Source organism: Lishizhenia tianjinensis (genome assembly GCF_900116425.1).
Lineage (GTDB): Bacteria > Bacteroidota > Bacteroidia > Flavobacteriales_D > Crocinitomicaceae > Lishizhenia > Lishizhenia tianjinensis.
Genome location: NZ_FPAS01000002.1, coordinates 138,208 through 253,550, shown reverse-complemented (window position 1 = coordinate 253,550; position 115,343 = coordinate 138,208). Strand labels below are relative to the sequence as shown.

At 38.3% G+C, this 115,343-nt stretch carries 96 protein-coding genes (2 of these 96 only partly in view); 44 read left to right on the top strand and 52 right to left on the bottom strand.

The window, feature by feature from the left end; genetic code table 11:
- Positions 1-1,419 carry the 3' portion of a hypothetical protein gene (locus BM327_RS07805; RefSeq protein ID WP_090247956.1) on the top strand. It extends 138 nt beyond the left edge of the window, so 1,419 of the gene's 1,557 nt are visible here — the last part of the coding sequence; the start codon falls outside the window, past its left edge; it ends in the stop codon at positions 1,417-1,419.
- A 10-nt stretch (positions 1,420-1,429) separates the two neighbouring features.
- Here BM327_RS07805 and BM327_RS07800 read toward each other — a convergent pair whose 3' ends face one another.
- The 8 genes from BM327_RS07800 to BM327_RS07765 form a co-directional block, all read right to left on the bottom strand.
- Positions 1,430-1,852, bottom strand: coding sequence for a hypothetical protein (locus BM327_RS07800; protein ID WP_090247953.1), 423 nt, complete (start codon positions 1,850-1,852; stop codon positions 1,430-1,432).
- Between the two features lie 225 nt (positions 1,853-2,077).
- Positions 2,078-3,121, bottom strand: coding sequence for a thiamine-phosphate kinase (gene thiL / locus BM327_RS07795; protein ID WP_090247950.1), 1,044 nt, complete (start codon positions 3,119-3,121; stop codon positions 2,078-2,080).
- 22 nt (positions 3,122-3,143) lie between these two features.
- Positions 3,144-4,940 (bottom strand): translation elongation factor 4, encoded by a 1,797-nt coding sequence (lepA, locus tag BM327_RS07790; RefSeq protein WP_090247948.1) that lies wholly within the window; start codon positions 4,938-4,940, stop codon positions 3,144-3,146.
- Positions 4,941-5,224: 284 nt separating this feature from the next.
- Positions 5,225-5,644, bottom strand: a complete 420-nt coding sequence (locus BM327_RS07785; protein WP_090247946.1) for a hypothetical protein — start codon at positions 5,642-5,644, stop codon at positions 5,225-5,227.
- A 94-nt stretch (positions 5,645-5,738) separates the two neighbouring features.
- On the bottom strand, positions 5,739-6,233 hold the full coding sequence (locus BM327_RS07780; protein WP_090247943.1) for a hypothetical protein: 495 nt from the start codon (positions 6,231-6,233) through the stop codon (positions 5,739-5,741).
- A gap of 226 nt (positions 6,234-6,459) precedes the next feature.
- Positions 6,460-10,398, bottom strand: a complete 3,939-nt coding sequence (locus BM327_RS07775) for a hypothetical protein (RefSeq protein WP_090247940.1) — start codon at positions 10,396-10,398, stop codon at positions 6,460-6,462.
- A gap of 74 nt (positions 10,399-10,472) precedes the next feature.
- Positions 10,473-11,732, bottom strand: a complete 1,260-nt coding sequence (locus BM327_RS07770) for a M28 family metallopeptidase (protein WP_090247937.1) — start codon at positions 11,730-11,732, stop codon at positions 10,473-10,475.
- Positions 11,725-12,579 (bottom strand): hypothetical protein, encoded by an 855-nt coding sequence (locus BM327_RS07765; protein WP_090247934.1) that lies wholly within the window; start codon positions 12,577-12,579, stop codon positions 11,725-11,727. Before BM327_RS07765 ends, BM327_RS07770 begins: the two co-directional genes overlap by 8 nt.
- Positions 12,580-12,864: 285 nt before the next feature.
- On the opposite strand from BM327_RS07765, the gene alr reads away from it, so the two are divergent.
- Positions 12,865-15,141: an alanine racemase gene (gene alr / locus BM327_RS07760; protein WP_090247933.1), complete on the top strand. Its 2,277-nt coding sequence runs from the start codon at positions 12,865-12,867 to the stop codon at positions 15,139-15,141.
- Positions 15,142-15,334: 193 nt separating this feature from the next.
- Positions 15,335-17,626 (top strand): T9SS type B sorting domain-containing protein, encoded by a 2,292-nt coding sequence (locus tag BM327_RS07755; RefSeq protein WP_170853714.1) that lies wholly within the window; start codon positions 15,335-15,337, stop codon positions 17,624-17,626.
- A gap of 45 nt (positions 17,627-17,671) precedes the next feature.
- Here BM327_RS07755 and BM327_RS07750 read toward each other — a convergent pair whose 3' ends face one another.
- The 8 genes from BM327_RS07750 to BM327_RS07715 all read right to left on the bottom strand — a co-directional run bounded on the left by BM327_RS07750 (position 17,672) and on the right by BM327_RS07715 (position 27,228).
- The gene (locus BM327_RS07750) at positions 17,672-18,997 is read right to left on the bottom strand and encodes a PhoH family protein (RefSeq protein ID WP_090247928.1); all 1,326 of its coding nucleotides are present in this window, start codon (positions 18,995-18,997) and stop codon (positions 17,672-17,674) included.
- A gap of 128 nt (positions 18,998-19,125) precedes the next feature.
- Entirely contained in the window at positions 19,126-20,718 is a 1,593-nt protein-coding gene (locus tag BM327_RS07745) for a choice-of-anchor V domain-containing protein (protein WP_090247926.1), read from the bottom strand.
- A gap of 244 nt (positions 20,719-20,962) precedes the next feature.
- The gene (locus tag BM327_RS07740) at positions 20,963-21,793 is read right to left on the bottom strand and encodes an anti-sigma factor (RefSeq protein ID WP_090247924.1); all 831 of its coding nucleotides are present in this window, start codon (positions 21,791-21,793) and stop codon (positions 20,963-20,965) included.
- A 174-nt stretch (positions 21,794-21,967) separates the two neighbouring features.
- Positions 21,968-22,969: a hypothetical protein gene (locus tag BM327_RS07735; protein WP_090247921.1), complete on the bottom strand. Its 1,002-nt coding sequence runs from the start codon at positions 22,967-22,969 to the stop codon at positions 21,968-21,970.
- 386 nt (positions 22,970-23,355) lie between these two features.
- Positions 23,356-24,912 carry an L-piperidine-6-carboxylate dehydrogenase gene (gene amaB, locus BM327_RS07730; protein ID WP_090247915.1) on the bottom strand — a complete coding sequence of 519 codons (1,557 nt, stop codon included), beginning with the start codon at positions 24,910-24,912 and terminating at the stop codon, positions 23,356-23,358.
- 376 nt (positions 24,913-25,288) lie between these two features.
- Positions 25,289-26,131: an anti-sigma factor gene (locus BM327_RS07725; RefSeq protein ID WP_090247913.1), complete on the bottom strand. Its 843-nt coding sequence runs from the start codon at positions 26,129-26,131 to the stop codon at positions 25,289-25,291.
- Positions 26,110-26,673 carry an RNA polymerase sigma factor gene (locus BM327_RS07720; RefSeq protein ID WP_090247910.1) on the bottom strand — a complete coding sequence of 188 codons (564 nt, stop codon included), beginning with the start codon at positions 26,671-26,673 and terminating at the stop codon, positions 26,110-26,112. Before BM327_RS07720 ends, BM327_RS07725 begins: the two co-directional genes overlap by 22 nt.
- Before the next feature lie 144 nt (positions 26,674-26,817).
- Complete coding sequence (locus BM327_RS07715) at positions 26,818-27,228, bottom strand: T9SS type B sorting domain-containing protein (protein WP_090247907.1); 411 nt, start codon at positions 27,226-27,228, stop codon at positions 26,818-26,820.
- A gap of 125 nt (positions 27,229-27,353) precedes the next feature.
- Between BM327_RS07715 and BM327_RS07710 the strand changes: the two genes are divergently transcribed.
- Entirely contained in the window at positions 27,354-28,970 is a 1,617-nt protein-coding gene (locus tag BM327_RS07710) for a T9SS type A sorting domain-containing protein (protein ID WP_139230298.1), read from the top strand.
- Positions 28,971-28,977: 7 nt separating this feature from the next.
- Here the strand turns inward: BM327_RS07710 and BM327_RS07705 are convergent, their stop codons facing one another.
- Genes BM327_RS07705 through BM327_RS07685 form a run of 5 tightly spaced genes read right to left on the bottom strand, consistent with a single transcriptional unit; the run spans position 28,978 to position 35,797 of the window.
- Positions 28,978-30,300: a DUF58 domain-containing protein gene (locus tag BM327_RS07705; protein WP_090247903.1), complete on the bottom strand. Its 1,323-nt coding sequence runs from the start codon at positions 30,298-30,300 to the stop codon at positions 28,978-28,980.
- 1 nt (position 30,301) lies between these two features.
- Positions 30,302-31,381, bottom strand: coding sequence for an AAA family ATPase (locus BM327_RS07700; RefSeq protein WP_090247901.1), 1,080 nt, complete (start codon positions 31,379-31,381; stop codon positions 30,302-30,304).
- Positions 31,365-33,038 (bottom strand): hypothetical protein, encoded by a 1,674-nt coding sequence (locus BM327_RS07695; protein WP_139230297.1) that lies wholly within the window; start codon positions 33,036-33,038, stop codon positions 31,365-31,367. The genes BM327_RS07700 and BM327_RS07695 overlap by 17 nt, the downstream gene beginning before the upstream one ends.
- The gene (locus BM327_RS07690) at positions 33,025-33,894 is read right to left on the bottom strand and encodes a hypothetical protein (RefSeq protein ID WP_090247896.1); all 870 of its coding nucleotides are present in this window, start codon (positions 33,892-33,894) and stop codon (positions 33,025-33,027) included. Before BM327_RS07690 ends, BM327_RS07695 begins: the two co-directional genes overlap by 14 nt.
- Entirely contained in the window at positions 33,887-35,797 is a 1,911-nt protein-coding gene (locus BM327_RS07685; protein ID WP_090247894.1) for a stage II sporulation protein M, read from the bottom strand. The genes BM327_RS07690 and BM327_RS07685 overlap by 8 nt, the downstream gene beginning before the upstream one ends.
- Before the next feature lie 170 nt (positions 35,798-35,967).
- On the opposite strand from BM327_RS07685, the gene BM327_RS07680 reads away from it, so the two are divergent.
- The gene (locus tag BM327_RS07680; protein WP_090247891.1) at positions 35,968-36,702 is read left to right on the top strand and encodes an RDD family protein; all 735 of its coding nucleotides are present in this window, start codon (positions 35,968-35,970) and stop codon (positions 36,700-36,702) included.
- A 64-nt stretch (positions 36,703-36,766) separates the two neighbouring features.
- On the top strand, positions 36,767-37,690 hold the full coding sequence (locus BM327_RS07675; protein ID WP_090247889.1) for a VOC family protein: 924 nt from the start codon (positions 36,767-36,769) through the stop codon (positions 37,688-37,690).
- 252 nt (positions 37,691-37,942) lie between these two features.
- Here BM327_RS07675 and BM327_RS07670 read toward each other — a convergent pair whose 3' ends face one another.
- Complete coding sequence (locus BM327_RS07670; protein ID WP_090247886.1) at positions 37,943-39,238, bottom strand: serine hydrolase; 1,296 nt, start codon at positions 39,236-39,238, stop codon at positions 37,943-37,945.
- Between the two features lie 423 nt (positions 39,239-39,661).
- Between BM327_RS07670 and rsmI the strand changes: the two genes are divergently transcribed.
- Positions 39,662-40,333: a 16S rRNA (cytidine(1402)-2'-O)-methyltransferase gene (gene rsmI / locus BM327_RS07665; RefSeq protein ID WP_090247884.1), complete on the top strand. Its 672-nt coding sequence runs from the start codon at positions 39,662-39,664 to the stop codon at positions 40,331-40,333.
- 3 nt (positions 40,334-40,336) lie between these two features.
- Positions 40,337-41,371 carry a quinone oxidoreductase family protein gene (locus BM327_RS07660; protein ID WP_090247881.1) on the top strand — a complete coding sequence of 345 codons (1,035 nt, stop codon included), beginning with the start codon at positions 40,337-40,339 and terminating at the stop codon, positions 41,369-41,371.
- Positions 41,372-41,966: 595 nt separating this feature from the next.
- Here the strand turns inward: BM327_RS07660 and BM327_RS07655 are convergent.
- From BM327_RS07655 to BM327_RS07640, 4 genes are all read right to left on the bottom strand, one after another.
- Positions 41,967-42,485 (bottom strand): hypothetical protein, encoded by a 519-nt coding sequence (locus tag BM327_RS07655; protein WP_090247878.1) that lies wholly within the window; start codon positions 42,483-42,485, stop codon positions 41,967-41,969.
- 12 nt (positions 42,486-42,497) lie between these two features.
- Complete coding sequence (locus BM327_RS07650) at positions 42,498-43,820, bottom strand: cation:proton antiporter domain-containing protein (RefSeq protein WP_090247875.1); 1,323 nt, start codon at positions 43,818-43,820, stop codon at positions 42,498-42,500.
- A gap of 84 nt (positions 43,821-43,904) precedes the next feature.
- Positions 43,905-47,549, bottom strand: a complete 3,645-nt coding sequence (locus BM327_RS07645; RefSeq protein WP_090247872.1) for a sensor histidine kinase — start codon at positions 47,547-47,549, stop codon at positions 43,905-43,907.
- A gap of 12 nt (positions 47,550-47,561) precedes the next feature.
- Positions 47,562-48,179 carry a uridine kinase family protein gene (locus BM327_RS07640; protein ID WP_090247869.1) on the bottom strand — a complete coding sequence of 206 codons (618 nt, stop codon included), beginning with the start codon at positions 48,177-48,179 and terminating at the stop codon, positions 47,562-47,564.
- Between the two features lie 167 nt (positions 48,180-48,346).
- Between BM327_RS07640 and BM327_RS07635 the strand changes: the two genes are divergently transcribed.
- The 3 genes from BM327_RS07635 (at position 48,347) to BM327_RS07625 (ending at position 54,318) form a co-directional block, all read left to right on the top strand.
- A complete protein-coding gene (locus BM327_RS07635) occupies positions 48,347-48,976 on the top strand; it encodes a redoxin family protein (protein WP_170853713.1) in 630 nt (209 codons plus the stop codon).
- A gap of 3 nt (positions 48,977-48,979) precedes the next feature.
- Positions 48,980-50,626, top strand: coding sequence for a T9SS type A sorting domain-containing protein (locus BM327_RS07630; protein WP_090247863.1), 1,647 nt, complete (start codon positions 48,980-48,982; stop codon positions 50,624-50,626).
- A gap of 245 nt (positions 50,627-50,871) precedes the next feature.
- Complete coding sequence (locus BM327_RS07625) at positions 50,872-54,318, top strand: hypothetical protein (protein WP_139230296.1); 3,447 nt, start codon at positions 50,872-50,874, stop codon at positions 54,316-54,318.
- A 195-nt stretch (positions 54,319-54,513) separates the two neighbouring features.
- On the opposite strand, the gene BM327_RS07620 is transcribed toward BM327_RS07625, so the two are convergent.
- The 3 genes from BM327_RS07620 to BM327_RS07610 all read right to left on the bottom strand — a co-directional run bounded on the left by BM327_RS07620 (position 54,514) and on the right by BM327_RS07610 (position 56,963).
- A complete protein-coding gene (locus tag BM327_RS07620) occupies positions 54,514-54,942 on the bottom strand; it encodes a YqaA family protein (RefSeq protein ID WP_090247858.1) in 429 nt (142 codons plus the stop codon).
- A gap of 114 nt (positions 54,943-55,056) precedes the next feature.
- The gene (locus BM327_RS07615) at positions 55,057-55,836 is read right to left on the bottom strand and encodes a nitrilase-related carbon-nitrogen hydrolase (protein ID WP_090247854.1); all 780 of its coding nucleotides are present in this window, start codon (positions 55,834-55,836) and stop codon (positions 55,057-55,059) included.
- Positions 55,824-56,963: a methionine aminotransferase gene (locus BM327_RS07610; RefSeq protein WP_090247852.1), complete on the bottom strand. Its 1,140-nt coding sequence runs from the start codon at positions 56,961-56,963 to the stop codon at positions 55,824-55,826. The genes BM327_RS07615 and BM327_RS07610 overlap by 13 nt, the downstream gene beginning before the upstream one ends.
- A gap of 136 nt (positions 56,964-57,099) precedes the next feature.
- Between BM327_RS07610 and BM327_RS07605 the strand changes: the two genes are divergently transcribed.
- Both BM327_RS07605 and BM327_RS07600 read left to right on the top strand, forming a co-directional pair.
- Complete coding sequence (locus BM327_RS07605) at positions 57,100-59,007, top strand: hypothetical protein (RefSeq protein ID WP_090247846.1); 1,908 nt, start codon at positions 57,100-57,102, stop codon at positions 59,005-59,007.
- 5 nt (positions 59,008-59,012) lie between these two features.
- Entirely contained in the window at positions 59,013-60,266 is a 1,254-nt protein-coding gene (locus BM327_RS07600; protein WP_090247844.1) for a hypothetical protein, read from the top strand.
- Here BM327_RS07600 and BM327_RS07595 read toward each other — a convergent pair.
- Positions 60,263-61,954 carry a BamA/TamA family outer membrane protein gene (locus tag BM327_RS07595; protein ID WP_139230295.1) on the bottom strand — a complete coding sequence of 564 codons (1,692 nt, stop codon included), beginning with the start codon at positions 61,952-61,954 and terminating at the stop codon, positions 60,263-60,265. The two genes, BM327_RS07600 and BM327_RS07595, sit on opposite strands and share 4 nt — an antisense overlap.
- Positions 61,955-62,072: 118 nt before the next feature.
- Here BM327_RS07595 and BM327_RS15855 point away from each other — a divergent pair, with 118 nt between their 5' ends.
- Positions 62,073-62,216: a hypothetical protein gene (locus BM327_RS15855; RefSeq protein ID WP_170853712.1), complete on the top strand. Its 144-nt coding sequence runs from the start codon at positions 62,073-62,075 to the stop codon at positions 62,214-62,216.
- A 60-nt stretch (positions 62,217-62,276) separates the two neighbouring features.
- On the opposite strand, the gene BM327_RS07590 is transcribed toward BM327_RS15855, so the two are convergent.
- Entirely contained in the window at positions 62,277-62,945 is a 669-nt protein-coding gene (locus tag BM327_RS07590; protein WP_090247838.1) for an SCO family protein, read from the bottom strand.
- Between the two features lie 3 nt (positions 62,946-62,948).
- Complete coding sequence (locus BM327_RS07585) at positions 62,949-64,628, bottom strand: OmpA family protein (RefSeq protein ID WP_090247836.1); 1,680 nt, start codon at positions 64,626-64,628, stop codon at positions 62,949-62,951.
- 181 nt (positions 64,629-64,809) lie between these two features.
- Here BM327_RS07585 and BM327_RS07580 point away from each other — a divergent pair, with 181 nt between their 5' ends.
- Complete coding sequence (locus BM327_RS07580; RefSeq protein ID WP_090247833.1) at positions 64,810-66,411, top strand: T9SS type A sorting domain-containing protein; 1,602 nt, start codon at positions 64,810-64,812, stop codon at positions 66,409-66,411.
- 100 nt (positions 66,412-66,511) lie between these two features.
- Here the strand turns inward: BM327_RS07580 and BM327_RS07575 are convergent, their stop codons facing one another.
- The 3 genes from BM327_RS07575 to BM327_RS07565 are packed head-to-tail and all read right to left on the bottom strand — an operon-like array spanning position 66,512 to position 69,627.
- Positions 66,512-67,381, bottom strand: coding sequence for a fructosamine kinase family protein (locus tag BM327_RS07575; protein WP_090247830.1), 870 nt, complete (start codon positions 67,379-67,381; stop codon positions 66,512-66,514).
- Entirely contained in the window at positions 67,381-67,944 is a 564-nt protein-coding gene (pth, locus tag BM327_RS07570) for an aminoacyl-tRNA hydrolase (RefSeq protein WP_090247829.1), read from the bottom strand. The genes BM327_RS07575 and pth overlap by 1 nt, the downstream gene beginning before the upstream one ends.
- 33 nt (positions 67,945-67,977) lie before the next feature.
- Positions 67,978-69,627 carry a hypothetical protein gene (locus tag BM327_RS07565; RefSeq protein WP_090247826.1) on the bottom strand — a complete coding sequence of 550 codons (1,650 nt, stop codon included), beginning with the start codon at positions 69,625-69,627 and terminating at the stop codon, positions 67,978-67,980.
- 242 nt (positions 69,628-69,869) lie between these two features.
- Between BM327_RS07565 and BM327_RS07560 the strand changes: the two genes are divergently transcribed.
- The 3 genes from BM327_RS07560 to BM327_RS07550 all read left to right on the top strand — a co-directional run bounded on the left by BM327_RS07560 (position 69,870) and on the right by BM327_RS07550 (position 72,339).
- Entirely contained in the window at positions 69,870-71,411 is a 1,542-nt protein-coding gene (locus tag BM327_RS07560) for an acyl-CoA carboxylase subunit beta (protein ID WP_090247823.1), read from the top strand.
- 136 nt (positions 71,412-71,547) lie between these two features.
- Positions 71,548-71,892, top strand: coding sequence for a four helix bundle protein (locus BM327_RS07555; protein ID WP_090247820.1), 345 nt, complete (start codon positions 71,548-71,550; stop codon positions 71,890-71,892).
- Between the two features lie 153 nt (positions 71,893-72,045).
- Positions 72,046-72,339: a hypothetical protein gene (locus tag BM327_RS07550; RefSeq protein ID WP_090247818.1), complete on the top strand. Its 294-nt coding sequence runs from the start codon at positions 72,046-72,048 to the stop codon at positions 72,337-72,339.
- 229 nt (positions 72,340-72,568) lie between these two features.
- On the opposite strand, the gene BM327_RS07545 is transcribed toward BM327_RS07550, so the two are convergent.
- The gene (locus BM327_RS07545) at positions 72,569-73,219 is read right to left on the bottom strand and encodes a hypothetical protein (RefSeq protein ID WP_090247815.1); all 651 of its coding nucleotides are present in this window, start codon (positions 73,217-73,219) and stop codon (positions 72,569-72,571) included.
- Positions 73,220-73,297: 78 nt separating this feature from the next.
- Positions 73,298-73,483, bottom strand: coding sequence for a hypothetical protein (locus tag BM327_RS07540; protein WP_090247813.1), 186 nt, complete (start codon positions 73,481-73,483; stop codon positions 73,298-73,300).
- Positions 73,484-73,734: 251 nt separating this feature from the next.
- Here BM327_RS07540 and BM327_RS07535 point away from each other — a divergent pair, with 251 nt between their 5' ends.
- Together BM327_RS07535 and BM327_RS07530 are read left to right on the top strand one after the other, a co-directional pair.
- A complete protein-coding gene (locus BM327_RS07535) occupies positions 73,735-74,901 on the top strand; it encodes a Kelch repeat-containing protein (protein ID WP_090247810.1) in 1,167 nt (388 codons plus the stop codon).
- 69 nt (positions 74,902-74,970) lie between these two features.
- Positions 74,971-76,662, top strand: a complete 1,692-nt coding sequence (locus tag BM327_RS07530; protein ID WP_139230294.1) for a DUF4139 domain-containing protein — start codon at positions 74,971-74,973, stop codon at positions 76,660-76,662.
- Positions 76,663-76,861: 199 nt separating this feature from the next.
- On the opposite strand, the gene proC is transcribed toward BM327_RS07530, so the two are convergent.
- Positions 76,862-77,659 (bottom strand): pyrroline-5-carboxylate reductase, encoded by a 798-nt coding sequence (proC, locus tag BM327_RS07525; RefSeq protein ID WP_090248899.1) that lies wholly within the window; start codon positions 77,657-77,659, stop codon positions 76,862-76,864.
- Between the two features lie 406 nt (positions 77,660-78,065).
- Here proC and BM327_RS07520 point away from each other — a divergent pair, with 406 nt between their 5' ends.
- The 12 genes from BM327_RS07520 (at position 78,066) to BM327_RS07470 (ending at position 89,088) form a co-directional block, all read left to right on the top strand.
- On the top strand, positions 78,066-78,824 hold the full coding sequence (locus BM327_RS07520; RefSeq protein ID WP_090247805.1) for a polyphosphate polymerase domain-containing protein: 759 nt from the start codon (positions 78,066-78,068) through the stop codon (positions 78,822-78,824).
- Entirely contained in the window at positions 78,814-79,491 is a 678-nt protein-coding gene (locus tag BM327_RS07515; RefSeq protein WP_090247802.1) for a DUF4956 domain-containing protein, read from the top strand. The genes BM327_RS07520 and BM327_RS07515 overlap by 11 nt, the downstream gene beginning before the upstream one ends.
- A gap of 22 nt (positions 79,492-79,513) precedes the next feature.
- Positions 79,514-80,293 carry an enoyl-CoA hydratase/isomerase family protein gene (locus BM327_RS07510; protein ID WP_090247800.1) on the top strand — a complete coding sequence of 260 codons (780 nt, stop codon included), beginning with the start codon at positions 79,514-79,516 and terminating at the stop codon, positions 80,291-80,293.
- A gap of 6 nt (positions 80,294-80,299) precedes the next feature.
- Positions 80,300-81,742: an oligosaccharide flippase family protein gene (locus BM327_RS07505; RefSeq protein WP_090247798.1), complete on the top strand. Its 1,443-nt coding sequence runs from the start codon at positions 80,300-80,302 to the stop codon at positions 81,740-81,742.
- Between the two features lie 54 nt (positions 81,743-81,796).
- The gene (locus BM327_RS07500; RefSeq protein WP_090247795.1) at positions 81,797-83,290 is read left to right on the top strand and encodes a hypothetical protein; all 1,494 of its coding nucleotides are present in this window, start codon (positions 81,797-81,799) and stop codon (positions 83,288-83,290) included.
- Positions 83,287-83,601, top strand: a complete 315-nt coding sequence (locus BM327_RS07495) for a YbjQ family protein (RefSeq protein WP_090247793.1) — start codon at positions 83,287-83,289, stop codon at positions 83,599-83,601. Before BM327_RS07500 ends, BM327_RS07495 begins: the two co-directional genes overlap by 4 nt.
- A complete protein-coding gene (locus BM327_RS15980) occupies positions 83,601-83,735 on the top strand; it encodes a hypothetical protein (RefSeq protein WP_262987296.1) in 135 nt (44 codons plus the stop codon). The genes BM327_RS07495 and BM327_RS15980 overlap by 1 nt, the downstream gene beginning before the upstream one ends.
- Before the next feature lie 115 nt (positions 83,736-83,850).
- Positions 83,851-84,285, top strand: a complete 435-nt coding sequence (gene dut / locus BM327_RS07490; protein WP_090247791.1) for a dUTP diphosphatase — start codon at positions 83,851-83,853, stop codon at positions 84,283-84,285.
- Positions 84,286-84,290: 5 nt separating this feature from the next.
- The gene (locus BM327_RS07485) at positions 84,291-85,301 is read left to right on the top strand and encodes a sugar phosphate nucleotidyltransferase (protein WP_090247789.1); all 1,011 of its coding nucleotides are present in this window, start codon (positions 84,291-84,293) and stop codon (positions 85,299-85,301) included.
- A complete protein-coding gene (locus tag BM327_RS07480; protein WP_090247787.1) occupies positions 85,298-87,019 on the top strand; it encodes a tetratricopeptide repeat protein in 1,722 nt (573 codons plus the stop codon). The genes BM327_RS07485 and BM327_RS07480 overlap by 4 nt, the downstream gene beginning before the upstream one ends.
- On the top strand, positions 87,000-87,815 hold the full coding sequence (locus BM327_RS07475; protein ID WP_090247785.1) for a lipoprotein insertase outer membrane protein LolB1: 816 nt from the start codon (positions 87,000-87,002) through the stop codon (positions 87,813-87,815). The genes BM327_RS07480 and BM327_RS07475 overlap by 20 nt, the downstream gene beginning before the upstream one ends.
- Positions 87,799-89,088, top strand: coding sequence for a murein hydrolase activator EnvC family protein (locus BM327_RS07470; protein ID WP_170853711.1), 1,290 nt, complete (start codon positions 87,799-87,801; stop codon positions 89,086-89,088). The genes BM327_RS07475 and BM327_RS07470 overlap by 17 nt, the downstream gene beginning before the upstream one ends.
- A gap of 384 nt (positions 89,089-89,472) precedes the next feature.
- On the opposite strand, the gene BM327_RS07465 is transcribed toward BM327_RS07470, so the two are convergent.
- The 7 genes from BM327_RS07465 to BM327_RS07435 all read right to left on the bottom strand — a co-directional run bounded on the left by BM327_RS07465 (position 89,473) and on the right by BM327_RS07435 (position 96,708).
- Positions 89,473-90,186 carry a glycosyltransferase family 2 protein gene (locus BM327_RS07465; RefSeq protein ID WP_090247781.1) on the bottom strand — a complete coding sequence of 238 codons (714 nt, stop codon included), beginning with the start codon at positions 90,184-90,186 and terminating at the stop codon, positions 89,473-89,475.
- A gap of 9 nt (positions 90,187-90,195) precedes the next feature.
- Entirely contained in the window at positions 90,196-90,852 is a 657-nt protein-coding gene (locus tag BM327_RS07460; RefSeq protein WP_090247779.1) for a CoA transferase subunit B, read from the bottom strand.
- Between the two features lie 27 nt (positions 90,853-90,879).
- Positions 90,880-91,575: a CoA transferase subunit A gene (locus BM327_RS07455; RefSeq protein ID WP_090247777.1), complete on the bottom strand. Its 696-nt coding sequence runs from the start codon at positions 91,573-91,575 to the stop codon at positions 90,880-90,882.
- Positions 91,576-91,578: 3 nt separating this feature from the next.
- The gene (locus BM327_RS07450) at positions 91,579-94,104 is read right to left on the bottom strand and encodes a transglycosylase domain-containing protein (protein WP_090247775.1); all 2,526 of its coding nucleotides are present in this window, start codon (positions 94,102-94,104) and stop codon (positions 91,579-91,581) included.
- 123 nt (positions 94,105-94,227) lie between these two features.
- The gene (locus BM327_RS07445) at positions 94,228-94,845 is read right to left on the bottom strand and encodes a transposase (RefSeq protein WP_139230293.1); all 618 of its coding nucleotides are present in this window, start codon (positions 94,843-94,845) and stop codon (positions 94,228-94,230) included.
- 363 nt (positions 94,846-95,208) lie between these two features.
- Positions 95,209-95,961, bottom strand: coding sequence for a uroporphyrinogen-III synthase (locus BM327_RS07440; protein WP_090247771.1), 753 nt, complete (start codon positions 95,959-95,961; stop codon positions 95,209-95,211).
- Between the two features lie 30 nt (positions 95,962-95,991).
- Complete coding sequence (locus BM327_RS07435; RefSeq protein ID WP_090247768.1) at positions 95,992-96,708, bottom strand: DUF4271 domain-containing protein; 717 nt, start codon at positions 96,706-96,708, stop codon at positions 95,992-95,994.
- 115 nt (positions 96,709-96,823) lie between these two features.
- Here BM327_RS07435 and BM327_RS07430 point away from each other — a divergent pair, with 115 nt between their 5' ends.
- Positions 96,824-98,026, top strand: coding sequence for an acyl-CoA dehydrogenase family protein (locus tag BM327_RS07430; protein WP_090247764.1), 1,203 nt, complete (start codon positions 96,824-96,826; stop codon positions 98,024-98,026).
- Between the two features lie 232 nt (positions 98,027-98,258).
- Here BM327_RS07430 and BM327_RS07425 read toward each other — a convergent pair whose 3' ends face one another.
- From BM327_RS07425 to purN, 3 genes are all read right to left on the bottom strand, one after another.
- Complete coding sequence (locus BM327_RS07425; protein WP_090247761.1) at positions 98,259-99,884, bottom strand: hypothetical protein; 1,626 nt, start codon at positions 99,882-99,884, stop codon at positions 98,259-98,261.
- Between the two features lie 71 nt (positions 99,885-99,955).
- On the bottom strand, positions 99,956-100,567 hold the full coding sequence (locus BM327_RS07420; protein WP_090247758.1) for a MarC family protein: 612 nt from the start codon (positions 100,565-100,567) through the stop codon (positions 99,956-99,958).
- Position 100,568: 1 nt separating this feature from the next.
- Positions 100,569-101,144: a phosphoribosylglycinamide formyltransferase gene (gene purN, locus BM327_RS07415; RefSeq protein WP_090247755.1), complete on the bottom strand. Its 576-nt coding sequence runs from the start codon at positions 101,142-101,144 to the stop codon at positions 100,569-100,571.
- A gap of 75 nt (positions 101,145-101,219) precedes the next feature.
- Here purN and BM327_RS07410 point away from each other — a divergent pair, with 75 nt between their 5' ends.
- The 9 genes from BM327_RS07410 to BM327_RS07370 all read left to right on the top strand — a co-directional run bounded on the left by BM327_RS07410 (position 101,220) and on the right by BM327_RS07370 (position 108,854).
- Positions 101,220-101,900: a nitroreductase family protein gene (locus BM327_RS07410; RefSeq protein ID WP_090247752.1), complete on the top strand. Its 681-nt coding sequence runs from the start codon at positions 101,220-101,222 to the stop codon at positions 101,898-101,900.
- Between the two features lie 67 nt (positions 101,901-101,967).
- Positions 101,968-102,204 (top strand): acyl carrier protein, encoded by a 237-nt coding sequence (locus tag BM327_RS07405; protein ID WP_090247749.1) that lies wholly within the window; start codon positions 101,968-101,970, stop codon positions 102,202-102,204.
- A 33-nt stretch (positions 102,205-102,237) separates the two neighbouring features.
- A complete protein-coding gene (gene fabF, locus BM327_RS07400) occupies positions 102,238-103,491 on the top strand; it encodes a beta-ketoacyl-ACP synthase II (protein ID WP_090247746.1) in 1,254 nt (417 codons plus the stop codon).
- A gap of 2 nt (positions 103,492-103,493) precedes the next feature.
- The gene (gene rnc, locus BM327_RS07395) at positions 103,494-104,219 is read left to right on the top strand and encodes a ribonuclease III (protein WP_170853710.1); all 726 of its coding nucleotides are present in this window, start codon (positions 103,494-103,496) and stop codon (positions 104,217-104,219) included.
- Positions 104,220-104,286: 67 nt separating this feature from the next.
- Positions 104,287-104,706: an IPExxxVDY family protein gene (locus BM327_RS07390; RefSeq protein WP_090247741.1), complete on the top strand. Its 420-nt coding sequence runs from the start codon at positions 104,287-104,289 to the stop codon at positions 104,704-104,706.
- Between the two features lies 1 nt (position 104,707).
- The gene (pyk, locus tag BM327_RS07385; RefSeq protein WP_090247739.1) at positions 104,708-106,126 is read left to right on the top strand and encodes a pyruvate kinase; all 1,419 of its coding nucleotides are present in this window, start codon (positions 104,708-104,710) and stop codon (positions 106,124-106,126) included.
- Between the two features lie 222 nt (positions 106,127-106,348).
- Positions 106,349-106,942: an RNA polymerase sigma factor gene (locus BM327_RS07380; RefSeq protein ID WP_170853709.1), complete on the top strand. Its 594-nt coding sequence runs from the start codon at positions 106,349-106,351 to the stop codon at positions 106,940-106,942.
- Between the two features lie 198 nt (positions 106,943-107,140).
- The gene (locus BM327_RS07375) at positions 107,141-107,956 is read left to right on the top strand and encodes a mechanosensitive ion channel family protein (protein ID WP_170853708.1); all 816 of its coding nucleotides are present in this window, start codon (positions 107,141-107,143) and stop codon (positions 107,954-107,956) included.
- 4 nt (positions 107,957-107,960) lie between these two features.
- Positions 107,961-108,854 carry a mechanosensitive ion channel family protein gene (locus BM327_RS07370; RefSeq protein ID WP_090247730.1) on the top strand — a complete coding sequence of 298 codons (894 nt, stop codon included), beginning with the start codon at positions 107,961-107,963 and terminating at the stop codon, positions 108,852-108,854.
- A 48-nt stretch (positions 108,855-108,902) separates the two neighbouring features.
- On the opposite strand, the gene BM327_RS07365 is transcribed toward BM327_RS07370, so the two are convergent.
- Both BM327_RS07365 and BM327_RS07360 read right to left on the bottom strand, forming a co-directional pair.
- Positions 108,903-109,376 (bottom strand): hypothetical protein, encoded by a 474-nt coding sequence (locus BM327_RS07365; protein WP_139230292.1) that lies wholly within the window; start codon positions 109,374-109,376, stop codon positions 108,903-108,905.
- Between the two features lie 9 nt (positions 109,377-109,385).
- Positions 109,386-111,914 (bottom strand): lamin tail domain-containing protein, encoded by a 2,529-nt coding sequence (locus tag BM327_RS07360; RefSeq protein ID WP_090247728.1) that lies wholly within the window; start codon positions 111,912-111,914, stop codon positions 109,386-109,388.
- Between the two features lie 112 nt (positions 111,915-112,026).
- Between BM327_RS07360 and BM327_RS07355 the strand changes: the two genes are divergently transcribed.
- Positions 112,027-113,028: an aspartate-semialdehyde dehydrogenase gene (locus BM327_RS07355; protein ID WP_090247727.1), complete on the top strand. Its 1,002-nt coding sequence runs from the start codon at positions 112,027-112,029 to the stop codon at positions 113,026-113,028.
- Positions 113,029-113,331: 303 nt separating this feature from the next.
- Positions 113,332-114,117, top strand: a complete 786-nt coding sequence (locus tag BM327_RS07350; RefSeq protein WP_090247726.1) for a DUF3050 domain-containing protein — start codon at positions 113,332-113,334, stop codon at positions 114,115-114,117.
- A gap of 266 nt (positions 114,118-114,383) precedes the next feature.
- On the opposite strand, the gene BM327_RS07345 is transcribed toward BM327_RS07350, so the two are convergent.
- Together BM327_RS07345 and galE are read right to left on the bottom strand one after the other, a co-directional pair.
- Entirely contained in the window at positions 114,384-115,130 is a 747-nt protein-coding gene (locus BM327_RS07345; protein WP_090247725.1) for an outer membrane beta-barrel protein, read from the bottom strand.
- Positions 115,127-115,343, bottom strand: the 3' end of a protein-coding gene (galE, locus tag BM327_RS07340; RefSeq protein WP_090247724.1) for a UDP-glucose 4-epimerase GalE. 809 nt of this gene lie beyond the right edge of the window; 217 of the gene's 1,026 nt are visible here — the last part of the coding sequence; its start codon lies beyond the right edge, outside the window; the stop codon is at positions 115,127-115,129. Before galE ends, BM327_RS07345 begins: the two co-directional genes overlap by 4 nt.

Below are 115,343 nucleotides of genomic sequence, written 5' to 3'. Positions count from 1 at the left end.
GAATCTCAAGACGTATACGACGAATCAGCCCTCTTCAAGCATTTTGAAGGAGAAAGTTTCCTCAATAAATTTTCTATTACAAAGAACAGGTTATACGAAGCCATTATGAAAGCTTTGGATGCCTACCACAGTACCTCTTCTGTGGATGCTAGTATATACAGACTCTTACATGGCGCAGAAATCTTGTATAAAAAGAGCTTGTACAAACACTGTAAGAAACAGTTATTGAGTGCGGAACGTTTGGCTAAAAAGCATGATAGATACGGCCTATTGGTTGAGATAAACAACAGGTACAAAAAGTTAGTAGAAACGGAAGGTTACCACAACATAGACTCTACGGATTTAGAAAAGACACAAAAACAAGATCAGGAGTATTTAGACAAGCTCAACCACTATTCTCAACTTTGGAAAGTAAAAAGTGAACTTTTCTTACTCCTTAACAACAAGGGAAAAGCAAGGTCGACAGAAGAATTGGAGCGATACAACAAACTGACCGCTGCATTAACCTCAGCCTCGTCTAAAGAAGCCCATTCATTCGATTCGGATTACCTTACGCATCATATATACAGTGCCTCGTACTTTGCTGCCAATAACATGGAGAAGTCACTGCATCATTTGCATAAGATCATAGAACAATACAAAGCCAACCCGAGCAGGATAAAGCAAGAACCCAACGTTTACTTCTCGACACTTTCGAACATAATTTATATAGAAAGTAAACTTGGTAATTACAAAAAAGCCATAGATCATTTAAAGGAATTAAAAACTTTCCCTAAGGTTTACAAAATAGACTTAACACGCGACTTAGAAATTAAACTTTTTAGTAGTGTAAACAGTATAGAACTTACCTTATTGATACACCAAGGTAAGTTTGAGGAAGCCATAGGTTTGGCAGAGGGTATTAAGGCAGGTTTGGATAATTACGGAAATAAAATTTCTCCTTTGCGCAAGTCTCACCTGAGCTTTAAGTTAGGTGTAGCATATTTTAGCTTGGAACAATACCACAAGGCACTAGAATGGATTAATGCCATTTTGAACGATGGAGAACTCGACCAGAAAGAAGACTTGAATGCCTTTGTACAAATTGTGGACTTAATGATACATTTAGAGCTTAAACATCAAGACTTATTGCCCTATGCTATAAAGAATACCCAAAGGTTCTTAAAGTCGCGCAATAGAAGCTTTAAATTTGAAACCATTTTCTTGAAATACTTGAACAAAATTGCCAAGAGTACAGACAAGTTCCAAGAACATCAATTATTGGAAAAAGTATTGGTAGAAATCGAAGAAATTAAGAATGATGATTTTGAAAAAAGTGCCTTGGAATATTTTGATTTCGAGAGTTGGATCAATTCAAAATTGAAAAACAAACCCATGCCTCAAATTAGAAAAGAGGTCTACAACAAATTAATTGCATAAAAAAAGGGTGTTATTCAAACACCCCTAAAATTTCTCCAACAGAATTGAGCACTGTTACTTTCGTGAGTTCACTCCCTGTTCTTTTTACTTTAAAAGAGCAGTGGTACTCACAATCATCTTTAAAAGTAACTTCATTGCTACTTACTTTGTATGGCCCTTCCAAAGTAACACATCTGCTATCTGCAGCGACTACCAGTTGATTTTTCTTACTAACGTAAAAGTCAGCTTCCATACCGCCAGTAAAATCCCCACCGCTTGCTACGGCTTTATAGTTTAAGGTAAAAGTTCCCTGTGCTTCCGTAATATCTCCTGCAATTTCATTTGCACCTAATTCTTGTGTACAAACCTCTCCCTTACATCTGCTCGCTTTGTTACATTGTGTAAATGACAAGGCTACTAATGATGCAAGAAGTGTGATTCTAAGTGTTTTCATAAGCTAAAATTTCACCTTAAAAATAGAAGGAATCTATCTAATCCTCACCATAATTTTAGATTATTTACAGAGAACCAAGTATTAGCGGTAGAAATGGCACCCCGGATCCCGATTTCTCATCGGGAGAGGAGTATAATGGATGACGCGACCCCGATGATAAATCGGGGGAATACCCAAAAAAAAGCCCAACATTACTGCCGGGCTCCTTGTATAATTACTTTGCTTTTAGTCTTTCTTAAAGTGGTTCCAACCCTGAGCCTTTAACTCTATGGTTGCTCCTTGTTTATCGATAAAGTAAGTTCCTGCATTGGCATCGGTCATGTGACCAATCACTGTCATGTGCGGATTACCTTTGATCTTGTCGTAATCGGCTTGTGCAACGGTAAACAACAATTCATAATCCTCACCTCCGTTCAATGCTGCAGTAGCAGGGTCTACGTTAAAGTCTATGGCTGTTGTACTCACCTTCGCATCGATAGGAATTTTCTCATCGTAAACGTTACATCCTACTTTACTCGCTTTACACAAGTGCATGATCTCAGAAGCCAAACCATCAGAAATATCTATCATAGAAGTAGGTTTCACTTCCAATTCTTCTAAGAATTTAATGACATCTTTACGTGCTTCTGGCTTCAATTGACGCTCCAACAAGTAGTCAAAACCATCCAAGTCTGGTTGAATATTAGGATTTGCTTTGTAGACCTCTTTCTCTCTTTCCAAAACTTGAAGTCCCATAAAAGCACCTCCTAAATCACCACTCACTACCAAAAGATCATTCTCTTTTGCACCGTTTCTGTACACCACTTTATCTTTGGCTACAGAACCTATTGCTGTGATACTTATCATCAATCCAGAAAGCGAAGAAGTTGTATCTCCTCCTACCAAATCAACATTGTACATGTCGCACGCTAAGCGAATTCCTTCATAAATCTCTTCCAAAGCCTCTGCTGGGAAACGATTAGAAACCGCCAAACTCACTGTGATTTGCTCTGGCGTACCATTCATGGCGTAGATGTCAGACAAATTCACCACTACAGACTTGTACCCCAAGTGTTTCAAAGGCATGTACATCATGTTAAAGTGCACACCTTCTACCAAAGTATCCGTAGAGATTAAGGTAAACTCTTTGTCGTTTTTCTCCAACACAGCGGCATCGTCTCCAACACCGTAAACAGTTGATGTTTGAGTAGTTTTAAAATTCTTCGTCAACTGGTCAATTAAACCAAACTCTCCAAGTTTTTCTAACTCTGTTCTTTTTTCTTCACTCATTCTTCTTCTGTTTATATTGCGCTTAATCGTTCAATTTCAATACGGCTAAGAATGCTTCTTGTGGCACTTCTACTTTACCTACCTGACGCATACGTTTCTTACCTGCCTTTTGCTTTTCTAACAATTTACGCTTTCTTGAGATATCTCCACCGTAACACTTCGCGGTAACGTCTTTTCTTAAGGCTTTGATTGTTTCACGCGCTACTACTTTAGCACCAATTGCTGCCTGAATAGGAATTTCGAACTGTTGACGTGGAATCAATTCTTTCAACTTCAAACAAATTTTCTTTCCTAAATCGAAAGCATTTGAACGGTGAACCAAGGCAGATAAAGCATCCACTTGTTCGTGGTTCAATAAGATATCTAATTTAATTAGATCAGACTCTTTGTATCCAATTGGGAAATAATCGAAAGAAGCGTAACCTCTAGATACTGATTTCAATCTATCGTAGAAGTCGAATACAATCTCTGCCAAAGGCATTTCGAAAGTAATCTCTACTCTATCTTGTGTTAAGTAAACCTGGTTTTGTAATTCACCACGTTTCTCTATACAAAGGGTCATTACCTGACCAATGTATTCTGATTTTGTAATTACCTGAGCTTTGATGAACGGTTCTTCAATTCTATCCATTGCCGCTGGATCTGGCAATTCAGAAGGGTTGTTCACGATCATACGCTGCTCTGGATTTTTCTTCATGTACGAGTAGTAAGATACGTTAGGAACAGTAGTAATTACTGTCATGTTAAACTCTCTTTCTAAACGCTCTTGAATAATCTCCATGTGTAACATTCCTAAGAATCCACAACGGAAACCGAAACCTAAAGCTGCAGAAGATTCTGGCTCAAATACCAAAGATGAATCGTTCAATTGCAATTTCTCCATAGAGTAACGCAACTCTTCAAAATCATCTGTATCTACCGGATAAATACCCGCGAATACCATAGGCTTCACATCTTCGAAACCTTTGATGGCTTTATCAGTAGGGTTTTCTAATGAAGTAATGGTATCTCCCACTTTAACTTCATTCGCTGCTTTAATACCAGAAATGATGTAACCAACATCTCCAGTACCCACTTCTTTTTTCGGAGATAAATCCATTTTCAACACCCCAACCTCATCTGCGATGTAGTTTTTACCTGTATTGAAGAACTTAATTCTTTCTCCTTTTTTGATACTTCCGTTCATGATACGGTAGTACGCTATAATTCCTCTAAATGGGTTAAATACAGAGTCGAAAATCATGGCCTGTAGTGGAGCATTTGGATCTCCTTCAGGTGCCTTAATACGCTCGATAATCGCTTCTAAAATTTGATCTACTCCTAAACCAGTTTTACCTGAAGCCGGAATAACATCAGAAGGATCACACCCAATCAATTCAACAATTTGATCGGTTACTTCCTCAGGTTGTGCACCTGGTAAGTCCATTTTATTCAAGATAGGAATGATCTCTAAATCGTGCTCTAAAGCCAAGTAAAGGTTAGAGATGGTTTGTGCTTCAATACCTTGAGAAGCATCAACAATCAATAAAGCTCCTTCACAAGCTGCAATAGAACGTGATACTTCATAAGAGAAGTCAACGTGACCTGGAGTATCTATAAGGTTCAACACGTAGTCTTCTCCCTTATAGTTGTAATTCATTTGTATTGCGTGACTCTTGATGGTAATCCCTCTCTCACGCTCTAAATCCATATCATCTAACGCTTGGTTGGTCATTTCTCTATCCGAAATGGTACCTGTGGTTTGCAATAACCTATCGGCCAAAGTACTCTTACCATGGTCAATGTGCGCGATAATACAAAAGTTACGTATATTCTTCATCCTCTAATTTTCAATAATAATGGGGGCTTTTCTATTTTTCCCCTTTAATTCTGGAGGTTCAGAAGCTAACACTTAGTAAACAACTCCTACTTCCCTCTAAAACAAGCGTACAAAGATAATGAAAAGGGTGGTAAACCTAGCTCTTTTACCCCACGAAATTAGCTAAATATCAAAGGAGGAAAGGTGCATGACCAAGCACGCTATTATCCAAGGGAAAAATCTCAGTCACAAAAAAAGACCACCTTCGAAAAGGTAGTCTTTTTCTCGTACTTAACTATTTTGTCTTAAGCTTTGAAAAAGTTCACAAAAGATGTACTTGGATCTAATTGAACAGCTGCTGGAAACTCAGCATGTAAAATCAATTGATTCTCATGTCTTTGTTCCAAGTCTTGCATTTTCTTTCTGTTTAAAAGAACCACGGTAGAACGTCCATGATGGTCATGCTTATCCACTATAGTTGTATTATTATACTCACATTGCCAGTGGGTCTCCCCCATTTCTTCTTCGTAAGAAAATTCTAAGGTAGGTACACTGAAATATTCTAAGTCTTGGATATTTTCAAAATCAAAGACCATGCGTACATGACCAGAATCAAATTGAAGATCTTCTTTTTTGAGGCCTAAATCTGCAAGAGATACCTTCTCTTTGGTTGTTGTTGTAAAGTTTATTTTAATCTCTCCTGGGTTGATATCAATTTCTTCCATATGCTCTCGTTTCGTATTAATTATTCCTTACGAAGAAAGCTGTTTTTCTATGGAAATTACTTGATAGATATCACCTCAAAGCATGATAAACATCTTAATTTACAAACTCTTGGACATAAGCTTCTAAACCACCTTTTTTCTTTGCTTTCAAAAGTTTCTTCATCACCTTGCCTTTCTTGAGATGATCTTTGTTCTTTTCATACATCTCTATACTTCTTTCTACGGCATAAAGGGTACACGCCATGGCCTCTGCTTCTTTGTGCTCAAGGGCATATTTCACATAAGCACCCAAATAGGCCATGAGTAATTCTCCTTCATTCAACTCCACCAAATCTGCATGGAGCACAACTGTAACATTAGGCGAGCCATCCATCCATTTGATGAGAAACTCCGTACATTCTTGGCGTTTTGCACCGTTTTGATCTACAGGATGATCGAACAAATAATCCACACAACGCACCACCAAATCTTCGTAAGCGCTATAATCTTCTGCTTTTTCTAGTTTAGGATTTTCTGGAATAACCAAACTTTGGGTAAAAGATTGAAAAGCAATCACGCTAAAAAAAGCAAGCAATAAAATTTTTCTCATGGTCTCTATTTTGTTTTCAGTAATTCATAACTTCTTTTAAAGCTAAGCAAATAACGGATGGATAAAAATAATAAAGGGTGGAACTTTAATTCCACCCTTTAACACTACTACTTATGAAACCTAACTCAACTCTTTTAAGCGTGCTAACGCTGTAAATTATTTGCTTAACTTACATTATTTAAACGCTTATTTGAGCGGTTTCTTACATCTGAATTCTAAACAAATGTTAAATGTTTTCTAAGTCGGGTTGACGCATGGCAATAAACGCTTTTAACACAGTCTCCCCTACACCCGGAACCTCTATATGCACGATATACGTACCCGATCCAATAGGAATACCCGCTGCATTGGTCAAGTTCCAATCGGTAAACGTTAAAGGATTATCTTTCCTAATTTCTCTTACCAATCGCCCACCCGCATTGTAAATCCTTATGTTACATCGCTCGGGTAAATTCGTAAATTTCACACGTTTATCTAAACGATCGGCCTCATATTCTGAGTAAGCATAATAAGGGTTAGGCACTACATTAATCTGATCCAATACACTGGCTAAAGCTGGGGTGTTATCCACCTCCGTAACAAAAGCTCTGGTACTGAATCCATATAAAGGCAAACTGTTGTTTTCATTTGTTGCGGTATATTCTTCATACTTTCTATTCACCCTTAAGCGCATAGTAGCATTACTTTCTAGTACGGTGTGACCTTCATTCAATAAAGGATACATCACCCACATGATACTTCTATAGAAATTAGTCACCTTAGCACCCGACGTATTGGCATAATCCATATTTGCCTCAAAGCTCGACATATCTCCTGTATAATAACTTGCTCCGTTGTTATACATATCGGCAGAGAAAACAAACACGGGATGCATTCCACCTAATTTAGCTACACCCAAATTAGAATACACACTGCTCGTTGGGTTCCACAACATATCGTTACCATTCTCTCCAGAAAGGAAGGAATTTTCTCCAAAAGCCATGTTTAGTCGCTTTCCTGTTTCTATTTCTATTGCATAACCAGGGAAGTAACTAAAACCAGTTGAACCAGCTATTTCATTTCCGTTTTCATCTAAAGAAGGACTATTTCTTAGTGCAAAAGGCTGACCTTGGTTTTCATTCAAATTTTGATCTCTACCTGTTTCCAATACCGGACATTTCGTCCACAAGCTTTTATCATCTGTAAAGATAATATCAACACTTTTCGTTTTTCCAACTTGTGTTGAGGCCAAGGCTCCTGAAATGGAATAACTACCTACGTTTCCTATAGGCATTCCTTCGGCTTGATAACCTACCAATCCGAAAGGTGCGACTATACCATCTAATAATTTCGTGTAGGTCTTTTCAGGATCCACACCATTTGCATCCGGATAATTACAAGGATTGTTTATGCCTGCCGCTGGATTACAATCTGTAGAAGTTGGGGTGTAAGTTCCAGACCTGATCCAGTTATTGGGCGTATAACTATCATTGTCTTGCAAGCCAATTAACCAATTTTTACTTGAATCTTCGAAAACCAGGGTAGCTTCTAAAGGACTCGTATATTGTACTGAGGCCGCGGCATATCTATAATCCGTTTGCTCCAAACTTACAGACAATCCCCACTCTGGTAATAATTGCTCATTGAAAATATTAATACTCTTATCCGAGCTTATGGAATCACCTGAAATTGTTTCAATAATGGTCCAATTACTCTGGTCTAACTCTCCATTTTCATCTTCGTGAAAATACATCTTAAAATCGCCAACTTTTACGTTCAAAGGATCTATTACTTTAACAGCAACTGGTCCACCATTACTCGCATAAGTTATTCTATCTACTTTGTTTTGTTTTAAGATTTCCGATTTCGTTTCTTCACTCAAATCTAGTATGCGACCTCCATTCCCCATACCATCTAAACGCGTAACGGGTAGTTCAAATCCATAACCAACGTTAGCAATAGTTCCGCCTGCCTCTGGTGTAGGTAGGTGAGGAATTGCTTCTATCACCCTAACTTCTCCAATTGCAGATTTACGCGAGGCTATGTAAGGTTTTTGTTGTCCGTCTAACGCACTCGGATCATTCGGTTTATAGGTTTTATAATTGTTATAAGCATAAGCAATGGCCATGTAATAATAGCGCTTAAAGTTCACCAAAGCCTTTGAAGCACCCGACGCAAACATATCCTCTTTCACGTTAAAACTATGACGAATTCCATCATCTGTTCCATTCACTTTTTCCGTGGGTACAGCCGCTAATAAATCATTGTCAAACTCAAAATTCACCAAACGTTTAACTGAATCTTTAATATCACATTGGAAAACCAAACGTGCCTTGTCTATATCTCCTAAATCCGAAACAGAAACTCCTTTACCAGATAATTGATACACTTGGTACCCTTGGAAACGGTATACATTATCTAATGAATCTCCTCCAGCAATGAAGGGATCCACTTCTCTGTATCCTTCATTAAAGTTGTTCGAATTGGTTGGGTTTTCTAATGTAAATGATAACTCATTTTCTAACTCCTGCACCTGCATATCCGGAGCATGAGGTCCTTCAATCACCTTAAAACAATTCTCAAATAAGGCTTGCGCTTTATCATCTGCTTTTTGTAAGCTAATTACAGAAGTAAAAGGATCTGCTTGACCACTTCTTGCCCAAACAACCCCCATAGTAATATTATTTACTGCACCTGGTTTTAATACGAAAGGACCTGCACTCTGCGCAAAACGTCTATCGTAAGGTGGGTTACCAGCTGTTTGCTCCGTCCAAATAGGTTGTGGATTTCCTCCCGTACCCCAACCCAAAGGATCTGTATCTCCTGGGAACATGAAATCTGCAGTTACGTTAGGGTTACCTCCACCACTTGAGTGACCGTTACCCCCGTAAGTAAAACGCGTTCCATCTTTCCAATATCCACTTAAATAGTTGTAATAATCTATGGCAGTTTGCGGGTCAGTTGTATTGATGTCTGCACCACCTCCTAAATTATTGTAGTATAAGAACCTTCTCATACCGAAACGCTCATTATCTACAATAGAATCTCCATAACCAATTCCATTTAAAGCCTCATTTGGACCTATTCCAAATGCATTGTCAATTCCATCATCATCTTGATAAGGACCTTCAAAGAAGTCTACACCAATAGCGGGCGGTGAATTACCATACCCCAAGAAACCACTTACATCTGGATCAAAAGCATTTCCGTTGTAAGCATAACCTAAACCTCTAGAAACATCACAACCAACATAGTCATCGTAAGGTCCACCCAGGGCCACATCTATCATCAATCCAAAATAAGTATCGTATAAGGTTTGCGTAGATCTATTAATTAACTCATAGTTGTAAAAAGTCATGTTGTTCACCTCATCATTGGTAGAAAAAGAAAAAGCTTGTGCTCTAATTTCCATACCAATGGGATCTCCTCCAGATTCGGTGTGAATGTTTCCTTTGTCATTCATTACCCACCAAAAGTTTTGATCTCCAAAAATGGTAACTGTTCTATCTGTTCTACAGTCTATAGACTTGTCCAAATCATACCAAGGATAATCACCGTTCTCCCAATCATAATTTCCATCCTCATCTCTATCATAAAAAGGAGCCAAGTAATAATCTTGACCCGCCTCTATATCTCCATGCGCCGGCCATTCTTTAATGAACTTAGGGATTTCATAATTGGGGTAAAGTGTGTTTTGTAAGTTAGTACCGTTCTCTTGATCCAGTAATCCTGCATCAAACCAAGCTCGGAATTCTCTTACCTCATCTTGTGTTGAAATAAAATGTTTATCGTATTCCTCACATGTCTCTGAATCTGTAGTTGCATTTCCTATGGTTAAAGGACCTGTCCAATAATCATTTCCATTACGGTAACGCAGGGCCGCCAGTTTTAACTGACCATTAACATCTTTTCCTCCCAACCAAAGTGCCGAGGCAAACAAAGCCATGATACCGCTGTTTTTAGGAACTTCGTAATGACTAAAGTTTTGTCCGTTCACCTGCCAAAGATTACCTGCAGTGTGCACCAGTGCAGAAACGTTGTTTAGTTCTAGGTAAGTAGATGTATTAGCAGGTACACAAGTTGCCGCTTTCATTTCTAAGACAGGTACTTCTGGCTCTTGACCTAAATAAGGTTGAGCGGCTAGGTATAGGGGAAAAAGTAATAGTAGAGTTATAGCTTGTTTCATAATAGCAAATTTTAGGGCAACTCCTTAAATGTAAATCAATCTCAAGAGAAATGCTTTTGGATTTGATTGTATTCTTAGAGTAATTCTACAAATCTAATGAGCAATTTGGTAATGTCTTCACATTCCTTAAAACTCAATTCTTCATAGGTATCAAAAATATCGTGATAATGTTTATTTGGTCCCATAGTGTAAATAAAGAAACTAGGAACCCCTTCTAGACTAAAATAGTAGTGATCTGAATTTTGAGTTGGACCTCTTTTTTTAATGCGTGTTAGATAACCGTGTTCTGCGTTAATGGCCTCTAAACTCTCAAAGGCTTTGGTATGTTCCGTTCCATTAACTACAGTAATACCTTCCTCACCCGAGCCCATTATATCTAAATTGAGTAAGAATTTTATTTTCTTCAATTTCAAGAGGGGATGTTCTACAAAATATTTGGAACCCACTAGACCTGCCTCTTCACCTCCAAAGGCGATAAAAACTACATTGTAATCGACTGGGTTTTCTTTAAAATATTTTGCCATTGCAATCACCATGGCCGTTCCTGATGCATTGTCATTAGCTCCAGGAAAATAGGTTTCTGCCCCCATGCGACCTAAATGATCGTAATGTGCTGTAAACACAACCGTCTTTTTCGTCTTCTTTTTGGCTTTAACCTCACCTATAACATTGTAAGCTGTATACTTCTCGATTAACTTGGCATCTACATTTACACGTAGCGTTTGTCCCTCTTGATAAACGCTATCTTGCAGGGTAATCACAATGTTATTGTATTGCTTTCTACCTACTGACCACATGAATTTTTGGTGGGTTAAAATCACCACTGGGGCATAGGCTGAGAGTCCCGTTAAATTAGCGCGTATTTCATTTTCTCTTCGAGCAGAGAGGCCACGTGTATCAATTAAAAAAGCATTTTTCTGCTCGCTTTGTACTTGCTCAAAAACATCTTGAAGTTGTATTTCACTTTTCAAGATATTGGTATCAATAATTGCAGGAACGAGTTGTCCATCAAAGCTTGGAGAATTTGCATCCACAACAAAGTGCTTTCCAGGAGTCAAGGTTTTGCTTCCATATGCCACTTCCATAGAGGCAGGAAAACTATTCACTTGAAATTGAAAAGCTTGTAAAAAGGAAGTATCCAAAGGCGTTAAACCTATCTTCTCAAATTCATTCGCTATGTAATGCGCTGCCTTTACATCTCCTTGATTCACATACCCCCTTCCGTGAAATTCAGGTTTACATAAATCTTGGGTAATGCGCTTTACTTCATCCAATTGCGCCCAAGCCATGGATGTTAAAAAAACTGTAGTAATAAGCAAGGACAGTTTACGCATATCTTCTCTCCACTTTTTTCACAAAGTCGGTAACCACCTCATTTTCTAAATCCCAATTCATTGCCACGGCAACTTCGCTTAATTGTTGTTTAGCAGTAGCGTAAGAATCTAAATTATCTAGACTGTTTAAAGTAGATTCAAACTTGTCTTTGTTTCCTTCGAAAAGCTCGTTTATACACTGTAATCTATCGTTTAAACCAAAGGCTTCTTTCAAAGATGCAATTTTCGAAGCTCCCAATTTTGAGGCTAAAGAATTATCTTCATTACTGTTGAACCTATCGTAAAAACTTCCCTGATTATAAACAGGGTTATTCAAAGTGTTTATAGGTTCTGGTTGTGTAATCGTCACCTTCGTAATTTCTTCTTTTGGTGCCGATACTTCAGGTGCTTGAGGTTGTGGCTTTTCTTCCTCCACTTTTTGATGCGTAGGAACTTCTTCCACTGAAGCTTCTTTCTCTTCTATTTCTGGCGTGGGCGTTACGTCAAAATTCAAACTCAAATTTTGCTTCGACTCATTTTCGTCTTCTGCAGGAGTTGAGAAGTCAAACATCATTCCTTCTGCAGGCATCACCTCTTCTTTCTCCTCTACTACATGAGGAGTTGACGCTGGTGCAGCATCCGCTACTTCCTCAACTATGGTTTCTGGCTCAACGGGTGTTTCCACAACTTCACCTTTGGCTTCATATACCTTTTGTTCTATCGCTTTGTAACGTAAAATCAAACATCTTTCATGGAATTCTCTCGACAATTGTACGAGTTCTTCCATTTCCAATTGATTTAACTTACCCTCTTGCAATTGCGCCGTTAAAGCGTTTAATCTATGAAGTATTTCTTGTTGTGTATCCACGGTATTTTATTTCTAGTTTAACATCAATCTCTTGAAAGGACAAGTTTCCATTACAGAAGTGCCCCTTTTTTAAGAGTACCCAAATTTAACCATTATGTTTTCAACTTAAGAAGAGAATGGAGGGAGTTTTAAAAGAAGAATGTTAATCATTTCTCTTAAAATGTAATCCTAAGTTCTTTTCTCTGTGTTTTACCTGCGCTTAGAAAACAGTTAATGACTTATCTTTCCTTATTTTTACAGCCAAATCCTTCATAAAGAGGGAGTACTTCTTTAAAAACGCAGAAATTGAACTTGAATTATACTTACGCCGACTTAGCAGATCTTCTTGACGCCGAACAAACTCAACCCTACAAGGGTGAAATTAAGGCTGTTGCTTATGATACAAGAAAGATTTATCATGCCGAAGCTTTGGCCTTCTTTGCCCTCCATTCTGAAAAAGACAATGGGCATAAATATGTTCTAGATGCCTATGAAAAAGGAGTACGTTGTTTTGTTGTGGATGAAAGGGTAGAACTACCCGATGATGCTTGCGTTTTGACCGTGGAAGACACCTTAGAGGCCCTGCAGCAACTTGCTAAAAAACACCGTGAGCAATTTGCTTATCCTGTCGTTGCTATAACAGGGAGCTACGGAAAAACCATGGCCAAGGAATGGTTGTATTCACTTTTAAAGGATGATTACCAAATTGTTCGAAGTCCGAAAAGCTATAATTCACAAATTGGAGTTGCGCTGAGTTTATTAGAAATGAGCCATGAACATAATTTAGCAATTATAGAAGTTGGAATTTCTGAGCCAGATGAAATGGAAATTTTGGAAGATATAGTTGATCCAACTTTAGGGATATTCACAGGTATAGGTGCTGCGCATCAAGAAAATTTCGAATCGGAAAAGCAACACGTCAAGGAAAAATTAAAACTTTTCAAACACAGTAACTTTGTATTTGCTCAGGAAGAATACGCTTCCCCATTTCGACGAGCAAAAATCAATGTAGAATACCCAAGCACACCAGCAAAAGAGCTTGCTAAATTAGCCGCTACACCTTTTAAAAGCACTTTAGAAAATTGTTTAGAATGCGCCCTGTTTTTAGGTAGACAGCCTGAGGATATGGAACCCATATTAAAGCAATTACCAACCGTAGCATCTCGCATGGAAATCTTAATAGGGAAGAAAGACAATGTGTTAATTAACGATACTTACTCTTTAGATCTACATGCTTTGGAGCAAGCCGTTAATTACCTTCTTTCATTAAAAGAAAAAAGTCAAAAAATTGCAGTTATAGATTTGACGCTTTCATCGGAGGAGGAGCAAAGAAAAATAGAGCAGTTCATAGCCAACTACCCCATCGATAAAGTGTATTACATACGCGAAGAAATTTTGCCTGAAACTTTGGACCTGGTAGAAAACGCAGCCATTTTATTCAAGGCCAAACGCAAAAGTTTCATCAAGAAAGAGATAGAAAACTTTAAAGAAAAAAAGCACGATACATGGTTGGAAATAGATCAATCTGCCATCCTTGAGAATATCAATCACTTCAGAAGTAAGCTACATCCAAACACCAAACTCTTGTGTATGGTTAAAGCTTCATCTTACGGTTCTGGAGATGTAAAAATGGCCCACTTGATGGAAAGCGCAGGTGTGGATTATTTGGGCGTAGCCTATGCCGATGAAGGAGTAGATTTGCGTAAAGCGGGCATTCAAAGTCCTATTATGGTAATGAACGCTTCTGAGAGTGCCTTTCAAGAAATTATTAAAAATGAACTAGAACCAGCCATTTTTGACATCCCGCAGCTCGAGGCTTTTATAGGAAGTTTAATTCGTTTTAAAAAGACGAATTTCCCCATACACATTAAAGTGGAAACGGGTATGAATCGCCTTGGTTTTTCTGAAGATGATTTAGATGATTTGTTTGAGTTATTACAAGCGCAGCCTGAGGTAAATGTTAAATCGGTGTACTCTCACTTAGCGAGTTCTGATCATCCTTCTAGTACTTTCAATCACAAACAAGCTAAAAGATTTGCCCAGTACAAAGAGGTTTTCACTGAAAAGCTAGGAGGTGGATTGGACTTTCACCTTTTGAATTCATCAGGTATACTCAACTTCCCAGAATACCAATATTCTATGGTGAGATTAGGGATAGGAATGTATGGTTACATAGAAAAACAACCTGGATTGAAGGCTAGTTTAGCTTGGTATACGCGTATTTCTCAAATTAAAATCATACAAAAAGGAGATACAGTAGGTTACGGTCAAAATTTTACCGCAGAAAAGGAAATGCACATTGCTACCTTACCCATAGGTTATTCGGATGGGATACATAGGGTGTTAGGTAATGGAAAGGGTGAATTCTTCCTGCAAGGTAAAAAAGTACACACCGTTGGAAACATATGTATGGATATGTGTATGATAGATGTAAGCGATATCCCATGTCAAAAAGGAGATTTGGTAGAAATAATCGGAGCGAATAACACCATTTTTGATCTAGCCAAAGCCAGTGGAACCATCGTTTATGAATTGATGACGAGTATTTCTAAGCGCGTAGAAAGAATCTACCTTCAAAACTAGTTTATACTTCTAGAAGAAATAAGGGCTTAAATAGCGATAGAGGGAATTGTCTTACCTTTGTCTTTATCCCGCTGAGCCTTTATTTTTATGACGGTTACAGCCAACTATTCACTACTCCCTGCGTTGTACCTATACCTACCGTGCATTCTTACTGATTAATCCTTAACTTTACCCTAGAATGCTATTACAAACTATGAAAACTTACACATATATAAGTTTAATCCTTTTGGTGTTTTTACCTCAAGTAATTTTTGGGCAATGCAGCACTGCAATACAAAATTTCAGCTTGGGCAATGACACCACACTGTGTAGCTCACCCTATATGATAAATGCAGGTGGAAATTTCCAATCTTATGAATGGAATAACGGTTCCACCAATGATTATCTCATTGCCAATACATCAGGGAATTACTGGGTTACTGTTCTTGAGACCAATGGAAATGTTATCCTAAATGGCGACTTTGAATCTGGTGCTACAGGATTTAGTACTGATTACAATACAGCATCAGGAGGCCCTTGGGGACCCTTGTCTAACCCCGGAGAATACATGATTTCAACCTCTCCCTCCTTAACCCATACTAATTTTTCAAATTGTGGTGACCATACCACAGGTACAGGAAACATGTTTATTGTAAACGGTTCAAGTGTTCCGAATAGCAATGTTTGGTGTCAGACAGTAAACAATATTACCCCGAATACAGATTATGCATTTTCTTGTTGGGCAATGAATGTACTCAACAGTACTAATATAAGTAACCTCCAATTTTTCATAAATGGTGTTCAAATAGGATCTGTTTTTAACACCAGCACCACAGGATGTGTTTGGCAGCAATTTACAGATACTTGGAATTCAGGTACAGCAACTTCTGCTACACTTTGTATAACCAATCAAAATACTTCAGCAGGTGGTAATGACTTTGCTATAGACGATATAGTTTTCGGTCCCATTTGCACAACAACCGATACCATTAATTTAACTTTCGAAAACTTCCAACAAACGCTGAGTAGTGTGCCACCTTTGTGTGCGGGTACCTCAACAGGAGAGATACATGTAGATAATCCCGGAGCCATAGAATATAGTTTTGACAATGGCGCTACCTATCAAGTAGATTCATTCTTACTCAACATTCCTGCTGGAATGTACAATGTTTGCTCACGCTCAGCAGCAGGATGTGAATATTGTGGAAACATTTTAGTTTCGGATCCACCTCCAGTTGGAGTGAGTGTTTCCAATGATACCACCATTTGTGAAAATGGAACCGCAACCATTAATGCCATTGGATCGAACGGAACCAGTTTTGTTTATCATTGGGATTTTACAACTGACCAAGCTTCTCAACAAACTGTATCACCGGGTGTACAAACAAATTATCACGTAGCAGCCGAAAACCAAAATGGTTGTATTTCGGACACACAAGAATATATATTGACCTACTATCCTCCACTTGCAGGAGTTATTTCTCCAGATACACTTGTATGTCCGGACGATGTTGCAACACTTGTTTCTGCTGCTAACGGAGGAATAGGAAGTCCATATACATTTGCATGGTCTACCGGAACCAACGATACCCAAAATAATTTCAGTTCAGAAAATGTGAGTCCGCCAACTACAACAGTTTTTGATGTAACGATTACTGATGCTTGTGAAAGCACCCCCATTACGCTTTCAACAACAGTGAATATTTCACCATTACCAAACCCTGGATTTACCGCCTTAGAAATTGAGCAATGCGAACCCGCAGTTTTTGAATTGACATCTACTGCAGATCCTGCTTTAACGCAAAACATTGAATGGTGGATTAATAATACAGAATATCACCCAACAGGAAATCCAATCACATCCGAAGTTTATATGGAAGGCCTCTACGACGTTACCATGCGAATAACAAGCCCTATTGGATGTGTAATTGAACAAACTTTTACAGATACTTTAGTTGTTCATCCTTTACCAGTTGCAGCCTTTGATTATGGTCCTAAACCCATTTACATGTTCTCTCCAGTAGTAGATTTCACCAATCAATCAACAGACGCAGTTAACTATGTTTGGACCTTCTATGATGGCGATCCTGGTACGAGTCAAAATGAAGAACTTACAGTGAACTATCCAGAAGGATTAGAAGGCGAATTCCAAGTACAATTGGTAGCCATTTCAAGCTTTGGTTGTAGAGACACGTTGATTAAACCCATCAAAATAGAACCTGAAATTCTCATTTATGCTCCCAATAGCTTCACTCCAGATGACGATGAATTCAATCCTACCTGGAGATTATATATGGAGGGGATAGATGTTTACTCCTTTGATTTAGTTATTTACGATAGGTGGGGAGAAATTGTATTTGAAAGTCAAGACATTACCCAACCCTGGGATGGAACCTATAATGGTCAGCGTGTAAAAGATGGTACTTACGTTTGGAAACTACGCGTTCGTGAATTAAATACAGACAAGCGCTTAGAATATCACGGAAGTATAAGCGTATTGAAATAAAAAAGGCCTCATTTTCTGAGGCCTTTTCTGTTTATAAGTTATTATTTAAAGCAATTCATTTGCAAGGTTTGCCAACTCCGAACGCTCTCCTTTTTCTAGTTTAATATGTGCAAAAAGTTTTTGTCCCTTTACCTTGTCTATCAAATAAGCCAAACCATTTGAATGCTCATCCAGGTAAGGTGTATCAATTTGTCGAACATCCCCTGTAAAAATGATTTTGGTTCCCTCACCAGCACGCGTAATGATGGTTTTCACCTCATGTGGCGTTAAGTTTTGGGCCTCGTCAATAATAAAGATGATGTTGCTCAAACTTCTACCGCGAATAAAAGCCAATGGAGTAATTAAAATTTTCCCCTCCTCTTGCATTTCAACGATAGCCCTGTGTTTGCGTTCATTCTCCCCGAATTGATTTTTGATAAATTTCAGGTTATCCCATAACGGTTCCATGTAGGGTGAAATCTTATCATTCGCATCTCCAGGAAGAAAACCTATGTCTTTATTTGACAAAGGAACCAAGGGTCGAGCTAAAATTATCTGCTGGTAGCGCTTGTGTTGTTCTAGAGCCGATGCCAGGGCCAACAAGGTTTTACCTGTTCCAGCTACACCTTGCAATACCACCAATTTAATTTCAGGATTTAAAAGGGCGTTTATGGCAAAAGCTTGCTCGGCATTTTTAGGTTTAATACCATAGGTAAAGCCTTTTTCGACGCGCTCAATTTCATCACTCAAAGGGTTATAATAGGCCAATGCAGAAGACTTACCGTTGTTTAGAATATAATAACCATTAGCATATTTCTGAGCACCGAGCACACCATTTTCTTCCATCTTCCCCTTTTGGAAAAGCTCTCGAATAAGATCAGACTCCACATTGTCTATGGTTACTAAACTAGACTTATCCAACTGAACATCATCTACCTTTCCTGTTTCGTAATCTTCTGCAGTAATTCCTAAAGCCTTAGCTTTAATACGTAGATTAATGTCTTTGGTAACCATCACCACTTCTTTCTGCTCCGATAGTTTTAAGCATAAAGCGGCATTAATAATTTTGTGGTCATTTTTTCCTTCCGCATAGATTTTTTCTGCGTCTAAACCGTCTGGAGTATGCTCCAAAACAACTTTAAACTTTCCTTTACCCCTACCAAGCGGAATCCAATCCATTAATGAACCTGCTTTTCCGGATAATTTATCTATGAAGCGAATAACCTCTCTGGCACAAAAGTTTTTGGTATCATTCCCTACTTTGAACTTGTCTAGCTCTTCAAGAACGGTGATAGGTATGGCTACATCATTTCTTACAAAGTTGGTGATTGCATTAAAATCATGTAGCAAAACAGAAGTGTCAAGAACGAAAATTTTTGATTTTTTTGCCATATGAGTAGTTTCCTATCAATGTACAAAAGAATACAACACATTCTCCTTCCTGACACTTTCATTATTAACACTTTTGCTAACAAAAATGTTGATATCTCTCTTTTAAAGCACTTTAGCTTTAAGGTGTATTAATCTTTTAAAAGTCGCTTAACAAACTGATAATCTTCTCCTTGAATTTGCACGAAGTAAACACCTTTTTGTAGGGTTTCCAGATTCAAAACAAAACTTCCATCAACCACTGTTACAGACTTGTTCATCATCAATTTACCCTCAGCTGTATAAACAGCTATTTGAACGATTTCATCCTTATTCAATCCACTGAATTGAACTTGATTTTCAACAGGGTTAGGATAAACGCGTACTGCACTTATGTTCTCATCCTCTAACCCAACGCTTAAGAAAGCTTCACAATTTGTTTCGTAAGTACAATCAGGTCCAAATAATCTCACTGCAAAGTTTCCAATATAAGGTACTTGGAAGACCATATTTCCACTATTACTAAACACTTGACCATTGTCACAATCAAAGAACTCAAATGACGTAGCATCTGTTCCTTGGATAGTTATAGCACTTGCTGTTACTTGTAATGTTGTGTTGTAATCTTCATGCGAAACATTATAATTAATCACACTGTCACACCCATTGTTTGCAGCCATTACTTCAGTGTAGGTACCTGGATCTTTTTCGTAAACTCCATCTACAAGTACTGAGTCTCCTTGACAAATAGTAGTATCTATATCTACCACATTCTGCACTAACACTGTCAAATTGGTATTGATTATACTATCACAACCATTCACTGCCGTGTAATTATCTGTATAAAGTCCAGAAGTCGTTTGCCAATCCCCATCTAGGAATAAAGAGTCCCCAAAACAAATATCAGTATCCACGGTTGCTTCATAACTTTGGTTAATCACAACTGTATTATCTATCGTTCCTCCACTGTAGGTATAGGTAATGATATACGTACCCGGTAGCGTATTTGCCATGTCTATTGCTCCTGTTGTGGCGTTTACAGTAATATCACTTGAATTCGCACTAAAGGTTCCCGATGAAGTACCAGTTTTAACCGGAGTTGTACTACTTGCATTTGTACAGTAATCCGAAGCATAAGTAACCGTAACAGGTACTAACTCAGGAAAAACCAAAGACGACGCAATACCTGGTGCATCCCCTGAAGAACCTCCGTTATTGTTCACTGCATTGGCACAGTAGTAGAAGGTTACGTTTCCTGAATTTGCTGGTGGAGCCGTCCAAAACACTTCAAATGAACCTGAAGAACTTGCCCCGTCATGCTCTAAATATGCTCTTGCACTTAAAGAAGACAACTGCGTATTTGACGTTAAGAAACTACCAAATGTTCCTGCGTTCTGATTGAAAGGCATACGCGTGGCAACCATCTGAAACCCGAAGTGTGTTAGAGTGGGGTGACTCACTTGAACGCTTATTTTATATTGCGTTCCTCCTACATATTGGGTAACGATGTTATTAGTCGCAACCTCTCGAATGGTTATAGATGTAGTAGTAGAACTACTGGCAGATCCGTGACATTGAGTACAGGAATTCCCTCCAGACAAAGGTCCTCCCGTTCTATCCACACCCGTGTGAGCCGGGCCTGCAGAATATTTAAAGCCCGCAGAGGTAGAATAAGCACTCATCAAGCAAACGCCAAGTGTAGCTAAGGCAAAACCAAAAGCTAATGCATTGTAAATTTTTTTCATTTTCTAAGTTATATAATTGCACGTATACCTATAGACGAAATAATTAGGAAAAGGTTAAAAAAAAGGGTAAAACAATTTGTAATACCCTTTATATACGAGAGTGAACTCTCACCCAATAACAGTTATAATTTTCCGTAGCCTATTGGTCAAAACCCTTAGTCCATTTCAGACCATTAAAAGTGAAGGGACCTGACCATTTAAAGCTGTCCCTTCACAATTTAATAAAATTCTTTGAATCAACCTACTAGGCTTTAACCTCACCAATAACCACCATGGCTTCCAGTGTTGGATTCACACTTCCACCTAGTGGCTCTAAAGTAATCGCAAACGCTTGCAATTGAGCTTGGTCTTTTAATTCAAAATTTATTCTGTCGCTTAATACTAGTTGTTTATCCATCACCCCTAAATCCAAAGGTTTACCATCTACAATAGCCCACAATTGGTATTGTTTATCTGCAGAAGGCATCGGTAACTTATCCGATTTCACGATATACTCTTGCTGCCCAGCATTATAGAATATTTTCACGCTGGCGTCTGGAAAGTTTTCGGTTCCCTTTAAACGAATTAAGTTCGTTTGCTCATCCATTACAAAATCAGCATAATTTCTTTCGTAGCGCAAAGAATCTCTCAATTCAATTACAGCTTGTGCATATTTTTCTTTTTGTGCAATTAACTTTTCTTGTTCTTCTTTAAAGGCCAATTCAACTTCAGATTTTCGGGCGGTATCAAGGTAATGATTCACCCCAAACCCAAAGATTAACGCTATAGAAGCCGCCCATAATACGGGGGCTAATGAACGTGTTTTTCCTTTAGAGACGCTTGGAACTTTGCTTAGCAATTTTTCTTGAGGAAGCTGATGTATGGCTGCCATAATTCTCGCTTTAATTTCTGCAGGTGGACGTGTTGAAAGCGTTCGCACGTAAGCGGCCAAAGCCTCCTCCATACTATCCTTTTCTTTTTTTACTTCTGGGTATAAAGCACACATTCTCTCCACCTCGAGTCTATCCTCAGCACCTAAAGCCCCGAAAACATAGTTTTCTAACTTTCCTGATAATATGTATTCTTTACTTTTCAATTTCTTCTTAAGGTTTACTTGTAAAATACATACGTAGCTAACTGACCTTTAGATTTTTAAGAACTAAGTTTTTCTTAAAAAAACATCCTTTTTTCAAAAGATATTTTTTATGAATACAAAAAAGAGGTGCAAGTTAAACTCACACCCCCTTTTTAGGTTTGTTGTAGTAATATTTTATCTCGCGAATTGACCCAAGATTACGTAAGTTGTAGGATCAGTTGTGCTGATCGCTTGTAATGGATCGTGTACTACAAAGAACCCTTCGTAAGTCGTTGTAATATCTGCGATTGATAATGAACTCTTTTGAGAAGCGTAAACTGTTGCTCCGTTACCCATTGCCATTAATGTACATACATCAGCGTTTGGAGTTTCGTTGTAAGGAGTACCGTTTGGTGTAGTGTTAGGATCTGCTACGTCGTGTGCGTGGATCATGTAAGACTCACCATCGATAGAGTTGTCTATCATTACTGTAACTCTTGTTTCACCACTTCCTAATTCTTGCAATTTAATGCTCGCTCCTAAGTTACTTGCATGTGTTCCAGCGTAAGCAAACTGAGGTACTAATTGACCTGTGTTGAAATCGTAGTTAAACATTTCTGAAGTCAACGTGTAAGCCGCTTGAGCTCTTGCGAAAGTTCCCAATACTAAGTACGTTGTTAAATCTGTAGTACTTAAGTTTTGTAATGGATCGTGTACTACAAAGAATCCTTCGTAAGAAGTTGTAATCGCATCGAAAGACATATCTACGGTTTGAGATACAGAAACAGAAGAACCGTTACCTGTTACCATTTGTGTAAATACTGCTGCATTCGGTGTTTCATTGTAAGGTGTTCCATTTGGAGTTGTTGCCGGATCAGCAGCATCGTGTGCATGTATCATGTACATCTCTCCATCTACTGTGTTCTCTAATGTCACAGTAATTTTCGCAGAGTTATCTCCTGTTTCTTCTACCATCATAGACGCTGTTAAGTTGTCCATGTGTGTTCCTGCGTATGCTGTTCCTGCAACTAACTGACCGTTGTTAAAGTTGTAGTCATACGTTTCACTTTTCATCTCCGTCGGAGTTTCTGGAGTGTTGTCTGTTGTGTCATCTACATCATCTTTCTTACAAGATGTTGCTCCTAACATTAATCCTAAAGCCAAAGTTGGCAAAACATAGTGCTTAAATAATTTCATCGTTTCAATTTTTGTGTTCGATGATATCTACGCACTTGTTTTTGTTCTGGATTTTTTAAAGATGAAATTTCTTGATTAGTCGCATATTTGCCAAGAGGAAAACCCCAGTAAAATCAATACATACAAGCTAAAAAATAGTATTACATTTTTTATAAAACTCCTCTATTTTTTCTTATTAGGCCGTCTATCCACCTAATCTCTGCACGATATTAAGAGTGTAATACGCTCGGCATCCAAAGCATAACCATAGTTTTAAAAGGACATAGAGTTCTGGCAAACATGCGACCAATCAGGGTTTGATCCACCCACAAAAAACATTTCCTCCCAACAAAAAAAGGGAAAGATCTACTGACCCCTCCCTTTTTTACTGTTTAGTATATGATATCCTATAAATCGAACTTGATACCTTGCGCTAAAGGAAGCTCATTGGTATAATTGATCGTATTTGTTTGTCTTCTCATGTAAACTTTCCAAGCATCAGATCCAGACTCACGTCCACCACCTGTTTCTTTTTCACCACCGAAAGCACCACCGATTTCTGCTCCAGAAGTACCGATGTTTACGTTAGCGATTCCACAATCAGAACCAGCTACAGATAAGAAACGTTCCGCTTCTCTTAAATCTGTGGTCATGATAGCAGAAGATAACCCTTGCTTCACTCCATTTTGAATATCGATCGCATTTTCAACTTCACCGTCGTACTTCATTAAGTATAAAATTGGTGCGAAAGTTTCGTGTTGAACGATTTCGTAGTGATTTTCAGCTTCAGCAATTGCGGGAGCAACATAACATCCAGATTCGTATCCTTCTCCAGAAAGCACTCCACCTTCTACAATTAAATTACCACCTTCAGCTACTACTTTTTCACGGGCTGCATTGTACATGGCTACTGCGTCAGTATCGATTAACGGACCAACATGATTGTTTTCATCCAATGGATTACCTATACGCAATTGCTTGTAAGCATTCACCAATACGTCTTTTACTTTGTCGTAAATAGAAGCGTGAATAATCAATCTTCTTGTAGATGTACAACGTTGACCACATGTACCTACCGCTCCAAACACTGCACCTGGAACAACAACATTCAAGTCTGCATTTGGTGTAATGATCATAGCATTGTTTCCACCCAACTCTAATAAAGATTTTCCTAAACGTCTTCCAACAGCTTCAGAAACAGATTTACCCATACGTGTAGATCCTGTAGCACTTACTAAAGGAATACGTGTATCGTTTGCCATTAATTTTCCTAAGTCAGCTCCACCTATAATTAAAGATGAAATTCCTTCAGGTACATCGTTATCAGAGAATACTTCTTCTGTAATTTTCTGACAAGCAATGGCAGTTAAAGGAGTTTTCTCAGAAGGCTTCCAAATACATGCATCTCCACAAACCCATGCCAAGGCCGTGTTCCAGCTCCATACCGCAACCGGGAAGTTAAACGCAGAAATAATTCCTACAACTCCTAGTGGGTGGTATTGTTCGTACATTCTATGTCCTGGTCTTTCCGAGTGCATCGTTAAACCGTGTAACTGACGTGATAATCCTACTGCGAAATCACAGATGTCTATCATTTCCTGTACTTCTCCTAAACCTTCTTGGTAAGATTTCCCCATTTCGTAAGAAACCAATTTCCCTAAGGGCTCTTTGTAATCACGCAATTTCTCACCCAATTGTCTTACTACTTCACCTCTTTGTGGTGCAGGTACTTTTCTCCATTGTAAAAAAGCCGCTTGTGCTTTTTCAACTACTTTATGATAATCCTCCTCAGTAGCCTGAACAACAGTTCCAATTTGCTTCCCGTCTACCGGAGATTTTGATTCTAAAACTTCACCTTTTGTCTGTAACCAAACGCTCCCAGTCGAAGCGCCTAAATTTGTCTTTTCTAGTCCTAATTGATCGAGTACTTCTTGTATATCAAATCCTGTTATTACTTCTGACATGTATGTATTTTTAAATTTTAAACAAATATAATTAAAAGTGTTGATTTTCATCAACAAGCTGGGGCTTTCTTATACATTCGTTGTGCGATAACAAAAATGCGTGACCTTAAGTTAAGAAATTGACAAGACCTCAGGCTTGTTTGGAGATAAAATCTATGTTAATTGTGTGGATACGGACTCCCTTTTAAGCACATATGGGTTTTCTATTCAACTTTTCAATTTACATGTTGTGCTTAAAACCGGGTGCTCTGCTCTACTCCTCGGTCCAAAATATTTTCAAAGAAAAAGCCCGCCTCAGCTTCTCATGTCGCTGTGCGGGCTTTCTTTTCAATATCTTTTGTTCCTGTGGGGTACGCTGCCGCCCCCTGGGAGATTTTTATCCTTTCACGTTACCAATAACATAGAGTTGCGTAAGATCAGGAGTAGGTTTTCCTCCTTCATCCTCTAAGGTAATGGCAAAGGTTTGTAATTCGCTTACACCAATTTTACGTGTGGGTGTAATGGCGAAATCTTTGTCTAACACACCTAAATCAACCGGTACACCATCTGCCAAGGCCCACAATTGGTATTGTTTTCCTTCCGTTGGTGTTGGTAATGCATCATTCTTAACGATAACGGCCTGTGTTTCTTTGTGCCAGTAAACGCGAACCTTTGCTTCTGGATGTGTTTCTGTACCTCCAAGAACTACTTCCTCCGTTCCCGGATTCAAAACAAATTCTTGTAATGCTTTAGTTTCTGCAACTTCCTTTTCAAGACTTTCTAAACTCGCCAAGTACTCATTTTGTTTTTGCTCATTCTGAGAAGTCAAAGCTAAAACCTCATTGCTCAACTTTTCATTTTCTTGAGATTTCATTACAAACATAGCACTCACTCCTATTACTATTGCTATAGAAGCCACCAAGCTCAATTTCGCGTAAGTCGGCATTTGAACCACCTTTGTAACTTTCTCTACTTTTGGCTGTTCTTCAACTTTCTTCAGTACTTTTTCCTGTGGAACCCCTTTAATCTTGGCCATGATGGCTTCTTTGGTTCCAGCTGGAGGACTAACCGCAATACTCTGTACATAGTCTTCTAAAGTTTGTTGAATGCGGTTCAACTCTTCCTTGATTTCTGGATAAATAGAAGACAAGCAGTGTACCTCTCGCTGTTCTTGTTCAGAAGCGGTACCCATCACATAACTTTCCAGTATGCCAGATGCTATATATTCTTTTGTATCCAAATCAATAAAACTATTACAAAACTATCTTTTAATGCTTTAATAGCCATTCGAGAACGAGATTTTACAGTTCCCAAAGGTATGTTTAACTCATCAGAAGTTTCTTGCTGTGTATATCCTTTAAAATAGAGGTATTCTACGATTAATTTTTGATCATCCGGTAAATCATCTACGATATCCTTTAAACCTATCGTATCTATGTTGCGCTCTATGCCTTGTTTTTGATAATCGGTTGCATGACCAATTTCGTCCTTCCCTTTTCTGTGTCTGTCTACCTTGCGTAGTTCGTCTATTGACTTGTTTCTACACACGTTTAACATCCACGTAAAAAAGGAACCTTTAGAAGCATCGTAAGTTTGCGCTTTTTGCCAGATCTTGACAAAACAATCTTGTAGAATATCTTGTGCTAAGCCGTCGTCTTTAACGATTTTCAAAATTAAACCGTAAAGGGCATCAGCGTACATGTCATAAATTGTAGCCAACGCTTGTTCTTCTCCATTTTGAAGCTCTTGAACTAGGTTTTCTATATTTACTTTTACTGACATGTATTAAACGAAAATAAACAATTATTTGGAAAATAGATACTTTAATTTTTCAGCACCCTTTCTTTCCATCAGCTAAAGAAAACATATAAGCTCGAATAATGTTCACTTTCAACTATTTTTTTCGCTTTCGCCTAATTTTACAGACTATTTTAACAAGGATATATGTCCTACTAAAGTAATCGGTTCTCCTTTTCTATGTACATACTCTACCGTGTAGGCATAGGTTCCTGTTTGCATGACACTACCTTTATAGGTACCATCCCAGGCCATGTTGGGGTCTTTACTAATAAATAAAATATCACCGGCTCTGTTATACACCCTAAACTCAAAGGCATCAAACTCACATGCGGTAAACACCTTTAATACATTGTTGTTTTCATTGCCATCTGGCGTAAATGCATTAGGGATGTAAACATCACATAAAGTATCTGATGATGTGCTTAAAGTTTGTGTATTTGCAGTGAAGGGAGTTGGTTGATGTTCCTTTATCATAGTCTCCATGGCAAAGGACCAAAATACTAACCCTAAAAATAAAGCAATTACAAATTTCATCATGCTACAAAATTACTACAAAACTTAGGGTCTACAGTGATTTAATGACAAAGATCAACACGAAAACAGGATTTTTAGTGTAACCATTGTTACCGCCCAACAAGAAGGAATTTCCTAACTTGCTTAACATGAAAAACATCATCGCACTTTTACTGCTTATACTCGGATTGGGACACGCAGAAATTACGGCTCAAACTCCTTTAACTATTCATTTAGAAACGGTGAATACAAATGCGATTGGAGGATTACAATCTTATGCTGTTGGACAGGCCAATGGTAAATGGCTAATTATTGGAGGACGATTAGATGGATTGCACAGAAGACAACCCTGGGCTTCTTTTGATATTGCAGGTCACAACAATCAACTCATCGTTTTTGATCCGGTAAGTTTGCAAAAATGGACAACTGCTTTAACCAGTTTACCTCAAAGTATGCAAGAACAATTGAGTTCTACCAACATGAATTTCTTTCAAGAAGATGATATGCTCTACGTAGTAGGTGGTTATGGATACAGTGCCACAGCAGGGGATCATACTACCTTTCCTTATTTAACAGCTATAGATGTACCTGCAGTGATAGATGCTGTTGTTAATAATACTTCTTTCACAAGTTCCTTCCGACAAATTACGGATAATCAATTCCAAGTAACAGGTGGTAGATTGCAAAAAGTTTACGATACCTATTACTTGTTGGGCGGACAAAAGTTCATTGGAAAATACAACCCTATGGGTCCGAACAATGGTCCAGGATTTATACAAGAATACACCAATGCCATTCGTAAATTTAAAATTACAGACGATGGACTAAACCTTACTATTACACACTTACCGGCCCATGTAGATGCCGCAAATTTGCACCGCAGAGATTACAATGCAGAACCACAAATTTTACCTAATGGTGAACAAGGTGTTACTATGTTTTCTGGTGTTTTTCAGCAAAATGTAAACCTTCCTTTTTTAAACAGTGTTACAGTAGATACCAATGGTTATGGTCTAGAAGCTAACTTCCAGCAATATTACAACCATTACCACTGTCCGGTAATTCCCCTTTACAATGCAACCACCAACGAAATGCACACCCTTTTCTTTGGAGGAATTGCGCAGTACTATGATTCTGCAGGTGTTTTGGTACAAGACAACAATGTGCCTTTTGTAAATACCATAGCACGTGTTACCCGAGATGCAAATGGAGCAATGACGGAATACAAACTCCCTCTAACATTACCGGCATTAATGGGCTCTGGAGCAGAATTCATTGCTGATCACTCATTAGCGCATTATAGCAATCAAGTTCTTCAACTACATAACATCACCGCAGATACAACCTTCTTGGGGTACATCTATGGCGGTATACAAAGTTCTGCGCCCAACATCTTTTTTGTTAACGATGGAACTCAGAGTGTTGCAAGCCATCAAATCTTTAAAGTCTATTTAATTCAAGGAGAAGATTTAAGCGTACACACACCCAACAAGCAGAGCAATTCAACTTTGCAAATGCGCATGTATCCAAATCCAAACAAGGGGTTGTTAAAGTTTGACCTATTTAGCGCTACAACAGTAGATTTAGAATTTACCCTCTATAGTTTGGATGGAAAAATAGTACATCAAGAAGTAATTAAAAATGTCGCGTCTGGTAACACCAGTCACCTATTGAACTTAAATGATAAAATGAGTGAAGGTGTATATTTTGCACATCTCAGTACAGGTAAGCAACACATCACCCAAAAATTAATTTTAAGACGTTGAGAAAACTTTAAATCATACCCTTCGACTTTAACGAAAGGTATTTATTAATGGTTTTCACATTTAATTCTTCGGGCTTGGTAAGTATGGTTTGAATTCCATTTCTATTCAATTCCAAAGCAATTTTTCGTTTTACGTTTACGGCAGTTTCGGCAACGGCTCCCACATAAATATCACGCATATTTTCAGGCGGCTTCACGATGCTTTCACGCAATTGGGTGTTTTCGAAGAAGACAACCACCAGTAAATGTTTTGCATTGAGTTTACGCAATAACGGCAAAGCTCTGTGCATGGCTTGCTCGGTTTCGAAATTGGTATAAAGCATCAATAAACTTCTCACTTTTACACTCGAGCGCAAACTTTGGTACAACAAAGGAAAGTTGGCTTCTTTAAACTGTGTACGCTGATTGTACAAAACTTCCATCACGCGTTTGAGGTGTGCTCTTCCTCCTTCTGCAGCTAATTTAGTTCCTATCTTATCTGCATAAGTAATCACTCCCTTTTTATCTCCCTTTCTCAGGGCAATGTTAGAGAATACCAAAGAAGAATTGATGGCATAATCTAATAAGGTCATCCCCTCAAAAGCCATTTCCATGGAACGCGATTTATCAATTACAGAATACACATGCTGTGCACGTTGGTCTTGATATTGGTTCACCATCAACTCATTTCTACGCGAAGTAGCTTTCCAATTGATGGTTCTGATGTCGTCTCCCTGTATGTAATTTTTGATTTGTTCAAACTCATTATTGTGTCCCAAACTCCTGATTTTCTTAATTCCTCTTACCTGAGACTGATTGAAAACTTTGAGTTCATAGAGCTTCATTTGCTGAATAGAAGGGTAAACCTCCATCACATCTTTACTTTCCACAACAATGCGCCTTTTCACCAAACGCAAAACGCTTTGTACAAAAATGTGGGTATCTTCAAAATTATAGTCTCCCCTCCTTTTCGGGGTAAACTGGTAGTGAAAACTTTGAGATTTTTTCGGCCCTAAAAATCCTCCAAACACCTTAGTTCGTTCTTGCAATTCTTCGGGAAAGCCTTCATAAATGTTAACATGTAAACCTTGAGCGTTTAAGTTTACCACACGCAGACTTATCAAAGCTTCATCATTTAAATCCCCTCTTTTGGGAAAAATACGTTGGTACTTAATCACCTTCTTTGTAGCAAAGAGAACGAGTATATCCAAGACACTCAGGGCAATTAAACTCAGCACCCCAATTTGCGCCACTAGGAACAAAATGCCCCAAGCATAACTCAATAAAAAGAGGATAACCACTCCAGCAAGAAGCACAAAGAAAAAACGCGATATGAACAGGTGTTTTATCATCTTATCTAGGCACCTCTATGTTTTTAACAATTTCCGCAATTACATCCTCAGTTGCATAGCCTTCAATTTCTGCTTCTGGGGTAAGAATTAAACGGTGGTTTAAGACATGTGGAGCAACAAATTGAATATCGTCTGGGGTAACAAAGTCTCTTCCCTTGATGGCAGCCATAGCTTTTGCACTTTTCAAGATGGCCAAGGAAGCCCTTGGCGAGGCCCCTAAATAAACTTTTCCGTGATTTCTAGTTTTCACCGTTATGGCAGCGATGTAATCCAACAATTTATCTTCAACGATAATATTTTTCACCAACGCTTGCACACGTCTTACATCGTCTGCATTGATCACCGCCATCACCTCATCTAAACTCGGTGCCTTGATGTTGGATTTGTAGCGCTGCAATATCATCGTTTCATCTACTTGTGAAGGATAATCTAGCTTGATTTTAAATAAGAATCTGTCTAATTGTGCTTCGGGTAAATTGTAAGTCCCTTCTTGTTCTACCGGGTTTTGGGTAGCTACCACGAGGAAAGGAAACTGCATGGCGTATTCTACACCATCGTAAGTAATTTGTCTTTCTTCCATTACCTCAAACAAAGCCGCCTGTGTTTTCGCCGGGGCTCTGTTGATCTCATCAATAAGGACGATGTTGGAGAAAATTGGACCCTTTTTAAAGTTGAACTTACTTTCATTCATGTTAAAAATAGAAGTACCTATTACATCACTGGGCATGAGATCTGGCGTAAACTGTATACGCGAAAAATCAACATCCAAGGCCTTGGCCAATACTTTAGAAGAAAGGGTTTTGGCTACCCCCGGAACACCTTCTAATAAGATGTGACCCGCCGAGAAAATACCCGCCATTAGTAATTCAACCATTTCTTGCTGACCAATGACATACTTAGCAAATTGCATGCGTATGTCATTTACCTTCTGGGTCAACCAAATCAAATCTTCATTTTCTCTTTCAAACCCAAAAGCATTGCCTGAAGAAGTAACCACCTCCTCTTGTTGTCCATCTTCCTGAGGTGTTTCAGGATTTACAGCTTCGTTTTCGTTGGCTTCTAAATTATTTTCTTCTATCATTTCCTTTGTTGTTTATTTGGAAAACCAGGCTTTCCAAAAGCTTAATATTTCTTTTATCTAAATGCAATAAACTTACTTCCACATCTTCTTGATCGATAACCTTTAGCACCAAACCTTTACCTGTATTTTTGGCTTGGTAAACATCTTCCATCTTCAATTTCACTTCCTTACCAAAGAGCGGATAAAGTATAATTTCAAAGGCATTGTATCGCATAATTGGTCGGGTTAACATACGGTTGGCCCAAACAAAACTCATGATAGCGGTTGGCCACAATAAAATACCTCCACCCACAGAATAAGTTAATAACATGAAAGAGGCAGCGATATCTAGCGCACCAAATACCATGAGCAAGGAAGGCGTAAATAAACCTCGGTTTAAGGTGTGATAACTTTCCTCAATTTTAGCCTGCTCTTCTTCCTTCCATATTTCCGATTGTAAATAGAACTTGCGCAATTCATTGTTCAGGGTTTCTAAATCCTGAAAACTAATTTCCTTTTTACTTTCAACCAATGAAAGCAGATAATCCACCTCCGCCAAGGGCATATTTGCTTTTTCGCTTAACAAAACATTCCCCTTTTCCTTCTCATTTTTTAAATCGAGGTAAAAGTATTTCTGCACATTCACATAGAAATTGGCCTTCATCATTTTGTAGGCATCTTCGGGCTGTTTTCTATCAAAGTAAATTCCTGCTATCGTATCTACATAGCTTAGTGTAGAAAGCTGTTTTTCATCTCGAATTCTAATGATAGGTCGTTCTCTTTTGCTTCTAAACAGCATGAAAGCGATAAAACCTATAATGAAGGTAAACAAGGCCCATTTAAAACTCGGGTATTTCAACAGAGGTTTAAACAAAGATTCATTTTCTTCCTCGCTGTTTCTGTCAGGCTCTATCTCCGGATCGTAATTGGCAAATTCTAAGAAATAAAGTTTTTTGGCCTTCATTTTCCCGAAAGTAGCTTGGTAGTGTTTAAATCCTTCTGCTGTTTTTAATTGGTAATTGAAAAAGGATTCAGGGTTGAGGTGACCAAATATTTTCCCTACCCCGTAATTCATTTCTATGCTAAAAGGATAACCTTTTAAACTTAATTGAGAAGTAAAACCAAAGAAATTAGTAGTGTCAAACACATTCCACTTCGAATATACAGTGTCCCCTTCTACCCTACGTGCAAGTCGAATTTGGCTGGTATCTTTTTGAAGCACCACTTCTTTGTCGTACACATATTTATAATCACTAAAACTCAGAAGTTGACCGTGAAGGTTATAATCCATCACATCACAGGAATAAAACAACTGCGATCCTCTACCTACACTGGCCATCAAAGCGCTTATCTCATCATTGGTGAGGTAAAAATTATCGCCTATAAAGGCAAAAGCGGCACTGTCTTCTTGCAAAAGTGAATCGAGTAAACGGTAATTTTTAACATAGTAAACCTCTTCAAATTGCTTACTCTTGTTTACCAATTCATTAAACACATACAACCCGTTGGGGTGTAAATTCTCCCAACCGTATCTCTCTACCCATTTATTGGAGAAATAGGCATCTTTATTCTTGGGTTGATCTCCTTCTTCCTTTGCCGGCGCATTGAGCACTAAAACTACAATGACCACAAAGAGTATAAGCGACCCCGCTAATATTACCAATCTATTCCCCCTCATTTGCATCTATTTTTTTATACAGAGCTTTCAACTCAGGTTCTAAACTTTGGTAAATAAGGGCATTGATATCGTAATGTCCGTACCACACCAACTCATACAAGCGCACTGCCTTAGAAAATTCTGCATTAACCGGTCTATGCATCATTTCTATTTGATAATGTACATTGGTTTTATCTTGTTTGTACTTGATCCATCCTTTTTTGATGAGTGATTGCAGAATAAAAGTGTAATACACGCGCACACACTGCCTGTAATCCTCCTTTTCCAAAGCCTTTTCAAGAAGTATTTCCAACTCCGACTTACTCACTTCTTCCGGGTTCCATTCTTCTAAATCAGGCACAACGTACTGCCTTTCACCTTCTGTGTTGACGTTGCGAATGAGGAAATAATAAAGCAATGCAACTACGATTATCAGTAGAAGAATTATTAAAATTACTTGCCAAATGTTCTCAGAAATTTCCCAACGCTTGGGAGGATCTACATCCAAAGGTTCCACCTCCGGTAGGTCGGGTATATCTGGTTCATAGGTGGGCGCCTGTTTGATAACTGACTCTCTGTTATTCTTTTTAATCCCACCATCTCCAGTGTACGGACCAAATTGACTATTTCTATTTTCAATTATTTCCTCATCATTGGCATTTTCTGCCGGTGTGGTGTAGCCTTCCCCCTCTTCATCATCAACGTAATCTTCTATTTTATTGGGGTAAATTCTTTCATAAGAAGGACCACTTTTACGACGTGCCTCACCGTATTCTAGCTCTTTCTGTAATTTATTCCATTCTTTTTCTAGCTCGGCATCTTGTCCCCAACTCGCAAAAGCAAACAAAAGCAGTATGGCAGCAATCACTTTACTCATAATCTCCTTTCGTTTCTGTAGTTCTACTTCTTTTACCAAAGTTTTCGAATTCTTTACGTAAAGCCGGTGCTTCAACTTCTTCTATGGCTTTATAACTCGATAAAGCAGAAGCAATAATTACCAGTGGGAAAACAAATAAAATGAAGAGGAGGTAAACCAATATACGGATGGCATTTACCACCTCTATCGTATAAGCCGTTTCCTCTGTTAAAATCATGCGTATAAAATCTGTAAACACATCTAACAAATCGGGAACTTCACCTGAACTAGCACTCGATATAATAAAGGCTATAGGTTGGGCAAATAAGGCAACCATGGCGATGAGAAAGAGGATTAAAACAAAATTAAACACCCATGATTTCGCTCCAAACTTGAGGTACTTCACAAGTCCCAAACCTTTGTCTTCATTCACTCCTAAAGACATCATATTAAAGAAGAAAGGATAGATAAAAATCCCCATCCAGATCAGATAACTCGGCAAAAGCACAATACAAGCGTAAATGATGCAAGCACCAACAAAGATTTTAAACCCTTGTTTTTTAAGGTAGTTGAAATAAGATTTCCAAGAAAACTTTGGCTCCTCATCTACCAAAGCAAAAAGAACCGCAGAGGCCAAGGTGGTGAAAGGTAAAACCCACGCAAACAAGGCTATAAAATCCGTTCCTAAAAAAGTTTCGCCATAAGGGTTTCCGAAAAGTATACTAAATAAATTGATCCATGCCTCTGGGTATTCGAAACCAAAATCATAGCTATGTGTATAAAATTGAAAGACGGTAAGGACCAACATCATCGGGAAAGTTAGATTTAAGTTGATCTTCATAAAGACATAGAACTTCTGTCTATACAATTGAAAGCTATCGGAAATAACATCTGTAAAACTTCTTATCTTGAACAAGCTTACTTTGTGCGATGGGATTTGATTTACACTTTCATTTTCTACTAAAAGTTCAGGATACTTTCTGGCTAAATACTGCGGATAAATCACAAAATAAATCAGCATTAGCGCAAAAGAAAAAATAATGATGCACCATTTTGACCAATCGGGTAAACTAGCATAATTACGCGTAACAAAACTTTCTAAGAAACCTGCAATGATAAAAACAGGAACCAAGGCTATCATGATGCGCATAGACCTCTTTGCTCCTAATTGAAAAGATTGTAAACGCGAATAAGAACCGGGAAAGAGTAAACTATGTCCCAAGGTAAAACCTGCTCCTGCAGCTACCACGATGGCACTAATTTCAAAGGCTCCATGTATCCATATAGCTAAAAATGAAGATAAACCTAAGCCTTTCAACACATAGAAATACTGAAAAGAGCCCAGCATCATACCATTCTTAAATACTAAGTAATGGGTTCCAAAAGAAAACAATATTCCCCCTAAAAAACATAAAAAGGCTACCTTGATATTGTTGAGGGTTATCATAAAAAACATGTCTATACTCTCAGAATCCCCGTAGAATCCAAAGGGATCATCTTGGGCTATGAAGCGCTCTCCACGGGCTATCATTCCTCTTCCTGCAGCCATGTCTACAAAATCGGGAAAGAAATGTGTGGTTACAGCACCTATCACTACCCAAAGCATAAACATGATCAAGGCAAAAAGTAGGTTTTTGCGCGATTTATACAACTCCAAGGGAATCACAACCGACCACGTTTTCCAATATTTCTTTAAAGAATCTCCTTTCTGTTTATAGAGTCGACCATAAACCCCTTGCGCGGCCTGATTTAAATATGCTCGAACGGTTCTACGCTCGTAAAAAGTTTGAGCATAACTTAGGTCTTCGTTTACCTCCGTAAATAATTCACCGAGCTCCTCCGGATCCGTATTGTTTCCTTTGCTAAGCTTTTCAAAGCGTTTCCACTTCTCTTTGTTTTTATTTATGAAGGCAGTTTCTTTCATTCTGTAGTATACTGGGTAAGGTTTCTTACATCAGGCTAGCTAAAATAATATATAGAATTAAGCTATCAAGTAAAAGAAAGAATATTTCCCTGTTCTGTGTCTAGAAGAAAGTTTGATGAAAAATTTAACCGGGGACTTGATTTCGGCAATTTCAATTATATTAGCAACACATGAAAACCATTTCCATTAAAACCGCACAAAACGTTCAAATCACCTTTGAACTTGCCGCACTAGGTCAGCGTTTCACCGCCTACCTTTTGGATTTAGTTATTCTCGGGTTTTACATGCTTATCGTAAACATTGTCATGAGTAACTCAGGGTTATCGCTCAGAAACGATGAGTTTTACATCTACACCGTCCTCTATTTTATTCTTACCCTACCTGCTTTTTTCTACTCTCCAATGCTGGAGTACATCACCAAAGGACAGACCATAGGTAAAAAAGCCTTGGGTATACGTGTAATGAAAATTAATGGAGACAATGCCACTTTGAACGAATACTTCTTGCGTTGGCTCTTCAAAGGTTTGGCCTTTGCTCTTCTACCTGTTGAAGCGGTTGTGATACTAATTTCTAAACGTTCGCAACGTTTGGCAGACATGATGGCCAATACGATAGTAGTGAAACTTAACCATACTTACGACTACACCCTTAGTCAAGTACTCAACCTCAACAAAGAAAAGACAAAAATTCAGTATCCAGAAGTAGAGCAATTTACAGATGAGGATATGATGTTCATCAAAAAGGTAATTCAACGCGTTGAGGAATACAACAATCCAGCTACGCGAGAAATTGCTATAGATTTGGTGAATGAGCTTGCGCTTAAACTTCAATTGGATGAAGTTCCTAAAAAGAAAATGACCTTTCTGAAAAAGGTATTAAAAGACTACGTTGCCCTAACGCGTTAGAAAATTCTACACCACCTCTTTACAGCTCTAAAAATAGGTGTACCTTTACCTCAAACACTATAGTATGAAAAAGATATTTTTTACAATAAGCTGTGCTGTTTTGGCGCTTTGCTCGTGCAAATCTGAAGAGGTCAAATCAACACCAGAAGTGCCCGTAGTTGACACCATGGCCGTTGATACCACAGCAGCAGAAATCACTCCACTCTTAGGAGAATCGGTTAAAATAATGATAGGAACTCAAAAGTATGAGGAAACCATAAAATTTTACGAAACACTGGGTTGGCAAATCGAAGATTCAAGTTCTACCCCTTGGAAATGGACAGCGATGTATGATGGAAGTATGAGCATATCCATCAATGAAGATACCATGAATTATATGGGACCAGCTTACCACTCAGAAGACGCAGTAAACGTTTACAAAACGCTTAAAGCAATAAATATAGATCCACAAATGGAGTTCACGGCAGAGAATGGGGATCCTTGGTTCAAGGTATATTTCGCTCCAGATTCTTTAGGATATGTTGTAATTAACCACCCTCGAGCACCAAAAGAAGATGTTCAGGTTGCTGATATTGTTTTCAATCCAAATAAAAAGTTTGACTTCCCGAACCCTAAAGCAGGAATTTTTCAAGAGTACGCACTTGCGGTAGAAAATGTTGACAGTAGTTTGGCCTATTACACGGCTCTTGGATTTGAGAGTCAAGGTATACACGAAGAAGGAGTTCCATACAGATATACAATTGGATATGACGGTCAACTTACCCTAGGTTTACACGAAACCAAAGGTATGTGGCACGGAGAGTTGTTTACATACTCTGGACATGGAATCAACGAAAATGATTCTTTGGCAGCCGAGATGAGAGCAAATAACTACGCTGTTGAAGCTTTGGAATTTGGCGGACAAGTATTGCCAGGGAATTATATGTTTACCGATCCGGCGGGGAATATTTTCTTTTTGACGACGGATTTTTCGGGGATGAAAAAATAGAAGATTTCCCTGATTAGTCGCATGTTTGCCAAAAGTACAAATGCTAGTGTTTACTAGACTTAGCGAACTAATCAACAGAAATATTTAAAGAAAATGAAAAGGGTGAATACTACAAAATCGTAGTATTAACCCTTTTTTCATGCTATTAATCAACAAAATTAAATTCGAATACATCTTGAAAAGTAGTAAAATCAAGGGCTTCAGGCTTTGGCAATTATGCGACTAATCAAAATAATATACAAAAAAACACACTCACTCCTTCACCCAAACCTTCACCTCAACACTCCCTTCACGCTCCACTAACAAACGATAAACACCCTTTTCCAATCCTGCCACATCAACGCTTACTTTTAGCTCATTTTCAAAGCGTCCCTTTAAGACCTCTCTACCCATCACATCCAGTACACGGTAATTTCCAGACCTACCTTTTTCAAATTCTACATGTAAAACATCCTGTGCAGGATTCGGGTACAAGCTTATATCCATTGGGTCCACCTTATCCACCGCATTTGTTGTACACATCAGCCCATTCAACCGTTGCCAGATCTCATCGTTCATCAAATAAGGAACAAACAAATTGCTCGGTGCATTCCCCATGCGTATCCATGTAATTCCTTGAGAAGGTAACACATTGATAAACTGACCATTCTTACCCAAAGCGGCATAAGTTTCATCGGGTGCATTGGGAAATAATTTACCCGGCAATACAACTTGAGTACTCGGTAACATAAAAGAATTCTTCCCGTTCAACCACCACAAATAACCATAGGCCTCATTCAAATTCTGTGAACTATTGACCATTTCCGAAAAGTAATTAGCGTCGGTCATAATTGGTGTTCCATCCCAATTTCCATTGTTCAACATCAATAATGAAAAACGCGCCATACTACGCGGTGTGCTGGTATAAACCTTATTAAACCCTTGATTAATATAAACCCCATCCATACCCGTTGGATTTTTAATGTGCTGAGCCACAAAAAAGTTGGGAATTTGCCCCGTGGCTTGCTCCAAAACATCCGTCAATAAAGTATAGGGTGCGTTATGATAGGCCCAACGCGTTCCAGCATCGGCCAAATAAGTCAAACAACTGTCTGCTGTACATTCAAATTCAGAAATATCATCTAATCCAGAAGTCATAGATAGTTGATGTTTAATGGTAATTTTTTCTTCTTGGGCAGTTGTTAAAGAAGTCCATCCCGATCCTAAATAATCAGAAGTGGTATCGTTAATATTCAAAGCACCTTGCTGCTGCGCCAAACCTATTGAAAAGGCCGTCAAAGTTTTCCCTGCCGAAGCCCAATACCAAAAATCATCTGACTGAAATCCATCAAAATACTGCTCCAAAACGATCTTTCCATCCTTCATTAGGATAAAGGCTTTGGTGTTGTTATCCGACAAATAATCGTACAAAGAATCTACATAATTATCACACCAACCCAACTCATCCACACCCAGCGTATCCCATTGGTTAGAGGTTGAAGGTGGAAAATAAATTTGCGCAGCTCCCAAAAAAGGAAGGAGCATCAAAAGAAATACAAGCTTTTTCATGACGTTTGAATTGGTACTTAAAAGTACAGGAAGAAATGCAACTTTCAAATTTAACAAGGTGTGCTATAAAACTTTGCGATTTTGGTGCTTAACTTTCATCCACCGCACTGGGCCCTCGTGACGCCGATCACAACTCATCGCTCACACTCTTAATTCTTAACTAATTCTGTGTTTGGCCGCCATTTGCAGTCATCCATTATAGTCCCCAGGCTTTGCCTTAAGTGCTGCTAAACTTCAGGTCCACTTCCGCTGGTCGTACCCCTTCAGCAAGCTGCACTAAATGCCAAGCCCGCGGCGCTGCCATTTCTACCTGCGGCGGGGGTGAATTCAAAATTTAAGGTTCAAAATTCAAAATCACCCCCAATAACTCGTAATTCTTAATTCTTAACTCTTAATTCTTAATTAACTACTTATTTTTGCAACATGGGAAAACTTGTTTTAGTGCCAACGCCTGTAGGAAATCTGGATGATATTACCTTGCGTGCCATCAAAGTGTTGAAGGAAGCTGATTTTATTTTAGCCGAAGACACACGTACAACCAAAAAGTTGTTGAAGCATTTTGAAATTGACAACCAAAGTTATTCGTACCACATACACAACGAACACAAAACTTTGGAAAGCAACGTAAGCAGAATTGAAACAGCCAACATGGTCGCTTTGGTTTCTGATGCAGGTACTCCGGCTATTTCTGACCCAGGGTTCTTACTCGTAAGAGCATGTAGAGAAGCAGGGATAGAGGTAGAATGTTTACCGGGAGCAACAGCATTCGTTCCAGCTCTAGTTGGAAGTGGTTTCCCATGTGATAAGTTTGTATTCGAAGGGTTTTTACCACACAAAAAAGGACGTCAAACACGCTTAAAGATTTTAGCAGAAGAAGAACGCACCATCATTTTGTACGAATCTCCGCACCGTTTGGTAAAATGTTTAAAACAATTGGAAGAATTTGTGGGTAACGACAGGCGCGTTTGCGTAGTACGTGAGCTTAGCAAAATGTACGAAGAATTCCAAATTGGTTTCCCGAGCGAAGTAGCAGCACATTATGAAGCGAACCCTCCCAAAGGAGAAATTGTAGTATTGATAGAAGCTAAAGGATAAATCATGGTAAGTACGCAAGCCTTTCAATTGGTAAAAAATGGTGAAGCTAGTCAAGCTTTTGCCTTAACATCTGTTCAACTGCCCGCTTTAGAAGCAGACGATGTATTGATAAAAGTCAGTGCATTTGGTTTAAATTACGCTGACGTAATGGCCCGCAACGGACTATACAGAGAAACGCCACCCCTACCTTGTGTATTGGGATATGAAGTAGTTGGAGAAATTACGGCAGTGGGAAAAGATGTAGACGCCAATGAAATAGGCAAGCGTGTTGTCGCCTTTTGTAGATTCGGTGGCTATTCCCAAGATGTAATTACCAAAGCCTATGCTTATGCACCCATAGATGATTTAGACACAGGAAAAGCTTTGTGTTTGGCTACCCAATATGTTACGGCTTACTACATGTGTAATTATGTAAACACAGCCCGAAAAGGAGAACGCGCCTTGATACACGCGGCTGCAGGTGGTATAGGAACTGCACTTTTACAACTCTTAAAATTACAGGGCGTTGAAACCTATGCCAAAACGAGTTCGCGCAAAAAAGAAGCTTACCTAAAAACACAAGGTGCCGATCATATTATTTATTACACCGAGGGAGATTACGCAGAATTAGTAGCGAAAGAACTAAAAGGTGAGCGTTTGGACATCTCTTATAACCCTGTTGCAGGTTCTACTTTTAAAAAAGACTTTGCCTTACTCGGTTCGGGTGGAAGATTGATTTTATTTGGAGGAAGTGAACGTTCAGGTAAGAAATGGGGCATCCTTTCTACTTTGAACTTTGTGCGTAAAATGGGAATCGTAATTCCTATCGGACTCATGATGCGTTCTAAAAGTATCTTGGGGGTTAACATGCTGAAAGTGGGTGACAACAAACCTCACGTCATTCAACATTGTTTGTCAGAATTGGTGACCTTATTAAAAGAAAACAAAATAGACCCTCAAGTTGGAGGCAGCTATACCTCATCTCAGCTCGCCGAAGCACATGCCGAACTAGAAAGCGGTAGAACGGTTGGGAAACTGATGGTGACTTGGGAAAAATAAGGCTGTTTGGAGTGTGAGAAACGACAGTCTAGAGTGTGAGTAGGGAGTATGGAGGATTTAAGGATTTAGAAGTTATTTAAACCTTTCTGGATATCTAGCACTCTAGCTTCTAATAAGCTTTTAAAATACGCGTGGTACGGATCAAAAATATCCTAGGTTTGTTTTAAACCACGGAGTTCTCAGAGGGCTGCACAGAGCGCACGAAAAGAAACTTTTTTAAATCTTTAAATAATCAACCGAAGGTTGAGACTTAAATTATTAAATCCCTCTAACATTCAATCCAAACTCAGTGAACTTTGCGTTAAGCTTTGTGTCCTTTGTGGTTCTCACCACGCCCAACTGCTAATCTTTGAATTATTGAATTGTTAAATCCTTGAATTATTAAATCCCTCTCCCGCCTAGGGGGTGTAGTGGCAGCTTGGCGACAACGAACTTTAGGGACTGTGGAAGAAAGGGTACGACCAGCGGAAGTGCACTTGAGGCCATACAGCCACTTAAGTGAGGTGATACCAACTATAACGAAAGACCCGTTTTGGGCGCCAAAAAAAGGGAAGTCAACTGAATAACTCCCCTTAGTATTATTTTCTTTTTTTATTTATTGAACATTTGGTCCCGTATAATTTACACATGGATTACCGTCTGTGTAACAATCAATTTCTCGGGTTAATGTGAAGGTTGTATCTGCGTTGATACTTACCTCCCAAGCTGGCAAACTGTAGTAGGTTCTAAAGCAGGCTTCACTTTCGTTTTCGTAACCTTCCTTTTCTACTTTGTACTTGGCGTAAAACTCTTCGAAAGTCAAGTCGATTTTATCGCCCATGTACACTTGGTAATCACCTACTTCTAATTTCAAATTCAACAATCCGCTGGCATCTGTAGTTGCCTTTACAGCATCTTGTGTAATTCTATTTTTAAAATAATATACCCCATTGGCAATCGCCGCGGTGGTTCCTTTTTCCATTTCTGGTGTTGGTCGCGCTCCGCCACAATATTTCTGGTGGGTTTGTAGGGTTACTGTAATTCTGGCTTTTTCTTTCTTTTGAAAAATGTTCTCTAGTGTGCTGCAGCTTGCCAATGTTAGCAATACCGCAAACAAAGTTGTAATTCTCATCATCGTCTGTTTGTTTTAAAATCCGTCAAAATCTTGACTCTCTACATTTTTAATTCTTCTCTCTAAAATCTCATCGTCTTGCTCGGTTCTTACCTTATCTTTCTTATTGATCAAGGCAATTTGAGGCAACAAGACATCGGTTACTTTCTCTCCTCTGTATGAGATCAACGAAATGGTCATAATGATACTCGTAATCAAAATTGGGTATAAAAGTAAGCCTGTATCAAAGTTCTCTATCACATATTGTTCCCCATTTGTTAAAACGAAGAAAAGTAGAATGGTAATCAATCCTCTTGGGGCTATAAAAAGCTCTGGAAAAATGTTTTTGCGGGCGAAAATCAACAGGGTTACATAACGCACTGCATAAAGGGCTGCCACTATAAAGAGTGAGTTTACAAATACCGTTAGATCGTAGAAACTTGTAAGGGTAATACTCATCCCAAATATCACAAAGAAGAAGGTTCTAATGATAAATGCCGACTCCAAAGTTAAGGTGTGGAAATCGTGCAAAATGGGTTTAACCTTGACGCTATCGAAATGCTTGGAAAGGAAACCTCTAAAGAAGAGTTCTGTATTGTTTAGCACCAGTCCAAACGCTAAAATGATAAGTAGCGAAGAAAGGTGGAAGAACTTCCCAGCGGCGAACATGAGCATCAATACCCCAATAATCAAAAAGAGTTTTACCTGCATTTTTAAATGTTGGAAGAGGAAAACCAAACTGTAGGCAACCAAAACCGATAAGAGTATGGTTAACCCTATGTTTAGAATGATATCTACCGCTACACTACCTCCCGTTGATTGGGGTGTATCTGCTCCTATCAAGAAGTAAAACACCATAATTCCGAGGATGTCTGAAAAGGTACTTTCATAAACCATGAATTCCTTTTTCACTCCTGTTAAACCACCCACCGATGGAATAATAATGGCGCTAGACATAATACTCAAAGGCACCGCATATATTATTCGCGTGTAGAATTCTGCGTCGGGGAACATGAACTTAAAAAGATAGGCTATACCCAGTGTACTACCCGCCAATGCTACAATAGCCACTAAAAAGGAAGATAAAATCATCCCCGCTTTTTCTCGTTCTAATTTTAAATCTAAGGCCGCTTCTAAAACGATCATTACCAAACCTACGTTACCGATCACTTCCAACACAGAATGGTAATCAAAATCGTCGGTATTCACATTCATCCCTTCAATACCAAGGTTGATTCCTATCCCTAAGGCAATCAACATCAACACACTAGGTATGTTGGTTTTCTTCGCCAAAATGTTGAAGAAGAAAGAAAGAATGATGACCGTACTGGCCGCTATAATGAGTAAATATGGATTCATTGTGTTGTTTTCAATATGTTTCGTTTACCAACGAGTGCGATAAAATAAGCATTTTCGGAAGAATATAAGGGCTACTGGTGGTGATTAATTATTATCCGTTGGACGTATGTCACGCAGTGGAAGTTTCACAAAGAATGTACTTCCTACCCCCTCTTTGGTGTCGAACCAAATCTCTCCGTTGTGATTTTCTACAATTTGTTTTACCATGGCTAAACCTAAACCAGTTCCCGTCGATTTTGTTGTGAAGTTAGGTACAAATATTTTGTGCAATTTGTTTTCAGGAATTCCACAACCATTGTCCTTTATACTAATCACTATTTCTCTATCGAGCTCTTGTATACCTATACTGATTTTACCTCCCTCTCCATCAGGAAAGGCTTGAATGGCATTTTTTATCAGGTTATTAAATACGCGCAAGATTAAGTTTTTATCGGCATAAACCATGTACTCGTCTTTTTGATACGCCGCAACAAACTCAACGTGTTCAGCATCCTTAAAAAGGTTCATACAATTCTTTAACAAAGGAACGATGTTAATTAAACTCTCCTCCGGTTTGGGCATTTTGGCGAAGTTCGAGAATTCATTGGCAATGTTGGTCAGCGCATCGATTTGCTCTATGATACCGGTAACCATCTTGCTCAATTTCTCTTTAGCTCTTTCGTCGTTTGGATCGAAGGCACGCTGGAAATGTTGTAACCTCAACTTCATGGGAGTTAAAGGATTTTTAATTTCATGCGCTACTTGTTTGGCCATTTCTCGCCACGCACTTTCTCGTTCTCCTTTGGCCAATTGCAAGGCTTTGATTTCTAATTCAGCCAACTTGGCGTTGTACTCTTTTACCAAAGCTCCAATTTCATCATCACCTGTGTAATCGATGGGTTGTGTGGTTTTCCCAAGCTCCACAGAAGAGAAGTTGCGCTGTATCAATTTTAAGGGTGAAGTAATCCAATTGGAAATGAAAATGGCGATTACAACTGTAGATACTATAAGTAATACCGCCAGATTGATAATGGATACCAAAAAGCTTGAGATTTGACTCTCAAAATCATTCTGCTTGGCAAAGTATTGAAGGTTTAAGAAAGCCGTTTTTTTCCCTTTATTATTCAAAAAAGGTATGTAGGCCGAGAGGTAATTCAAATCCCCTATGTTCTCGTTGTGTATGTATTCTGATGACTTCTTAAATTTCAATTCCCTAAAAGCATCGGGGTGCATGTAATTGTTGATCAAACCTAACTGATAAATTTTAGGCTGTGATGAGGCCATAATTTCTCCCTCCAAATCAAAGAGGTTGATGTCTGTTACGAAAACACCCGAAAATTTCTGGAGAATGAATTCCATGTAATCACCGAGTTCTTCTTTGCTTAAATGTTCTCTATCTCCAAGTTTTTGTTTTACCTCCGTATTTACTGAATAGATTTTCTCTTGTATGTTATCGTTGGTGTAGGTGTTGTATTGCGACCTTACGAAGCTTCCTGAAACTCCTCCAAAAATAATAAGCGCTACCAAAACCAAGGAGATCAATACGAATTGAATTTTTACCGAAAGATTGAGTCGCCCAAACTGTATGGCTTGTTTCTTACGACTCAGCAACCAAGGAAAAATCAACAATATAGCAAAGAAGGTAAAGAGGTAAGAAAAAGTGGTAAAAACACTTAGCTTGGTCAATTTTCTTTTCGACAAAACAAGGGTATTTAAGTCATCATAGGCATAAATAAAATGACTAAACTCAGCATCTTCGACAAAGCCTTTTTGGTGATCAAAACTGTGAATAAACACGTTTTCATCTAGGGGATAATTGTACTCATTATAACGCATCACCAAGGTTCCTAAAACATATTTCGCCATAGAATAACCTTCTAGTTCTTCCAGCACGTTGGCTTTATCGTTGATTAACAAACGTGGAAAACCAATTTGCTCAGGAATACGCTTAGATTTAAAGGTGGCATATAAATAGGCCGTATCTGCGTCGTGCACTACAATTTCCCTTGCGATGTAGCTCAACTTATCCTTATAATCTTCAATAAAATAAATGCCCAATTCCCCTTTATTCGGACCTAAAATCTCATTTAACTCTTCAACGGTTTTTCGCTTGGTATTTTGAGAGGTTAAAATATTTTGGAGACTATCATTAAACAAGTAAAGATTTACATCATAGCGCTCCCAAAAGTTATTGAACAAGGTAGTTTCTAGCTTGGTTTTAAAATCTGCTTGTCTTAATTCAAAGGGGTGATGCATGGCATGGTGCACTTCGTCGCTATTCACCAACTCCTCGCGCAACAAGGAATACTCCAAATCCACATTTGGATCGAAATCAGAAGCCAATTGATTGGCGTAAAGTTCTCTTGTTTGGTATTCATTTATGGTGTTGTACTCTCCTAGGGTAAGGGATGCAAAGAAGGAGAACAAGGCTAAGATTAATATACTAGATCCAAAGGAGTAGACATTCTTATACCTGTACTCTAGGTACAGCAAACATCCCGTAATAATTCCAGGCCATAGCGCAATAAAGAAGGCTTGATCAAAAAGAAAGATGCCACACACCAAATTCGCCATAGCACTAAAAAACCACAACATACTTATCTGCGTGATGCGTGATTTTGTGAGATTTAACAGACGAATAACTCTTCTTAAAAATAAAAACTGTAGGTAAAAAAGTATAAATACACTTACCAAGGCCACAAAAGAATAGCGGTTCAGGTTGAACAACTCTTCTACCTGCAAAGGAATGTTAGAGTTGGTTATAAGGTTTTGTAAGATGTTGGAAATGATGAAAGAATACACAAAACTTATCACAAACAAAGGATAACCCCATTGTGGTTTAATTTCTCGTAAATACTTAAGGGTCCACCACCCCAACAGTATATACAAAACAATATTCAAACAGAATTCGCCCAAATTCGGAGAAATGAAAGAACTGGCGTAAATCTCTGGACTATAGACATCGAAATCTTCAAAAATGGCAGTCCACTGGTATTCCAAGGTAAAATAACGCAGTACTAAAACCGAGAGTACAAAGCCCCAATATTTTACTGGAGATGGAATATTGAAATACTTGAGCAGTTGGGCCAAGCCCATTAACAACGAGAAGATACCCAACAAATACAAACTAAAAATCAACAATTCCTGACCCGGTGTAGTGTTCTTACCTCCCGTTAGTTTGATGCTAAATAAGTACTCTCCTTTTTTATTGTGTATAGGCGCACCTATGTTAGGGTTGAGTGTTATTTGAAGTTCTTGAGGAAGCTGCAAGCTTGCGGCTAATTTATTTCTAAGTTCATCATTTTCATAGGGATAATTAGATTGTATAAGCACTCCACTTACCAAACTCAGATTTCCCACCCCCATTTCTTTGACCAAGTAATAGCCGTTGTTGAGTTCTTGAAGTCCATCTCTTGGCTTATCAGAGGCGGTAATTTCTATCTTATTATCCGACCAATACACCAAACTATCTTTGTTCAAAAACAGATAATTCTGAAAATTTCTTTCGTTGGTAAAATCTGTTTTCAGCCAAAGTTTGCGTACAGAAGATTTCTTCACCAAATCAAAACTTCTTTGGTTAAAGGCTTCTAGTTCGGTTTCTATTTTATTGATTTCATTTTGAAAGGCAGCAATCTCCTTTTGAAAATCGGGTGCATAAAAAAGGGAATACAACACCCACGTGAAGGTAAAACTCACGATGGCCAAAATCAGCCAAAAGGTGGATTTTAAAATCTTTTTTACTTCTCCCATTCCGTCTGGAAATTACTTAAAATTCAATTCTCTTTGAAGATTGCGGAGTAAATTCTCAAAATCCTCCTCCGCTCTATGATCGTTGTGAAACACAAAATCTGCTCCACTGCGGTAAGGTTGCAAAAACTGTGCATAACAAGGTTCAACATGGTGCTTCCATTGATATTTAATCATTTCCTCATCATAACCACGCGTGGCAACATCCCTCAATATTCTCCTGCGCAATTGCTCCTCTTTGTCTAACTCAACGTAAACACTGTAGTTTAATTGCTCGCGCAAAGCCTTGTAGTGCAGGGTAAACAATCCTTCTACAACTATACATTTAGAAGGAGCAAGACAAATTTCTTGTGGCGGTTCATCTGAGGCATTGTACTGGTATTCTTTCAAATAAACCTTCTCTCCCTGTTTCAAACGCATTACATCTGCCACCAACTTTTCTTCGTAGAGCGAGGTCGGCAAATCAAAATTCACCTCACCATTTTCGTCCCTGAGCTGTTGTTCATAAGGCTTATAATAATTGTCCATAGAAACCACAGTTGGTTCTTGATCTTTCAACGCCAGCTTCAAGCGATTCAACAAAGTTGTTTTCCCCGATCCGCTACCACCACATATGCCTATTATCTTCACCATCTTTATTTTCTATCACCCAAAAATAAAACTCTTCCATAGATAGCAACTTTTCTGCTGCTTCTAATGTCTTTTATAGTAAGATTACAAGTATCGTTGGGTTTTACAACTGTTAAAATAAAAACATTAACGTATCTTGTACGTTCATAAACCATATAATGAATTATACCATGAAAAAATTTAGTTTAGTGCTTAGTGTTGCAGCACTACTTTTCATCGGCTTAACTGCTGAGCAGAAAGAAATTACAACGCTTGCCATAGGTGCAGATATGCCCGGTAAGGATTTAGAGCTTACTCGAACTGATGAAAACAAAACAACCCTCGCCGATTTTAAAAAAGAAATGGGTACCCTTGTTATCTTTAGTTGTAACACTTGTCCTTTCGTAATTGGTAGTGATAACTTTGAAGGATGGGAAAAATCCTACAATGACATCCAAACGGTTGCAAAATTAAACAAGGTTGGTTCTGTGCTCGTCAATTCAAATACGGCCAAGCGCGACAAAGGAGATAACCTTGCAGATATGAAAAAAAGAGCAGAAGACAAAGGGTATTTAATGGATTATGTACTCGATAAAAGAAGCAGGTTAGCGGATGAATTTGGAGCAAAAACAACGCCTCACGTTTTCTTGTTTGATGCCGATGACAAATTAGTTTACGAAGGTCAAATCAACGACGCCTACAAACCGAACAATAAGAAGGTGAAGGAATACCTAAAAGATGCATTAAATGCACTTGGAGCGGGTAAGAAAATTAAAGACAGTAAAACTGATGCTGTTGGATGTGGGATTAAAAGAAAATAAACTATGCGCGTATTTAAATACATACTACCTCTATGTCTAGGTGCCTTTGGTGCACTGGCTCAAACGCAAGATCTCGGTGCGCCCGATTCTTGGTTGGAGGCTGACGTAAATCAACTTAACTACCTTACCATGCCCACTGTAGATGTGGCCGAAGAATTAGCAATAGACTCTATCAACAAGGCTGCAGGTTACAATAAAACATTTCGTTTTGGGTATGAACATAACGTTGATGTAGATGTATTTAACCAAGGACAACAATACTTCAATACCAACAATCAGCGTGTTACGCAGTTGGCTATCGAATGTCCAGATGCCATCTCAATTAATTTAATATTTGACCAGTTTCATCTCGCAGAAGGTACACTACTTTACCTTTATAACGACGATAAAACACAATTCATTGGAGCCCATACTTCTCAAAACAACAATCCTAATAATTCTTTAGGTGTTGACTTAATTTATGACTCTAAAATGATCATAGAAGTTATAGAACCTCAAGACGTTATAGGTTTATCTAAGCTTCACCTTGGAACTATAATTCACGGTTACAAAAATTTGGCAGAAATAGCCTACCAATTTCATTTGAAAGGCCTAAACTCTTCAGGTTCTTGTAATGTAGATGTGAATTGTCCAGAAGGTGGAGGTTTTGAACGTCAAAGAGATGGTGTAGCCATGCTGGTTTCTGGTAGTGGCTTCTGTTCAGGTTCTTTGATTAACTGTGCAACAAATACAACGGACAGCGTTACCCCTTATTTATTAACAGCCAACCACTGTAATACTAACAATGTAGTAAACGCCGTGTTTAGGTTTAGATGGGAGGCACCTTATGACGGAACTTCTTGTGCTACCACTTCCTTTTCTCAAAATGGCGGACAAACCATGAATATCAATGGCGCTCAATTAAGAGCCAGTAATATTATTGCAGATTTCTGTTTGGTAGAACTCAACAATGAGCCAGATCCAGCTTGGAATGTTTACTATTCAGGTTGGGACATGACAGGGGATACGGTAATGCACGCCAACGGTATCCACCACCCAAGTGGGGATATTAAAAAATTCTGTCAAGAAGATGATCCAATAAGCAAGGTAGGACCCCAATATTTCAACGGTGGAAACGCTTACTTCTGGAAAATTGATGATTGGGATATAGGTGTTACAGAACCAGGTTCATCTGGGTCTCCACTTTTCAATGAAGAGAAACGTATCATCGGAGTATTATCAGCGGGTCAAGCTGCTTGTAATGGAACCAACGACAATAACCTTTGGGATATTTATGGGCGTTTCGATGTAGCTTACGATGATTTGGCCGACTCAACCGACCAATTAAAATATTGGTTAGACCCGAACAATACAGGAATTCAGTTCTTGGATGGTATGGCTTCTAACGTTGGACTTTTCGAAGAAAATGCACCACAAATAGATTTCGAAATCTACCCTAACCCAAGTACGGGTCAATTTGAAATTGAAGTAGGAGAAATCAATGAAGAGAAAACTATCAACATCTACAACGCACTCGGAGAACACATCCAAAGCTTAAAAAGTTCTGATGTAATCATCTCCATCAATATGGCTCAATATGCCAAAGGCGTGTACATGGTTGAAGTACAACAAGGCGACCAACGCGGTGTACAACGACTGGTTTTACAATAGAGATTACAAGAGGAGTTGAAAAGCTCCTCTTTTTTTATCTTAAAAATATGCATCTGACCTCAGCATCTAGTCTCCGCTCGTTAACTAGGTACAATGCTAAATCATATTTGGAAAATTTGATGATTTGAAGGATTTGAACATTTGAACATTTGAATTGTTGAATTGTTGAATCCTTCAATTGCTCAATCCTTCCGCTAAAAATCACCAAAACAAAATCATTAACTTTTCGTTATAACTTAGCGTTGATGAAAAATTGGATGTCTATACTTCTCTTGAGCCTATGTTTACTCCTTTCGGGAGGCATGCTCTATGGACAAACTTCCAATTTACACAGCTATTTTATACCCGCGAAATCCGACACCATAATACTGGATAGCTTAAGTATTTACAGCTGTAGTTTTCAAGTGTTTTGCGGTCAAGATTTACTTCCAAGTAGCGACTATTACCTCGATGCAATGGCTGCAAAATTTGTTCTCTATACTTCCTGCAACGACAGCTTAAAAGTAAAGTATAGAACCTTTGATGTCAATTTCACCCAACGCATTCAAAACAAAGACACTTCGCTCATATACAGAGCCAATAAAACACAAAACCAAGAAGACTTTCTTTATACAGCCGAAAATAAAGCTCAAGATATTTTTGGATCAGGCATACAAAAGTCAGGTAGTATCTCCAGAGGTATAGCCTTTGGTAACAACCAAGATTTATCTGTAAACTCTACCCTTAACCTTCAACTCTCTGGAGATTTAGCTCCCAACTTAAAAATATTAGCTTCCGTTTCAGACGACAACATTCCCATCCAACCCGACGGAAACACAAACAAGCTTCAGGAATTCGATCAAATTTTCATACAGGTTTACAACGACAAAGTAAAACTCATCGCTGGTGATTTCTGGGTTAAAAAACCAACAGGTTATTTTATGAATTACAACAAAAGAGCGCAAGGTTTGTACGGACAATACTCTTGGTCTAACCAAGAAAACACCCGTTGGACTGTACAAGGTTCTGGTGCTCTATCTAAAGGTAAATTTGCCCGTAACATCATTCAAGGAGTAGAAGGAAACCAAGGTCCGTACCGCTTGCGTGGAAATGAAAACGAGCCTTATATCATTGTTCTTTCCGGTACAGAAAAAGTCTACCTCGATGGTAAATTATTAGAACGAGGTCAAGAATTCGACTACACCATTAACTATAACACGGCAGAATTAACCTTTACCTCAAGAAACTTCATCACTAAAGACGTGCGTATCATCGTAGAATTTCAATATTCAGATCAAAATTACGCGCGTTCTTTGTTTCAAACCTCTTTGAATTATGAAAGCAAAAAATTGGATTATTGGTTCAACGCATACAGTGAGCAGGATGCCAAAAACCAAAATTTGCAACAGCAATTATCCTTTGCAGACCGTCAACTTCTAGCCAGTGTTGGCGATAGCTTAACAGGTGCTCGAACATCTTCCATAGATAGTGTTGCCTTTAGTGAACAACGTATTCTTTATGCGCTAAAAGACAGTTTGGGTATAGATTCGGTTTTGGTTTACTCTGTAAATCCGAACACAGCACATTTCACCGCAAGTTTTGCCTATGTGGGGCCTAACCAAGGAAATTATGTCTTTGACCAATACACCGCACTCGGTAAAGTTTACAGATGGGTAGCACCCGTGGGTGGAGTTCCGCAGGGAGATTACAGTCCCTCACGTGTACTTATTCCGGCCAAACAACAAAACATGATCAGCTCAGGTGCGCGTTACCGCATCAACAAAACCTTTAGTGTAGAAACAGAGTTGAGTACCACAAAAAACGACATCAATACCTTTTCGCGTTTAGACAAAGACAACGACAATGCCTTTGGTACTTATGCCAAACTGATAGGTGATTTTGATTTAAGTAAAGACAGTTCGGGTTTATGGCGCATGGTAAATGAAGGCATGGTAGAATACAGAACGGCCAATTACAATCCCATACAATGGTACAGAGATGTAGAATTCGATAGAGACTGGAACGTAAGAAATCAACCCTATTTAGGCGAACAATTGGTGAGTAATCTGAGTGCTAATTTTGCGCACCAAAGTAAAGGAGAATTTAAAACTGCTTTTCAATCTTTAAACATAGGGAATGACTATGCAGGGAAACGATTACAATCTTTAGGAAAGTGGAGAGGAAAAGGATTCAATGCCAATTGGGATGCCAGTTATTTGAATTCAAACGCACTCAATACCAATGATTATTTCAGGCATAAAATCAACCTCAGTAAATCTTTCAAATACTTTAAAATAGGTTTCATAGACGACCATGAATTCAACCAATTTTACAAAAACAAAGACAGCGTACTTACCACCAGTTATGAATGGTACGACTGGCAAGTTTATTTAGGGGAAGCCGACACCGCTAAAAATGGTTTTCAAATCTTTTACAGAGAACGCTACGACAGGAGAAGTGACAGTACAAATCTATTGCCCGCTGCTTTTGCCAGAAGTACAGGAGCCTCTTACAATTGGCGCACCAATAAACATTCTCAACTGGAAGTTTTGGGAAGCTATAGAAATCTAAACATTAGAAATACAGACATCATCAATGCCCAAGCCGAAAACAACGTGGTAGGAAGAATAGATTACAAACTAAACCTTTGGAAAAGAGCTTTGAGTGCCAACACCTTTTACGAGATAGGATCTGGTTTAGAATTGAAAAAGGAATTCCTGTACATACAAGTAAACGCTGGTCAAGGAGTATACACCTGGATAGACTACAACAACGATGGTATTAAAGATTTGGGAGAATTTGAAATTGCCCAATACCAAGACCAGGCCGAATACATTCGAGTTTTCACGCCGAGTGACCAATATGTAAAAACTTACAGCAACGAGTTTAACCAAAGTTTCTTTTGGCGCCCAGAACGTTTGTGGGCCAACAAAAAAGGAGCTTTGCGTTTCCTTTCTCGCTTCTCCAACCAAACCCGATTTAGAATGCTACAGAAAACCAGTAATTTAGACGAGAACTTTTACAATCCTTTGGAAAGGCAAATTGCAGATACGAGTTTAATTAGTTTGGGATCTACTGTAAGAAACACCTTCTACTTCAATAGAACCAACACCATTTTTGGCGCCGACTACACCTTTCAACGTTTGGAAAACAAAACCCTTTTGGCCAATGGATTTGATGCCAGAAACAGTACTTTCCATCAAGTAAACGCCCGCTGGAACATCCAACGTAAATTCACGTTGAAACTGGAATCGGAGTTTGGTCAAAAAATAGCCTTGGCCGATTACACCAGCGGTAGAAACTACGACATCGTCTACGATAAAATTGCCCCTTCTTTAAGTTTTCAACCTTCTACAACTTTCCGTTTAAGTTTTGAAACGCGCTTTGAAAATAAATACAACAAGGTCATCTACGGCGGAGAAACTTCAAACATTATGGATTTGGGGATAGACTTCAAACTCAACCAAGCCGAAAAGGGAAGTTTACAAGCCAAGTTCAATTATGTGCGCATTACTTACGTGGGAACGGTAAACAACGCCATTGCTTTTGAAATGTTAGAGTCTTTAAAACCAGGAAAAAACTATACTTGGAATGTAAACTACCAACGCAGTATTTCTAAAAACCTTCAAATCAGTTTACAATACAACGGTAGAAAATCGGAAGACAACAGAACCATACACGCCGGCGGTGTTGAGGTGAGAGCCTTTTTTTAAGGAGAAGATATACCGCTAGATTTCTAGACAGCTAGAAGAGTTTAACCAACTTTTGAATAAAAGGTTATTGAGCGGAGCGCTATGGTGCGGTGTACTGAGCAGCGTCCAAGTAAGTGGAATCAAAGTATCGAAATATAAATCCTCCCTACTCCCTACTTAAACTCTAAACTATCATTTCTCACACTCCAAACTGTACTACCAATTCTCATACACAAATATCACTACGTAATAGCGCAAGAATTTACCTAAGGTCATGTAAGTAAAAGACCAATATTTATTGGCGCGAACGATACCGAGTAAAAGCATAATAAAATCACCAATAAAAGGTGCCCAAGCCAGCCAAGCGGTATAAGTTCCGTAGCGTTGCACGTAACTTTCCCATTGTGCTTTTCTTTTGTTTTCACTTCCAAATCGCTTCTGTAGTTTAGCACTCCCCCATGCACCTATGTAGTAATTCGTAGCTCCTCCCAGTGAGTTACCCAGTGTAGCTACAAACAAAGCCGTCAGTGGATCAAATCCTTCACTTAAAAACAGCAAGAGCACCACCTCCGAAGAAAAAGGCAGCAAAGTAGCCGACAAAAACGTGATGCCAAACAAGCCCAACCAACCGAAAGATAACCACATGCCAATTAAGAATTAAGAGTTAAGAATTAAGAATTGTTTGAGTGAGCAGTAAAACATCCCCCCGCTGACTCGGAGTGCTTTGCCCTTTTTGAATTTTGATTTTTAAATCTTGAATTAACGTGTTCTATCCTTCAAAAAAGCCAAACGATCTCGGGTTACCGAGAGTTTTTCCCAATTCCAAATGCTGTATAAGATCTCCTCTTCATTACTTGTAGCTTCTACTTCACCCAAAGGATTTACCAACATAGAATCTCCGCTGTAGGTGATTTCATTATCATCTTTTCCCACACGGTTACAACCTGCAACGTACACTTGATTTTCTATAGCACGCGCTTGTAACAAAGTTTTCCAATGGTGTGATCGGCGTTCGGGCCAATTGGCTACATAAATCAAGGCATCGTACATAAAGCTACCATCCTCTTCAACTTTGTTTCTCACATTTTCAGGAAAACGCAAATCATAACACACCTGTAAATTGATTTTCCAGCCTTTGTATTCTACAATTTTATTGTGACTCCCTGGCGTAAAATAATCATCCTCATTGGCCAAAGTGAACAGCTGGTTTTTATCGTAGTGAAAAAGTTTATGATCTGGGGTAATAAACACCAAACGGTTGTAGAAATAATCGAGTTCTCTTACAATTAAAGAAGTACACACCGCACACTGCTTTTCCTCCGCAATCTTTCGTAACCAGTTAATCCCCGTCGATTCTTCCATGGTTTCACCCAATTCCTCTACATTCATGGTAAACCCCGTATGGAACATTTCGGGCAAGAATAAAATATCTACATCCTCCTCCAAATTCAAAAGCAGAAGTTCAAAATGTTTTAAATTCTCTCGTTTGTTTTCCCAAGCTTGATGGGCTTGCAGCGCTGCTATCTTTAAATTTTGCATAATAAGTCTGTTGCTTGTTGTAAAGTTTCTTCTGTTTTGGCAAAACAAAAGCGCACTACTTTATCGTCTCTTTTATTGGCATTAAAAACTGATGTGGGTATTACTGCTACTCCTTTTTCTGTGGTCAACCATTTGGAAAAGCTCACGTCGTCTAAATCCGATATAGCACTGTAATTCGCTGTTACGAAGTAAGAACCATACGAAGGTAACAACTCAAATTTCGAGTTCTTCATAGCCGCGGTAAAGAAATCTTTCTTCTGCTGGTAAAATGCACTCAGTTCGTTCAAATCGGTTTGTGGTAAGTATTCGGCTAGGGCTAGCTGACCAAAACTGTTGACACAAAACACCAAATACTGGTGCACTTTTTTGATTTCCTGCAAAAGATAATCAGGCGCTACTAAATAACCGAGTTTCCAACCTGTGATGTGGAAAGTTTTGCCAAAAGAAGAAATGATGATGGCCCTTTCCCTTATTTTTTCACGACTATTTATAGAAATAAACTCCTTTTCAAAATGAATGAATTCGTAGACCTCATCTGAAAGCAACAACACCTCTGGGTATTTTTCAAGAATGGCTTCTAATGCTTCTATATCACTCAAATCAAACATCATCCCCGTTGGGTTGTGTGGATTATTAATGATGAGCATACGCGTTTTTTCATTCATGGCTGCTTCTATCTTGTTCCAATCGATGCGAAAACCTTTTTCCATGTTTATATGTACAGGTTTTGCACCAACCAACTCTACAGCTGGCGCGTAGCAATCGTAAGACGGATCTATCACAACCACCTCGTCACCCCTATGCACCAAAGCTTGAATAGCAGTAAAGATTCCCTGCGTGGCACCTGCGGTTATCAATATCTCCTTTTCGAAATCTACCTTTCTTCCATAGTGCAATTGAATTTTATCCGCCACTGCACTGCGTAAAGGATTATACCCCATCATTGGCAAGTATTGATGGGCATTGGTTCTTACCAAATTGGCCATAATATCTTCCAACTTTGTATCTATCTTAAAATTGGGAAATCCTTGTGAAAGATTAATCGCATTTACCTCGTTGGCCAATTGCGACATTTGCGTAAATATGGTTGTACCCACATTGGGTAATTTAGATTCTATTGTGTGCATGGGTCCAATTTAAGTATTCTCTTTCTTAGAAGGAAGTTCTCCGCAAAGTTATCCTGCCTTTCGTCTACCTTTTACATAGAATGCCCGAAGATTTAAATGAGAAACCTTACTTTTAGAACCACTAAAAAACACACCCATGAAAATTAAAATTCTAGCACTTGCTCTTTTGAGTGCTATAGGCGTGCAAGCGCAAGTGAAATCATCAGGTTATATTCCCCAGGACGCAAACTTTGTTTACAAAATAAACACCAACAATATATTGAAAAAGGTGAGTCTTGAAACCTTAGAAAGTTATGCTTTCATGCAAGACATCGCCAAAGAGATCTCTAACAGAAAAACTACTCAAATCAGTGCCTTAGGTTTAGACTTTAGTCAAAGCTTTAACCAGTTTGTAGTAATGCAAGGAGAAAACGCCAAAATGGGGTTCAACTTTGCCATAAAAGACTTAGAGGCTTTTTTCACCAATACATCTTTACCAAAAAGTGTATGGATAGACTTAAAAGATAGCGGTGTTGCCTTCCACCATTCTATGGTTTATGTTTTAAGGGATGACATACTTACGATGATGAGTGTACAGGTAGACCATAGCAAAGTGAGAGATTACAGTGACAGTATTTTTGATGCTAATGGTTGGGACAAAGGATATTATTACGATAGCTACTCTTACGACTACGACGAAGAAGCTGTTGAAGAAGTATACGAAGTTTATGAAGAACCGAGTATTTCTGAGGACTATGATCTTGCCGTTCCCCCAATGGAGGAACCAGAAGCAGAAATGGAAGCAGAAATCTCTATAGAAGAGGAAGAAGAAGTTGCTGAAGTAAATTATACTCCCAAACATCCGAATTTTTACGACTTCCAAGACAGTGTGCGCAAAGCATGGAAACAAGTGGCTTTAAGTAAGGCTGCAGATGAAATTACTTCTGGTGTACAATTTAAGGGTGAAGCGCTAGATTTCTTAAATACTGAAAAGGATGCAAATCTTTACCTTTTGCAAAAGCTTCCCAACATGGATCACCTTCTTCCTATGATGGCGCGTGAGCTCAACATGCCGAAAGACCTCCTCAAAAAATTACTGGAGATGAGCGAAGGAAATGAAGTTTTCTCTTCTTTTGATTTCACAGATGAGGGCTACGCTTTTACAACGACGATGCACTACAACGGTATATTTGAAAACATTGCCAACCTTGTAGAATACGACAAAGTAGAAAAGAAGCTTTTGAATTACATACCTGGAAATTCTAAAGGATATGTACTTTTAAACAACAACAGCTACGAAACCTATGAAGCCATAAAAGCAGAACTAATTCCAGATCTAGAAAATTCTGAGAACCCTGCAGAAAACAGTGTAGCCTATGTATGGTACGCATTAGATAACTTTATGGATATGGAAGCTTTCTACCAAGCTTTTCCTTCTGAATTAGTTTTCTCTTACAACGGATTTACAGATCAAAAAGTGAAACGTGTAAGGTACACTTACGACGAAGATTTCAACTATACGCGTACAGAAGAAGAGCGCATGGAAAAACTGCCAAGTTTCTCTTTGGCCATGTATACTGAAGATGCTACTTTCTTAGAAAAAACACTGAACTATTTAACCAGTACTTTTGGAGAATTCATTGAGAAAACAGATGACTATTACATCATACACACTCCGAGTATGCCCAATGTTTACGTGCGTTTACAAGGTGAGTTTATTTTAGCTTCTAACGATATCGCTCACGTAACTACTCACGCCAATGGTTATGGAAAAGAAGATGGTTTGGCAAAGGCCGAAATCAAAACTTTAAAGAAAGTGAAAGGTATTTATGCGAAGATGGATTATGGAGCAGTGATGCAAAGTATTCCTGCAGAAATGATGGGTGACAGAGCGCACTTAGAAATGATGCAATACATGCCGTACATGGGTGTAGTTACCCTAACTCAAATGATAGAGAAAGGTGAAGCACAACTCAACTTGAATTACGACATGAAATCTGAAGCTCCAAATGGAATGTACGGAGCCTTGAATCTCATTGAATTATTTTTCAATAACAACAATTAAAAAGAATGAAAACGTACATCTACCCCCTTCTTTTTACTGCACTTTTATTCTTAAGTGCATGTGGATCTAAGAAAAATGAACTTCCTTTTTCCTCTAAAATTGAAGAAGGAGATGTATGTGCTTTAATACATGCCAGCGAATTACAGGAGGAAATACTCGGGAGTCAGTTATTGAACAGTCTCCCGAGTCTTCGTCCTTTCTTGCTAAACATAGACCTATCTCAATTACTAGATTTCAAGAACGACAGTGTTTTTGTTGTCTCTGATTTTAAACGCGTAGCCGCCTATGTAGAAATCAATTCATCGAGCAGAGTACAGGAACAGATGAATATGTGGTTTAAAAATGTGGTGAGTCAGCAAGACAGCATAGCTAACTTTGCCATTTACAATTGGGAAAGAGAGAACCTGAGCATAGCGTTTAATGACTCTTGTATCATTTTCACCCATAAATATGACATCAACGAGAAGGTGCGTCATTTCCAAAAACAAACCCTTAGAGCAGACGCCTGGAATCGCATACTCCGTTCAAAAAAAGCAGAGCAAAACATCTTGGTCTATTTAAGGGATACACTAAACCCTGAGTTGAGCATTTTTGTCTACGACACCCTAATTAACGATGAATTGGCCCTACACTTTACCGCCAACAGTTCTAAAGAACTTCCTTTCCTATTAAAGAATTTAGAACAAGGTTATAAAAAGGGTGATATAGGCGTGAATTTCCACTACGAAGCAAAACAAGCCAACCGTGTGGATCACTACCTCTACAAAGCCATGGAAAAGGTTGGGTTACATGCTGAAAAAATGCAAAACATCACAACTGGGGACTATCGTTTTCTAAAGGGTGGTGAAACTGAAATTAAAAAGGAAATCATCACCACTGAAATGGACGAAAACTTTAACACCGTTGAAGTAAAGCAAGTTATTACCGAAAAAGTAAAAGGATTTATATTAGAGCTTTCTGGTAATGAAAAAGCCATTCAAACTTACTTGGAAGAAACGGGTGTTTTAAGCAAGCAAGCACAAAGCTACCAGCTCATGTATGAGAGCAATCTTCACCTTAATTCACAAGAGGGACTGTTCTGCATTAGCTCGACAAAAGAAAGGGCTGACTATTCTAATACACCACCCTTTATGTGGTTCCATACCCCTTTATTAAACTTTACAATTCCATTTATAGATTATACATCCAATCAAGTAGCATTTACACTGTTTATTGATGGCAAAGGCGAATTAACACCTCCTTCTATCGCCATCTTTTAGAAGTAAGCAATGTATCCAAAGTGGACTTTTCCATCACTCAATTGTATGGGGTTATCCATTTGTTTCCCCAAAGCATAAGAGATAGAAAAAATACCCAGGTTAGATCCAAAACTAAAACCTGCACCAAAACCATAGGGTTGATCTTGCAGGTAATTACCCACCGTAGATTCGTAAATACTCTGATCGAAAAAAGCAAAGAGGTGGGAATTTTTATCGAGTAAAAACCTGTATTCTACTCGCGCCATTGCATAGGTGGTTGCCCACAAACTTTGTTCGTTAAATCCACGCTGCGAGTTGAGTCCCCCAAAGCGAAACACCTCATTGGTATAGATTTCAGGGGCATAATAACTTTGCATACGACCATACAGTCGAACCACATTTCTCGGTGTTAAGGGCAGATAGGCATCTACAGAAAAATCCATTTTAAAGGTGGTTGCAATTTCCACCAAACTACTATCCGTTTCCCGCGATGATCTTCTTCCTAAAGACGCGGTTGACTCCAGTATCAATCCTTTAGACGGATTAGGAATATAATCTAAGCGTCTTCTGTAAAAACCTAAACCATAGCGGTTGGTACTCACATTGGATAAATCACTTAAGGTAGATTGCGTTCTTAACACCGCTGAGTTTTCTCTTTCATAAAAGGCATTGATGTAATTTCCTCCTTTTAGAAAATACTGTATCCCCACATTTGCATTGGTGGTTAAAAAACTGCTGTCTTGTTTGTACAAGGCAAAAGAAGATTTAATACCAAAGGGAGTATTGAGTAAAAAAGGATAATTAAAAGCAGCGTTCAGTTCTTGGGTCGTAGGTTGTAAACTTCGCCAATTCATCTCCAACAACTCTCCCCTTTTTAAGGTATTCTGCAATTTCAACCGTATATCTCCCGTAACAATAGTTCGCTCATTAATGGGATCTTGTTGCAAACCAGCTATCCCGTTAATTAAACTCACAGGATTACTCTTTAGATACAAATAGAGAATGCATCCCTCCGGCGTAAAAAGCACTTCATGGGGTCTTATTTCTGAAAGAAAAGCCACCTGCTGCATACGCGAAGAAATATCTCTAAGTAAAGCTTCTGAGTAAGGTTCTCCCTCTTGTATATTGATGTAATTACAAACATATTTCTTGCTAACTGCAGCCTCTCCTTTAACTTCAATAGAAAAAATGCTCACGTACGGACCTTTGTTTATCTCTAAGTTTGCATGTACTTCATCGCCCAAGATTTTAGCATCTTCTAGGCTTACTTCGGCAAAAGGAAATCCATGGTTCTCGCAGTATTTTAAAATACGTTGCAAGGTTTCACTCAAGGCTTTGCTGTCAAAGTTGAGGTTGAGTAATATCGTTTCACTTAAGGTTGGGATAGTATTGATGAAAGATGCATCTTCTTCATTCACAAAGAGTCTAATTTTTTGAAAGGAAGTCCCACGATAATAATGAACGGTTAACTCCTTTTCCTTCCAAACCAAGCTATCCATATTCGCCAGAGGATAACCCTTGGATATATCGGTTAACCACATCTTTTGAAGGTAATCCAAAACTTGTAGACTATCCTTAAAAGTTTTGCGTTCTACATGCTTGGCTTTGAGTGGCACATCCCCCTGAAAAGTAAGCTTATACTCCTTCTGAGCAGAGGCCCAAAAGGTAGATACGCTCAAAAGCAAAAAGAGGATGATGTTACTTTTCAAATTCTGTGATTTTGTTTAGAACTAAACACTTCATGTATAAGTATTTACAATATATCAATAATTTCAGCGTTTTATTTCTATCTTTGTAAGACTTCAACGTTAAAACTATTAAAACATTATGAACAAAAAAGTAGCCTTCGCGATAATTGGATTATTTCTTGCAAGTGTAGTAGCATCTTGTGCATCTTCTAGAGGTGGTCACTGTGACGCGTATACACAAGCTAAAGCTCCTGTTGAGAACAACGACTTAGCCGCAAACTAAGCGATTATCAAAAGTAACATTATTACGAAGGTTATCCAAGGGTAACCTTTTTTTGTGTCCCTACTTTTCTTCGTCCAATAAAACTTGGATATCTTCCATCAATTCATCTACAGAAGTCATAGATGTTCCATCGTAATAATTTCTGATGCGCAATTTTTGATCGACCAATACAAAGTTGTTGGTGTGAATAAAATCAGAACCTGCATCTCCCAAATTTTGAGCCTCGGCCGGTTTTAGAACAAAGAAAGATCTACGGGCTAAATCATATAACATTTCCTTTTCTCCTGTTAAGAAATGCCATTGATCTTTAACAGCACCATGCCCATCTGCATATTCCTTCATCACCTCTACGGTATCAATCTCTGGGTTTACGGTAAAACTCAAAATCTTCACCTCATCGTTTCCTTTAAAACGCTCCTGCACACGCATCATTTGTTGGGTCATACGCGGACAGATAGTACCACAGGTCGTAAAGAAGTATTCAACTACAAAAACTTTCCCTTTAACATCTTCTAAAGTTACTGTCTCGTTGTATTGATTTTGGAAGGAAAAGTCACCTATTCTATGGCCCATAGAAACGTGTTTCAAATCATTGGGAACCACACCCGGCTCTATAATTTGATTGGGCTGAATAACGCGCAAGTGTTTTTTGTTTTGCGACTCAGTAGTCATGAAATACGCCACCAATATACTTGCTACGACTATGGCTCCAAAAAGTACTACTCTCATCTTTTAAGAATTTGCTTTAGAAAGAAGGGTGATCTCTACACGTCGGTTAATTTCTCTACCCCATTGGTATTTGTTCGATTCTATAGGATGTTCAGAACCGTATCCTTTCCATGAAATGTATTTGGCTTTCACTCCCTTTTCGATGAGGTAATTGTAAACTGCTTCGGCGCGTTGTTGCGACAATAATATGTTGAGTTCCTCTAAACCACTCTTATCTGTGTGTCCACCAATTTCAACTTTAAACCCATTTCCTTGCAAGGCTTTGATTTTTACGATCAAACTGTCTAAGTAAAGCTTTGAACTATCTGTCAAAACTACTTGGTTGGGTTCGAAATTCACGCCTGATAAGACCATGCTTTGACCAATTTTCAGCGTCTCTAAACTGTCTTTTCTCTTTGTTTCAACGGGAGTTTCTCCTTGATCCACCAACACATCCATATTGTCTACTTTCTTCTCGAGCACCTTAACCTCTATTCTACGATTCCCTGCTCTTGTAGATTTGTATCTATTGCTGTAAAGAGGTTTGGCAGGACCATATCCTTTGTAAGAAATTCTCGATTGATCTATGCCTTTTCGCAACAACCAATTGTACACAAACTTTGCACGTTGTGCAGAGATTTGAACATTCTTGCTGTAAGACCCCGAGTTGTCTGTATACCCACCTATCTCTACTTTCAATTCTGGCTGCTCCTTCAAAGCCGTCAATAGATTTTGTAAATCTTGATTTCCATCTGGGTTAGAGAAACTCGCTTGTCCAGAAGCAAAACTCGTATTGTACAAAACAATAGAAAATCCAACCGGAATACTTTCAGGTACATACACCAAGTGTTCTACCTCTACATGAATTTCTGAACTATCAATAAACTCCGGCATAGGCGGACAAATTCTGTTTCCTAATGAATCCGATATCATCAAATCTGGGTAAGGCTCAAAATCCTTGATAATCTCTCTAATCTTTTGGTAACGCGGAGAGTTGTTAGCTCCGTCTGTATTGATATCCCAGTAATTAATTGCATCCCATTTCGACATTCCACAGAACTGACGTAAGGTTAATGCAGCCAATAAACCTGAAGCATGCCATCCGTTCCAACAATGTAAATACACGGGACCAACACTATCATTTATGGCAGAATTCCTCACCAATTTCAACATTTCGTATATGTGTTGATTATCGAAATAATCGTATTGGTAATATTGCATATCATTTAAACCACCGTGTACACACGCACAGCTATCAACTGGTGGAGCGGTATCAAAATTTTCTTGGTAGAGATAAATAGAAGCGGAAAAACCTTCCACACACAAGTTGCGAATACCATCATCTGGCAATGGATTGTGGTTGTTACGTTTGTTCTCTTTGTGGTAATAATTATTGGCACCTCCTCTGTAGGCTACCCCGTAAAGGATGGGACGTAAGTTTCTAGTTCCATACAAAGAATCGAAACCATCTCCCTTGTTGTCTGTAATTTTGTAGGTTAAATCACCACCATTGTAACGTTCTTTATAATATTCCGGACTCAAGGCAAACAAAGGTTTTACCGACAATAAAGAGTCTATGTAAGCCTGACGCTGCGCCAAGCTGTCTTGATACTGGGCTAAAGCCAAACTATCGCTTATGGCGTCTTGCCCAAAAACGTTTAAAAAACTGATTACGAATGCAAATGTTATACTTATCCTTCTCACATCTACAAAATTAATATAGTGTTAAACATAATGTAAAGACGCTGGAAATTTTATTTCACAAATGTCTTGTGGAAGGAAAAAGAAGGGCAGTTTGGAAGGTTAGTTTTGAGGTGGGAGAATAGATAATATTGAATGTATACTTGAAAATATTTTTAATTTTAACTCTAATCATCAAAATCACATGCGTAAAATAACCACACTTTTTTTCTCTTTGATTATAACATTGGGTTACGGTCAATCTATTACCAACCAAGACAAATTAGGAACCGGAAAGTTCTTCCAACCTTCGTCTGCAACATTCTTATCCGACGGTAGCATACTTTATGCATCAAGTACGGATGATAGTCTCACTAGTGGGGATAAAACAGTAATGGGTTATGGAGGATCTGATGCATGGTTAGTTAAAATGAGTTATAACCATCAAATAGATTGGCAGGTTTGTTACGGAGGAAGTAATGACGAATTTCTCACATTATCTAAAGAATTACCGAATGGAAATATTATAGTGGCAGGATCTTCAAGGTCTCCAATTTCCGGTACCAAATCCTCTCCCCACTTCGGTGAAGATGATATATGGTTGATGCTTATTGACAGTCAAGGAAATAAAGTTTGGGAGGAAAGTTATGGCGGTGATAACGTTGATTATCCAACCGACATCGTTTACTACAATAATCATTTCTATTTACTTGGCACTTCAAATTCTGGTGCAACTGGAAATAAAACCTCTACAAACTATGGCCAAGACGATCTATGGTTGTTAAAATTAGATATGACCGGTCAAGTAATTTGGCAAAAAACCTTAGGTGGAAACCTGACAGAATATATAGGCTATATAACGATATACAACAACAAAATATACATTTCTTCAACTTCATTTTCGCCACCTAGTGGTAACAAAACTTCCGTTAACTACGCTGAGGACGACTGCTGGTTAATTAAGCTAGACACCAATGGAAATGTTATAAATCAAAAAACCATAGGGGGAGACTTATTTGACGTCGGAGGGCCATTAAAAGTATTGAATGACAAGCTATTCCTTATTTACGAAAGTTATTCAGAAATAAGCGGAACCAAAACCACTCCGAATTATGGAAGTGTAGACGGCCAACTAATTATTTTAGACACTAATTTCAACATAGAAAATCAGTGGGCCTTCGGAGGAAACGCAAGCGATTTTTTAATCGATTTTAATTTCTTCCAAGATGAACTTTTTATTATCGGCGCATCAAATTCAGAAATAAGTGGCAATAAAACAGTTGAACCTCATTCAGATGGTACTTCATCTAATTTTGACTGGGATCTCTGGTTCATTTCCTTCGATACTTTAACTGAACAATTTAATTATCAGTCATCCATTGGGGGAAATAAAAGCGAAGTTTCTGCCTTCGTTGAAATAGCTAACCCAAACAATATAAAAGTTGTTACCATAAGCTGGTCAGAAAACACTGGAGACAAAACCATCCCTTTGACTTCTCATACTGGACAGTCCATGTATTTTGAATTCTGGACCTTCGATTACACCTACAACCTAGGAATTGACAAGGAAAAGCTTACTCAAAACTTAAACATCTACCCCAACCCTTTTGAAAACACACTTCATTTAAAGGAAGAATTTGCAAATACCAAGGTAGAATTCTATGATGCTCTTGGAAGCTTGGTATTCAATACTAAATCCAATGACTTAGGAACAATAGAAACAACTAACCTACCCGAAGGTTTATACATTGTAAAAATGACAGATGTAAACGGGAAGATTTATACCGCTAGAGTGGTGAAACAGTAAGAACTTATTGAGGTGTTTATTTGTAGAGTAGACACCTCTTTTTTCACTCCACTTTTGACTTATCTCTTATCACTAATCACCCAAACCGCACAATTCGCGCTTAAAACAATATCGCCACCTTCTGCACTCCAGGTAAATAGCTTCTTCCAAAGAGATTAAGGTGAACTAAATACGGATACAACTGGGTGTACTTGATGCGTTGTTGCCATCCTTTTTCTAAAGGGGAATAAACGTTGTAGTCTTCTATGAAATTATCGTTGAATCCACCGAACAATTGGGTCATGCCCAAGTCCATTTCTCGGTGACCAAAATAAATAGCTGGATCTATTAACATAGCATCACCACCGGCGTCTACCATGTAGTTTCCTCCCCATAGGTCTCCGTGCAAAAGTGCAGGTTGTTCGTTAGGAAAGACATTATCGATTTCCTTACAGAAGTTTTCAATTCCACGCACCCAAAGCTCGTTTAGTAAACCATTGTCAAAAGCCATTTTTGTAAGTGGAAGTATGCGTTGGGTGGCATAAAACTCTTGCCAGGTGTCTTTTTGGTCGTTGTGTTGCTCCAAAGAACCGATATAATTATCTACACCCCAACCGAATTGTTGATGGGTGAGTTTGTGCATTTCACTCAACTCATGGGCAAAGCGCACGTAGAAGGTTTCGTCTTTTTTTCCTTCCTCTATCCAATCTAATAAAAGATACTGGTAGTTTTCGTCTTCGAAATAATTTATGGGCGCTACACAACCAATTTGTGCATGTTCGTTGATGAACTCCAAAGCGTGCATCTCCTTTTTGAACATATCCGGATACCTGTCCTTCTCATTGATCTTCACCACAAAACTGGCCAAGCCTTCCCAAGAAATGAGGTAAACAGAATTGATATCTCCACCGTGTAAACTTATACTCTTCCCTATCGGGCGATTAAAGCCGCAGAAATCAGTTATGGTTTGTTGCTGTTGTGTATTCAGCATTATTTATTGTTCCAATTGGTCATGGTCATTTGCAAACCAATCGTAGTAAAATCTTTGATAAAATTGGTCGACATCTCTATGCGCTCGGGTAAATCCAAGGCTTCATTTTTCTTCCATTCTCCTAACACATAATCTGCTTGTTGCCCCGGGTGAAAATCATTCCCTACCCCAAATTTCAAACGAGCATATTTAGAAGTTCCTACCATTTTTTCTATGTCCTTTAAACCGTTGTGTCCGGCATCAGAACCTTTTCCTTTCAAACGCAAAGTCCCAAAAGGAAGTGATATATCATCCATGATTACCAAAACGTTAGCCAAAGGAATCTTCTCCTGTTGCATCCAGTAATTCACAGCTTTTCCGCTCAAGTTCATGAAAGTTGTTGGTTTAATCAACACCACTTGACGACCTTTCCATTTGGCATGTGCCACTTGCGCGTGTTTCAAGGTTTCGAATTCAGCTCCGCGTTCTTCGGCGAACTTTTCTACTACTTTAAAACCAATGTTATGTCGCGTGTTCTCGTATTTCGCACCAGGGTTTCCTAATCCAACAATTAGATATTTCATCACTACAATTTTATGCAAAAATAATAGTCTGCCTTAATCTAGCTTCGTCAAACTCGTAGAAACTAATTTGAGTTCACCCCCCTTTATCCTATGTAAAACCGATTTACCCGTTTCTGGAGTCGGACCTACGCGATAGGTGTGCATGAGTAAATTTCTATTTACGGCTGAAAAATTACAGAAATGATGATCCAAACTACCTTTCAACATTTGTCGGTAAGTTCTACTTCCATACCCCCTATTCTTTGTGTCAGTAGGGTTAAAGGGCGACATACTTTGACCCGAGTAAAAGAAAACCAAATCTCCTTCCTTCAAATTCAATTCCACCTCCTTGTCTTCGGGCACGTAAATCCCTGTGATTTCCCCTTCCTCTTTATCTTCAAAAACAACCATGTAGACATCGCTGTAGGTTCTGTTTTGGAAACTATGACTCCCTTTGTGCATTGAATCGCTATTAAGGGGTAAATGGTTGAGCTGAAAAGCATTCAAATCATCAAGCTCATCGCAATTGGCCACAAACACATTGCGCGTCTCTAAAAAATCTTGTAGGTTGTAATCCAACATTAAATCGTGTTTTAAATTTCGTGCTTTAAGATTTTTGATAGAAGCATAGGCTGTGCTATCACCCGTTATAAAAACGGGCGTACCGTAGAGTTCACTTTCTGAAATACTTTCTATTGTTTCCTCCTCCAAGGCTTTGGGTTGGTACAAACTATCCAACATGGCCATTTGATCTTTAGAAATACTATCAAAACCACTTTGAAAATGTGTCACCTCAGGGGTAATGACCTTTGCATCGTGTATGTAAAATCCAAAAGTGATGCAGACCACGCACAAAACCAACAAGGCTACTACCAACCTTTGCCATTGTTGCACCTTGTTCATACGCGCCCTTCTTCTCTCCTTTTTAAATTCAATTTTACCCGTTCTCAAGGCCAAACTAAATTCATCCACCTTCTTTTTGTGGTGTGGGTTGAGTTCTAAAATTTGAATATGACTCAAAATGTTCTTGGCCAATTGAGGAGTCATGTAAGCATGCTCTAAAAGCTTCTGAAAAAGTTCTAGAGGCAATAATTTTATAGCATAATTCTCCTTTTCTAGGGCATTTAAACAAGCATAAAATTGAGGATTATAAAGTAGCGTTAAGGTATTCATCAACCTTCTTTCACTGTCTACACTTTCTACTTTTAGGCTCAAACTTTCTATTCGAGATTGTATGGTGCAAACCACCTCGTATTCTACCTCAAGTATGGATTTCTCCACCAGCAAGGCTGTGTAAGCTAACAGTTCACTCACGCGCTGCCAATCTTCTGTGGTAAGTGACTCACTTAATGCCCGCTTTAGATTCTCTTTTAAAAAAGGAGTCAAGAACTTTTTAAAGGCAGAAAATAAACTGTGTTCTCGAATAACGGTATCTATACGCAGGGTAGTAAAATCGCCTAAAGTCAGCGCTTTCTTAATACCCGGATGCAAGCGTACCCAATCGATAAACACCAGTGATTCTCCCTGTAAACCCATCAAAAAATCGAGTACCTCTTCTGCTTCAAAATCTTGTCCGTAAACCTTAATAGACCTTACAGCATTTTGCTTTAGATGTTCCTGTATATTTTGAACCAATTGAGCGATTCCTTCTTGGGTAGTGAGTCCTAAAACTTCAGATAAATCATGGGGAGAGAAAAACTGCATATCGCTTGGGTGTTGGTAGTTAAAATTAGCCGAATTATTTTTTTATATCGCCTAAACCATTAAAATTTTGTGTTATGAATATGTTGTGTTGAGTTACAAATAAAGTAATCTGCTCTTTTATGAATACGACTTTGAGGTGAAGACTAGACCATTTTACTTTTCAAATAACTTTTATTATTCATCAGAATCACGATATTTACAACTTCATAAGCCAATTCTATTATATAACATAAAGCTTAACAATGGATTTGAACAAACAACTCATAGATAAAAGAGAAGCGTCGAAATTAGGTGGTGGGGCAGACAGAATTGCCAAGCAGCACGAAAAAAGTAAACTAACAGCCAGAGAAAGAATTAACCTTCTTTTGGATGAAAATTCTTTCCAAGAAATGGGGATGTTTGTGGAGCACAGATCTGACTCTTTCGGATTGGAAAAAAACAAGATTCCTGGTGATGGAGTAGTAACGGGTTACGGAACTATTCACGGAAGAACAGTTTATGTTTTCTCTCAAGATTTTACCGTTTTAGGAGGTTCGCTTTCTGAAACACACGCAGAGAAAATCTGTAAAGTTATGGATTTGGCCATTAAAAATAGAGCGCCAATCATTGGTTTGAATGATTCAGGAGGAGCACGTATCCAAGAAGGAGTAGTTTCTTTGGCAGGTTATGCAGATATCTTCTACAGAAACACTTTGGCTTCAGGATCTATTCCTCAGTTAAGTGTGGTAATGGGACCATGTGCCGGTGGAGCTGTTTACTCGCCAGCATTAACAGATTTCATTTTCATGGTAGAAGATACTTCTTACATGTTCGTTACCGGACCCAACGTGGTAAAAACCGTAACGCACGAAGAAGTTACTTCAGAAGATTTAGGGGGAGCGAAAGCACATGCTGAGAAATCAGGGGTTAATCACTTTACTTCTCAAAATGATGTTACAGTATTGCACGAAGTAAGAGACTTGATGTCTTACCTACCTCAAAACTGTGAGACTTTTGCACCTCACCCTACAAAATTCGAATTCAACCCAAGTAAATTAGATAAAATAGGAAGTATACTTCCGGCTAACTCTACGCTTCCTTACGACATGCGAGAAGTTATCGACTGTATGATAGACGATAATTCTTTCCGTGAAGTACACAAAGATTTCGCAACTAACATTGTGGTTGGTTTTGCAAGAATCGAAGGAAGAACAATTGGAGTTGTTGCCAACCAGCCAGCTTCATTGGCCGGAGTATTAGACATAGATGCATCGCGTAAAGGAGCGCGTTTCGTGCGTTTCTGTGATGCCTTCAATATTCCTTTATTGTGTGTAGAAGATGTTCCAGGATTCCTACCAGGAACTGACCAAGAATGGAGAGGTATCATTTCTCACGGTGCAAAATTATTGTATGCCTTCTCTGAAGCTACAGTGCCTAGAATTACAGTAATTACGCGTAAGGCTTACGGTGGTGCATTCGACGTAATGAACTCTAAGAACATCGGTGCCGACTTAAACTTTGCATGGCCAACAGCCGAGATTGCAGTAATGGGTGCTAAAGGAGCTGCTGAGATTATCTTTAAAAGAGAAATTGCCACAGCAGAAAACCCAGAAGCAAAATGGAAAGAAAAAGAACAAGAATACGCAGATATGTTTGCCAACCCATACAAAGCAGCCGAAAGAGGATTTGTGGATGATGTGATTTTACCGTCAGAAACCCGATCTAAATTGGCCGCAGCCTTCAAAATGTTAGAAGGCAAAAAAGAGGAGTTGCCAACGAAGAAACACGGAAATATTCCGTTATAACAGTATTGAGAGTGAGTGTGAGTAGGGAGAGAACTACTTACACTCCTTTTAACCTTCAACTAAGCTCATTAAACATTCATTTGTTTGTCAAACTTCATTGTTGTAACTTATACAGAAATAACCTAACCCTATTTCTATGTTCGACTTTGAAAAACTTCATGTGTATTCTAGAACCAAAGAATACAATAAAAAAGTAACCGATTTAATTTCTATTTCAAATTATAATAGAACCACAAAAGATCAATTGAGAAGAGCATCCCTTAGCATTCTTCTTAATATAGCAGAAGGTTCAGGAAGATTTACAAATCCCGATAGACGAAAATTCTACATAATTTCAAGAGGTTCCATTTTTGAATGTATTGCAATTTTCGATTATCTCCACTACATCAATCAACTCGATAAAGTTCAATTCGATTTATTCTATAAAGAACTTGAAGAAATTTCTAAAATGCTCTATACCATGATAAAGAGACTAAGTTAAGAGCAAGACAAGAACTCATTAAGCGTAAGAAATAATATCAAACTCAATACTCAAACTCCTCACTATCCTTCTATCGCAGGCACAGTTTATTCTTTTATCAGATAATTTTCATTATCAACTTATAGTTCCTATCTTTCCTACAAACACACAATCATGAAAATCAAAACATTAAGCTACACGCTACTTGCTTTCCTTTTTCTCGTAAGTGCCTGTGCACCCTCACAAGATGTGAACGAATGCATCACATCCACTACCCCTTATAATTTCCTGGGTGGCTTGTGGCACGGCATCATCGCCCCCATAAGTTTTGTGATTAGCTTATTCAAAGATGATGTAGCCATTTATGCCGTAAACAATACAGGTGGTTGGTACGATTTCGGATTCCTTTTAGGCGCGGGTGTATTTTTAGGCGGAGGATCTAAAGCCGCAAAACGCAGCAAAAAATAAAGGAAAAACTTCCCAGCATTCAAGCCACACTCAATACTCACACTCAAAACTGTTTTTTTTGGGTGTTCGGGCGCGCTTTCCATTGTAGTCCACAAGCTATAGCTTAACTAATTTAAGCTTCATGCACACTTCCGCTGGTCGTGTACTTTCAGCAACAATACGTTCAGCTCTAACTTGAGGAGCTGCCATTTCAATCGCTAACACAGTTTACTACTATGCAACAAAGAATTTATTTTACGGTTACCGTATTCTTTACTTGATCGGGGTCGTCTATCACTTCTCCTACATTAAAACGTTGCATTACAGCCTTTTTGTTGGCAGCCAACACGGCGCCAGGATTGGTCATGTCCTTAACTTCTCCATCCTTAAAACGCGTAATAGAAACATAGGTCGCCTCATGGAGCTTTGCTTTGTCTTTGGCTTTAATTTTCTTCACTATAGGATTGAGTATCGCTAAAGATTTGCGTTCAAAATTGCCTTCCTTCCAACTCATCCAGGAGTATTCCCCTTCCTCTTTGGTATATTTATTCACCGCCTGTTCCAAAGCAGCAATAGAATCAAAATTCAGGGAGAGGTTAAACACAAAATAATCGAAATCCATGGTTGCTTTCACGTCAGAAATACCCGGTTCTTTTTCTACCAAAGCCACATATTTATTCAGTGAATCCAAGATATCCGCCTTGCTTGGCACTGGTTTTCCATCCAAACTATCCAAAGCCATGATGCCTTTCAATTTGGTCGCCGAAGCGCTCATGTTGAGTTTCACTTTCAAACTACCACTACCATCTTTATTTAGTGTAAGATCTTCTATGATTTCAAAACAAGATGTTAAAACAAAGAGTGTGGAAAAAAGAAGGACAAGAGAAAACCTTTTATACATGGCCAAGAATTAATGATTGCTTAAAATTAAAAAAGCCCCGACAAAGATCGAGGCTTTTTACAAAATATCTTTTGGTCATTAACTTCCACAGTATAAACAATCTTCATCATCGTAATTATCCATCTCAGGATTTGTTTCGATTTGAGGATTTAACTGCTTTTTCAATTCGTAAATGGCTTGTTGTGTTTCACCATCTTCGAACAAATTACCTGTTAACTTGCTCTTTAATTCTTCTATCTGTTGTGTGATTTCTTGCTCGCTCATAACTCCAATTGTTTTTCGGTATACCCAAATTTAGGACAAAGAAAAAAAGTGTCAAAATTAGGTTTTACACAATTTTAAGTTCATTGTTAATAGCCTTTTTCGACTCCTTCATTTACAGTAGTTTCGCGCCCAAACAACGAATAATAAATTGTAATCATCCGTTGTGTAAATGACGCATGACTATATTCCATTTTGAATTAATAATTTAAGCACTTTCATACGCAATACTAATTTTCATCGTTACTCCTTATATGAAACTACTCTGCTACTTCATCCTTATATTACCTCTTGTAGTTTGTGCACAACAATGGGAAGCTTTGCCTAATTTCCCCGGAGATGCACGAGATGATGCCGTTGCTTTTGCACTACAAGGAAAGGGATATTGTGTTACTGGCAAAAGCGACAACGGTGGCTCAACCAATACGCTTTACAGTTATGATCCGACAACAGAAAAATGGGAACAAAAAAGTAGTTTTCCAGGTGTTGATCGTCAATATACCGCTGTTTTTACCATTGCAAACAAGGCCTACCTCATCGGTGGTTATAGTTTAGATGGTGATGCGCTAAAAGATGTTTGGCAATATGATGGAGAATTGGATACATGGACACAAAAACAAGATTTTCCCGACTCAGCCAGATGGAGTACCGTTGCCTTCAGCTCAGGTGAATACGGTTATTTCGGATTAGGTGCCTCCTTTAGTGGTTTAAAAAAAGATTTTTGGAAATACCATCCTAAAACGGATACTTGGACAAAACTAAAAGATTTCCCCGGTGAAGCCCGCAGAGACGCCATTGGTGTAGCCCTACAAGGAAAAGCCATTGTTGGATTGGGTTTAAAAGGATTTGATGCCGCCAATCATTTTGAAGACTTGTACAGCTTTGATGTTTTTTCTGAAGAATGGACAGCTATGGATAACTTTCCGGGCGGTAAATTGAGTTATGCTTTTGCCGATAAAATTGACACCAAACTCATCATAGGTGGTGGCATGAAAGGAGATCAAGATTTTCAAAGCAAAGTGTACCAATACGAGCTACTTACAAATTCTTGGTCCGCACTCGACACCCTCCTCGCAGATCCCATGCGCGGTTCATCTCACTTTGTAATTAACCGTGAGTTCTACCTCTGTACGGGGTTGACCGGAACATTCACTAGATCTAAAATATTCCATCGTTTAAGTTTTAGCGAAGCACAAATTACTCTTTACCCCAATCCAGCGCAAGACAGGGTGTTTTTAAGTACAACGAATACTGCGACATCACTTCTTGTGCGCCTATACAATACACAAGGAGAACTTGTTTTAGAAAAAAACACCATCGATAGTTACATCACCCTTCCTCCGCTAAAAGCAGGGGTTTACTTCTGTCACCTCCTCGAAAATGAGGGACTCATCCACAGTCAAAAATTAGTTATTCAATAAAAAATTCATTTGGTTTTGAACGTTTGAAAAATTCAGGTGTACAGTAGCTTGAATTTTAAAATCAAAACCATGAAATATTTATTCCTCACCCTTCTCCTTATTGCTGGTTGGCAAACTAAGGCGAACGAATATCCTGTAGAATCAAAGTTGAAATCGGTAACAGTTTATACACAAGGAGCACAAATTCATAGAAGTGCAACGTATAAAATAGCTACAGGTGTACACGAAGTCATTATCGAAGGTGTAAGTCCGCGCATAGACGCCAGAAGTTTGCAAATTTCAGGAACGGGAAATGTTATCATTTTAGATTCTAAATATGATGTCCACTACCCAAAACCAGATGAAATTGAAGACGCCAATGCTCTCCCCTATGCCATACGCAAGAAGATATCTGCTTTAGAAGACTCTATTTTTAACCAACGCTATGTAGTAGCTGGTCTTACCAATCAAATGACGGTGGTTCAAAGCTCTGAAAACATGATAAAATCTAACCCTATTATGCAGGGTAAAGGTAAGGTGGGTGATAGTTTAGAACTCCTCCAAAAATCGTTAGAATATTACCAAAAGAAATTGATGGAATTGAGTTCCCTACGTTTAGAATTGGAACAACAAAAAATGGAGGAACAAGAAGTACTCAATGCCATGCAAGCCCGCTTAAGAGATTTACAGCAGTACAAAAGAAATACCGGTCAAGGTGATCCAAAACCCAAGGCTCCTATACACAGAGTAATAATAACCTTGCAAGCCAAGGCTTATACACAAGGAACTTTAGACATCTCTTACTTGGTAAGCAACGCAGGTTGGCAAGCGATGTATGATCTAAGAAGTAGTGCCAATCAGGATAAAATCAACTTGAATTACAAAGCACATGTTTACCAAAATACAGGTGTAGATTGGGAGGATGTGAAGTTGAATATTTCAACCAATAATCCTTACCAAAACAAAACAAAGCCTGAGTTGAGAGAGTGGTATTTGACCAGCTACATTCCGAATTTGAGAAAAGATGAAGTGAGACAAAAAGCTCCTCAACCAGTTCAAGAATTAGAAGAAGTAGAAATTGCAGCCTACAGCAAGACCACAGCAGACGCAGTAGAATTAAAGAACTTTGAGTATGCCAGTACAAGTGCAAATTACACCACAGTTGTAGAACAAAAAATTAATGTAGAATTCCAAATTGACTTGAAGTACACCATTAAATCGAACAATGAAAAACACATGGTGCTCATCAAGAATGAGGATATAGAGGCCGATTTCGCCTATTACACGGTTCCAAAATTGGATGAGTCGGTTTACTTGGTAGCCAACATCACGAATTTGGATAATTTAAAATTGGTACCTGCACAAGCCAATATTTTCTTTGATGGTTCTTATGTAGGAGAAACCTTTATTAACCCTGGAGTGATGGATGACACCCTTTCCTTAAGTTTAGGTAAAGATCCTAATCTCATCGTAGAAAGAAAGTTCTTAAAGAAGAAATACAAGGAAAAAATCATTGGAAACGAAGTGTCTAAAGCCAGCGAATACGTGTTGCGTGTGAAAAACAACAAAGCAGAAAACATCAAATTAATCATTCAAGATCAAGTTCCGATTACCCGCAATGAAAATATTGCCATAGAGGTGAATGATATAGGAAAAGGAAAACTGAACGAAAGAACAGGTTTGGTGGAATGGGAAATCAAAATTAAATCTGGCGAACTAGTAGAAGTACCACTAAGTTATACCGTATATCACCCTAAAAATATGCAAATCGCGGTGAGGTAAATATTTCCCAAAATTCAGAAATGTTTACTAGAAAGGTTGTAGCCCTCGGGTTATGACCTTTCGTTTTTAAGGAAAGTCACAATATTTAGGCCCTGCACGAAATAATTTACCCCGCTTAAAAAACAATAAACCCGATCCTTTACGTAGAATCGGGCTTATATTCAATTATTAATTTGATATCTGAAATTTCTAAACCAATTTACTTTTCAATCTTTTCATAAGAAGCTAAAATCCCCTTTACCATTGCGGCACTGAATCCATGGTGCTCCATTTCATTAAGTCCGACTATAGTACAGCCTTTAGGCGTTGTCACCTTGTCTATAGCTGCTTCAGGGTGAATATCCTTTTTAATAATTAATTCTGCAGCTCCTTTAACCGTTTGGTTCACGATAGTGTTGGCCGTATTAGCATCAAATCCAATTTGAATTCCACCTTGAATCATAGCACGCATAAATCTCAACACATACGCCACACCACATGCACCCAATACTGTTGCAGCTTCCATCAAATTCTCTTCAATCATGATAGAAATTCCTATACTATTGAAAAGTTCTTTGACATCCTGCTCTGTTACATCGGAACCATTTTTCCCGCAAATACAAGTAATAGATTCTTGGATGTCAGCTGCGATATTCGGCATAGCTCTATAGACCGTGGTTTCCTTAGGAAGATGCTGATACATTTCCTCTAAAGTAACTCCAGTCGCTAAAGAAATTATGGTTTGATTTTCAGGGTTGATTACGGGGGCAATTTCATTTAAAATATGGGGGACATTGTATGGTTTCACCCCCAATATTATCATATCTGCTTCTTGAGAAGCAATAAGGTTATCAGACAAAACAGTTACCCCTTCTTCTCGCAAATACGCGAGACTATCGGGATTTCTTTTGGTAACAAAAAGGTTACTGGCTTCAAAACCCTCTGTTCCTAACAAACCATTAACGATGGAAAGCCCCAAGTTTCCACATCCAATAATGGCAATCTTTAAATTTTTCATTAAATGATAATTATAAATGAATTTTTGTGACTGCAAAAATAAACCAAATAACTCAAAACCAGCTTTCGTTGGCATAACCCTATTCTTTGGTCATATGCTCAAAATAACTTTTAACATTTAACTCTGAAAAAAGCTAAACAATACGCATCCATTAATTTATTTATTAATGACCCTGGCTTAAAAGAATAAATGAATGGAAGTACAAAGTCACTATACCCTATATCACCCTAAAAATATGCAAATCGCGGTGAGGTAAATATTTCCCAAAATTCAGAAATGTTTACTAGAAAGGTTGTAGCCCTCGGGTTATGACCTTTCGTTTTTTGAGGAAAGTCACAATATTTGGGCCCTAGACGAGTTAAATTAAGACCTGAAATTCCATCTAAAAAATTAACTTTGAGGGTTCATGAAAGAGGTAGAAGAATTAGTACAAAATTTCCGTCCAATATCATTGGCAGAAATGGATACGGTGAAGTTGATGAACCGTGTGGATACTAAATTTGCTTTTACCCGAGAAGAGCTGAATGCACTTCTTCCCAAACTACAGGAACACTACCAAATTTTAGAGGTAGATGGCATACGTATTCCTACCTACAAAAGTCTGTATTTCGACGACGATAACTTTAGCTTTTACAAGGATCATCATAACGGGAAAAACAGTCGATACAAAGTAAGGTTTAGAAAGTATGTGGAAAGCGATTTGATGTTTTTAGAAGTGAAACACAAATTCAAAGGAAGGGTGAAAAAGAAGCGCATTAAGGTGGATGACTTTGAGGCCCAACTTTCGAAACAATCTTTAAATTTCGTGCACAAGCATGTAGAAGATTTGGGTGCGGTAGAAGCCAAAATGTGGAATGTTTACCGCAGAATAACTTTGGTGAATTTGGAGTTAGAAGAGCGTTTAACCCTAGACATCAACTTACAATTTAATTGGAAAGAAGAGGTTAAAAAGTTTGATGATTTGGTGATAGCTGAAATCAAACAAGAAAAAGTAAATCGAAATTCGCCCTTTTTTAGCGTCATGAAAAACATGGGCATACGTCCGTACCGATTGAGCAAATACTGCATAGGAACAATTGAGTTATATTCGCAGAAGAAAATAAAGTACAATCGCTTTAAAGAGAAATTACTAAAATTGAAAAAAATCAATAATAATGTTGCTTAACATATTTTCCAACATCTCTGATTTAATGGATCTTCAGATCACCAACAAGGATGTGTACACCTTGATGTTTAGACTCATCATCACGCTGATTTTCTTGACCATTATTATTCGATTTTTGTACTATCCAAAAACGAAGCGCAAGGATTACTTATTTACCTATTACCTCATAGGTTTAGTGACTTTCTTCCTTTGTTTTGGGTTGAAAAAGCTAGACATAGATACAGGTATGGGACTGGGGTTGTTTGCCATTTTTGGTATCATCAGGTACAGAACCAACCCTATAGAAATCAAGGAAATGACCTATCTCTTTATCGTGATAGGTGTATCTGTAATCAATTCACTATCTAGCAAACAAATCAGTGTGGTTGAAATGAGCATTGTAAATGCAACCCTCATTTTATTAACCTATGGTTTGGAGTACTTATGGCTCCTTAAACACGAGACGCGCAAAACTGTTATTTACGAAAAAATTGATTTGATTAAGCCTGAAAAGGAAGCCTTAATGCTGGCAGATTTGGAAGAAAGAACAGGTTTGAAAATTAATAGATTTGAAATAGGAAAAATAGATTTTCTGAAGGATGTAGCAGAAGTGAGAATCTTCTATTACGATGATGAACAACACATTAGTGATTACAATTCATCTACTTCTGAAAACGATCTCGCATAAACGAACACGAAACAATAATTTTATGAGTTACGAAAATCTTATCGTTGAACAAAAAGGAATGACGCAAGTCATTACCATTAACAGACCCAAACAATTAAACGCTTTAAACAAAGCTACGATTCAAGAATTACACGAAGCTTTAGACGCTGCAGATAAAGATGCGCAAACAGGAGTAATCATCTTGACAGGATCTGGAGAGAAGTCTTTTGTTGCTGGTGCAGACATCAAAGAGTTCGCAGATTTTGACCCAGCTCAAGGAAAAGATTTGGCTGCGCAAGGTCAGGAAAAGCTATTTACTTTCTTACAAAACTTAAGCACGCCAGTTATTGCAGCCGTTAACGGTTTTGCTTTAGGAGGAGGTTTAGAATTGGCAATGGCTGCGCACATTAGAGTAGCATCAGACAATGCAAGAATGGGCTTACCAGAAGTTTCTTTGGGTGTAATTCCAGGATACGGTGGAACGCAACGCTTAGCACAATTGGTGGGACGTGGTAAAGCCATGGAAATGGTTATGACAGCTGGTATGATAGGAGCTGAAGAAGCACAATCTTGGGGATTGGTTAACCACGTTACTACTCAAGAAGAATTAATGGCATTGGCCGAAAAAATTGCAGGTAAAATCTTGAACAATTCAGGTAATGCAATTGCTGCTGCTATACGCGCTATTAACGCCAACTACGAAGACGGTGTTGATGGTTACGCCAAAGAAGTTGAAGAATTCGGCAACTGTTTTGGAACACCAGATTTCAAAGAAGGAACTGGAGCTTTTATTGAAAAAAGAAAAGCAAACTTTAGATCATAAACATAGATGAGCGCAATTAAAAAACTGGTTGGACAAACTGCCATTTACGGACTTTCAAGCATCGTAGGGAGATTGCTCAACTACCTTTTAGTTCCGCTTTACACATACATTTTCGGATCTGCTACCCAGCATTATGGAGTTGTTTCAGAACTCTATGCTTGGGTAGCTTTTCTTATGGTTTTCCTCACCTTTGGGATGGAAACCACCTATTTTAGATTTTTAAATTCGGAAAAAGACAAGGACAAAGTTTTCAATAACTCTTTTGTGAGTGTCTTACTCATCAATGCACTGATCATCCTTCCTTTTCTGATATTTAGTCAGCCCTTGGCCAACGCCATGCTCTATCCCGAGCACGTAGAATACATCATTTTACTTTTACTCATTGTATCCTTGGATGCGATAACTGCTTTGCCATTGGCCAAACTTAGAGCAGAAAACAAAGCCTTAAAATTTGCAGGTATACAGTTTAGCTCCATAGGTATTAACATCATTTTCAACCTTATTTTCTTACTCGGTTTCTACGATCCCGAATATCCTGAAGGAGGAATACAAATGATTTTAATGGCCAATTTATTTGCCTCTTTTGCCAAATTGGTCTTGTTGCGCAAGTCCTTTTTCCGCATCAAATTCCGTTTAGATGGAGCACTCACCAAACGCATGTTAAAATATGCTTTCCCTATAGCATTGGCTGGTTTTGCCTTCATCATTAATGAAACAATAGATAGAATTTTATTAAAGCAATTGCTCTATGCTAATACGGGCGACTTGGTATACGCTGAGGCCCAAGTGGGGATATACAGTGCCTGTTACAAATTGGCCATGTTAGTCACCATTTTCTTGCAAGCCTACAGGTATGCAGCCGAACCTTTCTTTTTCGCCCAAGAAAAGGAGAAGGACAAAAACAAAACCTATGTAAAGGTGATGAACTACTTTGTAGCGGCCTTGTGTCTCTGTTTCTTAGCGGTAGCTTTAAACATCAATATTTTCAAGCATTTCATTACTAACCCTGCTTACCACGTGGGGTTGAATGTTGTTCCCATATTACTGATGGCCAACATTTTTTCTGGAATATACATCAACCAAAGTATTTGGTACAAGCTCAGTAATCAAACAAAATTTGGAGCTTATATTGCCATTGGAGGAGCAGTGATTACCTTAAGTTTAAACTTCTTGTTTATACCCACCTATGGTTATATGGCTTGTGCATGGACTACTTTTTTGGTGTATGGCGGACAAATGATGGCAAGCTACTTACTCGGTCAAAAACACTACCCTATTCCCTACAACCTAAGGAAGTTTAGTCTTTATCTTGGAAGCGCCGTCTTATTTTTCATGCTTTGTAAATGGATGAGTCTGGAAGTCGGAACTTTACAATTCGTAATCCACAACAGCTTTCTCCTTTTATTTTTAGGAATCTTCTGGTTTATAGAACGTCCCAAATTCAGATAAGAAAGGAAGAAATTAGTATATTCAGGCTCTAAAATTATTTACTAATTAAGAATCATGAATAAACTACTCACTTTAAGTCTAGTCACTTTAAGCACCTTCTACCTTCAAGCCCAAGCGGTAATAGAAGAAAGAATAGAAATTGAAACCAAAGAAACTTCTGATGAAACCATCTCTTCCTTTGGAGACGCAGGTTTTGTTTTCTCTAATGAAAAAATAGAGCGTAAGGAAAGAACTTTAAACTTCGACATCTATTCTAAAGACCTAGAAATCACCGAATCATTTCACAAAGTAATTGACAAAAAATACAGCTACGAGCGTCAGTTTACTGATGAAAAATGTATTTATCAAATTCACTTTAACAGTAAAGGAAATTACGAATTCTTTACACTAAATGTTGAAAAGCAAAAGCTGGATCAATTTTCTGGAATTTTGCCAGATAATATGAGCATCAAAGAGATGAAGGTAATGAATGGAATTTGTTACCTACGCGGAATTAGTAAGAAGCAAGACTACATTCTAAAATTAGATTTAGATACGCATAAAATCAAATCTATTCCATTACGTGTTAAGAATGTAAAATCGAAAAGGTTACATGTAAACAACATGCAGATGTTGGAAGATGCCAATGAAATAGTTGTATCTATAGATGTAAATGTAACCAGAACTGAGCGTCACACCTACCTTGTGGTAATCGATGAAGAAGGAGATACTGATCAATTTAAAATTTATACGGCAACAGATGACAAGGAGAAATTAATGGATTACAGCTTTTCTAAAATTGGAGAAGATGCGTATTCAATTTCTGGAACTTACTCTAAAAAAAGCACCGTTACTTCAGAGGGACTTTTCTTTGGTATTATTGACAACGGTAAAGTAGAAAGCATCAACTTTTACAACTTCTTAGAATTGGATGACTTCTTAAGCTACCTTCCAGAGAAGAAGCAAGATAAAATTGAGAAAAAACAATCACGTAAAAAGAAAAGAGGTAAAGAACTTTCTTTGAACTACAACATTGCTGCGCACGATGTAATTAAAAAAGAAGATGGAAGTTTCATTTTCATTGGAGAAGCGTACTATGCTACTTACCGTACAGTAACTACTTACGTAAACGGTCAACCTCAAACTCGTCAAGAATTTGATGGGTACCAGTACACACACGCCGTGGTAGCCAAGTTTGACATAGAAGGAAAACTAGTTTGGGATAACTGCTTTAGAATGTACCCTGGTTATAAGCCTTACTACGTTAAATTATTCTTAGAAGTGAATACAGAAGATCCAGATAACTTCTCTATGATGTTTACATCAGGTACGCGAATTGTGAGTAAATCTATTGACTTAAAAGAAGGAGATATTACCCGTGAGGTAGAGAGTGAAAGAATAGAGTTAAAAGAAAGTGAAAAAGTAAAATACTCAAGAACTGACTTAAGCTACTGGTTCGAAGATAACTTCTTACTTTACGGTATTCAACGTATTAAAGACAAAGATGCACCTATTGGTAACAGAAATAGAACTATCTTTTTCATCAGTAAAGTAAACTACGAAATATGATCTTGACAACAACAGAAACAATTCCGAACAGAGAGATTGAAGAAATACTTGGAATAGCTCGTGGTAGCACGGTTAGAGCTAGAAATGTGGGTAGAGATATATTTGCCAGTCTAAAAAACATAGTTGGTGGAGAAATTTCTGAATACACCAAGCTTCAAGCTCAAAGTAGAGAGGAAGCCATGCACCGTATGATGTTAGATGCCGAAAAATTAAATGCTGATGCCATTGTAAATATTCGCATCACCACATCCATGGTTATGCAAGGAGCTTCTGAAATCATGGCCTACGGAACGGCTGTAAAACTGAAATAATGGAACTCATATTTGGCCTCGCTTCTTTATTCCCTTTTGCGGTTGGAATAGTAGTTATTGCTATTCTTGTCTACCTTGTAATCCAACGAGGAAAAGAAAAAGAAAAGGAAGAATTTGAGGATAGAGATAATTGAAAAAAGTCCTGCAGCAATGCAGGACTTTTGCGTTTAATAAAAGCTGTAAAACTATCCTTTACCGACCATCAAAGGCCCTCCAAATTTTCGTTTGTTTTCATTACATTTGCAAACTATGAAAGTTAAGGTAATCAACACATCAGAATTTTCTTTACCTCAATACGAAACCTCAGCATCTGCAGGAGTAGACGTTAGAGCAAACGTAGAGGAAAGTATAACCCTTCAACCCTTAGAAAGGGCCTTGGTAAAAACAGGTTTGTTTTTGGAGATTCCAGAAGGTTATGAAGCGCAAGTTCGTCCGCGTAGTGGATTGGCATTGAAAAAGGGAATTACTGTATTAAACTCTCCAGGTACGATAGATGCGGACTACCGCGGAGAAGTAGGTGTGATACTCATTAACTTATCGAATGAAGCTTTTACCATAGAAAAAGGCGAAAGAATTGCGCAGATTGTTTTTGCAAAATTCGAACAAGCCCAATGGGAAGAAGCTGAAAATTTATCTGAAACCGAAAGAGGTGCTGGCGGATTTGGCAGCACTGGCGTTAAATAATTACTATGAAAATTATCGTTCCTATGGCGGGAAGAGGATCTCGCCTAAGACCTCACACACTAACTGTACCTAAACCTCTAGTACCTGTTGCTGGAAAACCTATCGTTCACCGTTTGGTGGAAGATATCGCGGCTATGTCGCCAGAAAAAGTAACCGATATTGCCTTTGTAATCGGTGATTTTGGAAAAGCAGTAGAAGAAGAATTGTTAGCCGTTGCGGCAAGTTTGGGTGCGCAAGGATCTATACACCACCAAGAAGAACCTTTGGGAACTGCACATGCAGTAATGTGTGCCAAAGAATTGTTGGATGGTCCGGTTACCGTTGCTTTTGCCGACACTTTGTTTAAAGCGGACTTTGAATTAAACAAAGACGCAGATGCTATATTCTGGGTAAAGCAAATCGATAACCCTTCTGCATTTGGGGTAATTAAAATGAATGAAGCTGGTGAGATCATCGATTTTGTTGAGAAGCCTCAGACTTTCGTTTCTGACCTTGCTATGATAGGAATTTACTACTTCAAGGAAGGAAAAGACTTAAGAACAGAATTAGAATACTTAATAGACAACGACGTTATTAAAGGTGGTGAATACCAATTGCCTGATGCTTTAAAACGTATGACAGAGAAAGGGAACAAATGTTTCCCTGGAGAAGTTAGCGAATGGATGGATTGTGGTAACAAGAAAGTTACGGTAGAAACCAACCAACGCGTATTGATACACGATGCAGAAAAAGGAATAAATAACGTTCATGCCTCTGCAGTGATAGAAAATTCTATCATTAACCAACCTTGTTTTATTGGCGAAGGTGCTGTGATTAAGAATTCAGTTGTTGGTCCGCACGTAAGTGTAGGTAAAAACACAACTGTAGAAGACAGTATATTAAAAAACACAAATATTCAGGCAGATACTCGCATCAATAAAGCTATATTAGAGAATGCCATGATAGGGAACAAAGTTCTTTTTGAAGGAAGAGCAAAAGACCTTAGCATTGGTGATTTCTGTGAAATTACTGAATGATAAAATTAAACTACATAGGGATTTGTTTAGCGTTTGTTTTGGCCAGTTTTTGGGGTGTTGCTCAACCTGAAGACTTGAAGAAGCAAGCGCTAGATGATGCCCATAGTTTAAGTGCAAAAGCCTACCCTAACATAGAAGATTTCCACAAAGCACTTCGCTTGCAATTGGCAGGAAATAACAATGAAGCCAAAGAAATCTACCTTTCTCTGGTAGAAAAAACACCAGAAAACGACGCACTCTTTTTTGCGTTGGGAAATTTAGCCTTAGCCGAAAACAACCCACTAATTGCGCAAAGCTATTTTCAACAAGCCTATGATTTAGATCCCAAAAACATGTATTACGCCGAGGTTTTGGCAATGACACTTTTGGAATTGGGTGAATTTGAACGTGCGCTCCCCTACTGGGAAATGGTGGTGAACAACGAACCCAGAGATTACAATTTTCAATATTACTATGCACAATGTAATGTGCAGTTAGGCAAGTATAAAGAAGCCGTTAAAGCGCTCAATAATGTTGAAGGATTGGTGGGCGTTAACCCACAAATCTCTAAATTAAAAATTGAAATGTTGCCTTTAATTGGGCAAGAAGACCTTTTAGAAGAAGAAATTACAAAACTAAGACTAGCTGACCCTTACAACCCTGAAACACAAACTTATATATTAAGGCACTACATAAAAACCAGTAGTTTAGAAACGTTTAAAAAACGATTATTTTCAGAATTAAAACAGGAGTATACAGATGTTTCAACCTACTTGTATTTACTCAAAATACAACCTCCAATTGAAGATGAACTAAAGCAAGAAGTTTTACAAAAGGGAATCAGAAGCAAAACACTTCCGGCACTTAGCATCGCCGAAAACTTATTGTTTTTACAAGAGCAAAAAGTATTTAGTGCAGACAGTATAAAGGAATTGGCAGACAACATCCAAAATAACTTTTCTGATCATCCACCTGTAATGGATGCGCTTGACAAATATTATAAGGCTGTGGGGAAAGCCAACAATGTTTTACACTTGGCTCAACAGCGCTTAGAGGAGAATCCTAATGATTTTCAATCGTGGTTATCCTTAAGCCTTTTACAATCTCAACTCGGTTTGTTTGGGAATTTAAACGCAAGTGTTCATCAAGCCATGGAGAACTACCCCGTGCTTCCACAATTTTACTTCTTGAATGCACAAGTACTTGCCTATTATAAAGAAATAGACCTTGCAAAGGAGAGTTTAGAGATGGGGGAAAGTTATTTATTAGTAGCCTCAGACACCATAGAATTTTTACACCATATCAGTCAAGCACACCTTGCAATACTGGAGGGAGATATTAAATCATACAAAAGTTCTATGGCCGAAGCCAAAGACCTAGGTGTTATGCAACAAGATTACCAAATTGCGGCACTGCACTTTCAACATTTTTACCGCGCACCAAAATTGGTAGATCTTCAAGAAGTTAATTCTCAGCTTGACATTTTATTGTATTTTCAAGCTTTAAAAGCAAGTGCTGATGGCAACTATACAGATGCCCAAAACAAGCTCGAGACTTTTCTTTCTTCCTACCCAGAACATGCTAATGCTTGGGATTTATTAGGAGATGTATATTTTCAACTTCAACAACCAGCAGAAGCGGAGGCAGCATGGAGAAAAGCACAACAATTCTTAACCAATAACCTAAACATTAATAAAAAATTAGAAACAAAAACCTTCTATGAACAGAAGTATTACTAAAATACTGTCTTTAACTCTAATTGCCCTCGTACTCACATCTTGTGGGGTGCAACAAGCGAATGATAAATTGGACAAATTACCGCGTATGAAAACCAATGATTTGGTTGACATACTCGATAGTATCTCCCTTTTGAAACCCGAACATTTCTACTCGAAAATTTCAACTGATTTTTCGGATGGACATGTCTCTTACAGTTTCAAGACATCCTTACGTGTTAGAAGAGATAGTGCCATCAATGCTTTTATCACCTACGCCAACATTCCGATTTTCACGGCTATGATTACCCCTGATACTTTAACGGTGGTTAATCGCAGAGAAAAGTGCTACATCCAAGAAAATATGGATTACCTCAAGAGTATTTTAGGTGTTGAGTTTAAGCAAAGAAATTTAGAGGAAATATTCTTGGGGCAACCTATAGACTGGAACAAGGATGAGAAGTATTTCCAAATCAATAGTCCGTACAATTACATTATTTCTAGTCACAAGAAACGCCAAATAAAAAAGGCCGACAAAAAGGAAGATTACGACGATATTATCTTGTTATATTACCTAGACAAGGAAGCTAAGAACCTTGACAAAATTGTAATTGAGAACCCTATAGACACAACGCATATAGAGGTTAATTACAAAAAACGAGAGATGGTGGATAGTTTAAGTGTACCTGAGTTTGTAGATGTATTAATTACAACCCCTAGAGACACTATTACTATAGGATTGGAATACAACAAAACGAAGGTCAATCAACGCAAAAAGTTATATTTAGCTATACCTGATGATTATGAAGAATGTCAGTAAAATATTAATCCTTGTGCTACCCCTACTTCTTGTTGGAAGTTATTGGGCACAAAAGACATCTGACAGACTCAAGCAAGAACAAGCTAAATTAGAGCAGCAAATTGCTGCTACCAAAGCTTTATTAGAAAATTCTAGTAAGGACACTAAACTTTCATTAGAGGAACTTAAATTACTCAACAATCAAGTAAAAAACAGGGAGCGATTACTTCGTAACTTCGATAACCAGATACGCTCTACAGAGGCCACAATTAAGGAAAAAACACTTTCCATAGATGGCTTAAACGAAAGCATAGACAAACTTAAAAATCAATACAAGGAACTTCTTTTATTTGCTTACAAACGCAGAAGTAAGTACGGGCAATTGATGTATATTTTTAGTTCTGAAACTATAGAGGAGGCCAAGAAGAGAAAACTTTATTTGGAAAAACTTACAGAGGTTCAGAAAAAGCAATTGACGGTGATACATCAGAAGATGAATGCCCTGCAATCTGACATAGAAGACTTAGAAAAAGAGAAGGTTAAAAAACTTGAGTTACTGGCTAAAAAGAAGGAAGAACGAGAAGCCTTGGTACAGGCCAAACAACAACAAGAAAATCTATACCAAGAATTAAAGGCAGAAGAAGAGAGTTTACGTAAAAACCTCCATGACCAGGAAGTAAAGAAGGCACAATTACAGGCAAAGATTCAGGAGGCTATACGAAAGGAAATAGCAGCAGAACAAGCCCGACTTGAACGCATACGAAAAGAAAAAGAACGTTTGCGTAGAGAAGAATTAGCACGTCAAAAAGCTGAAGGAGGTAAAAGTCCGGAACCCTTGCCAGAAACAGCCGACAAATTGGATGAGAGCAATGGTTTTGATCAAAACAAAGGTAGATTACCTTGGCCTGTAGAACGCGGTACCATCACAGAGAATTACGGAAGAAACCCTCACCCAACCTTAAACAACGTGTTTACCAACAACAATGGAGTAGATATCAGCTCTCCGAAAAATGCACAAGTACGTGTAGTGTTTAAAGGAGAAGTAACCAGTGTATTTAGTATTTCTGGAGGAGGAAAGGTTGTGATTGTAAAGCACGGTAACTATAGAACCGTTTACGCCAACTTACAGGAGGTTTATGTAACCAAGGGCATGCAATTAGACAGCAAGCAAGTAATCGGCTCTCTATTGCCTTCTAAAGACGGAGAATTATCTGTAGTGCACTTCGAGATACACGTCATTACGGAAAATGGTGTAGAGCGTTTGAACCCGAATTTGTGGATAGCGCGATCTTAGTGGGATTCAACAATTCAAAGATTCGAAGATTCAATGATTCAATGATTCAACGATTCGAAGATTCAACGATTCAACGATTCAAGGATTCATCTATCATACTCCATACTCACTCTCCCAACTGATTTTCTCACTCTCCCAACTGTATTTCAGCCCGTGATAGGAGCGGCAGCTTTGCCTTGAGCAGACCTAGTGTAGCTTAGTGCTTTTTAGCGACTAAAAGAAGCTAAAAATAAACTTAGCTAAACTTAGTTGAGCAAGGTGAACTTTAGCGGAAAGCACGATAAGGATGCAGGAACAGTATTGAGCAAGAGTATTGAGCAAGAGTGGGGAGCAACAGAGGGAGGAGGGAGCATAAAAAAAGGAAGACTTTCGCCTTCCTTTAGATTATTTTGAGAACTTGTATTTGAAGATACAGTAGATGGCTCTGAAACCATCTTTCCAGCCTATTTTTTTACCTTCTTCGTAGGTTCTACCGTAGTAAGAAATACCTACTTCATAAATTCTAATTTTCTTAACTCTTGCCAATTTTGCTGTAATCTCTGGCTCTATACCAAATCGATTTTCTTTGATTTTGATATCTTGAGCAATAGAGGTTCTGATCAACTTGTAGCACGTTTCCATATCGGTTAAATTCAAATTCGTCATCATGTTAGACAACATGGTTAAGAATTTATTACCTATAGAATGCCAGAAAAACAAGATTCTGTGCGGTTGTGCTCCTACGAAACGAGAACCATAAACCACATCTGCGTTATCCATAAAAACAGGCTTCAACAACAAGTTATATTCGTGCGGATCGTATTCTAAATCGGCGTCTTGAACGATAATATAGTCACCCGTTGCCTCTTGAATAGCGCGGTTAATTGCCGCTCCCTTTCCTTGGTTTCTGTCTTGACTAAAGAAACGAATATCCATGTGCGGGTTGCGCTCCATGTACTCTTCTATTCGCTCTACCGTTTTATCTTTAGAACAATCGTTTACAATTACGATTTCCTTTTTAATATCATTGATCAATTCAACTTCTTGAACTTTGTCTAGAATAACTTGAATTGTGTTTTCCTCGTTGTAAGCAGGTATAAGTATGGATAATTTTTTCATTGATTAGAATTAAATGTTCATTTCAGGTACGTTGTCTGGTACAACAAGGTCGCCCTCAGTTGCTGCAATAATTTCTTCAACGCTAACGCCTGGAGCTCTTTCTACCAAGTGGAATTGTCCGTCTTTAATTTCTAAAACCGCCAAATTCGTTACCACTTTCTTTACACATCCAACACCTGTTAAGGGTAATGAACATTCTTTTAAAATTTTAGACTCACCTGCTTTGTTGGTGTGCATCATGGCCACAATGATATTTTCTGCTGAGGCTACTAAATCCATAGCTCCCCCCATACCTTTTACCATTTTCCCTGGAATTTTCCAGTTTGCGATATCACCATTTTGCGCTACTTCCATCGCACCCAATACGGTTAATTGAACGTGTTGTCCGCGTATCATTGCAAAAGAAGTTGCAGAATCAAAGAACACCGCTCCTGGTCGAGCCGTAATAGTTTGTTTACCTGCATTGATTAAATCTGCATCTTCTTCCCCTTCAAAAGGGAAAGGTCCCATACCCAAGATTCCATTTTCAGATTGAAATTCAACTTCTATATCTTCTGGGATGTAGTTTGCCACAAGCGTTGGGATACCAATACCTAGGTTAACGTACCAACCATCTTGTAATTCTTGTGCAATTCTTTTTGCTATACCTGTTTTATCTAAAGCCATTTGTATCTAATTTTTGAAGGTTGGAAATTATTTTTGACGTACCGTTCTTTGTTCGATTCTCTTTTCGAAAGTTTCACCTTTAAAGATGCGCTGAACAAAAATTCCTGGTGTATGGATCTCGTTTGGATCTAACTCACCAGCTGGTACTAACTCTTCCACCTCCGCAATGGTAATTTTTCCTGCCATAGCCATCATAGGGTTGAAGTTACGTGCGGTAGCCTTGAACACCAAGTTACCTTCTGTATCTCCTTTCCAAGCTTTGACGATAGCGAAATCTGCCGTTAATGCCGTTTCTAAAATATGCGGTTTTCCGTTGAATTCTCTTACTTCTTTTCCTTCAGCCACTTCTGTTCCGTAACCTGCAGGCGTAAAGAAAGCTGGGATTCCTGCTCCTCCTGCTCTACAACGTTCTGCCAAAGAACCTTGAGGAATTAAATCTACTTCTAATTCTCCCGATAACATTTGACGTTCGAACTCATCGTTTTCTCCCACGTAAGAAGAAACCATTTTCTTGATTTGCTTCCCTTGTAAAAGTAGGCCTAATCCAAAATCATCTACTCCGGCATTGTTTGAAATACACGTTAAATCCTTCACGCCCATTTTAACCAATTGCGCAATTGAATTTTCTGGAATTCCACACAAACCGAAACCACCCAACATAAGGGTCATTCCACTCTCTATGCCTTTACAAGCATCTTCTACGTTATTTACAACTTTGTTCATATCTTAAAATAAATCTAGGTCTGGATCCTCATTGGTAGTACCACCTGACCCATCATTGTTATTCTCGCCGCTACAATTATACACAGAATTTTGGTAATTGATAGGCATCTCAAAATCCTCTTTGGAGATCTTAATTTTTGGGTCTTTGTAGACCTTCTGCATATAGTACCCATAAATCGGTAAAGCCATACGGGCTCCTTGTCCCCACTGCATACTTCTAAAGTGTACACCTCTATCTTCTGCTCCAACCCAAACTCCTGTAGCAAGGTCTGGTGTTAAGCCCATAAACCAACCGTCTGAGTTATTTTGCGTTGTTCCGGTTTTACCAGCGGTTGGATAGGTAATTCCTCCCCAAGGTCTGTAAGTTCCTCTTAAGCTTGCACCCGTTCCTCGATCTACAACCCCCTTCATTAAAGAAAGAGTTGCATAGGCCAATTCTTCTGACATTGCCTCTTTAGAATTCGGTTGAGCTTCGTAAATCGTATTTCCGTTTCTATCTTCTATTCTCAATAAAATAGTGGGTGCATTATAAATTCCTTTGTTCACAAAAGTGGCTTGAGCTGCAACAAGTTCGAACAAAGACAAATCCATTACCCCCAAACACATGGCTGGTACGACATCTTCTTTACGCAAAGTAATGTTAAGATCTTCCATCAATTTTGCAACAGCTTGTGGTCCGGCAGTACCCCCCATTTTAGACATTACCGCTACAGTAATGTTGTTCATAGAATTTGCGATACCATGACCAACGGTTATAGGTTTACCTGTTAAATCCGCACCCGAGTTACCCGGACACCATGATTTTAGTTTATCCGGATTGTTCTGATCATTCACATCCACACAATATGCAATATCTGGGAAAGTAGAACATTTTGTCACCACACCAAATCTCATAGCCGCTGAATACACAAAAGGTTTGATGGTAGAACCTACCTGACGCTTCCCTTGTTTCACGTGATCATAAGCAAAGTGATTTAAATCTGTACCACCTACCCATGCTTTCACAAAACCGGTTTGCGGTTGAATAGAAATCATACCCGCTTGCAAGAAATTTTTATAGTAGAGTATACTATCCAAAGGTGACATGATGGTGTCTATATCTCCCTTCCACGAGAAAACTGTCATTTCCGTTGGCTCATTAAATTCCTTGACTATTTGGCCATGTGACAAGCCTTTTGATTTCAACAATTTATAACGCTCAGAACGCTTCATTGCTGAATTAACTATATTATCTATTTGGTCTTTTGTTAATCGGTTTGAAAAGGGAAAATGTTTTGTTCTTTTGTTATTTTTTGTGAACTCATTTTGCAGCGTCTCAGACAAATGCTTATGAACAGCATATTCTGCGTGCTTTTGTAAATCAGCATTGATGGTTGTGTAAATTTTCAGACCATCTTCATAAATATTGAAAGGTGTTCCATCAGGCTTAGCATACACATAATTCCCTTCTTGATCTTTCGCACTTAAAACATCCTGCACTTCTTTTCGCAAGGTTTCTCTAAAGTAGGTAGCTATACCTTCTTTGTGATCCACACGTTGGTAGTCGGTAACTATGTTTAAGTTTTGTAAACTATCTCTTTCTTCGTCTGAATCTATAGTCGCAGTCAAGGCTTCATTTCCTTTTTCACTATTTTTTCTCCAAAGGTCTAAAACCGTATTTCGTCTATTAACTGCGCGCAAAGAATCCTTCACAAACAAAGACCTTGCTTGGTCTTCGGTCACATCTTCCTCTGCAATATTATTGTAATTCGCATAGCGCTTCACATAGTTTCTTACATTAAAAGAATGAGGGTTATAGAAGGATGGATTCTTACACATCCCCACCAACATTGCTGCTTGTTCTTTGGTTAAATCTTTTGGTTTACAATTGAAATATACCCTTGAGGCCGAAGCAATTCCCACAGCATTGTACAAGAAATCAAATTGATTTAAGTACATGGTAATGATTTCTTCTTTGGTGTATTTTTCTTCTAATCTTAAAGCAATAATGTTCTCTTGTACTTTTTCATATAGTCGCCCTTCCAAGCCACTAACCTCTCTTTTACTTTCTTTTTCAGGATCATCCAACAATGCTGCAGCTCTTTCTTTATCCCTTTGTGCCAAGGTAAAAATCAATTTCGCCAGCTGCTGCGAGATGGTTGAAGCACCTCCTGCTTGTCCCATATTGGCCAAAGCTCTACCCACGGCCTTTGCATCAATACCCGAGTGATCTTGGTAGCGTTCATCCTCTGTAGAGATCAATGCTGAAATTACATAAGGTGATATCTCGTTATAGGTAACCGAAGTTCTATTGATTTTCCAGAATTTACCCAAAGATGTTTCGCCGTCATCAGCTAAAATATCTGTTGCCAGTAACTCCGGTGGATTTTCTAACATAGCCACCGACGGTAAGTCCTCTTCATCCGTTACAATGTAACGCAAATAAAGGATACCCAACAGCGGTAACATAGCACCTAACCAGATGATTAGGTAGATGAAAAATTTTGTTTTAAAAGTAAAGCTTTGTTTTTCTTTTTTTGCTTTTGCCATGGATGATGTAATTACAGGATAAAAATAGTTATTTGTGGGGAAAGATGGGAAGGGGATGGAGGGGGATTTATTATTTGCTGAGAATAGAATCACATCTTGATTAGTCGCATGCTTTCCAATCCTTTAAAACAGAACACAATTTTTCAATTTTTCAAACTTATCCTGGCTCCTCAAATTATAGTTAAAGGAATACTCAAACATATACTTTTGAAGGTGTAAAAAACTAACACCATGATGAATTCCATTGAGCATTCTATTGGAATTTGCAACCAAAGTACTCAACCATAACTGAACGTCTGGTTTTACTGCATAGTGAACTTCTTTAAGTTCTATCTTTCTTTGCACACCGAAAACCTTCAAACACCTATACCCTTTGCGTTTCAGGTTAAATTCTTCTACCTCTACTTTCTTGAGAACATCTACCGGCGCAATTAAATTAATCTCATCCCTTTTATAGATTTTCGACTTTAAAATTGCACTGATAGAATAATTCTGAATTGCTTTCAACTGAGAAGTTTGAGCCTTAGCCTTAGAGATTAAATACAAGAATTGAAAATATTCCTTGCCCAACAAATCTTGTCCCATCCCCACCCTTAACTTCATAGATAAATACCAAACGGTTCGATAGCGATTGATTCCTAGAATTCTAGATAGCTCTAAAATTGAATATGATTTTTTAACATGAGTCATTAAAAACATAGCCTTAAACCAAACAGCCAAAGACAATTTTGATGACTCCATAAGGGTCCCTGCTTTTAATGAAATTTTGTTGCCGCAAGAACATCGCCAATACTTCTGTACCGACCGCCAATTGCTAACTTTCTTAGAACAACACGTGCAGATAACACCGTGTTTTTCTCTTTGAGATTGAACAAACTTCTCGCACTTTCTTTCGGTTCCAAATTGTTGGATAAATGTTGTTAGGTCCATGATATTTTAGATTAGGTTGAATCTTAAGTTACGTCAATTTAATTTCCTTAACAAATAAAAGTCATGGAAATTATGCGACTAATCAAGGTTAACACCCTATCTCCTCAAACCAATTAAACCCCACAAAAAAACCACGACTCTCGCCGTGGTTCCTCTCAATATTCTTACCGAAAATTACTTCTTCTTCTTCAAAAAGTCTTTCACGTAATTCTCAATTGCCATCGTCATAGACGGTGCATTGGGTTGGGGTGCATGTAAATCCAACCTCAAATTATTGTCTACAATAGCTTTGGCCGTTGTCGGACCAAAAGCGGCAATCATAGTGTTGTTTTGTTTAAAGTCTGGGAAGTTTTTCAATAGCGACTCAATTCCAGATGGTGAAAAGAACACCAACATGTCATAGGTTACCGACTCCAAGTCTGACAAGTCAGAACAAACTGTGCGGTACAAAACTGCTTTTTGAAAATCTATTTTATTCTCATTCAGAACTTCAGGAATTACGTCTCTCAAAATATCAGAACAGGGCAACAAGAATTTTTCTTTCTTGTGCTTTTTGATAGCATCCATTAAGTCGTGAATCGTAGTCTTACCATGGAAAATTTTTCTTTTTCTGTAGGTAACATACTTCTGTAAGTAGTAAGCAACAGCTTCAGAAATACAGAAATACTTCATGCTATCTGGCACTTCATATCTCATCTCTTCTGCTATCCTAAAGTAATGGTCTACCGCTGTTTTTGATGTTAAAATTACTGCTGTAAAATCTTGTAAGTTTACCCTTTGGTTTCTGAACTCGTTCTTCTCAACACCCTCGACATGTATAAACGGACGAAAATCTATCTTCAGTTTATACTTCTCCGCCAAGTCGAAATAAGGCGACTTGTCGTTCTCAGGCTTTGGCTGCGATACTAGTATGGTTTTTACGCTCAAAATCTGTAGTTATTATAGTTTTATACTTTTTTACACTCCCTCAATTCCACCCGCTAACCCTCTCATTAAAGCGAGGATGGGCAAAATTTCCAGCGTGCAAAGGTATAAAATAATATAATACCATTCAAAATTCTGACGAATTGCAATCACAAAACCACGAAATATTTTATACAACTGAAACACAACACACAAGCCTATAAATATCCAATGATAAATAGAATTTGTCCCTTCATTTAATACCCAAATCAAAAGAAAAGGTATTAAGGCTATACCCAGCATTTGATGCACAAGGGTGTAACTTCTAAAGGAATGAAAAAAGCGCTTAAAATTACCAGTAACAACTCCCGTTAAAAACAAGGCTAAAATCTGTAAGAGATAATAAGCCGCCAGCCCAAAACTTAATACCCTATTAACATGGAAATGCTGGAGAAACATATACATCCCTAAACTCACCACAACGAAATAATTCAAGAGCAATAACCATCCGCCATCTTTCAAGGTGTTCCAACCTTCCTTCTCTAACATAAACATGCTCTTTATAGAAACAAATGCAAAAGAGAAATTCCCGAAGATTTCAGTGTTCATTATTTTAGCCACCGACAAAATCAATAAACTACCGCACAAGACATAATAAACAAAGGTAGGAACACTACTCGAACGCTCCGTAAGGCTATATACCTGATCGCTGGCCCATGAAATTTGGGCAAATATTGTTAAGAATAAAAAAAGAAGACTTTTTCGTAACATAGAGTATTGTGCTTTCACAAAAATAGAAGCAATCTTTAAATCACTTGGCTAAAGAACTTAAAAAATCTAGATATTTCGCTAATTTTGTGGCGATTCTAAAATAAAATAAAATCACATGGCAACAGATCTATATACACATCCAGATTACTTTAACATGGATGACTTGCTTACAGATGAACACAAATTAATCCGTGATACTGCACGTGCATGGGTTAAGAAAGAAGTTTCTCCTATCATAGATGAGCACTACGAAAACGCTACTTTCCCTATGCACATCTTAAGTGGTTTGGGTGAAATTGGTGCTTTCGGACCTTACATTCCTACCAAGTATGGAGGACCAGAATTAGACCAAATTTCTTACGGTTTAATTATGCAAGAATTAGAGCGTTGTGACTCAGGTCTTCGTTCTACTGCATCCGTTCAAAGTTCATTGGTGATGTACCCTATTTGGAAGTACGGATCTGAAGAGCAAAAAATGAAATACTTGCCAAAATTAGCTACAGGAGAAATGATCGGATGTTTCGGTTTAACTGAACCAGATCACGGATCTAACCCTGCAGGTATGATTACCAACTTTAAAGACATGGGTGATCACTACTTGTTAAATGGAGCTAAAATGTGGATTTCTAATGCTCCTTTTGCTGACATCGCTGTAGTTTGGGCGAAAAACGAAGAAGGAAGAATTCACGGATTGGTAGTTGAAAGAGGTATGGAAGGTTTCTCTACACCAGAAATGCACGGTAAACTTTCATTAAGAGCTTCTGCAACTGGAGAATTAATCTTCGAAAACGTAAAAGTTCCTAAAGAAAACTTATTACCAGGTAGAAGCGGTTTAGGTGCGCCATTATCTTGTTTAGATTCTGCTCGTTTCGGTATCGCATGGGGTGCTTTAGGTGCTGCTATGGACTGTTACGATCAAGCGTTAAGATACTCTAAAGAAAGAACTCAGTTTAATGTTCCTATCGGATCTTTCCAGTTGATTCAAAAGAAATTGGCTGAGATGATTACAGAGATCACGAAAGCGCAATTGTTAACCTTCCGCTTGGGTCAATTGAGAAATGAAGGAAAAGCAACTTCTGCACAAATCTCTATGGCGAAACGTAACAACGTTGAAATCGCATTAAACATTGCACGTGAGGCTCGTCAAATCCACGGTGGTATGGGTATTACTTCTGAGTACTCTATGATGCGTCACATGGCTAACTTAGAGTCTGTAGTTACCTACGAGGGTACGCACGATATCCACTTGTTAATTACAGGTATGGATGTTACTGGAATTCCAGCGTTCACAAGAGAAATGCCAGACTTAAACAAATAAGTCAACACATATAATATTGCAAAGGGATCTCATTTCGAGGTCCCTTTCTTTTTGATGACATTTTTTTATTTGGCTGCCTTCACGGGCTATCCATTTCTACTCCTCACCCTCATAAAGTTTCAAGTAAATAAAAAGGGCAAAGCTTCATCCTGTCGCTCTACCCTTTTCAACTTTCAATCTTCATTCGGCTTGTGGGGTATCCATTTCTATCCCTAGCAGAATTCTAATTCTATTAATGCACTACAACCACATGCGTTGTATCTGCACCACTCATTTCCATCCATTTTCTTCTCCCAGCATCATTCAACTCTCGCCAAAACATATCAAATCCATAAGGCGAGGTGGCACTGTAACCATTTACACTTTTCACACCTTTCTCTTGAGCTGCCTGCATGGCATCCAATTGATAATATATACAGTTATCGGTCAATGTATCGGGTTGGTAACACAATATATCTTCCTTAGAAAAATCGGACATCTTGGCCAATACAATATTTACCCTTTCCTGCGATTCAAACTTACCTATGGTCATTCCACCAACATCTTCCTTGTAATTATCCACTCCCAATATGGTCATTGCAAGGGCAAACATCCAAAATCTTTCCTTCCTAAAAAGATATTTCTTAGCGATGTATACAAAGGCCAAAGCAATAAAAAGCAATTCAAGGTTTATCATTCTATCCAAACTACGTAAAGCTCCAAAGCCAGGAATTCCCTTAATTAGAGCATACAAACTATGATCACCTATTTTAATAAAAAAGATAAAGGTGAGTATTGCCGTAATAAGGAAAGCTCTATTTCTTTTACTCCAAAATTCTTTACGCACTTCTTTCTTGATAAGCCATAATACCAGCAGGGCAACTATACTTAAACTTGCAACACCACCTGTAAATAATGTTTGGGTGTACGACCATTCCCAACCATTACCCACATCGGATAAAAACTTCCATAACAAAGTACCTTCTATGCTGTAGAAATAAGAAGCCGGCCTGGGTACCGTGGCCAAAATTCGTTCTAAAGTATAAGGTTCTGTCCCTCTAGACCTTAAAAAATATGGATACATCAAAACAGCCATAGCTACTCCTTGCAAGGCTGCATGAAGAAGTATGTACAGTAGATTCGCTTTTTCCTTATAAAACGCTTTGTAATAAGCGGGGTGAAGAAATACATTTACCAAAATGTATACTCCCAAGATAAACAAGGCGAAAAACCCTAAATAAACGCCACAATAGAATTGCCAAACCAACATCCAAACCGTCAGTACAAAATACTTACGCTCCCCTTTCTGATGAAACATGTAGGCAAACATCAACATTAATGGAAAAGGAAAACGCGGCATGGTTTGCACGTGGTACATTTGCGAAAACAACACGATAGAAAAAGCAAATATATAGGCTCCTAGCGCACTTAAATCTGCTCGTTTACTTACCTTCTTCAAAAACAGATAAGCACAAACAAAATTTAAAATCGCAAGGATTACAATCCAAAACTGAAAAGCTCCTTCTCTACTCAATCCTAACCATCGTCCTATTATATAAATAGGAGAAGAGCCTAAAAGGTTATCAGAAAATGAAATAGCATTGGCCGCTGGGTAAAAGAAACCCGCATTCCAATACTCAGCCCATTGCCCCGTACTAAACTGATAGGCATGTTCCAATAAATACATGTTAAATCGAGCATCCCCCAAATCTCCTGGGATACGAGATAAATCCCAACCCAAAACACGCATTTGAACGAGTACGAGTCCTATCACCAAGGCTAAGACAGGATAAACTATCTGTTTTGCAAAGATTCCCTTCATTTCAATTAAACATCTGAAACTAAAGTAATATTTGTTTCTTACATCAGCATTTTTCATCTCGCTATTTAACAACAAAAAAAAGGACTCCCCAATGGAAGTCCTTTTCTTCAATATCATATTCTACTTTGTTATTTTGTTCCGTGTAAATTCTCAAACAAGGCCGGAATATTTGTAGCAAACAGCTTAATAGCTATGGCTAATAGAATAATTCCAAACACCTTTTTTAAGATGGCTATCCCTCCCGGACCTAGTAAACGTTCTATCCTCTTTGTTAATTTTAACACCACATACACCACCAATATATTGGCAATAATCGCCAAACAAATATTGATGAAAGAATATTCTGCCTGAAGTGAAATTATGGTCGTCATAGACCCAGCTCCAGCAATAATTGGGAACGCTAAAGGAACGATACTGGCCATTTTACCTCCAGAACCATCGTCCTTAAATAACTCCACTCCCATTATCATTTCTACCGCCATAGCAAATAAAATAAGGGAACCTGCAACGGCGAAAGAACGCACTCCAACACCGAACAATCCTAATATCCCCTCCCCAACAATCAAGAAGGCCAACATTATTCCTAACGAAACCAAAGAAGCTTTTGCTGGGTTTACTTCGTTCTTTTCCTTAATCTTTATGATCAAGGGAATAGATCCTACGATGTCAATAACGGCAAACAATACCATGAATGCCTTAAAAAAACCTTCTAAACTAAACTCTAAAAAGAAATCTATCATTTCATTGCTCTATTTTAAGCACCTCCTGTTCTACTACGAATGGGAAATATGCATGTTCTAAAATTTGTACCTTGCGTTGCACAGCAGCTAAATCATCCTTCTCCTCCAATTTTGTATGAAGCTGAGCAATAATTCTCCCTTCATCAAAATTCTCATTCACATAGTGTATAGTAATTCCTGTTTCCTTCTCTTTGTTCTCCAAAACTGCCAAATGCACTTTTTCACCGTAAAAATTCTTACCACCATATTTGGGTAATAAACTTGGATGGATATTTACGATGCGCTCCGGAAATTGTTGAATGAAACCTGCTGGTATTTTTCTCAAATACCCTGCTAGAACTATAAAGTCAGCCTCCTTACATAGGTCAATTAAAAAAGCACTATCCGCGGCTTGTTCATTAGTGATTAAGGTAGATTCTACCCCAAACTTTGCAGCTCTGTCAAATACCTTAGCCCCTTCCTTATTACAAACCATACGACTCATTTCTACACGATCTGAATCTTTAAAATAGTTAAATAATTTCTCAGCATTGGTTCCTCCACCCGATGCAAAAACGAAGACTTTAATTTTTTTCATGGGGCAAAGTTATGAACATTCAACGTATTTATTCTTATTTTTTCCCCACAGATTTATTCGTCCTTACTTTAATATATGATAGACAACGAGAAAGAAGAGTACCCTACTGTTCCTTATGAAAATCAAAGCTATGATGAGTGTGAAATGCTCAACAGATCTCAGGAATTTTTCACATTTATGGATAAGCGCAGGTCAGTGCGCGACTTTGCCGATACACCAGTACCCAAGGAGGTGGTTGAGAACATTATCATGACCGCAAGTACGGCGCCTTCTGGAGCACATAAACAGCCTTGGACCTTTTGTTTAATATCTAACCAAGAGCTTAAAAAAGAAATCCGCAAACTAGCCGAAGAGGAAGAGTACAAATCTTACAATGGCCGCATGAAAGACGAATGGTTAAAAGACCTCGCTCCACTTGGCACAGATTGGCACAAAGAATTCATAGAAATTGTTCCATGGATTATTGTAGTTATGAAAAAACCTTACGATATTGTAGACGGGAAAAAAAAGAACAATTACTATGTTAATGAGTCTGTAGGTTTGGCCGCAGGTTTTTTATTAGCAGCAATTCATAATGCAGGATTAGTTTCGTTGACCCATACTCCGAGTCCAATGAATTTTCTAATCAAAGCCCTGAATAGGCCAGAAAATGAAAGACCCTTTCTACTCATCCCAGTAGGATACCCTAAAAAAGGGGCGCGAGTTCCAGACTTGAAAAGGAAAGCGAAGCGTGAAATAATTCAATATTATGAATAAAAATTTTGTTTTATAAAGTTTTACTTTTTTCTTTGCGGTCGAATTAACCCTTTAAAAAGTTAAAGAAATGTCTGATATCAATTCAAAAGTAGTAGCAATTATCGTAGATAAATTAGGTGTTGAAGAAAGCGAAGTAAACGCTGAAGCATCTTTCACAAACGATTTAGGAGCAGATTCTTTGGATACTGTAGAATTAATTATGGAATTCGAAAAGGAATTTAACATTGCTATTCCAGATGATCAAGCAGAGAACATCCAAACTGTTGGAGACGCTGTTACATACATCACAGAGAACGCAAAGTAATTTTTAAACTATCACTGACGTAAAATTTGTTTTATGGAGCTTAAAAGAGTTGTTGTTACAGGATTGGGTGCCCTTACCCCAATAGGAAATACAGTTGAAGAATATTGGACTGGATTAATTAGCGGAAAAAGCGGTGCAGCTCAAATTCAACAATTTGATGCTTCAAAATTCAAGACGAATTTTGCTTGTGAGGTAAAAAATTTCAACGTTACCGATCATATCGATCGTAAAGAAGCCAGAAAATTAGATCAATTTTCACAATATGCCATGGTTTCTGCAACAGAAGCCATGGCTGATTCTGGTTTGGACACTGCAGAGTGTAACAAAGACAGAATCGGAGTTATTTGGGGTTCAGGTATTGGAGGTTTAAAAACTTTCCAAGACGAAGCGCAAAACTTCTTCTCAGGAGATGGCACTCCTAGATTTAACCCTTTCTTCATCCCAAAAATGATTGCTGATATCGCTGCAGGGCATATCTCAATTAAATATGGTTTACGCGGACCAAACTACGTAACAGTTTCGGCTTGTGCTTCTTCTACTAACGCTATCATTGATGCATTCAATTTGATCCGTTTAGGAAAAGCAGACGCTATAGTTACTGGTGGTTCTGAGGCTGCAGTAAACGAAATGGGTATGGGTGGATTCAACGCATTGAAAGCACTTAGTACACGTAACGACTCTCCTGAAACGGCATCTCGTCCGTTCGATAAAGACAGAGACGGATTCGTATTGGGTGAAGGTTCTGGTGCTTTGATTCTTGAAGATTACGATCACGCCATGAAAAGAGGTGCTAAAATCTACGCTGAATTAGTAGGTGGAGGTATGTCTGGAGATGCGTACCACATGACCGCTCCTCACCCAGAAGGAATTGGAGCAAGAAATGTAATGTTATCTGCATTAGAAGATGCTAACATGGACGCTACAGAAATCGATTACGTAAACGTACACGGTACTTCTACTCCATTGGGTGATATCGCTGAAACTAAAGCTATCAAATCAGTATTTGGTGAGCACGCGTACAACTTGAACATAAGTTCTACAAAATCAATGACTGGTCACCTTTTAGGTGCTGCTGGTGCCATTGAAGCTATCGCGTGTATCTTGGCTGTTAAAAATGACATCGTTCCTCCAACAATTAATCACGTTACGGACGATCCAGAAATAGACAACAAGTTAAACTTCACCTTTAACGAAGCTCAAAAAAGAACGGTAAACGCTGCTTTATCTAACACATTTGGATTTGGTGGTCACAACACTTCTGCGATCTTCAAAAAATTCAAAGGATAAGATTGTTACGACGATTTTTTCAATTTCGATCTTCTACTAAAAGTAAACAGGATCTTATACTGATTCGCTTCATAATAGAGCGTTTCGGATATAGGCCTAAAAAACTACGTCTTTTCAAAGAAGCGTTAACGCATAAATCTATTGCCAACACTTCAAAGAAATTAAGGTCGAATGAACGTCTAGAATTTCTCGGTGATGCCATCTTTGACGCCATCGTTGCAGACTATCTATTTGAAAAATTTCCAAAAGAAGACGAAGGGTATTTAACCAAAATTAAATCTAAAGTGGTTAACCGTAAATCACTTTCTGCTATAGCAGCAGAGATAGGTTTAATCGATCACATTATTTACCAAAAAGGTCGTACCATTAAGGTGAGTACACTTGAAGGAAATGCGCTCGAAGCCATTTTTGGTGCTATCTACCTAGACGGTGGTTACCAAGCCGTGTACAAAACGGTGAAATACCACATTTTTAGAAAGTACACAGATTTAAACACCCTTCTGGAAGAAGAAATAGATTTTAAATCTAAATTGTACATCTGGGCTCAAAAAAATAAACTCCCTTTGGATTTCAAGGTTTTGAAAGAAGAGAATTTAGGGCACAAATGGAACTATCAAGTGGAAGTTATCATTCAAAACAAATCCTTTGGAATGGGTTCTGGAAGCTCAAAAAAGATAGCTGAACAAGCCGCCTCTAAGGAGACCTTACTATTGATGGGAGAAATCTAACTCCTTGCGTCTATCGACCACCATCTTATTTACGAATATTGTTACCTTTACTTTATAGTGAATAATTATGGCCAAACATTTACTTACTTTAGAGTCTGACTACGATTACGACCTCATCGGCATATGTTGTCATCACAGTGATTATAGATTATGCTGGAGCTTAAATGAGGCCTTACAATTGGGCTTAAAGAAAGCAGAGGAAGCCTTTGCCGTTTCTAACAAAAAAGGCAGTGTTGTGAGCACGCATTCCTTCTACGACTATATAGATCCTGTGGAGAACACAGAGTACTATCTCATTAAAAACAAAAGCGAAGGCAAATACTTAATGCCGGAGAAACAACAAATAGACTACTTTCTTGTTATTCGAGAAAACGTCAGCGTTGATATTGATGATTTGGTAACACAAATGAAAACAATATCAACTATATTAACCGCGGTAATTTTTGATCCAGAGGAACTAAAATCTGCCGATAAATTAATTTTTTAAGATGAAAAAAACGAAAATAGTTGCAACCATAGGTCCTTCTTCTTCTCCAAAAAAAATGTTGAAGAAAATGATACAAGCAGGACTTAATGTTGCTCGATTAAATTTTTCTCATGGTTCACACGAAGACCATTTGAAAGTCATACAAACTGTTCGTGAAATCAATGCTGAATTAGGATCTAACGTCGCACTTTTAGCCGATCTACAAGGTCCTAAAATACGTGTAAGAGAGGTCGAAAACAACGCCATTGAACTCATCAATGGTAAAGAGATAGAAATCTGTACAGACAAAGACCACTTAGGAACAGCAGAACGCATTGCTATCAATTATGAGCAATTACCTAAAGATGTTAAACAAGGTGAATTGATTTTGTTAGACGATGGTAAATTACAAATTGAAGTGATCTCCTCTGACGGAGAAATTATCAAAGCGAAAGTGGTACATGGTGGAACCCTTTCTTCGAAGAAAGGTGTGAACTTACCACAAACCAAGATTTCTATGCCTTCTTTAACGAAAAAAGATAGAGAAGATTTGGATTTTGCTTTAGCCCACAAGGTAGACTGGATAGGTCTTTCTTTTGTGAGATCAGCTAGAGACATCATAGAATTAAAGCACATTATTTCTGCACAACACAACTCTGCAAAGGTTATCGCTAAAATAGAAAAACCAGAAGCGGTAGAAGATTTGGACGAAATCGTTAAGCAGAGTGATGCCTTGATGGTAGCCCGTGGAGATTTAGGAGTTGAAATTCCTATGCAAGATGTGCCATTGGTTCAAAAACTCATCATTCAAAAAGGATATCAACACGCAAAACCCGTTATTGTAGCAACGCAGATGATGGAATCTATGATAGAGAACATCACACCTACAAGAGCAGAGGTTAATGACGTGGCTAACGCAGTTTTAGACGGAGCTGATGCCGTGATGCTTTCTGGAGAAACTTCTGTGGGTAAATATCCTTTAGAAGTCATAGAAGCCATGAGTAAAATTGTTACGAAGGTAGAAAGCTTCGATGGTATTTATCACAAAGAAGAATTACCGGAAAAAAACCAAGAAAGGTTTATCTCAGACAGTATTTGTTTTAATGCCGTTCGTTTAGCGCAACGTGTAGAAGCAGATGCCATCGTTACTATGTCATTCTCTGGCTACACAGCGTACAAAATTGCATCGCAAAGACCAAAGGCCAACATCTTCGTATTTACGAGTAATAAGGCCATTTTAACGCAGTTAAACTTGGTTTGGGGTGTACATGCCTTCTACTATGATAAAATGGTTAGTACAGATCACACCATTGCTGATATCAAATACTTATTGAAAAAAGAAAACAGATTACAACAAGGTGAATTAATGATCAACATTACTTCTATTCCAATTGAAGAAAAAGGACGTTCAAACATGTTGAAATTAAGCTACGTGGAGTAACGAATATTTACTGAAACACAACGAATATAGAGTCACAAAATTTTTGTGACTTTTTTTGTGACCAAACTCTTTTGAATACGTCAACTTAGTAGTAGTTGAGATAAAAAAAGATAAACCCTTTCAATTTTAACTATACCCTTTACAACTAAAACCGAATGGCGAACCGTTATATTAATAGCGGTTCGTTTTGGTATGCATACAACTCCTACATTTATTACAAACATGGAAGAAATTGATTATTCGGACATCATTACACGATTAAAGCAAAACGAACTTAAAGCGTTGGGGGAACTCTATGATGGATTAAACCATACCGTGTACAACCGATGTTTTTTCATACTAAAAGACGAGGAGCTCGCCAAAGATGCTACCCACGATGTATTTCTCAAAGCTTTCCAAAAAATTGATACCATAGAAGACCCAAAAAGACTAGAAGCATGGATCAGTAGAATCGTTTACAACCATTGTGTTGATTATTTCAGGGTTGAAAAAAAACTAACTGAAGAAACTGAAGATTTGATCTATGCACTAGAAAATGAGGCCGTCTATCATCTACCAGAAGTAGATGCATCATCAGAAGATGCAGAAAGGTTAAAGGAAGAAATTGATAAATTGAACGATACAGAAAGACTTATACTCGTGCTTCACTACTGGGAGGGTTTAACGGTTTCTGAAATAGCAGAGTATTTACAACTAGGTTTGAGCTCTACAAAAATGAAATTGATGCGCACCAGAAATAAGCTAAAATTTAATTTAACCAATAAGAACTCCCTCAACACTTTGCTGCTTCTAATTGGCAATGCCTTTTATTTTTAAACTCTATAACTATCATTATTTTGAAAGAACTTTTAAACCAATACATGCATCAAAATATTGCTCCTGAGGAAATAAAATCGCGGGTAATCAAATCTGCCCGCAGATATATATTCATGAAGGAAATGGGAGAGTTATTCTTTAAAAACCTCCCGGATGCTAGCTATACTTTATTTAATACACTTCAAAAAAACCGCAAAAATGACGAACGTAAATAGACTTAAAGAAACCTTTGACATCCTTTGGCAAGAAACCCTAGAAATACTGCCTACACTCTTATTTGGTTTACTCATACTACTTGTTGGTTGGTTAATGGCCAAACTATTAGCCTATGTTGTTTTACGCGTTCTCAACCGTACTAAAAACTCTAAAGTTGCCAGTGCTTTAAACGTGGATGATTTAAGTGATAAACTCAATTTCGAATTTAGCTTACCTGTAATCGTGTCTAAAATCGTTTATTGGTTAGTTTTTTTGTTGGCCATAGTTGGAGCTGCTGAAAGCATAGGTTGGACTAATGTGTCGCAAGAACTAACCGCTTTGATACAATACCTACCTAAAATAATGAGTGCGCTTCTCATTTTTATTCTGGGTTATACCTTGGCCAAATTCCTAAAAAAATCAGTGAAATCCATTACACAATCTATGGGACTCGGTTTGGGCGCATTTGTAAGTGACATTTTGTTTTACTTCTTGCTGGTCATCATTATCTTAACTTCCCTTTCTCAAGCAGGATTAGATATCACTCTAATTTCATCGCATATTTATATCATCTTGGGAGCCTTTGCCTTAATACTTTCATTGGCCATAGGTTTAGGAAGTAAAAACGTTGTTACAGACATTATCAAAACCCACTATAATAGATCAAACCTTGAGCTTGGGGATAAGGTTGAAATCAATAATATTACAGGCACAGTTGTTTCCATCTCAAGAACTTCTGTTATCTTAGAAACGGAGAAAGAAAAACACATTTTCCCATCCGATACATTTTACTCGAATTATTATAAAATAATTAAATAGCACTATGCAATTCTTCTTGGACATTCTCAACATAGAAAGTTCAAAATCTTTCGAAACTTTTAATGATATCCTGGGCTATGATTTATTGAGCTCAGTTGAAAACTATAGTCTAAAAATAATAGATATAGGTGTATTACTTATCATTTTTGGTATCACGCTAGTTGTATTAAAACTGCTTAAGAGGATCATAGAAAATCCGCCAAAAAAACAACTAGAACAAGAAGAATTTAAACGTAGACATTCCATTTACCTATTGGTAAAGTACTTTGTTTGGGTAATCAGTATAGTCATTATGCTAGACTCGGTTGGCATTAAAGTCTCTGTACTTCTTGCTGGTTCAGCAGCACTTTTAGTTGGGGTGGGTATGGGACTTCAAAACATATTTGCCGATTTTGTCTCTGGTGTTTTCTTACTATTCGAGGGAACAATAAAAGTGAAGGAGATCATAGAAGTAGATGGCATCATTGGTCAGGTTGAAGAAATAAACCTAAGAAACTCTAAACTCATTACACGAGAAAATGTTACCATCATTATACCTAACTCCAAATTTGTAACCGAAAAGGTAATTAACTGGAGTCACAATCACGGAAGCGTACGATTTATGGTTGACATAGGTGTAGCTTACGGTTCTGACGTGGAAGAAGTGATTGAAATACTTCAAAGTTGTATGGCCAACATGCAAGAAATTGAACAAAGTCCTCAACCTTTTGTTAGGTTCAAAAACTTCGGAGATTCGTCCTTAGACTTTGAACTTATCTTCTGGACAAGACAAGCCTTTACTGTGGATAATTTAAAAAGCAATTTGCGCATTGAAATCTACAAGAGCTTGGCTAAACACAACATTTCTATTCCTTTCCCACAAAGAGATCTACATATTATCAGTAAAACAGATGCATAAAAAAAGCGGACACATTAACGTCCGCTTTTTTTATCTTTCTTCTAAAGATTACCATGCATATCTTATGGCCAAAGAACCACCCCAACCTGCATAACCAGGTCCATTGATGATACCAATTCTTGGCCCTGTATGTAAGGCTAAGTTTAATGGGAAGTCAAAAGTGTATTCAAGACCGATAACTCCACGTGCACTTAATGCAAATCCATCTTCGAATTTATCATTGTTGTGACCATCACCCCACATAAAGGCTCCAGCACCTGCACCTAAATACCAATTTAAACCTCCGCTTAAATCCCAGTTCCATTCGTAAAGTCCTTCTAAGTAAAGGTGATGTGATCCACCTCCTAAAGTAGCTTCAATCGCATTAGAACCTCCTAACATGTGCTTTAAGTTTAAAGCTCCATCTCCGTATGAACCAAATCGCAAACCAAGCGCATTATTGTAATTCTGCGCCGATGCAACTCCAATTCCACCTGCAATAAATGCAAGCGCAACCAACATTTTCTTCATTCCTTTCATCATAAGTAGATTTTATTTCCCACTCAAGATAAGAATTTGTCGACATACTTGCAATTGCTGTGTCTCCAGGTCAAGAAATTCTGCAACAACTATGTAATTTCCTATGCCACACAAGTGATTATTTTCATCAAACCCTGACCAGTTAGAAAAACCAGAATCGCCATTTAAAACATTGTTTTTCAATATCTTAACCAACACACCCTCTTCATTGTATATTTTCAGGGTTAACATATATTTAAGGGCCTCAAACGAATAATAAATTGATGTAAAATCTTTTTCCCCATCGCCATTTGGTGTGATAATTTGAGGCGAAACTGTAAGAGAAGCCGTACCCTCCACCGTTGAGAATTGAGAGTTTTTATACCCAGGAGTACCATAATTCACTGCGCTACCTGCACTGTACCATTGCGCCTCATCTTCCATCAAATTTACGCGCTCCAAGGAAACACCGTTGACATCCTCGAAATATTGAAAATGCATTTTTTCTGAATAAACAAACACGTCATAAATCGTAAAAGAATCGGCTAAAATTACGCGACCACTGTCGTTTGGAAAATTAGGTAAATTCATTTCCCATCCATTTTGAACCCCAACAAAAGGATAATGCTTTTCTTGAAAACTTACATCTGCCGAAAAATAGACATAGGCATACGGAGCGAGAATCAAAGGGGTATCAATAAAAATCATATCCTCCTCGCTCTTACCAAGTCCAACACCTTTGAGTGAAATATATTTTTCGCTTCGATTGTAAAGTTCAACGTAATCACTACCACCCGTTACGGGGTTAAACAACACCTCACTTATAATCACATCACCCGTTTGGACGCGATCAGGTATAAGTACGCTTACCGTTGTATCCATAAAATTGCCATTGCAATCAGCTATAGGATGGAATTTTAATGTTATATATTCATTAAGAGGAAAGGCTTGCGCCCATCGGAGCTTGAGAGTATTATCTAGCCACGCACTAGCCACAACCTCAACGTCTGGTATTATTAGCGTATCACCTGAAAAATCTGCGTATTCCATGCTTTCATTAAAATGAAAACCTAGGCTTGAAGTGTCAAGGATCTCTATAAACTCTACTCGAGGAACTTGTGTGTCATACTCCCAGTGTACATTAAAATTTGCCTTTCCAGGACTCCCACCCACGGGAGCTGAACTCCCCTCCCACGCTTGGGATGATTTACAGAAATAGTTGGGAAATTTAAGGGCCAAACTTCGACCATTTCCGGCTTCAACTTCTCCCTGAAAATAGTCCGCATTGTAGGCAATTTCATCCAATACTTCTCCCAAAGTATCTATCAAAACAAACTTATCTTCATTGTTACTCAAATTGGGAAAAGAAACAACACCTATGCAGTTGGTAAAATAAGTGGTATCCGCTGGAGAACATAGCAGAACATAAGTATTAGGCCTTAACCAACCTTGAGCTAAGGACAGTGTATCCTCATCATTTACCAATAAGAACTGATGCAGATTAATCAACTTCTCCGATCGATTGTATAGCTCTATGTATTCCACCTCTGGTAAACCTAAACTCGGTGAAGGATCTATCATCAGCTCGTTGAAAATAACATCACCCTGTAAGCATGGCTCTCCATATAAAACATGTAGCTGTAAACTGGTGTCACCTTCATTAAAAAGAACATCTTTGTAGCCTGATAGTATAAACGTATAAACACTGTCGTTTTCTAAAGGAGAGGAAAAACTAAACTGTAATTCTTTATTATTTGGTCCAAACGCTAACTCATATGCGGGAAGATTGCCGACAGGACTTGATAAGACTATACTATCTAGAGAAATTGTATCCAGCTCTTCTTCAAACTGAAAGCTAAGTAGATCTGAATAGGTATATTCAAGGGACAAAAGTTGAGGAGGAAAGGTGTCTACAGGTATACTTCCAACGATCACATTATCCAGGTAAAACTTTGTGGCATTAGAGCTGGTGTATTGATAATACAATCCGAAATATTCACCAGGTACGCTGTAACTGCCATATGCACTATCCACTACTATATATTCAAACAAAAGCTCGTCATAGATTTCCAGGCGCCAAAGGTTGGAGCTGTCTACCCTAATTCTTACTTGGATATCAAAAGAAGAATTAATGAGGTTAGGAGGCCCTGTCATTAATTCGGTTGTCGTTCCCGTATCATGTATGAATCGTATTATATCGCCACTCCCCGATTCTCCAAATTGTAAATACAAACCTTGAGAACTCGAGTTAAGTACACTGTCTGGTGATGCCAAATAAATACGGGCGTAATTTCCGCTGGAAGGACTAAAATTCAAACGCAACTGAAATTCCCACTGCTTCCAATTCAAAGTATCGAGTTGGTGAACCTTAGTTAATGATGCTATTCCCGCCTGATTGTCGTTCAATTGCAACTGTTCCAAGGAATTAATCGTAAATTTACTGCTATCTCCCTTCCATAAAGAAGTTTGAAAAACAAATTCACTGTTAAAATATTCGGATATTTGTGAAAATACAATATTAACCGTGAAAATTAGTGATAAAGCTAGGATTGATGTTTTCATGGTGGTTATTTTAAAACTTAAAGTTAGTACATTTGCCCCGAAATTTAATGGAGGTCAGGGCGTTTATACCCTGCGAGAACACGTAAGTAGAACAATTTTTAAGCAATAAATAATGAGAGTAGCGGTTGTTGGTGTAACAGGTATGGTAGGTCAAGTAATGTTAAAAGTATTGGCCGAGCAAAATTTCCCGATCACAACGTTGATTCCTGTAGCATCAGAAAGATCTGTAGGAAAAGAAATAGCATTTGGTGGAAGTACTTACCAAGTGGTTGGTTTGGAAACAGCTGTTGAAATGGCTCCTGATGTAGCTATTTTTAGCGCAGGTGGAGAAACAAGTTTAGCTTGGGCTCCGAAATTTGCAGAAGTTGGAACCGTGGTTATCGATAACTCTTCGGCATGGCGTATGGACCCAACCAAGAAATTGGTTATCCCAGAAATCAACGGAGACAGCATCACAGCAGAAGATAAAATCATTGCCAACCCTAACTGCAGCACCATCCAAATGTTGATGGCTCTTGCACCTTTGCACAAGGCTTACGGAATCAAGCGTGTGGTAGTTTCTACTTACCAATCTATCTCAGGAACAGGAGTAGCAGCGGTAAACCAAATGATGAATGAAAGAGCTGGAGAAAGCGGAGAAATGGCTTATCCTTACCCTATTGACCAAAACTGTTTGCCACATTGTGATTCTTTCTTAGACAACGGGTATACCAAAGAAGAAATGAAGTTGACCAACGAAACAAAGAAAATCTTGGACAACAACATTAACGTTACAGCTACAGCAGTTAGGGTTCCTGTTCAAGGTGGACACTCAGAAGCGATCAACGTAGAGTTCGAAAGGGACTTCGACTTGGCAGATGTACGCAAGATGTTACACGAAACAGAGGGGGTAACTTTACAAGATTCTCCAGAAACAAACACATACCCAATGCCTTTATACGCAGCTGGTAAAGACGATGTTTTTGTGGGACGTATCCGTAGAGATGAATCTCAAGCCAACACTTTAAACATGTGGTGTGTAGCAGATAACCTTAGAAAAGGTGCGGCAACCAACGCTGTTCAGATCGCTAAAAAATTAATCGCAAATAATATTCTTACCGTAGAAATGGCGTAAATACCGTAAGATTTTGTTCATAAACGAAAGAAAGGGAGTGCTGAGGTATTCCCTTTTTTTGTGGCTCCCTATCGCGTCATCCGTTGCAACGCTTCGGCCTTCAAACAATTCAACTACAATTGGCCCAGCAGCTTCTAAGGTCGCTACAGCCCCAATCCCTTTCATGGTTCTCAGTCCTGCAGGGTTTCCTCTCCTACCGCTGGTAGAAAATCAAACTTTCAACATTTGTCACATCCAAAAGTCTAAACTGTACGTAGTTCTTTGGTAGAAAACTTATTTTTGCAAACTGTAAAATTGTAGTACATGCATTTAGAAAGAATTGAGAAGAGCATCGCTCCATTGGTAGACCAATTGCGTAGTCATAAACTATACGCTAACCTTAACAACATAGAAGATATTCAACACTTCATGGAGGAGCATGTGTACGCCGTATGGGATTTTATGTCTTTACTGAAAGCCTTACAACAAAGTTTAACGTGTACTACAACCCCATGGGTTCCTGTAGCAAATCCAAAAATTGCGCGTTTCATCAATGAAATTGTACATGGTGAAGAAAGTGATTTGAATGAATTGAACGAGCCGAAGAGTCACTACGAAATGTACTTAGATGCTATGGAGCAAGTTGGAGCAAACAAACTGCTAATTGAACAATTTGTTGCTGCCGTACAACAAGGTACTCCTGTAGCAAATGCTTTAGAGAATTTGGCGATTGCAGACACAACAAAAGCCTTTGTATACTACACTTTTTCATTATTAGAAGAAGGGAAAGCACACAAAATTGCATCGGCCTTTACCTTTGGTAGAGAAGATGTAATTCCGGATATGTTCATAGCCATCGTAAAAGAAGCTGAACAAAACGAAGGTAAAGATGCCTACAACAAGTTAACCTATTACCTTGAACGTCACATAGAGTTAGATGGAGACGAACATGGTCCGCTTTCTTTAGAAATGATTGCTGAGTTATGTGGTAACGACGAACAGAAGTGGCAAGAAGTAGAACAAATTGCTCAAGAAGCTCTGAATCATAGAATAGCACTGTGGAATGGAATTAATGCAAGAATTGAGGCCCACAAAAAAGTTGAAGCCTAACTGCTAACGATAGAAATGTATACCCCGCAGGGATAAAATAGATTGAAGGTAAAAAAGGGAGGAGCGACGAAAGAAGCTTTTCCCTTTTTTTCTACCTGAAACTATTTTATACCGAAGAGTAGAAATGGATAGCGTGTAAAAGCAGCCACAAAAAAAACGGAGAACTGCAAAAGCCATCCTCCGTTAAACCCAAAATTCTTATGAAACCTAATGTCAACTTGTGCTGACGAATTAGGTATTACGAAATCCGTGCCAGATAATTTTTTTTAGAACAAAGCTATGCTTATTCCTGCTGTAATGGGCGATAACTGCACGCTGTTCTCATGGGTAAATAAACCTGAAAAATAATAGGCCGCATACACACTCCAATTTCTGATTCCTACACGTGCCGTTAGTCCGTAACGCCGCGGGTTTCTATCTGGAAAATTATAATTTTTAAACTTGTAACTCTTTCCTTGTATCGTCTCTTTTGTCTTGGTATACGCATTCAATTGATAACCGATTTTACCACCTACAAAAAATTTAAAATGCTGATAACCTTTGGTCCTAAAACGCAACTCCAATGGAATTTCAATATAATTGGCATTGTACTTACTCCAATCTAAATTGTTTGGAAAAATTAAGGGAAATGTTGTGGTTGAGCCCTCCGTGTAGTTACTTTCAAACCCTATGGGTGTTCTATTGTTATAATGACTAAAAGCCACACCCCAACCTAAACCTATGGTATTGGCTTTGGTAAAAGGTACATCAAACATCACGTTCACATTAAAACCTATAGAACTCCATGGACTTTTTAGGGGGCTTCTATCTCCTTGCCAATCGTTGTAAAGTATATCTACAATTAACCTATCGTATTTGCGGAGTTTAGTGGTATCATAATTACTAAAACCACTGTAAAACCACATGGCTCCCGGTCTGTATCGAGAAACAAGTCCTTGTTCTTCCTCTAAATACTGAGCTTTTAAACCAGTACTTACAAGTATCAAAGTCAATAATGCAATTAATATTTTCATAAAGTATCTTTCTTTTGCTCCCAATTCCAAGCTGTTTCTATGGCATAGGCAACATCATATTTGGCTTCCCATTTTAAGACATCTCTTGCCTTATCTACCTTTGCATAAATTTGAGGTACATCTCCTGGTCTTCTTGGTCCGTATTTAAAAGGAATTTCCTTTCCCGTAACTTTTGCGAAAAGATCTATACATTCTTTTACGCTGGTACCAACA

Excerpts from the sequence above, each read along its gene's own strand:
- BM327_RS07800 (WP_090247953.1), bottom strand. The coding sequence starts at position 1,852 with ATGAAAACACTTAGAATCACACTTCTTGCATCATTAGTAGCCTTGTCA.
- thiL (WP_090247950.1), bottom strand. The coding sequence starts at position 3,121 with ATGAGTGAAGAAAAAAGAACAGAGTTAGAAAAACTTGGAGAGTTTGGT.
- lepA (WP_090247948.1), bottom strand. The coding sequence starts at position 4,940 with ATGAAGAATATACGTAACTTTTGTATTATCGCGCACATTGACCATGGT.
- BM327_RS07785 (WP_090247946.1), bottom strand. The coding sequence starts at position 5,644 with ATGGAAGAAATTGATATCAACCCAGGAGAGATTAAAATAAACTTTACA.
- BM327_RS07780 (WP_090247943.1), bottom strand. The coding sequence starts at position 6,233 with ATGAGAAAAATTTTATTGCTTGCTTTTTTTAGCGTGATTGCTTTTCAA.
- BM327_RS07775 (WP_090247940.1), bottom strand. The coding sequence starts at position 10,398 with ATGAAACAAGCTATAACTCTACTATTACTTTTTCCCCTATACCTAGCC.
- BM327_RS07770 (WP_090247937.1), bottom strand. The coding sequence starts at position 11,732 with ATGCGTAAACTGTCCTTGCTTATTACTACAGTTTTTTTAACATCCATG.
- BM327_RS07755 (WP_170853714.1), top strand. The coding sequence starts at position 15,335 with ATGAAAACTTACACATATATAAGTTTAATCCTTTTGGTGTTTTTACCT.
- BM327_RS07750 (WP_090247928.1), bottom strand. The coding sequence starts at position 18,997 with ATGGCAAAAAAATCAAAAATTTTCGTTCTTGACACTTCTGTTTTGCTA.
- BM327_RS07745 (WP_090247926.1), bottom strand. The coding sequence starts at position 20,718 with ATGAAAAAAATTTACAATGCATTAGCTTTTGGTTTTGCCTTAGCTACA.
- BM327_RS07735 (WP_090247921.1), bottom strand. The coding sequence starts at position 22,969 with ATGAAATTATTTAAGCACTATGTTTTGCCAACTTTGGCTTTAGGATTA.
- amaB (WP_090247915.1), bottom strand. The coding sequence starts at position 24,912 with ATGTCAGAAGTAATAACAGGATTTGATATACAAGAAGTACTCGATCAA.
- BM327_RS07720 (WP_090247910.1), bottom strand. The coding sequence starts at position 26,673 with ATGTCAGTAAAAGTAAATATAGAAAACCTAGTTCAAGAGCTTCAAAAT.
- BM327_RS07715 (WP_090247907.1), bottom strand. The coding sequence starts at position 27,228 with ATGATGAAATTTGTAATTGCTTTATTTTTAGGGTTAGTATTTTGGTCC.
- BM327_RS07710 (WP_139230298.1), top strand. The coding sequence starts at position 27,354 with ATGAAAAACATCATCGCACTTTTACTGCTTATACTCGGATTGGGACAC.
- BM327_RS07705 (WP_090247903.1), bottom strand. The coding sequence starts at position 30,300 with ATGATAAAACACCTGTTCATATCGCGTTTTTTCTTTGTGCTTCTTGCT.
- BM327_RS07700 (WP_090247901.1), bottom strand. The coding sequence starts at position 31,381 with ATGATAGAAGAAAATAATTTAGAAGCCAACGAAAACGAAGCTGTAAAT.
- BM327_RS07695 (WP_139230297.1), bottom strand. The coding sequence starts at position 33,038 with ATGAGGGGGAATAGATTGGTAATATTAGCGGGGTCGCTTATACTCTTT.
- BM327_RS07690 (WP_090247896.1), bottom strand. The coding sequence starts at position 33,894 with ATGAGTAAAGTGATTGCTGCCATACTGCTTTTGTTTGCTTTTGCGAGT.
- BM327_RS07685 (WP_090247894.1), bottom strand. The coding sequence starts at position 35,797 with ATGAAAGAAACTGCCTTCATAAATAAAAACAAAGAGAAGTGGAAACGC.
- BM327_RS07680 (WP_090247891.1), top strand. The coding sequence starts at position 35,968 with ATGAAAACCATTTCCATTAAAACCGCACAAAACGTTCAAATCACCTTT.
- BM327_RS07675 (WP_090247889.1), top strand. The coding sequence starts at position 36,767 with ATGAAAAAGATATTTTTTACAATAAGCTGTGCTGTTTTGGCGCTTTGC.
- BM327_RS07670 (WP_090247886.1), bottom strand. The coding sequence starts at position 39,238 with ATGAAAAAGCTTGTATTTCTTTTGATGCTCCTTCCTTTTTTGGGAGCT.
- rsmI (WP_090247884.1), top strand. The coding sequence starts at position 39,662 with ATGGGAAAACTTGTTTTAGTGCCAACGCCTGTAGGAAATCTGGATGAT.
- BM327_RS07660 (WP_090247881.1), top strand. The coding sequence starts at position 40,337 with ATGGTAAGTACGCAAGCCTTTCAATTGGTAAAAAATGGTGAAGCTAGT.
- BM327_RS07655 (WP_090247878.1), bottom strand. The coding sequence starts at position 42,485 with ATGATGAGAATTACAACTTTGTTTGCGGTATTGCTAACATTGGCAAGC.
- BM327_RS07650 (WP_090247875.1), bottom strand. The coding sequence starts at position 43,820 with ATGAATCCATATTTACTCATTATAGCGGCCAGTACGGTCATCATTCTT.
- BM327_RS07645 (WP_090247872.1), bottom strand. The coding sequence starts at position 47,549 with ATGGGAGAAGTAAAAAAGATTTTAAAATCCACCTTTTGGCTGATTTTG.
- BM327_RS07640 (WP_090247869.1), bottom strand. The coding sequence starts at position 48,179 with ATGGTGAAGATAATAGGCATATGTGGTGGTAGCGGATCGGGGAAAACA.
- BM327_RS07635 (WP_170853713.1), top strand. The coding sequence starts at position 48,347 with ATGAAAAAATTTAGTTTAGTGCTTAGTGTTGCAGCACTACTTTTCATC.
- BM327_RS07630 (WP_090247863.1), top strand. The coding sequence starts at position 48,980 with ATGCGCGTATTTAAATACATACTACCTCTATGTCTAGGTGCCTTTGGT.
- BM327_RS07625 (WP_139230296.1), top strand. The coding sequence starts at position 50,872 with ATGAAAAATTGGATGTCTATACTTCTCTTGAGCCTATGTTTACTCCTT.
- BM327_RS07620 (WP_090247858.1), bottom strand. The coding sequence starts at position 54,942 with ATGTGGTTATCTTTCGGTTGGTTGGGCTTGTTTGGCATCACGTTTTTG.
- BM327_RS07615 (WP_090247854.1), bottom strand. The coding sequence starts at position 55,836 with ATGCAAAATTTAAAGATAGCAGCGCTGCAAGCCCATCAAGCTTGGGAA.
- BM327_RS07610 (WP_090247852.1), bottom strand. The coding sequence starts at position 56,963 with ATGCACACAATAGAATCTAAATTACCCAATGTGGGTACAACCATATTT.
- BM327_RS07605 (WP_090247846.1), top strand. The coding sequence starts at position 57,100 with ATGAAAATTAAAATTCTAGCACTTGCTCTTTTGAGTGCTATAGGCGTG.
- BM327_RS07600 (WP_090247844.1), top strand. The coding sequence starts at position 59,013 with ATGAAAACGTACATCTACCCCCTTCTTTTTACTGCACTTTTATTCTTA.
- BM327_RS15855 (WP_170853712.1), top strand. The coding sequence starts at position 62,073 with ATGAACAAAAAAGTAGCCTTCGCGATAATTGGATTATTTCTTGCAAGT.
- BM327_RS07590 (WP_090247838.1), bottom strand. The coding sequence starts at position 62,945 with ATGAGAGTAGTACTTTTTGGAGCCATAGTCGTAGCAAGTATATTGGTG.
- BM327_RS07580 (WP_090247833.1), top strand. The coding sequence starts at position 64,810 with ATGCGTAAAATAACCACACTTTTTTTCTCTTTGATTATAACATTGGGT.
- BM327_RS07575 (WP_090247830.1), bottom strand. The coding sequence starts at position 67,381 with ATGCTGAATACACAACAGCAACAAACCATAACTGATTTCTGCGGCTTT.
- pth (WP_090247829.1), bottom strand. The coding sequence starts at position 67,944 with ATGAAATATCTAATTGTTGGATTAGGAAACCCTGGTGCGAAATACGAG.
- BM327_RS07565 (WP_090247826.1), bottom strand. The coding sequence starts at position 69,627 with ATGCAGTTTTTCTCTCCCCATGATTTATCTGAAGTTTTAGGACTCACT.
- BM327_RS07560 (WP_090247823.1), top strand. The coding sequence starts at position 69,870 with ATGGATTTGAACAAACAACTCATAGATAAAAGAGAAGCGTCGAAATTA.
- BM327_RS07555 (WP_090247820.1), top strand. The coding sequence starts at position 71,548 with ATGTTCGACTTTGAAAAACTTCATGTGTATTCTAGAACCAAAGAATAC.
- BM327_RS07550 (WP_090247818.1), top strand. The coding sequence starts at position 72,046 with ATGAAAATCAAAACATTAAGCTACACGCTACTTGCTTTCCTTTTTCTC.
- BM327_RS07545 (WP_090247815.1), bottom strand. The coding sequence starts at position 73,219 with ATGTATAAAAGGTTTTCTCTTGTCCTTCTTTTTTCCACACTCTTTGTT.
- BM327_RS07540 (WP_090247813.1), bottom strand. The coding sequence starts at position 73,483 with ATGAGCGAGCAAGAAATCACACAACAGATAGAAGAATTAAAGAGCAAG.
- BM327_RS07535 (WP_090247810.1), top strand. The coding sequence starts at position 73,735 with ATGAAACTACTCTGCTACTTCATCCTTATATTACCTCTTGTAGTTTGT.
- BM327_RS07530 (WP_139230294.1), top strand. The coding sequence starts at position 74,971 with ATGAAATATTTATTCCTCACCCTTCTCCTTATTGCTGGTTGGCAAACT.
- proC (WP_090248899.1), bottom strand. The coding sequence starts at position 77,659 with ATGAAAAATTTAAAGATTGCCATTATTGGATGTGGAAACTTGGGGCTT.
- BM327_RS07520 (WP_090247805.1), top strand. The coding sequence starts at position 78,066 with ATGAAAGAGGTAGAAGAATTAGTACAAAATTTCCGTCCAATATCATTG.
- BM327_RS07515 (WP_090247802.1), top strand. The coding sequence starts at position 78,814 with ATGTTGCTTAACATATTTTCCAACATCTCTGATTTAATGGATCTTCAG.
- BM327_RS07510 (WP_090247800.1), top strand. The coding sequence starts at position 79,514 with ATGAGTTACGAAAATCTTATCGTTGAACAAAAAGGAATGACGCAAGTC.
- BM327_RS07505 (WP_090247798.1), top strand. The coding sequence starts at position 80,300 with ATGAGCGCAATTAAAAAACTGGTTGGACAAACTGCCATTTACGGACTT.
- BM327_RS07500 (WP_090247795.1), top strand. The coding sequence starts at position 81,797 with ATGAATAAACTACTCACTTTAAGTCTAGTCACTTTAAGCACCTTCTAC.
- BM327_RS07495 (WP_090247793.1), top strand. The coding sequence starts at position 83,287 with ATGATCTTGACAACAACAGAAACAATTCCGAACAGAGAGATTGAAGAA.
- BM327_RS15980 (WP_262987296.1), top strand. The coding sequence starts at position 83,601 with ATGGAACTCATATTTGGCCTCGCTTCTTTATTCCCTTTTGCGGTTGGA.
- dut (WP_090247791.1), top strand. The coding sequence starts at position 83,851 with ATGAAAGTTAAGGTAATCAACACATCAGAATTTTCTTTACCTCAATAC.
- BM327_RS07485 (WP_090247789.1), top strand. The coding sequence starts at position 84,291 with ATGAAAATTATCGTTCCTATGGCGGGAAGAGGATCTCGCCTAAGACCT.
- BM327_RS07480 (WP_090247787.1), top strand. The coding sequence starts at position 85,298 with ATGATAAAATTAAACTACATAGGGATTTGTTTAGCGTTTGTTTTGGCC.
- BM327_RS07475 (WP_090247785.1), top strand. The coding sequence starts at position 87,000 with ATGAACAGAAGTATTACTAAAATACTGTCTTTAACTCTAATTGCCCTC.
- BM327_RS07470 (WP_170853711.1), top strand. The coding sequence starts at position 87,799 with ATGAAGAATGTCAGTAAAATATTAATCCTTGTGCTACCCCTACTTCTT.
- BM327_RS07465 (WP_090247781.1), bottom strand. The coding sequence starts at position 90,186 with ATGAAAAAATTATCCATACTTATACCTGCTTACAACGAGGAAAACACA.
- BM327_RS07460 (WP_090247779.1), bottom strand. The coding sequence starts at position 90,852 with ATGGCTTTAGATAAAACAGGTATAGCAAAAAGAATTGCACAAGAATTA.
- BM327_RS07455 (WP_090247777.1), bottom strand. The coding sequence starts at position 91,575 with ATGAACAAAGTTGTAAATAACGTAGAAGATGCTTGTAAAGGCATAGAG.
- BM327_RS07450 (WP_090247775.1), bottom strand. The coding sequence starts at position 94,104 with ATGGCAAAAGCAAAAAAAGAAAAACAAAGCTTTACTTTTAAAACAAAA.
- BM327_RS07445 (WP_139230293.1), bottom strand. The coding sequence starts at position 94,845 with ATGGAGTCATCAAAATTGTCTTTGGCTGTTTGGTTTAAGGCTATGTTT.
- BM327_RS07435 (WP_090247768.1), bottom strand. The coding sequence starts at position 96,708 with ATGTTACGAAAAAGTCTTCTTTTTTTATTCTTAACAATATTTGCCCAA.
- BM327_RS07430 (WP_090247764.1), top strand. The coding sequence starts at position 96,824 with ATGGCAACAGATCTATATACACATCCAGATTACTTTAACATGGATGAC.
- BM327_RS07425 (WP_090247761.1), bottom strand. The coding sequence starts at position 99,884 with ATGAAAAATGCTGATGTAAGAAACAAATATTACTTTAGTTTCAGATGT.
- BM327_RS07420 (WP_090247758.1), bottom strand. The coding sequence starts at position 100,567 with ATGATAGATTTCTTTTTAGAGTTTAGTTTAGAAGGTTTTTTTAAGGCA.
- purN (WP_090247755.1), bottom strand. The coding sequence starts at position 101,144 with ATGAAAAAAATTAAAGTCTTCGTTTTTGCATCGGGTGGAGGAACCAAT.
- BM327_RS07410 (WP_090247752.1), top strand. The coding sequence starts at position 101,220 with ATGATAGACAACGAGAAAGAAGAGTACCCTACTGTTCCTTATGAAAAT.
- BM327_RS07405 (WP_090247749.1), top strand. The coding sequence starts at position 101,968 with ATGTCTGATATCAATTCAAAAGTAGTAGCAATTATCGTAGATAAATTA.
- fabF (WP_090247746.1), top strand. The coding sequence starts at position 102,238 with ATGGAGCTTAAAAGAGTTGTTGTTACAGGATTGGGTGCCCTTACCCCA.
- BM327_RS07390 (WP_090247741.1), top strand. The coding sequence starts at position 104,287 with ATGGCCAAACATTTACTTACTTTAGAGTCTGACTACGATTACGACCTC.
- pyk (WP_090247739.1), top strand. The coding sequence starts at position 104,708 with ATGAAAAAAACGAAAATAGTTGCAACCATAGGTCCTTCTTCTTCTCCA.
- BM327_RS07380 (WP_170853709.1), top strand. The coding sequence starts at position 106,349 with ATGGAAGAAATTGATTATTCGGACATCATTACACGATTAAAGCAAAAC.
- BM327_RS07375 (WP_170853708.1), top strand. The coding sequence starts at position 107,141 with ATGACGAACGTAAATAGACTTAAAGAAACCTTTGACATCCTTTGGCAA.
- BM327_RS07370 (WP_090247730.1), top strand. The coding sequence starts at position 107,961 with ATGCAATTCTTCTTGGACATTCTCAACATAGAAAGTTCAAAATCTTTC.
- BM327_RS07365 (WP_139230292.1), bottom strand. The coding sequence starts at position 109,376 with ATGATGAAAGGAATGAAGAAAATGTTGGTTGCGCTTGCATTTATTGCA.
- BM327_RS07360 (WP_090247728.1), bottom strand. The coding sequence starts at position 111,914 with ATGAAAACATCAATCCTAGCTTTATCACTAATTTTCACGGTTAATATT.
- BM327_RS07355 (WP_090247727.1), top strand. The coding sequence starts at position 112,027 with ATGAGAGTAGCGGTTGTTGGTGTAACAGGTATGGTAGGTCAAGTAATG.
- BM327_RS07350 (WP_090247726.1), top strand. The coding sequence starts at position 113,332 with ATGCATTTAGAAAGAATTGAGAAGAGCATCGCTCCATTGGTAGACCAA.
- BM327_RS07345 (WP_090247725.1), bottom strand. The coding sequence starts at position 115,130 with ATGAAAATATTAATTGCATTATTGACTTTGATACTTGTAAGTACTGGT.